At 74.4% G+C, this 110153-nt stretch carries 97 protein-coding genes and 4 tRNA genes (1 of these 101 cut by a window edge); 66 read left to right on the top strand and 35 right to left on the bottom strand.

Going from position 1 to position 110153, the window contains the following annotated elements:
* The 8 genes from serS to BGO37_RS07675 form a co-directional block, all read left to right on the top strand.
* Window positions 1-988: the 3' portion of a serine--tRNA ligase gene (gene serS, locus BGO37_RS07710; RefSeq protein WP_291753655.1), read on the top strand. It extends 290 nt beyond the left edge of the window; the window shows 988 of its 1278 coding nt (coding positions 291-1278); the start codon falls outside the window, past its left edge; the stop codon is at window positions 986-988.
* A gap of 85 nt (window positions 989-1073) precedes the next feature.
* Window positions 1074-1871 (top strand): HAD family hydrolase, encoded by a 798-nt coding sequence (locus BGO37_RS07705; protein WP_291753654.1) that lies wholly within the window; start codon window positions 1074-1076, stop codon window positions 1869-1871.
* A 57-nt stretch (window positions 1872-1928) separates the two neighbouring features.
* Window positions 1929-2957, top strand: a complete 1029-nt coding sequence (locus BGO37_RS07700; protein WP_291753653.1) for a LacI family DNA-binding transcriptional regulator — start codon at window positions 1929-1931, stop codon at window positions 2955-2957.
* A 185-nt stretch (window positions 2958-3142) separates the two neighbouring features.
* Window positions 3143-4528 (top strand): ABC transporter substrate-binding protein, encoded by a 1386-nt coding sequence (locus BGO37_RS07695; protein ID WP_291753652.1) that lies wholly within the window; start codon window positions 3143-3145, stop codon window positions 4526-4528.
* A 130-nt stretch (window positions 4529-4658) separates the two neighbouring features.
* Complete coding sequence (locus BGO37_RS07690) at window positions 4659-5681, top strand: carbohydrate ABC transporter permease (RefSeq protein WP_291753651.1); 1023 nt, start codon at window positions 4659-4661, stop codon at window positions 5679-5681.
* Window positions 5678-6619 (top strand): carbohydrate ABC transporter permease, encoded by a 942-nt coding sequence (locus tag BGO37_RS07685; protein ID WP_291753650.1) that lies wholly within the window; start codon window positions 5678-5680, stop codon window positions 6617-6619. Before BGO37_RS07690 ends, BGO37_RS07685 begins: the two co-directional genes overlap by 4 nt.
* 49 nt (window positions 6620-6668) lie before the next feature.
* The gene (locus BGO37_RS07680; protein ID WP_291753649.1) at window positions 6669-7508 is read left to right on the top strand and encodes an EamA family transporter; all 840 of its coding nucleotides are present in this window, start codon (window positions 6669-6671) and stop codon (window positions 7506-7508) included.
* A 114-nt stretch (window positions 7509-7622) separates the two neighbouring features.
* Window positions 7623-8465 (top strand): hypothetical protein, encoded by an 843-nt coding sequence (locus tag BGO37_RS07675; protein ID WP_291753648.1) that lies wholly within the window; start codon window positions 7623-7625, stop codon window positions 8463-8465.
* A gap of 1 nt (window position 8466) precedes the next feature.
* Here BGO37_RS07675 and BGO37_RS07670 read toward each other — a convergent pair whose 3' ends face one another.
* Both BGO37_RS07670 and BGO37_RS07665 read right to left on the bottom strand, forming a co-directional pair.
* Window positions 8467-9012: a bacterial proteasome activator family protein gene (locus BGO37_RS07670; protein WP_291753647.1), complete on the bottom strand. Its 546-nt coding sequence runs from the start codon at window positions 9010-9012 to the stop codon at window positions 8467-8469.
* Window positions 9013-9058: 46 nt separating this feature from the next.
* On the bottom strand, window positions 9059-10027 hold the full coding sequence (locus BGO37_RS07665) for an NAD(P)H-quinone oxidoreductase (RefSeq protein ID WP_291753646.1): 969 nt from the start codon (window positions 10025-10027) through the stop codon (window positions 9059-9061).
* A gap of 181 nt (window positions 10028-10208) precedes the next feature.
* Here BGO37_RS07665 and BGO37_RS07660 point away from each other — a divergent pair, with 181 nt between their 5' ends.
* From BGO37_RS07660 to BGO37_RS07610, 11 genes are all read left to right on the top strand, one after another.
* The gene (locus tag BGO37_RS07660) at window positions 10209-14240 is read left to right on the top strand and encodes an ATP-binding protein (RefSeq protein WP_291753645.1); all 4032 of its coding nucleotides are present in this window, start codon (window positions 10209-10211) and stop codon (window positions 14238-14240) included.
* Between the two features lie 82 nt (window positions 14241-14322).
* A complete protein-coding gene (locus BGO37_RS07655) occupies window positions 14323-14772 on the top strand; it encodes a roadblock/LC7 domain-containing protein (protein WP_291753644.1) in 450 nt (149 codons plus the stop codon).
* Between the two features lie 13 nt (window positions 14773-14785).
* The gene (locus tag BGO37_RS07650) at window positions 14786-15163 is read left to right on the top strand and encodes a DUF742 domain-containing protein (protein ID WP_291753643.1); all 378 of its coding nucleotides are present in this window, start codon (window positions 14786-14788) and stop codon (window positions 15161-15163) included.
* On the top strand, window positions 15144-15767 hold the full coding sequence (locus BGO37_RS07645) for an ATP/GTP-binding protein (RefSeq protein WP_291753642.1): 624 nt from the start codon (window positions 15144-15146) through the stop codon (window positions 15765-15767). The genes BGO37_RS07650 and BGO37_RS07645 overlap by 20 nt, the downstream gene beginning before the upstream one ends.
* 50 nt (window positions 15768-15817) lie before the next feature.
* Window positions 15818-16267 (top strand): hypothetical protein, encoded by a 450-nt coding sequence (locus BGO37_RS07640; protein WP_291753641.1) that lies wholly within the window; start codon window positions 15818-15820, stop codon window positions 16265-16267.
* A 41-nt stretch (window positions 16268-16308) separates the two neighbouring features.
* Window positions 16309-16393 (top strand) — tRNA-Ser (locus tag BGO37_RS07635).
* A gap of 100 nt (window positions 16394-16493) precedes the next feature.
* Window positions 16494-17246: a phosphatase PAP2 family protein gene (locus tag BGO37_RS07630; RefSeq protein ID WP_291753640.1), complete on the top strand. Its 753-nt coding sequence runs from the start codon at window positions 16494-16496 to the stop codon at window positions 17244-17246.
* Window positions 17247-17293: 47 nt separating this feature from the next.
* On the top strand, window positions 17294-18562 hold the full coding sequence (locus tag BGO37_RS07625; protein WP_291753639.1) for a threonine/serine exporter ThrE family protein: 1269 nt from the start codon (window positions 17294-17296) through the stop codon (window positions 18560-18562).
* A gap of 47 nt (window positions 18563-18609) precedes the next feature.
* Window positions 18610-18698, top strand: a tRNA-Ser gene (locus tag BGO37_RS07620).
* Between the two features lie 67 nt (window positions 18699-18765).
* Window positions 18766-19242 carry a nitroreductase family deazaflavin-dependent oxidoreductase gene (locus tag BGO37_RS07615; RefSeq protein ID WP_291753638.1) on the top strand — a complete coding sequence of 159 codons (477 nt, stop codon included), beginning with the start codon at window positions 18766-18768 and terminating at the stop codon, window positions 19240-19242.
* Between the two features lie 33 nt (window positions 19243-19275).
* Entirely contained in the window at window positions 19276-20223 is a 948-nt protein-coding gene (locus BGO37_RS07610) for a ribokinase (RefSeq protein WP_291753637.1), read from the top strand.
* A gap of 10 nt (window positions 20224-20233) precedes the next feature.
* Here BGO37_RS07610 and BGO37_RS07605 read toward each other — a convergent pair whose 3' ends face one another.
* Entirely contained in the window at window positions 20234-21508 is a 1275-nt protein-coding gene (locus BGO37_RS07605) for a glycosyltransferase 87 family protein (protein WP_291753636.1), read from the bottom strand.
* A 179-nt stretch (window positions 21509-21687) separates the two neighbouring features.
* On the opposite strand from BGO37_RS07605, the gene BGO37_RS07600 reads away from it, so the two are divergent.
* Window positions 21688-21760 (top strand) — tRNA-Arg (locus tag BGO37_RS07600).
* Between the two features lie 53 nt (window positions 21761-21813).
* On the opposite strand, the gene BGO37_RS07595 is transcribed toward BGO37_RS07600, so the two are convergent.
* Window positions 21814-22437 (bottom strand): methyltransferase domain-containing protein, encoded by a 624-nt coding sequence (locus BGO37_RS07595; RefSeq protein ID WP_291753635.1) that lies wholly within the window; start codon window positions 22435-22437, stop codon window positions 21814-21816.
* 196 nt (window positions 22438-22633) lie between these two features.
* Between BGO37_RS07595 and poxB the strand changes: the two genes are divergently transcribed.
* From poxB to BGO37_RS07565, 6 genes are all read left to right on the top strand, one after another.
* The gene (poxB, locus tag BGO37_RS07590) at window positions 22634-24355 is read left to right on the top strand and encodes a ubiquinone-dependent pyruvate dehydrogenase (protein ID WP_291753634.1); all 1722 of its coding nucleotides are present in this window, start codon (window positions 22634-22636) and stop codon (window positions 24353-24355) included.
* Window positions 24356-24494: 139 nt separating this feature from the next.
* A complete protein-coding gene (locus BGO37_RS07585; protein ID WP_291753633.1) occupies window positions 24495-24977 on the top strand; it encodes a ferritin-like domain-containing protein in 483 nt (160 codons plus the stop codon).
* Window positions 24977-25576, top strand: coding sequence for a DUF2231 domain-containing protein (locus tag BGO37_RS07580; RefSeq protein WP_291753632.1), 600 nt, complete (start codon window positions 24977-24979; stop codon window positions 25574-25576). Before BGO37_RS07585 ends, BGO37_RS07580 begins: the two co-directional genes overlap by 1 nt.
* Window positions 25577-25636: 60 nt before the next feature.
* The gene (locus tag BGO37_RS07575; RefSeq protein ID WP_291753631.1) at window positions 25637-28120 is read left to right on the top strand and encodes a glycogen/starch/alpha-glucan phosphorylase; all 2484 of its coding nucleotides are present in this window, start codon (window positions 25637-25639) and stop codon (window positions 28118-28120) included.
* 4 nt (window positions 28121-28124) lie between these two features.
* Window positions 28125-28583: a helix-turn-helix transcriptional regulator gene (locus tag BGO37_RS07570; protein WP_291753630.1), complete on the top strand. Its 459-nt coding sequence runs from the start codon at window positions 28125-28127 to the stop codon at window positions 28581-28583.
* Window positions 28580-28990: a VOC family protein gene (locus BGO37_RS07565; protein ID WP_291753629.1), complete on the top strand. Its 411-nt coding sequence runs from the start codon at window positions 28580-28582 to the stop codon at window positions 28988-28990. Before BGO37_RS07570 ends, BGO37_RS07565 begins: the two co-directional genes overlap by 4 nt.
* A gap of 3 nt (window positions 28991-28993) precedes the next feature.
* On the opposite strand, the gene trmB is transcribed toward BGO37_RS07565, so the two are convergent.
* The 4 genes from trmB to BGO37_RS07545 all read right to left on the bottom strand — a co-directional run bounded on the left by trmB (window position 28994) and on the right by BGO37_RS07545 (window position 32167).
* On the bottom strand, window positions 28994-29722 hold the full coding sequence (trmB, locus tag BGO37_RS07560; RefSeq protein WP_291753628.1) for a tRNA (guanosine(46)-N7)-methyltransferase TrmB: 729 nt from the start codon (window positions 29720-29722) through the stop codon (window positions 28994-28996).
* Between the two features lie 105 nt (window positions 29723-29827).
* On the bottom strand, window positions 29828-30478 hold the full coding sequence (locus BGO37_RS07555; protein WP_291753627.1) for a histidine phosphatase family protein: 651 nt from the start codon (window positions 30476-30478) through the stop codon (window positions 29828-29830).
* A gap of 94 nt (window positions 30479-30572) precedes the next feature.
* Window positions 30573-31160: a DUF1349 domain-containing protein gene (locus BGO37_RS07550; RefSeq protein ID WP_291753626.1), complete on the bottom strand. Its 588-nt coding sequence runs from the start codon at window positions 31158-31160 to the stop codon at window positions 30573-30575.
* Complete coding sequence (locus BGO37_RS07545; protein ID WP_291753624.1) at window positions 31157-32167, bottom strand: alpha/beta hydrolase; 1011 nt, start codon at window positions 32165-32167, stop codon at window positions 31157-31159. Before BGO37_RS07545 ends, BGO37_RS07550 begins: the two co-directional genes overlap by 4 nt.
* 170 nt (window positions 32168-32337) lie before the next feature.
* Between BGO37_RS07545 and clpB the strand changes: the two genes are divergently transcribed.
* On the top strand, window positions 32338-34941 hold the full coding sequence (clpB, locus tag BGO37_RS07540; RefSeq protein WP_291753623.1) for an ATP-dependent chaperone ClpB: 2604 nt from the start codon (window positions 32338-32340) through the stop codon (window positions 34939-34941).
* A gap of 276 nt (window positions 34942-35217) precedes the next feature.
* On the opposite strand, the gene BGO37_RS07535 is transcribed toward clpB, so the two are convergent.
* The 6 genes from BGO37_RS07535 to BGO37_RS07510 all read right to left on the bottom strand — a co-directional run bounded on the left by BGO37_RS07535 (window position 35218) and on the right by BGO37_RS07510 (window position 43247).
* A complete protein-coding gene (locus BGO37_RS07535) occupies window positions 35218-37443 on the bottom strand; it encodes a glycoside hydrolase family 3 C-terminal domain-containing protein (RefSeq protein WP_291753622.1) in 2226 nt (741 codons plus the stop codon).
* Between the two features lie 41 nt (window positions 37444-37484).
* Window positions 37485-38099, bottom strand: coding sequence for a hypothetical protein (locus BGO37_RS07530; protein ID WP_291753621.1), 615 nt, complete (start codon window positions 38097-38099; stop codon window positions 37485-37487).
* Window positions 38096-38887: an exodeoxyribonuclease III gene (locus BGO37_RS07525; RefSeq protein WP_291753620.1), complete on the bottom strand. Its 792-nt coding sequence runs from the start codon at window positions 38885-38887 to the stop codon at window positions 38096-38098. The genes BGO37_RS07530 and BGO37_RS07525 overlap by 4 nt, the downstream gene beginning before the upstream one ends.
* 120 nt (window positions 38888-39007) lie before the next feature.
* The gene (gene glpK / locus BGO37_RS07520; RefSeq protein WP_291753618.1) at window positions 39008-40531 is read right to left on the bottom strand and encodes a glycerol kinase GlpK; all 1524 of its coding nucleotides are present in this window, start codon (window positions 40529-40531) and stop codon (window positions 39008-39010) included.
* Window positions 40532-40672: 141 nt separating this feature from the next.
* Window positions 40673-41407 (bottom strand): MIP/aquaporin family protein, encoded by a 735-nt coding sequence (locus BGO37_RS07515; RefSeq protein WP_291753616.1) that lies wholly within the window; start codon window positions 41405-41407, stop codon window positions 40673-40675.
* Window positions 41408-41474: 67 nt separating this feature from the next.
* A complete protein-coding gene (locus BGO37_RS07510; RefSeq protein WP_291753615.1) occupies window positions 41475-43247 on the bottom strand; it encodes a glycerol-3-phosphate dehydrogenase/oxidase in 1773 nt (590 codons plus the stop codon).
* A 127-nt stretch (window positions 43248-43374) separates the two neighbouring features.
* Here BGO37_RS07510 and BGO37_RS07505 point away from each other — a divergent pair, with 127 nt between their 5' ends.
* Both BGO37_RS07505 and BGO37_RS07500 read left to right on the top strand, forming a co-directional pair.
* Window positions 43375-44376, top strand: a complete 1002-nt coding sequence (locus BGO37_RS07505; protein WP_291753614.1) for a sugar-binding transcriptional regulator — start codon at window positions 43375-43377, stop codon at window positions 44374-44376.
* Between the two features lie 27 nt (window positions 44377-44403).
* Entirely contained in the window at window positions 44404-44910 is a 507-nt protein-coding gene (locus BGO37_RS07500) for an amino-acid N-acetyltransferase (RefSeq protein WP_291753612.1), read from the top strand.
* Between the two features lie 100 nt (window positions 44911-45010).
* Here the strand turns inward: BGO37_RS07500 and BGO37_RS07495 are convergent, their stop codons facing one another.
* Window positions 45011-45940 carry an A/G-specific adenine glycosylase gene (locus tag BGO37_RS07495; protein WP_291753611.1) on the bottom strand — a complete coding sequence of 310 codons (930 nt, stop codon included), beginning with the start codon at window positions 45938-45940 and terminating at the stop codon, window positions 45011-45013.
* A gap of 41 nt (window positions 45941-45981) precedes the next feature.
* On the opposite strand from BGO37_RS07495, the gene BGO37_RS07490 reads away from it, so the two are divergent.
* Both BGO37_RS07490 and BGO37_RS07485 read left to right on the top strand, forming a co-directional pair.
* Window positions 45982-46671: a GNAT family N-acetyltransferase gene (locus tag BGO37_RS07490; protein WP_291753610.1), complete on the top strand. Its 690-nt coding sequence runs from the start codon at window positions 45982-45984 to the stop codon at window positions 46669-46671.
* Between the two features lie 59 nt (window positions 46672-46730).
* Window positions 46731-47348 (top strand): hypothetical protein, encoded by a 618-nt coding sequence (locus tag BGO37_RS07485; RefSeq protein WP_291753609.1) that lies wholly within the window; start codon window positions 46731-46733, stop codon window positions 47346-47348.
* A gap of 6 nt (window positions 47349-47354) precedes the next feature.
* Here BGO37_RS07485 and disA read toward each other — a convergent pair whose 3' ends face one another.
* Together disA and radA are read right to left on the bottom strand one after the other, a co-directional pair.
* Window positions 47355-48425, bottom strand: coding sequence for a DNA integrity scanning diadenylate cyclase DisA (disA, locus tag BGO37_RS07480; protein ID WP_291753607.1), 1071 nt, complete (start codon window positions 48423-48425; stop codon window positions 47355-47357).
* A gap of 81 nt (window positions 48426-48506) precedes the next feature.
* The gene (gene radA / locus BGO37_RS07475) at window positions 48507-50015 is read right to left on the bottom strand and encodes a DNA repair protein RadA (RefSeq protein WP_291753606.1); all 1509 of its coding nucleotides are present in this window, start codon (window positions 50013-50015) and stop codon (window positions 48507-48509) included.
* 41 nt (window positions 50016-50056) lie between these two features.
* Here radA and BGO37_RS07470 point away from each other — a divergent pair, with 41 nt between their 5' ends.
* Complete coding sequence (locus BGO37_RS07470) at window positions 50057-50713, top strand: hypothetical protein (RefSeq protein WP_291753604.1); 657 nt, start codon at window positions 50057-50059, stop codon at window positions 50711-50713.
* A 9-nt stretch (window positions 50714-50722) separates the two neighbouring features.
* On the opposite strand, the gene BGO37_RS07465 is transcribed toward BGO37_RS07470, so the two are convergent.
* The 5 genes from BGO37_RS07465 to BGO37_RS07445 all read right to left on the bottom strand — a co-directional run bounded on the left by BGO37_RS07465 (window position 50723) and on the right by BGO37_RS07445 (window position 57351).
* Window positions 50723-52876, bottom strand: a complete 2154-nt coding sequence (locus BGO37_RS07465; RefSeq protein ID WP_291753602.1) for a glycosyltransferase family 39 protein — start codon at window positions 52874-52876, stop codon at window positions 50723-50725.
* The gene (locus BGO37_RS07460) at window positions 52873-54264 is read right to left on the bottom strand and encodes a glycosyltransferase (RefSeq protein ID WP_291753600.1); all 1392 of its coding nucleotides are present in this window, start codon (window positions 54262-54264) and stop codon (window positions 52873-52875) included. The genes BGO37_RS07465 and BGO37_RS07460 overlap by 4 nt, the downstream gene beginning before the upstream one ends.
* 68 nt (window positions 54265-54332) lie before the next feature.
* Window positions 54333-55754: a cell wall metabolism sensor histidine kinase WalK gene (locus BGO37_RS07455; protein ID WP_291753598.1), complete on the bottom strand. Its 1422-nt coding sequence runs from the start codon at window positions 55752-55754 to the stop codon at window positions 54333-54335.
* A gap of 137 nt (window positions 55755-55891) precedes the next feature.
* A complete protein-coding gene (locus BGO37_RS07450) occupies window positions 55892-56626 on the bottom strand; it encodes a response regulator transcription factor (RefSeq protein WP_291753597.1) in 735 nt (244 codons plus the stop codon).
* A gap of 65 nt (window positions 56627-56691) precedes the next feature.
* Window positions 56692-57351, bottom strand: a complete 660-nt coding sequence (locus BGO37_RS07445) for a TetR/AcrR family transcriptional regulator (RefSeq protein WP_291753595.1) — start codon at window positions 57349-57351, stop codon at window positions 56692-56694.
* A gap of 102 nt (window positions 57352-57453) precedes the next feature.
* On the opposite strand from BGO37_RS07445, the gene BGO37_RS07440 reads away from it, so the two are divergent.
* The 11 genes from BGO37_RS07440 (at window position 57454) to BGO37_RS07390 (ending at window position 72599) form a co-directional block, all read left to right on the top strand.
* Window positions 57454-59904: a glycoside hydrolase family 3 protein gene (locus BGO37_RS07440; protein WP_291753592.1), complete on the top strand. Its 2451-nt coding sequence runs from the start codon at window positions 57454-57456 to the stop codon at window positions 59902-59904.
* Between the two features lie 67 nt (window positions 59905-59971).
* The gene (locus tag BGO37_RS07435) at window positions 59972-61663 is read left to right on the top strand and encodes an ABC transporter substrate-binding protein (protein WP_291753589.1); all 1692 of its coding nucleotides are present in this window, start codon (window positions 59972-59974) and stop codon (window positions 61661-61663) included.
* 87 nt (window positions 61664-61750) lie between these two features.
* The gene (locus BGO37_RS07430) at window positions 61751-62797 is read left to right on the top strand and encodes an ABC transporter ATP-binding protein (RefSeq protein ID WP_291753586.1); all 1047 of its coding nucleotides are present in this window, start codon (window positions 61751-61753) and stop codon (window positions 62795-62797) included.
* The gene (locus BGO37_RS07425; protein ID WP_291753583.1) at window positions 62794-63774 is read left to right on the top strand and encodes an ABC transporter permease; all 981 of its coding nucleotides are present in this window, start codon (window positions 62794-62796) and stop codon (window positions 63772-63774) included. The genes BGO37_RS07430 and BGO37_RS07425 overlap by 4 nt, the downstream gene beginning before the upstream one ends.
* Window position 63775: 1 nt before the next feature.
* The gene (locus BGO37_RS07420; RefSeq protein WP_291753581.1) at window positions 63776-64792 is read left to right on the top strand and encodes an ABC transporter permease; all 1017 of its coding nucleotides are present in this window, start codon (window positions 63776-63778) and stop codon (window positions 64790-64792) included.
* Entirely contained in the window at window positions 64789-65901 is a 1113-nt protein-coding gene (locus BGO37_RS07415) for an ABC transporter ATP-binding protein (RefSeq protein WP_291753579.1), read from the top strand. Before BGO37_RS07420 ends, BGO37_RS07415 begins: the two co-directional genes overlap by 4 nt.
* A gap of 21 nt (window positions 65902-65922) precedes the next feature.
* The gene (locus BGO37_RS07410) at window positions 65923-66966 is read left to right on the top strand and encodes an alkaline phosphatase family protein (RefSeq protein WP_291753577.1); all 1044 of its coding nucleotides are present in this window, start codon (window positions 65923-65925) and stop codon (window positions 66964-66966) included.
* Window positions 66967-67053: 87 nt separating this feature from the next.
* Window positions 67054-69738 (top strand): type I DNA topoisomerase, encoded by a 2685-nt coding sequence (gene topA, locus BGO37_RS07405; RefSeq protein ID WP_291753576.1) that lies wholly within the window; start codon window positions 67054-67056, stop codon window positions 69736-69738.
* Window positions 69739-69817: 79 nt separating this feature from the next.
* The gene (locus BGO37_RS07400; RefSeq protein ID WP_291753574.1) at window positions 69818-70825 is read left to right on the top strand and encodes a Gfo/Idh/MocA family oxidoreductase; all 1008 of its coding nucleotides are present in this window, start codon (window positions 69818-69820) and stop codon (window positions 70823-70825) included.
* A gap of 29 nt (window positions 70826-70854) precedes the next feature.
* Window positions 70855-71466 (top strand): dTMP kinase, encoded by a 612-nt coding sequence (gene tmk / locus BGO37_RS07395; protein ID WP_291753572.1) that lies wholly within the window; start codon window positions 70855-70857, stop codon window positions 71464-71466.
* Window positions 71463-72599: a DNA polymerase III subunit delta' gene (locus BGO37_RS07390; RefSeq protein WP_291753570.1), complete on the top strand. Its 1137-nt coding sequence runs from the start codon at window positions 71463-71465 to the stop codon at window positions 72597-72599. Before tmk ends, BGO37_RS07390 begins: the two co-directional genes overlap by 4 nt.
* Before the next feature lie 98 nt (window positions 72600-72697).
* On the opposite strand, the gene BGO37_RS07385 is transcribed toward BGO37_RS07390, so the two are convergent.
* A complete protein-coding gene (locus tag BGO37_RS07385) occupies window positions 72698-73210 on the bottom strand; it encodes a hypothetical protein (RefSeq protein WP_291753568.1) in 513 nt (170 codons plus the stop codon).
* 155 nt (window positions 73211-73365) lie between these two features.
* On the opposite strand from BGO37_RS07385, the gene BGO37_RS07380 reads away from it, so the two are divergent.
* The 5 genes from BGO37_RS07380 to BGO37_RS07360 all read left to right on the top strand — a co-directional run bounded on the left by BGO37_RS07380 (window position 73366) and on the right by BGO37_RS07360 (window position 77054).
* Window positions 73366-73674, top strand: a complete 309-nt coding sequence (locus BGO37_RS07380; protein ID WP_291753566.1) for a helix-turn-helix transcriptional regulator — start codon at window positions 73366-73368, stop codon at window positions 73672-73674.
* On the top strand, window positions 73671-74165 hold the full coding sequence (locus BGO37_RS07375; protein WP_291753565.1) for an SRPBCC family protein: 495 nt from the start codon (window positions 73671-73673) through the stop codon (window positions 74163-74165). Before BGO37_RS07380 ends, BGO37_RS07375 begins: the two co-directional genes overlap by 4 nt.
* 250 nt (window positions 74166-74415) lie before the next feature.
* The gene (locus tag BGO37_RS07370) at window positions 74416-74790 is read left to right on the top strand and encodes a PH domain-containing protein (protein WP_291753563.1); all 375 of its coding nucleotides are present in this window, start codon (window positions 74416-74418) and stop codon (window positions 74788-74790) included.
* Between the two features lie 261 nt (window positions 74791-75051).
* Entirely contained in the window at window positions 75052-75324 is a 273-nt protein-coding gene (locus BGO37_RS07365; protein WP_291753561.1) for a hypothetical protein, read from the top strand.
* A gap of 314 nt (window positions 75325-75638) precedes the next feature.
* Window positions 75639-77054, top strand: a complete 1416-nt coding sequence (locus BGO37_RS07360; RefSeq protein WP_291753559.1) for an HNH endonuclease signature motif containing protein — start codon at window positions 75639-75641, stop codon at window positions 77052-77054.
* 127 nt (window positions 77055-77181) lie between these two features.
* On the opposite strand, the gene BGO37_RS07355 is transcribed toward BGO37_RS07360, so the two are convergent.
* From BGO37_RS07355 to BGO37_RS07335, 5 genes are all read right to left on the bottom strand, one after another.
* Complete coding sequence (locus tag BGO37_RS07355) at window positions 77182-79092, bottom strand: FAD-dependent oxidoreductase (protein ID WP_291753557.1); 1911 nt, start codon at window positions 79090-79092, stop codon at window positions 77182-77184.
* Between the two features lie 123 nt (window positions 79093-79215).
* Window positions 79216-80340: a HAMP domain-containing sensor histidine kinase gene (locus BGO37_RS07350; protein WP_291753555.1), complete on the bottom strand. Its 1125-nt coding sequence runs from the start codon at window positions 80338-80340 to the stop codon at window positions 79216-79218.
* A gap of 43 nt (window positions 80341-80383) precedes the next feature.
* Window positions 80384-81109, bottom strand: coding sequence for a response regulator transcription factor (locus BGO37_RS07345; RefSeq protein WP_291753553.1), 726 nt, complete (start codon window positions 81107-81109; stop codon window positions 80384-80386).
* Window positions 81110-81119: 10 nt separating this feature from the next.
* Window positions 81120-81386 carry a hypothetical protein gene (locus BGO37_RS07340; protein WP_291753551.1) on the bottom strand — a complete coding sequence of 89 codons (267 nt, stop codon included), beginning with the start codon at window positions 81384-81386 and terminating at the stop codon, window positions 81120-81122.
* A gap of 194 nt (window positions 81387-81580) precedes the next feature.
* Complete coding sequence (locus BGO37_RS07335; protein ID WP_291753549.1) at window positions 81581-82030, bottom strand: hypothetical protein; 450 nt, start codon at window positions 82028-82030, stop codon at window positions 81581-81583.
* Between the two features lie 116 nt (window positions 82031-82146).
* On the opposite strand from BGO37_RS07335, the gene BGO37_RS07330 reads away from it, so the two are divergent.
* The 3 genes from BGO37_RS07330 to BGO37_RS07320 all read left to right on the top strand — a co-directional run bounded on the left by BGO37_RS07330 (window position 82147) and on the right by BGO37_RS07320 (window position 84832).
* On the top strand, window positions 82147-83691 hold the full coding sequence (locus BGO37_RS07330) for an alpha/beta hydrolase (RefSeq protein ID WP_291753547.1): 1545 nt from the start codon (window positions 82147-82149) through the stop codon (window positions 83689-83691).
* Between the two features lie 263 nt (window positions 83692-83954).
* Window positions 83955-84027 (top strand) — tRNA-Thr (locus tag BGO37_RS07325).
* A 139-nt stretch (window positions 84028-84166) separates the two neighbouring features.
* On the top strand, window positions 84167-84832 hold the full coding sequence (locus BGO37_RS07320) for a DUF5668 domain-containing protein (protein WP_291753546.1): 666 nt from the start codon (window positions 84167-84169) through the stop codon (window positions 84830-84832).
* A gap of 175 nt (window positions 84833-85007) precedes the next feature.
* Here the strand turns inward: BGO37_RS07320 and BGO37_RS07315 are convergent, their stop codons facing one another.
* Entirely contained in the window at window positions 85008-86444 is a 1437-nt protein-coding gene (locus BGO37_RS07315) for a hypothetical protein (RefSeq protein ID WP_291753544.1), read from the bottom strand.
* Window positions 86445-86574: 130 nt separating this feature from the next.
* On the opposite strand from BGO37_RS07315, the gene BGO37_RS07310 reads away from it, so the two are divergent.
* Window positions 86575-87552 carry a M15 family metallopeptidase gene (locus BGO37_RS07310; RefSeq protein WP_291753543.1) on the top strand — a complete coding sequence of 326 codons (978 nt, stop codon included), beginning with the start codon at window positions 86575-86577 and terminating at the stop codon, window positions 87550-87552.
* A gap of 14 nt (window positions 87553-87566) precedes the next feature.
* Entirely contained in the window at window positions 87567-88145 is a 579-nt protein-coding gene (locus tag BGO37_RS07305) for a YdeI family protein (RefSeq protein ID WP_291753541.1), read from the top strand.
* A gap of 169 nt (window positions 88146-88314) precedes the next feature.
* Here the strand turns inward: BGO37_RS07305 and ligD are convergent, their stop codons facing one another.
* The 3 genes from ligD to BGO37_RS07290 are packed head-to-tail and all read right to left on the bottom strand — an operon-like array spanning window position 88315 to window position 92512.
* Window positions 88315-89388, bottom strand: coding sequence for a non-homologous end-joining DNA ligase (gene ligD, locus BGO37_RS07300; RefSeq protein ID WP_291753540.1), 1074 nt, complete (start codon window positions 89386-89388; stop codon window positions 88315-88317).
* 23 nt (window positions 89389-89411) lie between these two features.
* On the bottom strand, window positions 89412-92309 hold the full coding sequence (locus tag BGO37_RS07295; RefSeq protein ID WP_291753539.1) for a helix-turn-helix transcriptional regulator: 2898 nt from the start codon (window positions 92307-92309) through the stop codon (window positions 89412-89414).
* A complete protein-coding gene (locus tag BGO37_RS07290; RefSeq protein WP_291753538.1) occupies window positions 92291-92512 on the bottom strand; it encodes a hypothetical protein in 222 nt (73 codons plus the stop codon). The genes BGO37_RS07295 and BGO37_RS07290 overlap by 19 nt, the downstream gene beginning before the upstream one ends.
* Window positions 92513-92797: 285 nt before the next feature.
* On the opposite strand from BGO37_RS07290, the gene BGO37_RS07285 reads away from it, so the two are divergent.
* From BGO37_RS07285 to BGO37_RS07260, 6 genes are all read left to right on the top strand, one after another.
* Window positions 92798-93037, top strand: a complete 240-nt coding sequence (locus tag BGO37_RS07285; RefSeq protein ID WP_291753536.1) for a PspC domain-containing protein — start codon at window positions 92798-92800, stop codon at window positions 93035-93037.
* A gap of 46 nt (window positions 93038-93083) precedes the next feature.
* Entirely contained in the window at window positions 93084-93494 is a 411-nt protein-coding gene (locus BGO37_RS07280) for an ATP-binding protein (RefSeq protein ID WP_291753534.1), read from the top strand.
* Between the two features lie 245 nt (window positions 93495-93739).
* Window positions 93740-95089 (top strand): chromosome partitioning protein, encoded by a 1350-nt coding sequence (locus tag BGO37_RS07275; protein WP_291753533.1) that lies wholly within the window; start codon window positions 93740-93742, stop codon window positions 95087-95089.
* Between the two features lie 390 nt (window positions 95090-95479).
* Complete coding sequence (locus BGO37_RS07270) at window positions 95480-96058, top strand: sigma-70 family RNA polymerase sigma factor (protein ID WP_291753532.1); 579 nt, start codon at window positions 95480-95482, stop codon at window positions 96056-96058.
* A 277-nt stretch (window positions 96059-96335) separates the two neighbouring features.
* Window positions 96336-97853 (top strand): hypothetical protein, encoded by a 1518-nt coding sequence (locus BGO37_RS07265; RefSeq protein WP_291753531.1) that lies wholly within the window; start codon window positions 96336-96338, stop codon window positions 97851-97853.
* 275 nt (window positions 97854-98128) lie between these two features.
* The gene (locus tag BGO37_RS07260) at window positions 98129-99040 is read left to right on the top strand and encodes a 5'-3' exonuclease (protein WP_291754551.1); all 912 of its coding nucleotides are present in this window, start codon (window positions 98129-98131) and stop codon (window positions 99038-99040) included.
* A 9-nt stretch (window positions 99041-99049) separates the two neighbouring features.
* Here BGO37_RS07260 and BGO37_RS07255 read toward each other — a convergent pair whose 3' ends face one another.
* From BGO37_RS07255 to BGO37_RS07245, 3 genes are read right to left on the bottom strand one after another with little or no spacing between them, the layout of a single operon-like run.
* A complete protein-coding gene (locus BGO37_RS07255) occupies window positions 99050-99574 on the bottom strand; it encodes a hypothetical protein (protein ID WP_291753530.1) in 525 nt (174 codons plus the stop codon).
* A 55-nt stretch (window positions 99575-99629) separates the two neighbouring features.
* Complete coding sequence (locus BGO37_RS07250; RefSeq protein ID WP_291753529.1) at window positions 99630-100208, bottom strand: protein-L-isoaspartate carboxylmethyltransferase; 579 nt, start codon at window positions 100206-100208, stop codon at window positions 99630-99632.
* Window positions 100209-100211: 3 nt separating this feature from the next.
* A complete protein-coding gene (locus tag BGO37_RS07245) occupies window positions 100212-100637 on the bottom strand; it encodes a hypothetical protein (protein WP_291753528.1) in 426 nt (141 codons plus the stop codon).
* A gap of 139 nt (window positions 100638-100776) precedes the next feature.
* Between BGO37_RS07245 and BGO37_RS07240 the strand changes: the two genes are divergently transcribed.
* The 7 genes from BGO37_RS07240 to BGO37_RS07210 all read left to right on the top strand — a co-directional run bounded on the left by BGO37_RS07240 (window position 100777) and on the right by BGO37_RS07210 (window position 109866).
* A complete protein-coding gene (locus BGO37_RS07240) occupies window positions 100777-102216 on the top strand; it encodes a D-alanyl-D-alanine carboxypeptidase family protein (protein ID WP_291753527.1) in 1440 nt (479 codons plus the stop codon).
* 37 nt (window positions 102217-102253) lie between these two features.
* Window positions 102254-103282, top strand: a complete 1029-nt coding sequence (locus BGO37_RS07235; protein ID WP_291753526.1) for an ATP-binding protein — start codon at window positions 102254-102256, stop codon at window positions 103280-103282.
* A 32-nt stretch (window positions 103283-103314) separates the two neighbouring features.
* A complete protein-coding gene (locus BGO37_RS07230) occupies window positions 103315-103752 on the top strand; it encodes an OsmC family peroxiredoxin (RefSeq protein ID WP_291753524.1) in 438 nt (145 codons plus the stop codon).
* 67 nt (window positions 103753-103819) lie between these two features.
* On the top strand, window positions 103820-104119 hold the full coding sequence (locus BGO37_RS07225) for a FeoA domain-containing protein (RefSeq protein WP_291753522.1): 300 nt from the start codon (window positions 103820-103822) through the stop codon (window positions 104117-104119).
* Window positions 104116-106233: a ferrous iron transport protein B gene (gene feoB / locus BGO37_RS07220; protein ID WP_291753521.1), complete on the top strand. Its 2118-nt coding sequence runs from the start codon at window positions 104116-104118 to the stop codon at window positions 106231-106233. The genes BGO37_RS07225 and feoB overlap by 4 nt, the downstream gene beginning before the upstream one ends.
* On the top strand, window positions 106230-106556 hold the full coding sequence (locus tag BGO37_RS07215; protein ID WP_291753519.1) for a hypothetical protein: 327 nt from the start codon (window positions 106230-106232) through the stop codon (window positions 106554-106556). The genes feoB and BGO37_RS07215 overlap by 4 nt, the downstream gene beginning before the upstream one ends.
* A gap of 286 nt (window positions 106557-106842) precedes the next feature.
* Window positions 106843-109866: an FAD-binding and (Fe-S)-binding domain-containing protein gene (locus tag BGO37_RS07210; RefSeq protein WP_291753517.1), complete on the top strand. Its 3024-nt coding sequence runs from the start codon at window positions 106843-106845 to the stop codon at window positions 109864-109866.
* Window positions 109867-110153: the final 287 nt, after the last annotated feature.

The raw sequence follows: 110153 nt of genomic DNA, 5'->3' as shown, positions 1-110153 counted from the left end.
GCTCGCCCGCCGCATCGGCAACGTCGTCGAGCCCGGTGTGCCGGCCGGTGGCGAGGACGACTACGTGGTGCTGGAGCACGTCGGCACGCCGCGCGACTTCGCCGCCGAGTACGGCCCGGACTTCCGGGTCCGCGACCACCTCGAGCTCGGCGAGCTGCTCCGCGCGATCGACACCGAGCGCGGCGCCAAGGTCTCCGGTGCGCGGTTCTACTACCTGACCGGCGTCGGCGCCCGCCTCGAGCTCGCGCTGCTCACGGCGGCCCTCGACCGCGCGCTCGCCCACGGCTTCACCCCGGTCATCACCCCGACGCTCGTCAAGCCCGAGATCATGGCGGGCACCGGCTTCCTCGGCGCGCACGCCGACGAGATCTACCGCCTGGAGGCCGACGACCTGTACCTGGTCGGCACGTCCGAGGTCGCGCTCGCGGGCTACCACTCGGGCGAGATCATCGACGTCTCCGCCGGCCCGGTCCGCTACGCCGGCTGGAGCGCCTGCTACCGCCGCGAGGCCGGCTCGTACGGCAAGGACACCCGCGGCATCATCCGCGTGCACCAGTTCCACAAGGTCGAGGCGTTCAGCTACACGACGGTCGAGGACGCCGCCGACGAGCACCGGCGCATCCTCGGCTTCGAGAAGGAGATGCTGGCGCTGACCGAGCTGCCCTACCGCGTGATCGACGTCGCGGCGGGCGACCTGGGCTCGTCGGCCGCGCGCAAGTACGACTGCGAGGCGTGGCTGCCGTCGCAGGGTCGCTGGCTCGAGCTGACGTCGACGTCCAACTGCACCACGTTCCAGGCCCGCCGCCTGGGCATCCGCGAGCGGACGTCGGAGGGCGAGGTCCGCACGCTCGCCACGCTCAACGGCACCCTGGCGACCACGCGGTGGATCGTCGCGATCCTGGAGAACCACCAGCAGGCCGACGGCTCGGTCGTCGTGCCCTCCGGCCTGCGCCCCTACCTGGGCGGCCTCGAGGTGCTCGAGCCGTGACCGTCCGCGTCGATACCCTCGCGCCGCGTCGACAGCCGGGACCGTCGACGTCACGCGCAGGTGTCGACGCCGCGGGGGACGCGCTATGACCCGCGCCCGGCTCCTCGCGCTCGACGTCGACGGGACCGCGATGTCGTACGGCGGGGTCGTGTCCGACAGGCTGCGCGCGGCCGTCGCCGACGTCGTGGCGGCCGGCCTGCACGTGGTCCTCGCGACCGGCCGCTCGCTGCGGGCGGCGAAGGACGCCGCCGACGCTATCGGCCTGAGCACCGGCTGGATGGTGTGCTCCAACGGCGCGGTCGTCGCCCGCCTCGACCCCGACGAGCCGACCGGCTACGACGTGACCAAGGTGGTGACGTTCGACCCGGCACCCGCACTCAAGGTCCTGGTCAGCGAGCTGCCGGGCGCTCTCTACGCGGTCGAGAACCTCGGCGTCGGCTACCTGGTGACGGCGCCCTTCCCCGACGGCGAGCTGTCCGGCGAGATCCAGGTGGTGCCCTTCGCGACGCTGTGCGCGGCGCCCGCGAGCCGCGTCGTGATCCGCAGCCCGCACGCGACGCCCGACGAGTTCCACCAGCTCGTCGACCGCGTCGGCCTGCGCGAGGTCTCGTACGCCGTCGGGTGGAGCGCGTGGCTCGACCTGACGCCGGAGGGGATCTCGAAGGGGTCCGCGCTCGAGGAGCTGCGCCAGAAGCTCGGCGTCGAGCCCTTCGCGACGGTCGCGATCGGGGACGGCCGCAACGACGTCGAGATGCTGACGTGGGCCGCGCGCGGGGTGGCGATGGGCCACGCCGACGAGCCGGTGCGCGCCGCGGCCGACGAGGTGACGGGCACCATCGACGACGACGGCGCCGTGGCCGTCATCCGTTCGCTGCTCGTCTGACCTGCGGATCCGGGCCGATGTGCGCCCGATGATGGTGCAAACGCGGCTACAGGGAGCATGCTGCGCAACGTGGTGGAGCACGGCATCGGCGACGTCGCCCGCGCTGCGGGCGTCTCCACCGCGACCGTCTCCAGGGCCCTGCGCGGCCTCCCGAACGTCACCCAGGCCACGCGGATGCGGGTGCTCGCCGCGGCGCACGAGCTCGGCTACGTGGGCTCGCCGGCGGCGGCGTCGCTCGCCAGCGGGCGGACGCGGACCATCGGATTGCTGACGCCCTGGGTGCGCCGCTGGTACTTCGCGAACGTCGTCGACGGCGCGGAGCGCGCGCTGCGCGAGACCAACTACGACGCGCTGCTCTACCGGTTCGAGGTCTCGCGCGGGGAGCGCCGCCGGGTGGACCCGTCCGTGCTCCGCCGCCGTGTGGACGGCATCCTCGTCGTCGGCCTGCCCATGGGCTCGAGCGAGGTCGACGACCTCGTGGCGCTCGGGCAGCCGCTGATCTTCGTCGGCTCGGGCCCGCCGGGGCACCTCACGGTGCGGCTCGACGACAAGCGCGCGGGGCGGGAGGCCACGGAGCACCTCCTGGCGCTGGGGCACCGGCGGATCGGGCACGTCACGGGCGACGTCGACGCGATGAGCGAGTGGGCCCCCGGCGCGGACCGCCGCACGGGCTGGCGCCAGGCCATGCGAGCGGCGGGACTGGCCCCGGACGAGCACGTCGTGGTCCAGGGAGACTTCCAGGTCGACGCCTCGCGCGCCGCGAGCACCGCCCTGCTGCGCGCGCACCCGGACCTCACGGCGATCTTCGCGGCGTCCGACGAGATGGCGATGGGTGTGGTGCTCGCCGCCCGGGACCTCGGGCTTCGGGTGCCCGAGGAGCTGTCGGTCATCGGGATCGACGGCCACGAGCTGGGCGAGCTCATCGGGCTAACGACCATCGCGCAGCCCGTGCAGGCCCAGGGCACGGCGGCGGCGCAGCTGCTGCTCGCCATGATCACCGGCAGGCCCGCGCCCGACCAGGTGATCTTCCCGACCGAGCTCGTCGTCCGGACGTCCACCGCGCCGCCGCGGCCGGCGGCTGACTGAGACCCGCCTTCGGCGACCGCGCCGAGCCCAGGTCGCGGCCGCCCCCGAGACCCCGGCGTGACGAAATCGTGACGTGCCGAACCTTGACGCCCCGGGGGCGCGCGATGTCACAGTTGGATCGCCATGTAAGCGTTTGCAAGCAAGGCCCCTGTCGCATCGATGAGGTTGTGGCCGGAAGGACGGACATGAAGCGAAACGCACGATTCGTAGCAGTGGCGGCGGGTGTGGCAGCTCTCGCCACGGTGGCCGCGGGGTGCAGCAGCGGTGGTGGCGGCGGCACCCCCACCAGCTCGGCTGGGGGCGGCAACACACCGGCCGCGCTGACCGGTGACTGCGCGCCCTACTCGGCGTACGCGGGGCACAGCGGCTCGACCGTCACGATGTTCGGGTCGATCCTCAGCCCCGAGTCGGACTCCCTGAACAAGTCCTGGGCCGACTTCACGCGCTGTACCGGCATCACCATCCAGTACACCGGGTCGAACACGTTCGAGTCGGACCTGCCGGTCAAGGTCAACGGTGGCAACGCGCCGAACCTGGCGATCATCCCCCAGCCCGGTCTGCTCGCCCAGATGGTCGCGACCGGCGCCGTGAAGAAGCCGCCGGCCGGCACGGTGGCCAACGAGGCGAACTGGAACGACGCCTGGAAGAGCTACGGCTCGGTCGACGGCACGTTCTACGCCGCCCCGATGAGCGCCAACATGAAGTCCCTCGTGTGGTACTCGCCGAAGTACTTCAAGGACAACGGCTTCACCGTGCCCACCACGTGGGCCGACATGATGAAGCTCTCCTCCGACATGGCGGCGAAGATGACCGGCGCGGCCAAGCCGTGGTGCGGCGGCATCTCGTCCGGCACCGCCAGTGGCTGGCCCGCCACCGACTGGCTCGAGGAGGTCGTCCTCGGCACCTACGGCGGCCAGGTCTACGACGACTGGATCAGCCACAAGGTCAAGTTCTCCGACCCGCAGATCCAGACCGCGATGAAGACCGTGGCCGACTGGCTGCAGAACCCGGCGTGGGTCAACGGCGGCGTCGGCGACGTCAAGTCCATCGCGACCACCACGTTCCAGGCCGCCGGCCTGCCGATCCTGCAGAACCAGTGCGGGATGCTCCAGCAGGCGTCGTTCTACGAGGCGCAGTGGCCCAAGGGTACGAAGGTCGCCGCGGACGGCGACGTCTTCGCCTTCAAGCTGCCGGCCGTCGACCCGTCGATCAAGACCCCCGTCGAGGGCGGCGGCGAGTTCGTGACCGCGTTCTCCGACGACCCGGCGGTCCAGGCCGTGCAGAACTACCTGTCGAGCCCCGAGTGGGCCGACAGCCGTATCAAGGTCGCACCCGGCTGGGTGTCGGCCAACGAGAAGGTCGACCAGACCCTCTACACCGACCCGATCGACCAGCTCTCCGCGAAGTACCTGGCCGACCCGACCGCCACGTTCCGGTTCGACGCCTCGGACACCATGCCGGCGGCCGTCGGCTCCGGCGCCGAGTGGACCGGCATGGTCGACTGGTTCGGCAGCGGCAAGTCGGCAGCGGACGTCGCCAAGGCGATCGACGCGGCCTGGCTGACCAGCTGAATCCCGCTGCACCCTGTGCAGTGACACCTGAGGTGCTCCGGCCCGTGGGATGCGTCCCGCGGGCCGGAGCATCTAGGTTGAGCACACCGGTGGAACTCTGGTCGTTGGTGGACGGACAAGGGAGTCTGCGGTGACCGCTTCACACGTCGTCATGGCGTCGAGCGTGGCGGGCCAGGCGGCCACCACCCTGCTCGGCGTGATCGAGGCCGTCGGTGGCTTCGTCGCCATCCTCTTCATCGTGTTCTACGTCGCGGGGCGGGCCACCGGTCGGCTGCAGAAGCCGATCGCGCTCATCATCTGCCTCGTCCCGGCGCTGTTCCTCGTCGCGCTGGGCCTAGTCATCCCGGCGATCACGACCATCAACAACAGCCTGACCAACCAGCAGTTCCTCGGTCAGCAGAAGATCAAGTACATCGGGCTGAAGAACTACGTCTACGCGTTCACCGACCCGGCGACCCAGCAGACGATCCTTCGCACGGTGCTGTGGCTGCTCATCGTCCCGGTCGTGTCCGTCGGCGTCGGGCTCCTCGTCGCCCTGCTCGTCGACCGCATGAAGCACCCGTCGGCGGCGAAGACGATGGTGTTCCTGCCCACGGCGATCTCCTTCGTCGGCGCGTCAGTGATCTGGCGGTACGTCTACGACTACAAGGACCCGTCGCTGCCGCAGACCGGCCTGCTGAGCCAGGTGGTCATCGCCCTCGGCTGGCGCAACCCGCCGAACTGGATGCTCACCGCCCCCCTCAACACCTTCCTCATGATGGTGATCCTCATCTGGATCCAGGCGGGCTTCTCGATGGTGGTGCTCGGGGCCGCCCTCAAGGCGATCCCGGAGGAGGTCATCGAATCGGCCCGGATGGACGGCGCCTCCGGGTGGCGCCTCTTCCGCACCATCCAGGTCCCGATGATCCGCGGCACCCTCGTCGTGGTGCTGACGACGGTGATGATCACCACGCTCAAGGTGTTCGACATCGTCTTCACCATGACCAACGGGAACTTCAGCACGGACATCCTCGCCCGCCGGATGTTCTCGGACATGTTCGTCACCAGCCAGGTCGGCCGGGGCAGCGCCCTCGCGGTGATCCTCTTCATCGCGGTCGTGCCGCTCGTCTTCTACAACGTCCGCGTGCTGCGCCGGGAACGGGAGATCCGATGACCACCGTCACCACGTCGACCGACGTCGCGAAGCCGCTGCACGGCGCCGAGGCGGTCAAGGCGGTCCGCCGCCGCTTCAGCACGCCGATGGCCTCGTTCTTCGCCGTGCTCATCGGCCTGCTGTGGACCATCCCGACGCTCGGGCTGTTCATCAACTCGTTCCGGTCGAAGCAGGACGCTGCCACCACGGGCTGGTGGATGTTCTTCGTCCACCCCACGTTCAGCCTCGACGGCTACAACCAGGTGCTCACCGGTAGCGGCGGCATGCTCATCCCGCTGGTGAACTCGCTGGCGATCACCATCCCGGCGACGATCATCCCGATCTTCATCGCCTCGATGGCCGGCTACGCGATCGCGTGGCTGCCGTTCCGGGGCAGCGACGTCATCTTCTTCGGGATCTTCGCGCTGCAGGTGGTGCCCCTGCAGATGGCCCTCGTACCGCTGCAGCAGTACTACGTGCACGGCCTGCAGATCGCCGGGGTGACTATCCTGCCGTCGCCGCACATCAACGGCACGCTCGCGCAGATCTGGCTCTCGCACACGATGTTCTCGCTGCCGCTGGCCGTGTTCCTGCTGCACAACTTCATCGCCCAGCTGCCGAACTCCGTCATGGAGGCGGCGCGCATCGACGGCGCGTCCCACCTGCGGATCTTCCGGTCGATCGTGCTCCCGCTGTCGATGCCGGCGATCGCCTCGTTCTCGATCTTCCAGTTCCTCTGGGTGTGGAACGACCTCCTGGTGGCCAAGGTGTTCGGTGGCTCGGACCCGACGATGCAGCCCGTCACAGCCCGCATGCAGAGCCTCGTCGGCAACTACGGCGCCCACGCGGAGCTGCTGGCGCCGGCCGGGTTCGTCACGATCGTCGTGCCCCTGATCGTGTTCCTCGCGCTGCAGCGCTACTTCGTCCGCGGCCTGCTGGCGGGGTCCGTCAAGGGGTAGCGCCCGACGAACGAACGGCGGGGCGGATGCCGGCCGCTAGCCTGGGCCGGTGCCCGCCCCGCTGCTGTTCGTCCTCTCGGGGCTGACCCAGTACGTGGGCGCCGCGGTGGCGGTCCGGCTGTTCGGGACGCTGCCGCCGACGACGATCGCCTGGCTGCGCATCGCCATCGCGGCCGTGATCCTGCTCGGCTGGGCGCGCCCGTGGCGGGCGCGGCTGCGGGGCCGTCGGCTGGCGACCGCGGCGCTGTTCGGCGTGGTGCTGGCCGGCATGAACGTCTCCTTCTACATCGCGATCGCGCACCTGCCGCTGGGCACCGCGGTGGCCGTGGAGTTCCTCGGGCCGGTCAGCGTCGCCGCGGTCACCGGCCGCGGCTGGCGCGACCGCGCGTCGATCGGCGTCGCACTGGTCGGTGTCGTGCTGCTCGCGGGAGTCAGCCTCGGGATGGGGCCCGGGGCCCGGGTCGGCCTGCTGGCGATCCTCGCCGCGGCCGTGCTGTGGGCGGGGTACATCGTCCTCGGCCGGCGGGTGGCGGGGCAGAGCGGCGGCCTGGCGGGGCTGGCCGTGGGCATGGCGACGGGTGGCGTCGTGTTCGCGCCGTTCCTCGCCGGGCGCGCGGCGCCCGTGCTCGGCGACTGGCGGCTGGCGCTGGCGGTCGTCGCCGTGGCGGTGTGCTCGTCGGTGATCCCGTACGGGATCGAGCAGGTGGTGCTCCGCCGCGTGCGGGCCGCGACGTTCGCGGTGCTGCTGGCGCTGCTGCCGGTGTGCTCGGCGGTGGTGGGCGTGCTGGTGCTGCGCCAGCTGCCGAACGCGGCGGAGGTCGTCGGGATGCTGCTGGTGTGCGGCGCCATCGCGCTGACCGGCCGCCCGGACGAGGCGCCGCCGGGCTGAGGAATCGCCCGGGAACGACCCCACGGGACCCCCGCCCCGTGCCACGATGCCTACGCCCGACCATGTCGTCGGGCTGCGCGCCGGCGTCCCGGCGCCCGAGTCGGGGGGCTCCACATGATGCGGTCGCGTCGTCTTCTGCTGGGTTCGTCCGTCGTCGCGCTCGCGGCCGGGCTGGCCGCGTGCGGCACCTCCGCACCGCCCGCCGCCGTCCCGACCAGCCAGGCGCCGGCGACGAGCGCGGCACCGTCACCCTCGCCCACGCCGACACCGACCGGGGTCATCGAGCTGACCGCCGACACGTTCGTCGGGGCGCTGACGAAGGCACAGGCGTCGCTGCCGGCCATGAGCGCCACGTTCGACATGGCGGTCACCTCCGCGGGCACCACCATGACGGCCACCGGCGCGCTGCGCGCCACGGCCGGCGCCACGCCGGAGCTGGCGATGACCATGACGGTGCCGGGCTCGACCACCGGCATCGACATGCGCCTGGTCGGCGGCGTGCTCTACATGAACATGGGAGAGGTGACGGGCGGCATGTTCGTCGCCGTCGACCCCGCCAGCGATCCGTCGACCGGGGTCCCCATGCCCACCGACGTCGACCCCGCCAGCAGCGCCAAGGACCTGCAGGGCGCGATCCTCTCGGTGACGAAGGTGGGCGAGCCGCAGCAGGTCGGCGGGGCGCTCACGCAGGCGTTCGACGTCGTCGTCGACCTGTCGAAGGTGACCGGCACGACCCGCCAGACCCTGGACGACGCCCTGAAGCAGGCGACGGCGGCCGGCGCGACGCTGCCGCCGATGCTCACCTACCACTACTGGATCGACGCGGACGGTCTGGTGCGACGCGTCGCCTACGACGCCCTCGGCACGTCGACGCAGATGACGTTCAGCGGGTGGGGCGAGCCGGTCGACATCCAGGCGCCGAAGGCCGACCAGATCGCCAACCTCGACAAGTCGTGAGCTAGAGGTACTGCCCGGGGCTCCGGCGCTCGTCGTCGTCCTCGGCGCCCTGAGGCGCGGGCACGACGAAGGTGCCGGGGGCCACCTGACGCGCGCCCGGCGGCAGCGCGCGGCGCATCTGCGACAGCTGGGCCTGGGCCGCCATCTGCTGGGCGACCAGCGCCGTCTGGATGCCGTGGAACAGGCCCTCGAGCCAGCCGACGAGCTGGGCCTGCGCGATGCGCAGCTCGGCGTCGGACGGCGAGTCGCTGGTGAACGGCAGGGTGATCCGCTCCAGCTCGTCGATGAGCTCGGGGGACAGCCCGTCCTCCAGCTCGTGCAGCGACCGCGCGTGGATCGCGGCCAACCGGGCGCGGGCGGCCTCGTCGAGCGGCGCGGAACGCACCTCGTCGAGCAGCTGCTTGATCATGGTGCCGATGCGCATGACCTTGGCCGGCTGCTCCACGAGCGAGCCGACCCCCTCCTGCTCGTCGACCTCTGCGTCGGCGACCTCGGGGGTCGCCTGCTCGTCCGGTCCCTGCGTCGCGTCGTCGCTCACCCTTGGCATTCTGCCGCCCGCGGGTCGCGGGCGCCGCCGGTTACGCCGCGGACCCCTACGGGATGAGGAGGATCTTGCCGAACGCCTCGCCGGCGGCCATCGCACGGTGCGCCTCGGCGGCGGCCGCCAGCGGCAGGCGGGCGTGGACCACCGGGCGGATGCGCCCGGCGGTGACCATCGGCCACACATGCTCGCGGACGTCCGCCATGATCGTGAGCTTCTGGGCCAGCGGTCTGGACCGCAGCGCCGTCACGACGAGGGCGGCGCGCTTGTCCATCATGAGACCCAGGTCGAGCTCGCCCCGACGGCCCTTCTGCAGCCCGACGATCGCCAGCCGCCCGTCGGCGGCGAGCATCGTGAGGTTCTCCGCCAGCGCCGCGGCACCGACGACGTCGAGCACGATGTCGACTCCGCGCCCGTCCGTCGCCGCCAGCACCGCCTCGACGAGGCCCGGCGCGCGATGGTCGACGACGACGTCGACGCCCAGCGCGGCGACGCGGGCGCAGCGCTCGGGACCGCCCGCCGTGGCCAGCACGCGGGCACCGGCGGCCCGCGCGAGCTGCACCGCGACGGTGCCGATGCCGCCGGACCCGCCCCGGACCAGGACGGTGTCACCGGCCTCGAACCCCGCTCGTGCGAGGGTCGACCACACCGTCGCCAGCGCCTCGGGCAGCGCGGCGGCGTCGACGAGGTCCGGTCGGTCACCCACGGGCAGCGCCAGCCCCGCCGGGACGGCGACCCGCTGCGCGTACCCGCCCCCGGGCAGCAGCGCGGCGAGGCGGTCACCGACCGCCCACCCCGCGACGTCCGCACCGACGGACACGACCGTGCCGGAGACCTCGAGGCCGGGCCACGGCGGCGCCCCCGGCGGGGGCGGGTACAGGCCGGCCGCCTGGAGCAGGTCCGCCCGGTTGACGCCCGCGGCGGCCACCTGGACGAGCAGGTCCGCGCGACCGGCCTCCGGTTCGGGGACCTCGGCGAGGGTCAGGGGTTCACCCGGAGCGGTGACGACGATCGCGCGCACCACAGCAATCTAGGGCGCGAAGCCGCAGGACGAGCCGGACGAACCGGACGCCGACCGTTCCGGTGCGGGTGACGTACGTGGCAAACTCCCCGCGGGGACTCATGGTGCATCGGCCACGAGCCGATTGGACCGAACGGGGGTCTCCCAGGCCGCAACCCGCGGCGCTGAGGAAGGAAACGACATGCTGAGACGTCTGGGCATCCGCGCCAAGGTTCTTGCGGTCCTCGCGGTGCCGATGCTCGTCGTCCTCCTTGCCGGTGCGTTCATCTCGTGGGAGTCGGTCCGCAACCTGCAGACCGCCCAGAACGTGCGCCACGTCGTCGCCACGACCTCCGCGTCCGTCGCGCTCAACAACGCGCTGAACAACGAGCGTGCGCTCTCCCTCGTCGGCGGCACGGCGGACGAGATCAAGGCCGCTCGGTCGACGACCGACGCGGCGGTCGCGGACTTCCTCCCGAAGATGAACGCGATCGACCTGTCCAGCTTCTCCGCAGCCGCCGCCGGCGACGTCGGCCAGGTGCGGCGCGACCTGACGGACCTGCTGCCGAAGGCGCGGCAGGAGCAGGACACCAACCAGACGGCCCTGGTGCGCTCCGACTACGGCAGCCTCGTCGACGACCACGTCGTGCTGCTCGACGACCTGGCGAACCAGATCGACAACCGGCTCGTGGCCTCGTACATCTCGGCGTACACCGACGTCGCCCGCACCGTCCGGGGCCTCGTGCAGGAGGAGATCGACGGGCATGCGCTGCTGGCCAACGCCTTCCCCACCGCGGCCCTCGGTCAGTCGTACACCGCCCTGTCCAACGAGACCGAGGTCTACCGCGAGGCGGCGCGTGCTTCAGTCGCCGGACTGGGCATCGGCCTGGCGCTGCCCGGCGGCGACCCGAACGCCGGGTTCCAGAAGGACCGGCTGCTCATCGGGACCGGCGACGCGCTCCAGATGTCCTCCGTCACGCCGAAGTCCTTCGAGGACGAGATCACGGCCCAGTGGACGAGCCTCACCGACGTCTCGGACAACGTCCTCAGCGCGGCCCAGGCCACGACCTCCGACGCCATCAGCGCCGCCCAGCAACGCGCCTTCCTCACCGGCGGCGTCACGATCCTCGCGGTCGTCCTGTCCTTCTTCCTCGCGCTCGTGATCGCTCGGACGATCGTCATCCCGCTGCGACGCCTGACGGCAGCGGCCACGGACCTCCGCGAGGAGCTGCCGCGCCTGGTCGAGCAGGTGCAGAGCCCCGGCGACGGGCCGCAGATGACGGCGCCGCAGATCCCGGTGACGTCCCGCGACGAGGTCGGCCGCCTGGCCGGCGCGTTCAACGCCGTCAACCTGACGACCTTCCAGGTGGCGCAGGAGCAGGCGGCCCTCCGCGGCTCGATCGCCGAGATGTTCGTCAACGTCGCGCGCCGCGACCAGGTGCTCCTCAACCGGCAGCTGTCCTTCATCGACTCCCTGGAGCGCACGGAGGAGGACCCGCAGGCGCTGGCCAACCTCTTCCGGCTGGACCACCTCGCCACCCGGATGCGCCGGAACGCCGAGTCGCTCCTCGTCCTCGCCGGCATCGACTCCGGCCGCCGGCTGCGCGACGCGCTGCCGTTGTCCGACGTCGTGCGCACCGCCTCCTCCGAGATCGAGCAGTACGACCGCGTCGAGCTCGACCTCCAGGCCGACCCGCACATGCTGGGGTTCAACGCGCTGCCCGCAGCCCACCTCCTCGCCGAGCTGCTCGAGAACGCCACGGTCTTCTCCGAGCCCGAGACGCCCGTGGTCGTCACGACGGCCGTCGCGGGGGCGCACGTCGAGGTGCGCATCGCCGACCAGGGCCTGGGCATGTCCGAGGACGAGCTCGCCGCGGCCAACGAGAAGATCGCCGCGACGTCCGCCGGCGACGCCCTCGGTGCGCAGCGCCTCGGGCTCTTCGTCGTCGGCCGCCTGGCGCAGCGCCTCGGCGCCGAGGTGCGGCTCCGCAAGAACACCCGCGGGGGGACCGGCACCGAGACGGTGGTCCGGTTCCCCGCCACGCTGTTCCAGTCGACCGAGGCGTCCCCGCTCGGCGTCTACGGCGACCTCGCCGCCTCGGAGGAGCCCGCGGCGCCGGTCGTCTCCGAGGTCGACCTCGCCGCCCTGACGGAGGGCGTCACCGAGCAGGGACTGCCGCGCCGGCGCGCCGCGCTGCCCGCGCGCCCCGTCCGTGCCGCGTTCGACGAGGACTCGATCGTCCTGCCCGACGTCACGGCGAGCGTCCTGCCGGCAGAGCTGAGCGCCGCGGGCGGCGACTGGGCCCCGCTCGTCGTCCCCGACCAGTACGGGGCCGGCACCGCGACCGGCGCGGAGCTGCCCAGCCGGCAGCCCGCCGCGTCGGCACCGGGCACCCCCGCCGCCGACGGCGTCGGCCGTGCCCCCGCGATCGCCGACCCCGCGGCACGTGCCGGCATGTTCGCCGGGTTCCGCGGCCGCAGCGACCTGGCACCCGTGCCCGCCCCGGCCGAGCCGGCGGAGCCCGAGGCCCCCGCGCTCGTCGTCCCGGGCCTCGCGCCCGACGAGGAATGGGCTCCCGGTCAGGTGGCGGCCAGCTTCTGGACCCTCGAGGAGCCGCTGGCGCAGCCGGCCGCGACCGACGAGGCCCCGACCTGGTCGTCGGCCGTGGCGACCGAGCACGCCCGCGACGAGTTCGTCCCGGCGTCGTTCACCCCGCAGCCCCCCACCGCCGAGGCGCCCCTGTTCGACCGTGCGGCGAGCGAGCCGTGGGCCGAGGCCCTGGCGGCCGAGCAGCCCGCGCCCGCCGAGCACGTCGAGCCGTCGGTCCCCGTGGCCGCGGCGGTCGCCGCGACGGAGGAGGCCACCGCCGAGCGGTGGACACCGCCCGAGGTGGACCTCGCGCAGTGGGCGCTGCCCGTCACGGACGCCCCGGCGTTCGAGCCCCAGCCCGACGCGTTCTCCGGCCTGTCCGGATGGAGCGCCGCACAGGGCGCCGACACCGTCGAGGACGCGCCCTACGCGCCCTTCGGCCGGTCGCTCGACGAGGCCCAGGCCTGGGCGACCGGCGCCCTGCCCGTGGTGCCCGAGCCCGCGGGATTCCCGGGGTCGGACCCCGTCGCTGCGTTCCCCGAGCCCGGCGACGACCTCGTCGAGTCGTCGACCTGGCCGGACTGGAACGCCGACGCCGAGCCCTGGAGCGTCCCGGCGCTCGAGGAGGACCACGTCGCGTCGAACGGCGCCGCGACGGAGCTCCCGCCCGTCGTCGAGGTGCCCGACCTCGCGGTCGACGCCTCCGCGCCCGCCGCTGAGACCTTCGCGCCCGCCGCGGCCGAGCTTGCCCCCGAGCCTGACGCGGCCGAAGCCGCCGTGCCGCCGGGACCGTTCGACGAGGCGGAGCCGACCGACCTGCCGGTGACCCCTTCGTGGGCGCCCACCGTCGCCACCGAGTCGTTCCACGAGCTGGTGCGCGGCGGCGACGAGGGTCACGCGCGCCGGCGTGGGTGGTTCGGACGCCGCAAGGAGCGTGCCGTCCCGGCGCCCGCGGCGGTGGCTCCGACGCCGCCGGCCGTCCTCACTCCGCCCGTGCCGGTCGTCGCGCCGGCGCCCGCGCTGCCTGTCCGCTCGTCCGCCTGGGCCCCCGCGGCCGGCACGACGGCGCCCGAGGCCTTCCCGCGGCACGAACCGGCGCCCGTGCCGGTGGCGGCCGCCCCCGCCCCCGCCCCCGTCGAGCCCGTGCCCGCACCGGCGGCCCCCGCCGCACCGGCCGTGGCGTCGAGCTGGGCGCCACAGGGCAGCTGGACCCCGCCGGTCGCCACGACGCTGCCGAACGGTTCCGCCGGCCCCGGCACGGCGTGGTCGGCACCCGAGTGGGCGACCGCGCGCACGTCGTCGTCGACGGGCCCGGCCGCGACACCGGCGGGCGCCCCGGAGCACACGCCCGGCCCGCGCATCGGCACGCTGGACGACGAGGTCGCCGCGATGCTCGCACTGCGCTCCGACATCCAGGAGCAGGCCCTGTCCGAGCTCAGCCAGCTCTCCGCGTACCGGCCGCAGGTCGTCGCGGGCTCTGACCGGCTCACCCGGCGCGTGCCGACGGCCGTGCCGCAGGCCCCGGACATCGTCGAGTCGACCGCCGAGCGCGACCCCAACGAGGTGCGCTCGCGGCTCGCCAGCTTCCAGTCCGGCACGGCCCGCGGTCGCCGCGACGCCGGGCGCGACGAGGAGACCTCATGACGTCGTCAGCAGCATCGAGCACCCGTCGGGTGCGCGCCAAGGACGCAGCCTGCCCCCGCTGCTGCGTCGTGAAGGAGGAAGTGTGACCGCGCTCAGCACCGAAGCCGCCAACTTCGGGTGGCTCCTGGACAACTTCGTTCGCACCGTGCCCGGCACGCGCCACACGCTCGTCGTCTCCGCTGACGGCTTGCTCATGGCCATGTCCGAACAGCTGGACCGCACCAGCGGCGACCAGCTCGCGGCCATCGTCTCGGGCATGTCGAGCCTGACCCGTGGCGCGTCCCGTCAGCTGCAGGCGGGGGAGGTGCGCCAGGCGATCGTCGAGATGGACAACCTCTTCCTCTTCCTCATGAGTGTGTCCAACGGATCGGTCCTCGCCGTGGTGGCAGACTCCAGCTGCGACGTGGGCCTCATCGGGTACGAGATGGCGATGCTCGTGGCCAGGACCGAAGCGACCCTGACGCCCCAGCTGATCAGCGAGATGCGTGGCCAGCTGCCGGTGGACGGCGCCACCAGGTTGACCCAAGGCTGAACGGGAGCCCTTGATGGCAGACCACGTCGAGTACGAGGCGAGGACGGTCCGGCCGTACGCCGTGACCGGGGGCCGTGTGAAGTCCTCGCGAGCGGACCTCCCCCTGGAGGCCCTCGTCGAGCTGATGCCGGGTGCCGTGGCGGGCACCGGGCTGCCGCCCGAGCGACGAGCGATCCTGCACCACGCCGCCGCCGGCTACATCTCGATCGCCGAGCTCTCGGCGCTGCTCCACCTTCCCCTCGGCGTCGTTCGCGTCCTCGTGAGCGACCTCGCGGACCAGCAGTACGTGCGGGTGCACTCGTCGCAGCCGCTCGACGTCCAGACCGGTCAGTCCCCCGCCCTGTCCCTGAGCGTGTTGGAGAGTGTTCTCAATGGCATCGCAGCCCTCTGACGCCCCGATGGCCGCTCAGCCCGGCGCCGGCACCGTGGCCCCCACCGTCGTCAAGATCGTCGTCGCCGGCGGCTTCGCCGTGGGCAAGACGACCTTCATCGGGTCGATCTCCGACATCGAGCCCCTCAACACCGAGGCGGCGATGACCGAGAAGTCGGTCGGCATCGACGACGCGGGCCTGGTGTCCGACCGCAAGACGACCACGACCGTCGCCATGGACTTCGGCCGCATCGCCCTGCCGGGCCACCTGTGGCTCTACCTCTTCGGCACGCCTGGTCAGGACCGGTTCCTCTTCATGTGGGACGACCTGGTCCGGGGCGCGATCGGCGCCGTCGTCCTCGTCGACACCGACCGCCTGGACCAGTGCTTCCCGGCCGTCGACTACATGGAGAGCCGCGGCATCCCCTTCGTCGTCGGCGTCAACTGCTTCGACGGCATCGCCAAGCACTCCCTCGAGGACGTGCGGGCGGCGCTGGCGATCCCGGACCACGTGCCGGTGCTCTACACCGACGCGCGCTCGCGGGCCGCCACGAAGCAGGCGCTCATCGCGCTGGTGCAGCTGGCGATGGCCCGGCTCCGGGCCGGCGCCGCCTCCGCCCGCTGACCCCCCGGACGGCCGTGTGAGCGGCGGTGCCGATCGGCGAGGATAGGGCGGTGCCCCTGACCCCGTCGCCCTTCGCGGGGCGCGGGGTGCCTGCGGTGTACGTCGACGGGTCGGCGCTGTCGCAGTACCTGCCGGACGCGCCGTTCCGCGCCACGTGGCTCGCGTGGGTGGACGGTCGCCGGCTGGTCACGAACCCTGTCGGCGTGACCGAGCTGCACGGCATCGCCTTCGCACGGGGTGCGCAGGCGCGGGCGGTCGCGCACGCGGTCGAGCAGTCCGTCGAGGTGCTCCGCTTCACGGACCAGGCACTGCAGACCGCGTCGCACGTGTCGACGGCCCTCTCGTCGTTCGTCGCGCTGCACATCGGCACGGCGGTGGCCGATCCCGACGTCGAGGTCGTCGCGACGTACCAGCTCGACCTGGCGCGCGTCGCCGCGCTGTACCGGCTGGCCGTCGTGTCGCCCGGATGGCCCGACCGCTGGTGGGAGAACGTGTCCTGACCCCGAAGGGCGTGCCCGTGGCTGGTACCGTCCGGTCACCGGGAGGGCTGGCTGAGCGGCCGAAGGCGACGGTCTTGAAAACCGTTGTTGCGCGAGCAACCAAGGGTTCGAATCCCTTGCCCTCCGCCCACCTTCACCATGCCCACACCGGGCGCAACGCGGGTACCCACGCCGCTCACAGGTTGCTGCGGTCGGATGCCCGCGTGACGACCGAAGGACGAGCCGCGTGACGGCCGGGACGAACGCCGCGACCACCTCGATGCTCGCGCGCGCCCGCGCCGCGGCGACCCCCGCCAGGACGGCCGTCACCGCGGCGGTCGCCGTCGCGCTCGCCAGCATCGTCGCGGTCGGGTCGCTGCTGGACGGGATCGGCGAGAACGGCGACGCCGCGACGCTGGACCGGCCGACGCTGACCTGGTTCGTCGCGCACCGGGACTCCGCGCTGACGGCCGTGGCCCGCGGGTTGAGCACGGTGGGAAGCCCCGGGGTGCTCCTCGGCGTCGCCGTGCTGGCGCTTGCGGTCCTGGCCTGGCGACGGCGGTTCGACGAGGCGCTGCTGTTCGCGTTCGCGTTCGGCGCCGCGGAGTCGATCGCGCTCGTCCTCAAGCACGTCGTCGGCCGCCTGCGGCCCCCGGCCGTCGACGTCGTCGGGCCGGCGGAGACGACCCTGTCGTTCCCGTCCGGCCACACGATCGGCACGGCCGCCCTGGCGCTGGTGATCGCCTACCTGTGGTGGCGGCGCAGCCCCGGTGTCCGCCGCGCGCTCGTCGGCCTGGGTGCGGCCGCGCCGGCGATCGGCGTCATGGCCGCGTCGCGCCTGTACCTCGGCGACCACTGGCTGACCGACGTGCTCGGCTCCGTGGTCCTCGCGGTCGGCGTGATGGGGCTCGTCGTGCTCGGCGACCTGTGGCTGCGGCGCCACGGGCCGGCGTGGTTGCGGCCCGCCGGGGCGCCGGGGACGGTGACCACGCGGCCCTAGGCCGTTGGCCTGGCCGAGTCGTCCGACGAACCGTCATCATGGTCGTCGTGCCGCTGCAACCGGATGACGAGGAGCTCGACCTCATCCGTCGCTCCGGCGTCGTGCTGCGGGTGGGCCGGCTGTCCCTCTCGTCGGGCACCGGCTCCTACCGGGTCAAGGCCTCCATGGCCCGGGTGGCCGCGGCGCTCGGCATCGACCGCCACGAGGCGCACGTCACCCTCACCGAGATCACGACGACGAGCCACCGCGGCCGCTCCTTCCGCACCGAGGTGCTCGAGGTGCGCAACATCGGCGTCAACACCGACCGGCTCGCGGAGCTGGAGTGGCTGGCGCAGCGCGTCGAGGCCCGGGACGGCTGGACCGTCGAGCAGGTGCACGACGAGGTCGACGCGATCGAGCGCAAGGCGCCGCTGTACCCGGTGGTCCTCAATGCGTTGTGGGCGGCGATCGCCTGCGCCGCCTTCGCGTTCCTCAACAGCGGCGGCCCGGTCGAGATCCTCGGCGCGTTCGTCGGCGCGTTCCTGGGGCAGGGGCTGCGGCGGATGGCGCTGCACCGCGGGTTCAACCAGTTCGGCGTCGCGATGGTGGCGGCCGCCGTGGCCAGCGGGGCGTTCCTCGGCTTCGTCGAGCTGGTGCACCTGGCGGGCCTGACCACCGGTGTCCACGAGGCGGGGTACGCCTCGGCGGCGCTCTTCCTCGTGCCCGGGTTCCCGCTGGTCACGGGCGCGCTCGACCTCGCGAAGCTCGACTTCTCCGCAGGCCTCGCGCGCCTGACGCACGCCGTGATGATCCTCATCTCCGCGGCGTTCGCCGTGTGGGCCGTGTCGATCATCGTCGGGCTGTCGCCCGACCCGCCGCAGCCGCTGGCCCTCGGCACGGTGGCACTCGTGCTGCTCCGGGCGGTCGCGTCGTTCGTCGGCGTGCTGGGATTCGCGCTGATGTTCAACAGCCCGTGGCGGATGGCGCTCGTGGCGGCGCTCGTCGCCACGGTGCCGAACGTGCTGCGCATCGCCGGTGTGGAGCGCCTGCACTGGCCGCCGCAGGCCGCCGCCGCGGCGGCAGCCTGCCTCGTCGGGCTGCTGGCCGCCTGGATCGCGCCGCGGCTGAACATCCCGCGGATCACGGTCTACGTCCCGGCGGTGACGATCATGGTGCCCGGCGTGCCGGCCTACCGGGCCGTGTTCTACCTGTCGAACGGGGACATCACCAACGCGATGTCGTACGGCGTCACCGCGGCGCTCATCGTGGCGGCGCTGGCGATCGGCCTGGGGATCGCGCGGATGCTCACCGACCGCGAGTGGGGGCTCGAGCACTGAGGGTTTTGTTCGGTGCCGCCTGGCGCCTGTAGCCTGTCCCCCGTCTTGGAGACGTCGCATAGTGGCCTAGTGCGCGGCCCTGCTAAGGCCGTGTAGGGGGTTACCCCTACCGTGGGTTCAAATCCCACCGTCTCCGCTCTTCTCTAGGCGTCCGACCCGCGAGGCCGCGCGTCGGCATCGCGCCCGTGCCTACCATCGGCGCCATGCCGACCCCGCCGCCCGCGTGGCTCAAGCGCGTCTACGCCGTCCCGCAGCTGCTGTACCGGGTGGGGCTCGGCCGGCTGGCGGGGCACCGGTTCCTGCTGCTGACGCACACCGGCCGGCGCACGGGCGCCCACCATCACGCCGTGGTCGAGGTGGTCCGGTACACGCCCGCCACCGGCGAGGCCGTGGTGCTGGCCGGGTACGGGCCAGGCTCCGACTGGTACCGCAACGTCCGCGCCGGCGGCCCGGCCTGGGTGGACTTCGGGCGTGGGCCTCGGCCGGCGCAGGCCCGCGCGGTGCCCGCCGACGAGGCGGTCCTCGCCCTGGCTGCCTACGAACGTCGCTACGGGGTGCTCCGGCCCCTGCTGCACCGCGTCCTGTCGGCGTTCGCGGGCTTCGAGTACCGCGGCACGGACGAGGACCGGCGCCGCGCCGTCGGGGCGCTGCCGATGCTCGCCCTCACGCCGCGCCGCTGACCGGCACCGATACGCTCGCGGCAGGAGGCCTGGATGGACGCGCATGTCGTGGTGCTGGGGAGCGCCAACCTCGACGTCACGCTCACCGTCGCGCACGTGCCGGCGGCGGGCGAGACGGTGCTGACTCCGACCGCGCCGCTGCGGGCGGCCGGCGGCAAGGGGCTCAACCAGGCGATCGCCGCCGCGCGGACGGGCGGCGCCCAGGTGACGCTCGTCGGCGCGGTCGGCGACGATGGCGACGGGCGCTTCCTCGCCGATCGGCTGAGCGCCGCGGGCGTGCACCCGATGCTCCGCCTCGACCGCACCCGCGCGACCGGCCTGGCGCTCGTCCTCCTCGAGCCGGGCGGCGAGAACCGGATCGTGGTGGCGTCCGGCGCCAACCTCGCCCTCGACGACATCACCCCCGCCGAGGCCCGCGAGGTGGGCGTGGCCGACGTGCTGCTCATGCCGGCCGAGACGCCGGTGGCGGGTCTCGTCGAGGCGGCGCGCGCGGCGCGCGCGAACGGCACGCTCGTCGTCCTCAACGCCGCGCCGGTGCCGGCACGCGTCGCCGACCTGGTCCCCTTCGTCGACGTGCTCGTGGTCAACGAGTCGGAGGCGCTGGCGGTCCTGACCCTGCTCGCGCCCGACGAGGCCGTCGGTGACCTCGGCGCCCCGCCGCACGAGGATGCCGTGGCCGAGCGGCTGACCGGGTGGTTCGGCACCGTCGTCGTGACGCTCGGTGGCCGCGGGGTGCTGTGGGCGCGGCCCGGCGAGGCCACGCACCGGGTCGCCGCGTTCGACGTCCCCGTGGTCGACACCACCGGCGCCGGCGACACGTTCTGTGGCGCGCTGGCGGCCGCCCTCGCCACGGGGGTGGACGCCGCGGCCGCGATCGGGCGCGGCGTCGCCGCCTCGGCCCTCGCGGTGCAGCGTCCGGGCGCCTCGTCGGCGGTCCCCACGCGCGCCGAGGTCGACGCCCTGCTCGCGACGCGCCGCTGACCGGTCTCGGTCAGCCCCGGGAGGGCATGGCCGGTGACCCGGTCGGCACCGACGCCGCGGGGACCAGCAGCTCCGCCCGCGCCTGCGACCACGTCGGCGCGGCGTGCGGGCCGGGCGCCCGCCGACGGCCGCGCAGCGCGAGGCCGAGGAGCGCCACCGGGTACAGCAGGTAGCCAGCGCGGCTCGTCGGGAGCACGAGCATCGCTGCGGTCAGCGCCAGCGCGAGGAAGGCGGCGGTCCCGGTGAGCGTGCGCGGCGGGCGCCGGACGAGCGCGACGAGCAGCGCCGCCGCGACGACGAGCATGAGCGCGTAGCCGACGAGCTTGGCCGTCGGGCCGGCATGGGACAGCAGCACACCGGGCGTCGGCGAGTCCGCCGGGGAGGCGAACGTGCTGCTCGCCATCGGGAAGCCGGCGGCCTGGGCGACCATCGCGGAGGCGGTCGGCCCGACGAGCACCGGCAGCGACACCCCGACGACGACGGCGGTGGCGTTCGCGACGAACCGCCCGGCGTGCCGCCAGCCCCACCGGGCGACGACGAAGGCGGCGATCACCGCCACCGCGGGCCAGGCCGAGGCCTTGAGGGCGCACGCCACCCCGAGGGCGAGGCCCGCCTGCGAGAGGCGGCCGCGTGCCGCCAGGGCGATCGACAGGCACAGCAGCCCGACGACCGGCAGGTCGTGGCCGCCGACCGACGCGTGCAGCGCGAGGAACGGGGTGGCGAGCAGCGCCCAGAGCACCGGCTCGGTGCCCCGGGCGCGGCGGGCGAGGCGGTCGGCGGCGACGAAGCACACGCCGAAGACGAGCAGGAACCACCAGCGCGGATCGCCGAGCCCGATGTTCGGGAGCACCAGGCGCGGCAGCCCGAACAACGACATCAGCGGCAGGTACGGGTTGACGTCGTACGTCGTCATCGGGTGGGCGAGGTAGGGCGAGCCCGTGTCGACCAGGAGCCGGGCGGAGCGCTCGACGACGCCGACCTCGGGCTGGGAGATGCCCGCCACTACGAGCACGACGGTGGGGAGCAGCACCGAGCCGGCGGCGGCGACCCGCACGCCGGTGATCGGCCGGCGCGTGCGGAGGGTGGCGATGCCCGCCACGAGGTAGCCGGCCGTGGCCAGCAGGCCCCACACGCGGTGCGCCGTCTGGTCGGTGACGACGGCCATGCCCACGGCGATGAGCGCGCACACCGCGCACGCGGCCGCGACGCCCAGGTACGCGGGGGTGCGCTCGAGCCACGTGACGACCGTGCGTCGAGCAGCCTCGAACCAGCGCCGGTACGGCACCGGGCGCCCCCTTCGTCATACCGGTAGGACCGAAGGCGACGCTACCGCCTGCCGTGGCGCGAAACCGGCGGTCGTCGCGGAATCTCCACACGGCGCCGACGTGGCGATGGTCACGCGATCCGGTTTGGGGCGCGCTGCCGCTGGCCTGTATCCTCTCCGATGGCCCGTCCGCGGGCCACGCGCCCGTAGCTCAATGGATAGAGCATCTGACTACGGATCAGAAGGTTGGGGGTTCGAGTCCCTTCGGGCGCGCGTCGGGAAGGGCCCGGTCGATGCGTCGACCGGGCCCTTCCTGGTTCTCCTGGTCAGATCTCCCGGACGCCGCGGACGGCCTGCGACGCCGGGCTGCCCAGCACCGAGGCCGTGACGTCCGTGAAGCCCGCCTTCTCCATGAGGAGACGGGCATCCGCGGCGCTCCAGCGCCACTGGCCCCACGCGTCGACGGAGCCCGACGCCTTCTCGTCGTGCAGCGCGTCGCAGGCGGCCACCACGGCACGCCCGCCGGGGCGGAGCACGCGGTGCATCTCCTCCAGGGCCTTCAGCGGGTCCGGGACGAACTTCAGGCAGAACATCGAGGTGACGACGCTGAACCGCCCGTCGGGCCACGGCAGCGCCGCGACGTCGCCCTTGACCAGCTCGGCCGTGCCGGCCGCCAGCCGGTCCGCCAGGCGCCGGCGGGCGACCTCGAGCTGCAGGTCGGAGGCGTCGAGGCCGGCCACGTAGCGGGCCTCGCCGGCGTGGGACGCGAGCAGGACGGCCGAGCCGCAGCCGACATCGAGGACCTCGTCGTCCGGCCGCAGGTCCAGCGCCGCCGCCATCGCGGCGTAGTTGCGCCGGTTGATGCGGACCATGAGGCGGCTGCCGATCCTGCCGGTGCGGCCCACCGGCTTCCCGAAGAACCTCCAGTAGAACTGCGCCCGCCGAGTCATGGTGGCCTCCTGCCCGGGATCGCGGTCCATCCCGCTGCGACCCCGGCGCGGGCCCGACGGCCGAGCGGCCGCGGCGGGGGCTCCCGCTGCCCGCCACGCTAGGGATCCGGCGTCGGGTTCGCGACGGACCTGGGACCTAGGGACGTGGCGCGAGCCCCGCGTGGCGCGCGGGCCGGGACCGCACGACGATCGCTCCATGGCCACCGTCGCGAGGAACATGGTCGACACGCTCGCCGCCAGCGGGGTCCGGCGGGTCTACGGGATCCCGGGGGACTCGCTCAACGGGTTCACCGACGCGCTGCGTGACTCCGGGATCGACTGGGTCGAGGTCCGCCACGAGGAGGCGGCCGCGTTCGCCGCCGGTGCCGAGGCGGCGCTCACCGGGGAGCTCGCCGTCTGCGTGGGCAGCTGCGGGCCGGGCAACCTGCACCTCATCAACGGCCTGTACGACGCGCAGCGCTCGCGCGTGCCGGTGCTGGCCATCGCCGCGCACATCCCCACCTCCGAGATCGGCAGCGGCTACTTCCAGGAGACGCACCCGACGGAGATCTTCCGGGAGTGCTCGGTGTACGTGGAGTACGCCGCCTCCCCGGTCCAGATGCCACGGATCCTCACCACGGCGATGCGGGCGGCGGTCCAAGGCCGCGGGGTGGCGGTCGTCGTCATCCCCGGCGACGTCTCGCTGTCGGACGCGGTGGGGACCGCCGTCACGGCCGTGCGGGCGGCGCACCCGCGGGTGGTGCCGTCGGACGACGAGCTCGCGCAGGCGGCGGCGCTGCTGCGGAAGGCGAAGCGCGTGACGATCCTCGCCGGCGCTGGCTGCGAGGGCTCCCACGACCAGCTGATGGCGCTCGCGGACATGCTGGCGGCGCCGATCGTCCACACGCTGCGCTCGAAGCAGTTCGTCGAGCCCGACAACCCGTACGACGTGGGCATGACCGGGCTGCTCGGGTTCGCATCCGGCTACCGCGCGATGGACGCGTGCGACACCCTGCTGATGCTCGGCACCGACTTCCCGTACCGGCCCTTCCTGCCGGAGCAGGCGACCGTGATCCAGGTGGACGTCCGCGGCGAGCACCTCGGCCGGCGCGTGCCGCTGGCGCTCGGGCTCGTCGGCGACGTCGCCTCCACCCTCGACGCCCTCCTGCCGCTGCTGCACCGGGTGCGGCACCGCGCGCACCTGCAGGACTCGCTCGCCCACTACGCGACCACGCGCGCCAAGCTCGACGACCTGGCGACGCCCCGCCGGGGTGAGCAGCCGCTGCACCCGCAGTTCGTCGGCCGCCTCGTCGACGAGCTGGCCGACGACGACGCCGTGTTCATCCCGGACGTCGGCTCCCCCGTCATCTGGGCCGCCCGGTACCTGTCCATGAACGGGCGCCGCCGGCTCATCGGCTCGTTCGTGCACGGCTCGATGGCCAACGCGCTGCCGCAGGCCGTCGGCGCCGCGTGCGCCTTCCCCGGGCGCCAGGTGGTGGCCCTCTCCGGCGACGGCGGCGTCGCGATGCTGCTCGGCGAGCTGCTGACGCTGCGGCAGCACCGGCTGCCGGTCAAGGTCGTCGTGTTCAACAACTCGTCGCTGAACTTCGTCGAGCTGGAGATGAAGTCCGCCGGGTTCGTCACGACCGCCACCGGGCTGGACAACCCCAGCCTGGCGGCGTTGGCGGAGGCCGCCGGGCTCAAGGGCTTCCGGGTGGAGCGATCCGACGAGCTGCACGACGCGCTCCAGGCCGCGTTCGCGCACGACGGCCCGGCGCTGGTGGACGTCGTCACGGAGCGGCAGGAGCTGACGATCCCGCCCTCGATCACGCTCGAGCAGGCCAAGGGCTTCGCGCTCTACGCGATGCGCACGCTGCTGTCGGGCCGTGGCGACGAGCTGCTCGACCTCACGCGCGCCAACCTGCGGCAGGTGTTCTAGTCGCACCCCGGGCGGGTGCGACGTAGCGTGGATGACGATTGGACAGCGGGCCGGACGAGGGCCGCACCGCCTCGCGGCGGCTGCGGCGAACGATCACCCCGCGGGCTCGCCGCCGCCAGCAGCGACGAAGGGAGCCGTCATGTTCGAGCACTTCGACACCCCCAATGAGCTGTTCACGTTCCGCCTCGGCACGCTCCTGTCGGCCGAGCACGACTCGCTGTCGATGCTCGAGGACCTGGAGCGCGTGGTCGACGGGGACGACCTCAAGCAGCTGTTCCACCACCACGCGGACGAGACGCGCCAGCAGATCGCGAACGTGGAGGAGTGCTTCCGGCTGCTCGGGATGCCGCCCGACGACTCGCCGTCGCCGACGACCCGTGGACTGGCGAAGGAGGCGGACACCCTCATCCGCAAGTCGCACCCGACGCTGGTCGACGAGGTCGCGGTGGCCGGGGCCCTCGCGACGGAGCACTACGAGATCGCGACCTACACCACGCTGATCGACATGGCGCAGGCGCAGGGGCACACCGAGGTCGTCCGGCTGCTGCAGGCCAACCTTTCGCAGGAGGAGGCCACCTGCGACAAGCTCGCCGCCGTCGAGCGCCAGCTCGTGGGGGCGTGATGACCTCCGCGGAGCAGCCCGCGGCCGTGCGGGCGGCACGGGCCGTCGAGGAGGCGGGCGGCCTCGACGGGACGGTCAACCTGCTCGGTGACGCCTTCGACGCCCTCGTGGGCCGCCGGCCGGCGCTGACCGCGACGTTGCAGGGCACGCAGCTGGGGCACTCGCTGCACCCGCTGCTGACGGACCTGCCGATCGGCCTGTGGACCGCCTCCGCGGCCCTCGACCTGGTCGGCGGCCCGAGCTCGCGGGCCGCCGCCGACCGGCTGCTCGGCCTGGGCCTGCTCGCCGTGGCGCCGACCGCCCTGAGCGGCTGGGCGGACTGGTCCGCGAGCGGCACGCGGGTGCGGCGGGTCGGTGTGGTCCACGCGGCGCTCAACTCGGGCGCGGCGGTCCTGTTCGGCGCGTCCTGGCTGCTGCGCAGGGCGGGGCACCGCGGTGCCGGCGTCGCGGTGGCGATGGTGGCGAACCTCGTCGTCACCGGCGGCGGGTACCTCGGCGGCCACATGGTCTACCGGCTCGGGGCGCCCACGGGCGGTCCCATGGCCACCCGCCACCCCGCCCAGGAGGTCGTGCCGCGGGCGCCGTTGCGGGCGGCGTGACGCCCGGCCCGGGCGCGAGGGGTCGGTGCGGGACATGGGGGCGGCGGCTACCGTAGCCCGGTGACCGAGACCCAGGCCCTCGCCTCGACGGGCGTCATCACCCCCGACCACACCGTCGCCGCCTTCACCCGCGAGTTCCTGCGGGAGCTCAACTTCGGCCAGGGCGTCACCCTCGAGCGCTCGACGGTGAACGACCGGTACCTGGCGCTGGCCCGCGCCGTGCGGCACTACCTCATGAGCCGCTGGATCGAGACGCTCACCCGCCAGCGCAGCACGCAGTCGAAGTCGGTGTGCTACCTGTCGGCCGAGTACCTGCTGGGCAAGCAGCTCGGCAACGCGCTGCTGGCGACGGACCTGACCGCGATCGCCTGGGAGTCGATGCGCAACCTCGGCGTCGACCTCGACGAGCTGCGGGCCCAGGAGGTCGAGCCGGGGCTCGGCAACGGCGGCCTCGGCCGGCTGGCCGCGTGCTTCGTCGACTCCCTGGCCACCATGAACGTCCCGACCATCGGCTACGGGATCCGCTACGAGTACGGCATCTTCCGCCAGACCTTCGTCGACGGCTGGCAGGTGGAGCAGCCGGACACCTGGCTCGCGCTGGGCGCGCCGTGGGAGTTCCCGCACCCCGAGAAGGCGGTCACGGTCGGCTTCGGCGGCCACACCGAGCAGTACGTGGACGACGAGGGCAGGCAGCGGACGCGGTGGCTTCCGGCCTGGAACGTCCAGGGCATCCCGTTCAACTACATGGTCCCGGGCTACCGGAACGGCCGCGTCAACACCCTGCGGCTGTGGAGCGCCGAGGCGACAAAGGCCTTCGATCTGCAGATCTTCAACGAGGGCGACTACGTCGAGGCCGCGCGTGCCCAGACGTTCGCGGAGAACATCTCCAAGGTGCTGTACCCGGAGGACTCCACGCCGCAGGGCAAGGAGCTGCGGCTGCAGCAGCAGTACTTCTTCGTCGCCTGCTCCATCACGGACTTCGTCGAGGAGGTGCTGCCGGCCGGGTTCGACCTGCACCACCTGCCGGAGCGGATCGTGTTCCAGCTCAACGACACCCACCCGGTGATCGGCGTGCCGGAGCTGATGCGTGTCCTGATCGACGAGAAGGGCTTCGCCTGGGACGAGGCCTGGGCGGTCACCAAGGGCTGCTTCGCCTACACGTGCCACACGCTGCTGCCCGAGGCGCTCGAGGTGTGGCCGGTGGAGCTGCTGGGCCGGCTGCTGCCGCGCCACCTGGAGATCATCTACCGCATCAACGACGACTTCCTCGACGAGGTGCGCGCCGCGTACCCCGGTGACGCCGAGCGGGTGCGCCGGATGTCGATCATCGGCGAGGGTGCTCAGCGCACCGTCCGCATGGCACACCTCGCCACCGTCGCGGCCGTCAAGGTCAACGGCGTCGCCGAGCTGCACAGCCAGCTGCTGCGCGAGAAGGTGCTGGGCGACTTCGCCCAGATGTGGCCGGACCGGTTCACCAACGTCACCAACGGCGTCACGCCGCGCCGGTTCATCCGGCTGGCCAACCCGCCGCTGTCCGCGCTCATCACCGAGGCGATCGGCGACGGGTGGATCACGGACCTCGACCGGCTCGCCGACCTCGAGCCGCTGGCCGACGACGCGTCGTTCCGCGAGAAGTTCCAGGCGGTGAAGGCCGACAACAAGCAGTGGCTTGGGCGCAACCTCGAGGAGCGGGACGGCCTGACCCTGCGCACCGACGCGATGATCGACGTCATGGTCAAGCGGCTGCACGAGTACAAGCGGCAGTCCCTCAAGCTGCTGCACATCGTCACGCTCTACAACGAGATCATCACCGGCCGGCTCGACCCGACGACCCTCCAGCCGCGCGTCTTCGTCTTCGGCGCGAAGGCCGCCCCCGGCTACCAGATGGCCAAGCAGGTGATCGGGCTCATCAACGCCGTGGCGCGGACCGTCGACGCCGACCCGCGCGTCAAGGGCGCGCTGTCGGTGATCTTCCCGCCCAACTACGACGTGACCCTGGGGCAGCGGCTGTTCCCGGCCGCCGACCTCTCGGAGCAGATCTCGCTCGCGGGCAAGGAGGCGTCCGGCACCGGCAACATGAAGCTGGCGCTGAACGGCGCGCTGACCATCGGCACGGACGACGGCGCCAACGTCGAGATCCGCAAGCTCGTCGGCGACGACAACTTCTTCCTCTTCGGGATGACCGAGCCCGAGGCGGAGGCGCTCGTCACCGCGGGGTACCAGCCGTCGTCGTACTACGAGTCCGACGAGCGGCTGCGCGGGGCGATCGACCTCATCGCCTCCGGCGCGTTCGCGGGGGGCGACCGCCGAGTCTTCGAGCCGGTGGTCGACAACCTCCTGTACGAGGACCGCTTCCTCGCCCTGGCGGACTACGCGAGCTACCTCGACGCACAGGCCAGGGTCGACGTCGCCTACCAGGACAAGGACGCGTGGGCGCGCTCCGCGATCCTCAACATCGCGCGGTGCGGCTTCTTCTCGTCCGACCGGTCGATCCGGGACTACATCGACCGCATCTGGCACACGCCGCAGGTCCCGGTGATGTAGGGGCATGGGGCCCGACCTCGACGAGCTGCGCCGGCTGCGCCACGCGCGCGACCGGATGGACCGGGAGTACGCCGAGCCGCTGGACGTGCCGGCCCTGGCGCGCACCGCGCTGATGTCGCCGGCGCACTTCGCGCGCCGGTTCCGTGACGTCTACGACGAGACGCCGTACTCGTACCTCATGACGCGGCGCATCGAGCGGGCGGCGGCGCTGCTGCGCCGTGGCGACGTCTCGGTGACGGACGCGTGCTTCGCCGTCGGCTGCTCGAGCCTCGGCTCGTTCTCGGCCCGCTTCACGCAGATCCTCGGGGAGACGCCGAGCGCCTACCGTGCCCGCGACCACGCCCAGATGGTGCCGATCCCGGACTGCCAGGCGATGGTCCTCACCCGGCCGCGCCGGGCGCCGGCGAAGAGAGCAGTTTCGAAGAAGCCGGCCGACGAGCCCGTCCTTAGCGTGGTGCCATGACCACACGACTCAGCCACGTGCAGATCCTCGTCGACGACCCCGACGCCGCCCTCGCCTTCTACCGGGACGCGCTCGGCCTCTCGGTGAGGTTCGAGGTCGCCAACGGCGGCTTCCGCTGGATCACCCTCGGCACCGACGCGCAGCCCGAGATCGCCATCGTCCTCATGGAGCCGCACGCCGGCCGCTCGCAGGCGGACGGCGACACGGTGGCGGCCCTCCTCGCCAAGGGCGAGCTGCGCCCGGTGCAGTTCTCCTCCGACAACCTCGAGTCCACGTGGGCCAAGGTGGTCGCCACCCCCGGCGTCTCCGTCGTGGAGGAGCCGGCCGACCAGCCCTGGGGCGTGCGCGACGGCGCCGTGCGGGACCCCGCGGGCAACCTCGTGCGCATCCAGCAGGCGCAGGGCTGACCCTCAGCGGACCCGGCGGTAGACCAGGTCGCGGGCCGTCCGGCCCTCGGCGCGGGCCTTGCGCTCGAACGCCGTCACCGGGCGGCCCGACCCCGCCCCGGGCGCCGGCTCCAGGCCGGGGTCGGACGAGAGCACCTGCGCCATCTGCTCGGCGTAGTCCGGCCAGTCGGTCGCCGTGTGGAGCACGCCGCCGACGACGAGCCGGCTGCGCAGCAGCGCGACGTGCGCCGGCTGGACCAGGCGGCGCTTGTGGTGGCGGACCTTGGGCCAGGGGTCGGGGAAGAACGCCCGGACCTCGGCGAGCGCGCCGGGGGCGATGGCCCGCCGCACCAGGTCGAGCGCGTCGCCGTGGCCCACGCGGACGTTGCCGATCCCGGCCTCGTCGAGCAGCTTGAGCAGGTTGGCGACCCCCGGCAGGTGGGCCTCGACGGCCAGCACGTCCCGCGTCGGGTCGGCCGCCGCCATGGCCACCGTGGCCTCGCCCATGCCCGGCCCGATCTCCAGCACCAGCGGCGCCGACCGCCCGAACATCGCGACCGGGTCGAGCATCCCGTCGGCCGTGCGCGGGAAGGGCGCGTCCTCGTCGTGCACGGAGAACCCGAGCTCCGGGAACAGGCGGCGCAGCGCGTCCTGACGCACCGGGCCGAGGCCGGCGCCCCGGGGATGGAACGTCCGCAGCGGCTCGTGCGGCGCGGCGGCCGGGTGCCGGAACGGGCCGGGCGTCGGATCCACGGCCGTCAGCCTAGGGAGGTGAACCCTCATCGGCCCGAGGAGGCGCGTCCGTGGTCATCGACCACCTCGTCGAGCACGGCTGCTCGTCGCGGAGGACGGGGCGCGTCAGGCGCTGACGGCCTCCGCCGACGGGACCGGGCGGGCCGCCAGGGAGCCGTGACCGGCCACGTCCGTGCCGACCTCGAGCAGCCGCGCCGTGCCGTCGGGCTCGACCGCGACGCGGGAGACCGATGCGTTCGGGAGGGCGACGAGGCCCGCCGGGTCGAGCGTCGCGAGCCAGGCGCCCAGCGCCAGGCCGTGCCCGACGACGAGCACGTCGCCCGCCGTGTGGCGCGCGGTGATCGTCGTGAACGCCCGCCGCACGCGCGCCATGAAGTCGGCGGCGTGCTCGCCCCGCGGCAGGCCGGGGTAGGTCCCGGCGAGGATCTCGGGGACGATCTGCGCCCACGGGGCGACCTCCTCGAGCTCGCGCTCGGGGCGGCGCTCGAAGGTCCCGAAGTCGTACTCGCGCAGGTCGGCGTCGGTGACCAGCCGCACGGCGGGGTGGTGGCGCAGCAGCTCGACCGCGGTCGCCACCGCACGGCCGGAGGGTGAGGCGTAGGCCGCCTGGAAGGGGACGTCGGCCAGGTGGCGCGCCGTGATGCGCACCCCGTCGCGGCCGGGCCGTGTCAGCGGCGAGTCGCAGCTGCCCTGCAGCAGCTGGCGCTGGTTGAAGTGTGTCTGCCCGTGTCGCACGAGCGTGAGCGTGAGGGTCATCGATGCCCGTCCTTCGTCGTTGTCGTCCCCGCCACCGTAACCCCTGTCCGGTGACGAGCCGACGACGTCTCGGTGAGCGTCCGGCGAACGTCCGTCAGTGCAGGGCGGCGTCCGCGGCGGTGGTCCGCCACCCGAGGAAGCGCACGACGAGGCCCGCGCGCGACGGCGCGCAGCAGAAGGGGCCGGCCTCCAGCGGCACGTCGGTGTCGAACGGGGCCATCCGCACCAGGCGCCACGGCTCGCCCTCGGCGTGGGCACGCACGACGAGCGCGTCGCCGAAGCGGCTCGCGCGGACCGTGACGACCCGCCCCGCCCACTCCGGGACCGGGGCCACCGACCAGTCCGAGACCCCGCGCGTCACCACGGCGCCCACCTGCGGCAGCCCGTCGGAGATCTCGACCCCCGCCTTGACCCAGGTGTCCTCCGCGGCGCGCACCATGAGGCCGGCCTGGTCGAACAGCTGGTCGTAGGCGAGGGCGACGTCGACCTCGACGGCCCGGCCGGCGGGCAGCGGTGCGAGGAGCGCGTGCTCGGAGTCGTGGACGAACCCGTAGGCGGTGTGGCGCCAGGCGTCCGAGCCCTCGACCGCCTCGACCAGCAGGGCGTCGCCGTCCTCGCGGGTGGACGCCGGCGGGTGGGTCCATCGCCCGGCGGACCAGGGCACGGACAGGTCGTCGGTCATGGGGTGGAGCCTCCTGAGGATGCGGGTGACGACGGGTGGCCGGTGCGGACGCGCTCGTCGAGCCAGCCCAGCACGGCGGCGATGTAGCGCGTACGGGCCGGCTCCGGGGACAGGGACAGGTCGTGCGCGCCACCGGGGATCCGGACGAGCGTGACGTCGGGTCCCAGCCGCGGGGCGCGCGCCACCATGTCGCGCACGTCGAGGATGACGTCGGTCGTGAGCAGCGCGTCGTGCGCGTGGTCGCCGGGCCCGCTCGCGCCGGAGGCGACGACCAGGACGGGCGCCTCGATGTGGAGGCCGCGCGCCACGCGGCGGTGGCCCGCGCGGATGGACCGCACCCAGCCGGCCCGCACGGGGAAGGCGCGGTACGGCTTCCACGCGAGGTCGTAGTCCCACTCGCCGCCGCTGGAGCGGTGCAGCGCGTACCCGTAGTAGGGGTCCATCTCGCGGACCTTGAGGCGCGGGGCCACCCGTCCGACGACGTCGAGGACCGCGGTGAGGGGACCGCGCTCGAACCGGCTGCCGTTGAGGTCGAGCCACGGGCTGTTGAGGACGAGCGCGTCGACGAGCCCGGGCCGCTCGTTGAGCCACAGGGGCACGACGAGCCCGCCGGCCGAGTGGGCGTGGACCACGACCGCGTCGTGGTCCGCCCGCAGCACGCCCACTGCGCGGTCGAGCTCCTGGGCGTAGACCGCGATGTCGGTGGTGAACTCCGGCTCCCGCCCCGGGCGTGTGGAGCGGCCGTAGTCCCGCAGGTCGAGCGCGTAGAAGTCCCAGCCGTCGGCGGCGAACGCGTCCCCGAGGTGCCGCTGGAAGAAGTAGTCGGCGAACCCGTGCACGTGGAGCACGGCGCGGTGGGTCGCCGGCCCGGTGGGGTCGCGGCGGACCAGCGTCGCCACGGCGGGGCCGTACCGGTCCGGGGGCAGCTCCAGGGTGAGCTGCGACCAGCCGTCCCCGAGCACGTCGGGAAGCCATGCCTGCGGGGACGTCGTCGTCGGGTGGCTCACGCCGCGAGCCTAGAGCGCCACGCCACGGGGGGCATCGGCTGGCCCGGGCCCCGGCTGTGCCGACGTCACCAGCCGCAGTCTGGCCTTGGCGGTTGCCATGAAACTTGAGCGGAATAGACTCAACTCCGGTCTCGTTGCCCTCGTCGAAGCCATCACCAGGAGGAACGCCGATGCCGAGCGCGGACGCGAAGTTCACCACCCGGGCCCAGGAGGCGCTGGGCGACGCCATCCAGCAGGCGTCGGCCACCGGGAACCCCCAGCTGGAGCCCGCCCACCTGCTCGACGCGCTGCTGCGTCAGGAGGGCGGGGTGGCCAACGGCCTGCTCGACGCCGTGGGCGCCGACCGTGCCGCCGTCGGCCGGCAGGTGCGCGCGATGCTCGTCAAGCTGCCGTCGTCGTCCGGCTCGACCGTGGCGCAGCCGTCCGCGTCACGCCAGCTCGTCACCGCGCTCGACGCGGCGGAGAAGGAGGCGCGGGCGCTCGGCGACGACTACGTCTCCACCGAGCACCTGCTCGTCGGGCTGGCCACCGGGCAGTCCGGCGTGGCCGAGGCGCTGACCGCCGCCGGCGCGTCCCGCGACGCGCTGCTCGCCGCGCTGCCCACCGTCCGCGGCAACACCCGCGTCACCTCGCCCAACCCCGAGGGCACGTACAAGGCCCTCGAGCAGTACGGCATGGACCTGACCCAGCGCGCCCGCGACGGCAAGCTCGACCCCGTCATCGGGCGCGACTCCGAGATCCGGCGCGTCATCCAGGTGCTGTCGCGCCGCACGAAGAACAACCCCGTGCTCATCGGCGAGCCCGGCGTCGGCAAGACCGCCGTCGTCGAGGGTCTCGCGCAGCGCATCGTCGCCGGCGACGTGCCGGAGTCGCTGCGCGGCAAGCGGCTCGTCGCCCTGGACCTGGCGTCGATGGTGGCCGGCGCCAAGTACCGCGGTGAGTTCGAGGAGCGGCTCAAGGCCGTCCTCAACGAGATCAAGCAGTCCGACGGCGAGATCGTCACCTTCATCGACGAGCTGCACACGGTCGTCGGCGCGGGCGCCGGCGGCGAGGGTGCGATGGACGCCGGCAACATGCTCAAGCCGATGCTGGCGCGCGGCGAGCTGCGGATGGTCGGCGCGACGACGCTCGACGAGTTCCGCGAGCACATCGAGAAGGACCCTGCCCTCGAGCGCCGGTTCCAGCAGGTGTTCGTCGGCGAGCCGTCGGTGGAGGACACCATCGCGATCCTGCGCGGCCTCAAGGAGCGGTACGAGGCGCACCACAAGGTGACCATCTCGGACGCCGCGCTGGTGGCCGCCGCCACGCTGTCCGACCGGTACATCTCCGGCCGCCAGCTGCCGGACAAGGCGATCGACCTGGTCGACGAGGCCGCGTCCCGGCTGCGCATGGAGCTGGACTCCTCGCCGGTCGAGATCGACTCCCTCAAGCGCGCCGTCACGCGCCTGGAGATGGAGGAGGTCGTCCTCGCCGACGCCGACGACCCCGCGTCGAAGGAGCGCCTCGGGAAGCTGCGCGCCGACCTCGCGGACCGTCGCGAGGAGCTGGCGTCCCTCACCGTGCGGTGGGAGAAGGAGAAGGCCGGCCACAACCGGGTCGGCGACCTGCGCGCGCGCCTGGACGCGCTGCGCGCGGACGCGGACCGCAAGCTGCGCGAGGGTGACCTCGAGGGTGCCGCGCGCATCCAGTACGGCGAGATCCCGGCCGTCGAGAAGGAGATCGGGGCCGCCGAGGCCGCGCCCGACGAGCCCGAGCAGCCCCCGATGATCGCGGAGCGCGTGGGGCCCGACGAGGTCGCCGAGGTGGTGTCCGCGTGGACCGGCATCCCCGCCGGCCGGCTGCTGGAGGGCGAGACGGCCAAGCTGCTCCGCATGGAGGACGTCCTCGGCGAGCGCCTGATCGGGCAGTCCCGCGCGGTGCAGGCGGTCAGCGACGCGGTTCGTCGTGCCCGGGCCGGGATCTCCGACAGCGACCGGCCCACCGGCTCGTTCCTCTTCCTCGGCCCGACCGGTGTCGGCAAGACCGAGCTGGCCAAGGCGCTCGCAGACTTCCTGTTCGACGACGAGCGCGCCATGGTCCGCATCGACATGAGCGAGTACGGCGAGAAGCACTCCGTCGCCCGACTGGTCGGCGCGCCCCCCGGGTACGTCGGGTACGAGGAGGGTGGCCAGCTCACCGAGGCGGTGCGGCGCCGGCCCTACGCGGTGGTGCTGCTCGACGAGGTCGAGAAGGCCCACCCCGAGGTGTTCGACGTGCTGCTGCAGGTGCTCGACGACGGCCGCCTCACCGACGGCCAGGGCCGCACGGTCGACTTCCGCAACGTGATCCTCGTGCTCACCTCGAACCTCGGCTCGCAGTTCCTCGTCGAGCCGCTGCTGTCCGACGAGCAGAAGCGCGAGGCGGTCATGGGCGCGGTCCACGCCGCGTTCAAGCCCGAGTTCCTCAACCGGCTCGACGACATCGTCCTGTTCGACGCCCTGTCGCTGGACGAGATCGGGCAGATCGTCGACCTGCAGGTCGCGGCGCTGGCACGCCGCCTGGCGGAGCGCCGCCTGACGCTCGACGTCACCCCCGCCGCGCGGGAGTGGCTGTCGATCGAGGGCTACGACCCTGCCTACGGCGCCCGGCCCCTGCGGCGGCTCGTGCAGAAGGAGATCGGCGACCGGCTGGCCCGCGGCCTGCTGTCGGGCGAGATCCGCGACGGCGACACGGTGGTGGTGGACCGCGACGACGCCGGCACCCTGTCGCTGGTGGCGTCCCCGCCCCTCCCCTGACGGCCCCACCGGCCCTCCCCGACGGCCCCGCAGGCCCTCCGTGACGGGCCCCGCTCGGCCCTCCGTGACGGCCCCACCCGGCCGCGCCGGCGCCGCATCAGCGCCCGCACCGACCGTGCGGGACCCCACAACCGCGAGCGCCCCGTTCGTGACCGAGACCGTGCGTTCCGACGTCCGGAACGCCCGGTCTCGCCGACGAAGTGGGCGCTCGACGGATGGCCGGTCGCACGGCCGAAGCATCAACCGGGAGGGACCCTCGGACGAGGAGCGGCGGCGTCAGGCGTTGGCGGCCGCCACCAGCTTCGCCAGGTCCTCGGGCGGCACGGCGCCGCCGGCGAACGACAGCGCCACCTCGAGCGGGATCTGGCGCAGCATCTCGTCGTCCGTCTCGGGCACGCCCGCGGCGGCCATCGCCCCCCGGAGCAGCGGGCCGCCCACCGGGTGCGCCAGCCACTCGGCGACGGTCGACATGGAGTCCAGCGGCAGCGCGGCGCTCTCGCCGGCCACCTCGACGGTCGCCGTGCCGCGGATGTCGCGCGACGACGCGCCCACCTCGATCACGAACGTCCCGCCCTCGACGACCCACCGCCGCAGCGTGGGGTGCCAGAAGGACAGGTCGCGGGCGCCGAGGGTCACCCGGACCGTCTCGGAGGCGCCCGGCTCGAGGCGCACCTTGCGGAACGCCTTCAGCTCGCGCGGCGGGCGCAGCACCGAGGCCTGCGGGTCGCGCACGTAGACCTGCACCACCTCGGCAGCCGCCATCGAGCCGGTGTTGGTGAGGCGGACCGACACCTCGACCTCGTCGCCGGCGACGGTCGCGGAGACCTCGTCGTACCCGAACGTCGTGTACGTCAGGCCGTGGCCGAAGGGGTAGGCGACCGCGACGTCGCGCGCGTCGTACCAGCGGTAGCCGACGAGCACGCCCTCGCCGTAGCGCACGTGCCCGAACTCGCCGGGGAAGTTCCCGAAGGCGGGGGTGTCGGCCAGCCGCAGCGGGATCGTCTCGGTCAGGCGCCCCTCCGGCGAGCGGCGCCCCGCGAGGATCTCGGCCACCGCGTGGCCACCGCCCTGGCCGCCCAGCCACGTCTCGAGGATCGCCGGCGCCGAGCGCCGCCAGCCCGTCATGGACACCACCGAGCCGTTGGCGAGCACGACGACCACGCGGCGGTTCGCCTCGGCCAGCGCGGTGAGCAGCCGCACCTGGTTGGTCGGCAGGTCGAGGCGCTCGCGGTCGTAGCCCTCGGACTCGTCCGCCGGCAGGAGGCCGAGGAACAGCACCACCGTGCCGGCGTCGCGCGCCAGCTCCACCGCCTCCGTGCGCAGCCGCAGGTCGAGGTACGTGTTGGCGTCCAGCGTGTACCCGGCGACGAACGGCACGTCCCGGCCGAGCACCCCGCGCAGCGCGGTGAGGGCGTCGTCGACCCGCGTGGGGTGGACCTGCGAGGAGCCCGCGCCCTGGTAGCGCGGCGTGCGGGCGAGCTCGCCGACGACGAGCACGTCCTCGTCCGCGGGCAGCGGGAGGAGCGGGCGCCCGCCGACGGGGTCGTTCTTCAGCAGCACGGCCCCCGCGGCGGCGGCCTCCCGGGCCAGCTCGTGGTGGGCGTCGAGGTCCGGCGCCTCGCCCGCCTCCGTCCGGGAGCGGGCGACGAGGTGCAGCACGCGCCGCGCCGACGCGTCGAGCGCCTCCTCGGGCAGGCGCCCGTCGACGATGGCGCCGACGACGGCCATGTCCGGCCGCGACCCGATGCCGGGCATCTGCAGGTCCAGCCCGGCGACGAGCGAGGCCACCCGGTCGTGCACCGCGCCCCAGTCGCTGACGACGAGGCCTTCGAAGCCCCACTCGTCGCGCAGCACGCCCGACAGCAGCCAGCCGTGCTCGGAGGCGTACACGCCGCCGACCTTGTTGTAGGCGCACATCACCGTCCACGGCTGCGCCGTGGTCACCACGTGCTCGAACGCCGGCAGGTAGATCTCCCGCAGCGTGCGCTCGTCCACGTCGGCGGAGACGCGCATCCGGTCCGTCTCCTGGTTGTTGGCGGCGAAGTGCTTGAGGCTCGTGCCGACGCCCTGGGACTGCACGCCCTCGACGTAGGCGGCGGCCAGCCGGCCGGCCAGGTGCGGGTCCTCGGAGAAGTACTCGAAGTTGCGGCCGCACAGGGGCGTCCGCTTGATGTTGACGCCCGGGCCGAGCAGCACGGCCACGCCCTGCGCGGCCGCCTCGCGGCCCAGCGCCTCGCCGACCCGCCGCATGAGCTCGGGGTCCCACGTGGAGCCCAGCGTCACCGCCGGGGGGAAGCACGTCGCCGGCACCGAGTCGCCGACCTCGGCCGCCCCGCCCTCGACCACCTGCTTGCGCACGCCGTGCGGGCCGTCGGTCATCATGATGGCGGGCACGCCCGCGCGGTCCACGCCCGTGGTGTGCCAGAAGTCGGCGCCCGACGTCAGCGACGCCTTCTCCTGCAGCGTGAGGGTGCCCAGCACCCGGTCCTCGTCGAACGGCATCTCCACCGCACCTCCCGGTGGCACCGTAGCCGTGGCCCCGCTCAGGTGCTGGACGGCGCCCCGGCGGGGGTGGTGACCAGGCACGTCACGGTCGCGTGGCCCGGTGTCGGCGCCCAGACGACGAGCCGCCCGCCGTCGGTCGGCGCGGCCGCGCAGAGCTGCGCGGCGGACTCGTCGAGGCGCGTCTGGCCGCTGGGCGGGTTGGTCAGGTCCTGGCGCACGACGACCCGCGCCTCGTGGCTGTCGGCGCACGGCACCACGCGCACCGCCCACACCTCGCCGTCCGTCGGCAGCGTCTGCAGGCAGTTGCCGACCACCAGCTGCTGCGGGGTGGCGAACCGCGGCGCCGAGACATCGGCGGGCAGGGGACGCAGCAGCAGCACGGCGAGCCCGACGAGCGCCACCCAGGAGAGCGTCGACACGACCCCGAGCGCGAGGCCGACCCAGGCCATCCACCGGCCGCGGCGGCGCCGGCCGGCCGTCCGCGTGGCACCCATGGCGCCGAGCACGATCGGCACCGGCCCCAGCCCGACGACCCCGGTGGCCAGCGCCGCGATGCTCACGCCGTCCCACGGCGCCTGCGGCGCCGCCGGCTGCTGCCACCCGCCCGCGTAGTACGGCGCTGGGTACTCGTACCGGTCCGGGGGCTGGGTCATGCGGTGACCTCGAGCACCACCGGGACGTGGTCGGAAGGCCCCTTGCCCTTGCGCTCGTTGCGCTCGATCGTCACGCCCGTGACGGCGGCCGCCAGCGCGGGGGAGGCGTACGTCAGGTCGATGCGCATGCCCTCGTTCCGCGGGAAGCGCAGCTGCTGGTAGTCCCAGTACGTGTACGTGTGCTCGGCCGGCAGGTGCACCCGGCTGACCTCGGTGTAGCCGCCGTCGGCGATGGCCGCGAACGCCTCCCGCTCGGCGGGAGTCACATGGGTGCGTCCTGCGAAGAACTCGATGCTCCACACGTCGGTGTCCAGGGGCGCGATGTTCCAGTCCCCGACGAGGGCGATCTTCGCCGTCGGCTCGTCCTGCAGCCACTGCGCCGCCGCGGTGCGCAGGGCGGCCAGCCAGGCGAGCTTGTATTCGTAGTGGGGGTCGGCGATCTCGCGGCCGTTGGGGATGTACAGGCTCCACACCCGCACACCGCCGCACGTGGCGCCCAGGGCGCGCGCCTCGAGCGCGGGCGGGTCGCCCCACAGGGGCTGCCCGGCGAAGCCGCGCACGACCTCCTCGAGGCCGACCCGCGACGCGATCGCCACGCCGTTCCACTGGCTGAAGCCGAACGTGGCGACCTCGTAGCCGAGCGCCTCGAACCCCTCGCGCGGGAACTGCTCGTCCTTGCACTTGGTCTCCTGCATGGCCAGCACGTCGACGCCGGAGCTCTCGAGGAAGCCCAGCACCCGGTCGATCCGGGTTCGCACCGAGTTGACGTTCCACGTGGCCACGCGCATGACGCGACCGTACCGGCCAGCACCGACCACGGCACGACCCACGACACGGCGAGGGCCGGGTCGCCGTCCCCCGGCGGCATCCCGGCCCTCGTCGTCCGCCCTCTCAGGCGGGACCGTGAGTCACTTCACGTCGTCGTCGACCCACTCGAACGTGCGGGTGACGGCCTTCTTCCACAGCCGGTACGTCCGGTCGCGCTCGGCCGGGTCGATCGACGGGTTCCAGCGCTTGTCCTCGGCCCAGTTGTCGATGACGTCCTGCTCGCCGTTCCAGAACCCGACCGCGATGCCCGCCGCGTAGGACGCGCCGAGGGCGGTGGTCTCGGCGACGACCGGGCGGATGACCGGGACGCCGAGGATGTCGGCCTGGAACTGCATGAGCGCCTCGTTGGCGACCATGCCGCCGTCGACCTTGAGCTCGGTCAGCGCCACGCCGGAGTCGGCGTTCATGGCGTCGAGGACCTCGCGGGTCTGGAAGGCGGTGGCCTCCAGCGCGGCGCGGGCGATGTGGCCCTTGTTGACGAACCGCGTCAGGCCGACGAGCGCGCCACGCGCGTCCGACTTCCAGTACGGCGCGAACAGGCCGGAGAACGCCGGCACGAAGTACGCGCCGCCGTTGTCCTCGACCGTGTCGGCCAGCTGCTCGATCTCCGGGGCGGACGAGATGATGCCCAGGTTGTCGCGCAGCCACTGCACCAGCGAACCGGTGACGGCGATCGAGCCCTCGAGGGCGTACACGGCCGGCTGGTCGCCGATCTTGTAGCAGAGGGTGGTCAGCAGGCCGTTCTTCGACGGGACCGGCGACGTGCCCGTGTTGAGGAGCATGAAGTTGCCGGTGCCGTAGGTGTTCTTGGCGTTGCCGACCTCGAAGCACGCCTGGCCGAACGTCGCGGCCTGCTGGTCGCCGAGGTCGCCGGCGATCGGCACGCCCGGGACCATGCCGCCCTGGCGGCCGTAGCCGTAGACCTCGGACGACGACTTGATCGCCGGCAGCATCGACATGGGGATGCCCATGTCGCGCGCGATGTCCTCGTCCCACGAGAGGGTGCTCAGGTCCATGAGCATGGTGCGCGAGGCGTTGGTGACGTCCGTGACGTGCACGCCACCGTCGACGCCGCCGGTCATGTTCCAGATCGTCCAGGTGTCGGTGTTGCCGAACAGGAGCTGGCCGGCCTCGGCCTTCTCGCGCGCGCCCTCGACGTTGTCGAGGATCCACTTGACCTTCGGGCCGGAGAAGTACGTCGCCAGCGGGAGGCCGACGCGTGCCTTGTAGCGGTCCTGGCCGCCGCCGAGCGCACCGAGGTCCTCGACGATCTTCGCCGTGCGGGTGTCCTGCCAGACGATCGCGTTGTAGACGGGCTGCCCGGTGGTCTTGTCCCAGACGACCGTCGTCTCGCGCTGGTTGGTGATGCCAACGGCTGCGATGTCGACGTAGGTGAGGTTGGCGTTGGCCAGGGCGATCGCGACGACCTCGCGGATGTTGTCCCAGATCTCGATGGGGTTGTGCTCCACCCAGCCGGCGCGCGGGAAGATCTGCTCGTGCTCCTTCTGGCCGACGGAGACGATGCGGCCGGAGTGGTCGAAGATGATCGCGCGAGAGCTCGTGGTGCCCTGGTCGATGGCGAGGACGTACTTGGTATCGGGCATGACAAAGTCTCCTTGACGAATTGGTGAGGAGCGACGTCCCGGCGGCGCGCCTGGCGCGATCGGCGCGGTGCGCGCCGCCGGGAGTCTGGGGGGATGCCGGTGATGCCCGTCGTCGGGCGGCCGGCTGGCCTACGGGGTCGTTCAGACGATGTAGGCGTGGGCCACGAGGCCGGCGATCGCGCCGCCGACGAGCGGGCCGAAGACCGGGACCCAGGAGTACGCCCAGTCGCTCTTGCCCTTGCCCGGGATCGGGAGGAAGGCGTGCGCGATGCGGGGGCCGAGGTCACGGGCGGGGTTGATGGCGTACCCGGTCGGACCACCGAGGCTCATGCCGATGCCCACGACGAGGAACGACACGGGGAGCGGGCCGAGCGATGCCGGGTTCTTGCCGAACGCCAGGATGACGAAGACCAGCACGAAGGTGCCGATGACCTCAGTGAAGAAGTTCCAGCCGTAGGAACGGATCGCCGGGCCGGTGGAGAACACGCCCAGCTTCGTCGCCGGGTCGGCGTCCTCGTCGAAGTGCTTCTTGTACGCGAGCCAGCACAGGACCGCACCGATGATCGCGCCGATCATCTGGGCGAGCCAGTACAGCAGCATGTTGCTGAAGCTCGACGTGATGCCCTTCGCGAACTGGTCCGCCTTGTCCGGGGCGTTCAGGTACAGGCCGAGCGTGACGGCCGGGTTGATGTGCGCACCCGACTTGAAGGAGACGTAGACACCGGACATGACGGCCAAGCCCCACCCGAAGGTGATGACGACCCAGCCGGAGCTGAACCCCTTGTTCTTCGGCAGGATGACGTTCGCCACGACGCCTGTACCGAGAAGGACCAGCATCGCCGTTCCGACGATCTCGGAGACAAAAGCTTGACTCACGGTCTACCCACTTTCGTTGTGACGGGACTTCGTTGTCACGTGCACCTCGCGGCCAGGCCGCGAGGGTCTAGCGGCCGGTTTCCGGGGAACCGGCTCCCTTCCCGACGGCATACATCGGGGTGAGGTCTGTTGCCTTCAGGCGAACGGCCTCGGCAGAGGCGTCATCGCCTTCCTGCGCCGCGGCGTCCTCCGCCTCGACGCGTTCACGATAGGCCTGGATCTCCTTCTCCCGGGTCTTTTCGTCCCATCCGAGAACGGGTCCGACGAGATCGGCGATCTCCTCGAGCGCGGCCACGCCCTTGTCGACCTGCTCGTAGTTGAGCCGGGTGCGGTTCATCAGCACGTCGTCGAGGTGCAGGACGCCCTCGTGCGTGGCGGCGTAGAGCGCCTCGACGCGGGTGTAGGCCGGGGCTCCGGTGAGGGGCTTGGCGAGGTCCGGCCGGGCCTCGACGAGCTCGATGAGCTCGGGGAGCAGGGAGCCGTACCGGCTGAGGAGGTGATCGACGCGCCCCTCGTCCCAGCCGTAGGCGGCGGCCCATGTCTTGGCCTGCGCCTCGATGACGGCCAGCCCGTCGGCCCCCGCGAGCGGCAGGTTCGCCGTCGGGGAGGGCAGCGACTTGGCGCGGGCGCCGAGCGCGAAGTCGACGGCGTCCTTGGCCATCACCCGGTAGGTGGTGAGCTTGCCGCCGGCGATGACGGTGAAGCCGGGCGCAGGCGAGGCGACGGTGTGCTCGCGGGAGACCTTGGTCGACTGCGTGCCCTCCTTGACCTCCGGCTGGAGCAGCGGCCGCAGGCCGGCGTAGACGCCGATGACGTCGTCGCGGGTCAACGGGTCCTTGAGCACCGTGTTCGCGTGCTCGATGACGTAGTCGATGTCGGCGCCCGTGGCCACCGGGTGGCGCAGCTCCTGCACCCACGGGGTGTCGGTGGTGCCGATCACCCAGTAGCGCGGCCACGGGATGAGGAACAGCACCGACTTCTCGGTCTGGAGGATCAGGCCGACGTCACCGCGGATGCGGCTGCGCGGCACGATGAGGTGGATGCCCTTGGAGGCGAGGACCTTGAGGCCGCCGGTCGAGCCGGTGAGCGCCTCGGTCTGCTCGGTCCAGACGCCGGTGGCGTTGATGACGTTCTTCGCCGCGACGTCGAAGCGGTCGCCGGTCTCCAGGTCGACGAGCTGGGCACCGGTCACGCGGCCGGAGGCGTCCTTGAGGATGCCGGTCACCTGGGTGCGGCTGGCGGCGTGCGCGCCGTAGGACACGGCGGTGCGGACGAGCGTCTCCACGAGACGGGCGTCGTCGAGCATGGTGTCCCAGTACTGGATCGCGCCGACGGCGACGTCGGGGCGGAAGTCCGGGAACATCTGGGTCATCCGCGTGTGCGAGATGTGCTTGTGGAACGGGATCGCGTGGCGGGTGCCGGTCGACTGGGCGAGCGCGTCGTAGAGCGCGATGCCGGCGCCGACGTACGCCCGCTCCCACACGTGGTGCTGCAGCGGGTACAGGAACGGGGTCGGCCGCACCAGGTGCGGCGCGATGCGCTGCTTGAGCAGGTTGCGCTCGGTCAACGCCTCGTGGACGAGGTGGAAGTCGAGCATCTGCAGGTAGCGCAGGCCACCGTGCGCCATCTTCGTCGAGCGGCTCGAGGTGCCGCTGGCCCAGTCCTGGGCCTCGACGACGGCGGTGGAAAGGCCACGGGAGACCGCATCGAGTGCGATGCCGGCGCCGGTGACGCCGCCTCCGATGACCAGGATGTCGATCTCGTGGCCCGCTTCCGTGCTGGAACGGAGGACCTCGAGAGCGGCGGAACGGGCCTGGGGCGTCAGCGGCGCGGTCCTCATGTGAACTTCTCCTGCAGTTAGGCACGCTCGCCCGTCGGGGGCGGCTGAGTTATCGTCATCGCCAGGTGAACGCATGCGCAACACGAGTGCACATACGTGCACGGAGTAGGGACCTTGGGGGTGGGGCATGTACGTCAACAAGGAGCAGCAGGACGTGCTGCGCGCGGCCTCGATGTACTACCTGCAGGACCTCAAGATGGAGGTCATCGCGCGGCACCTGGGCACGTCGCGCTCCACGGTGTCTCGCCTGATCAAGCGCGCGCGCCAGTCCGGACTGGTCGAGATCACGCTGCGCCCGGCGAGCACCCGTGCGCCAGGTCTCGGCCGGTCGATCACGTCGATCTTCGGCGTCGAGGCCTACGTCGTGCCGGTCCCGGACTCGGCGAGCGACCTTGAGCGGCTGGAGCAGGCGTCCATGACGGGCGCCAAGCTCATCTCCTCGTGGTTCGACTCGGACATGGTGCTCGGCCTGGCGTGGGGCACCACGCTGGCCTCGGTCTCCCGCTACCTCGTCCCCAAGCCGACCCGCAGCGCCGCCGTGGTCCAGCTGAACGGCGCCGCCAACATGCGCACGAGCGGCATCGAGTACGCCTCCGACCTCATCTCGAGCTTCGGCACCGCGTTCGGTGCGGCGGTGCACCACTTCTCCGTGCCGGCGTTCTTCGACTACCCCGACACCAAGGCCGCGATGTGGCGGGAGCGGTCGGTCAAACGGGTGCTGGACATGCAGCGCCGCGCGGACATCGCCGTGTTCTCGGTCGGCGCCCTGGCCGGGGCCGTGCCCTCGCACGTCTACTCGGCCGGCTACCTCGACGAGGACGACGTGCGCGTGCTGCACGACGAGGGGGTCGTCGGCGACGTCTGCACCGTGTTCCTGCGTGCCGACGGCTCGTGGGAGGACATCTCGCTGAACGAACGTGCGACCGGCCCCACGCCGGTGCAGCTGCAGCGGATCCCGCGCCGCGTGTGCATCGTCGCCGGCGACGCGAAGGTCACGCCGCTGCTGGCCGCGCTGCGCGCCGGCGTCGTCACGGACCTCGTCGTCGACGAGATCACCGCGACCGGCCTGCTCGAGGCCGTCGAGCCGGCGCCCCTGCAGCGCCGCGCGCGCGCCCACGTCGGCGGCTGAGCCGCGCCGCCTGGCTACCGTGGGGGCGTGATCTCCGAGCTGCGGGTGCGCCCCGCGACGCCCGCCGACGTGCACGCGATCCACGACCTCGTCGAGCCGTACGCCACCGAGCGCATCCTGCTGGCCAAGGAGTGGGTCGGCTACTACGAGGCGGTGCAGGAGTTCGTCGTCGCCGTCGACGGTGACGACGTCATCGGCTGCGGCGCCCTGCACGTCATGTGGTCCGACCTCGCCGAGATCCGCACCCTGGCGGTCGACCCGTCGCGGCGTCGCCACGGTGTCGGCCACGCGCTGCTGCGGACCCTGCTCGACCGGGCCCGTGCCTTCGGGCTGCGGCGCGTGTTCTGCCTGACGTTCGAGGTGGACTTCTTCGCGTCGCACGGGTTCGAGGTCATCGCCGGCACTCCGGTCGCCCCCGACGTCTACGCCGAGCTGCTGCGGTCGCACGACGACGGCGTCGCCGAGTTCCTCGACCTGGCGCGCGTGAAGCCCAACACCCTGGGCAACACGCGGATGCTGCTCGATCTGGGCTGACCCCCACCGGCCGGTGGAGCCTGCCGCCCCTCCGGTGGCGACGAGTGGAGCCGCCTGGCCGCGGCACGCCGTCCGGGCAGGTCAGATGCCTCCACCGGGGTCATGGGAGGCGGTAGGACGCGGGCTCGTCGTCCGGTCCCGCCGTCGCACCGGTCACCGTCAGGGGGACGACGAGGCCGTCGGCGACCAACGCCTCCACGCAGCGGGTGAGCTGGCGGGCGTCGGGCCACACCGCCGCGACGGCGTCGGCCGGCACGGGCCCGATCGCCCCGCGCAGCAGCGCCATGACGCGGCCGCGCACCTGGCGGTCGGTGCCCTCCCACGGCTGGCCGCGGCGGCGGTGGGCGTGCTCGTCGGGCGGCCTGCCGGCGGTCAGCCAGGCGCACGACGAGGCCAGCGGGCACGCCTCGCAGCGCGGCGCGCGGGCGGTGCACACCAGCGCCCCCAGCTCCATCGTCGCCAGCGCCCACCGGGCGGCGCCGGCGTCGTCGGACGGCGTCAGGCGGTCGGCGAGGGCGACCTCGGCCGACGTCTGGGTGGGCGCCGGGAGCGCCGCCCCGGCCGCGTGGCGGGCCAGGACGCGGCGCACGTTCGTGTCGAGCACCACTGCCCGGCGACCGAACGCGAACGCCCGCACCGCGGCCGCGGTGTAGGCGCCGACGCCCGGCAGCGCGAGGAGGGCGGCCTCGTCGTCCGGCACCTCGCCGCCGTGGCGGGCGACGATCGCCGCCGCGCACGCGTGCAGCCGCAGCGCCCGGCGGGGGTAACCGAGGCGGTCCCAGGCGCGTAGCACGTCGGCCGGCGAGGCCGCCGCCAGCGCGGCGGGCGTGGGCCACCTCGCGAGCCACGCCCGCCACGCGGGCTCGACCCGCGACACGGGGGTCTGCTGGAGCATCACCTCGCTGACGAGCACGCCCCATGGCGTCCGGTCGGGCGCGCGCCAGGGCAGCACGCGGGCGTGCTCGTCGAACCAGGCGAGCAACGGGTCGGCGGGCACGGGACATCCTCTCCCGGAAAGACCGGGTGACATTGCGGGTGAAATGGGCGCGCTCCCAGACCTACCCTCGAGACATGGTCGAGCCGGGCTCGACCCGACACCTGCCGTCGGGCGCCGTGCCGGCCCATGCCGTCCCGCTGGGCGCGCTGGGCGGCATCCCCACGCCGTTCGAACCGCCGGTCCGCGCCGCGTCGAGCGCCTGGCTGCGCACGGCCCCGTGCCACGGCGTCGAGGAGCTCGACGTGGTGTTCGGCACGCGGGGCGAGGCGGCGCACTGCTGGTGCCAGTACGACCGCGTGCCGATCCCCCTCTTCGAGACGCTCGACGACGAGCACCGGCGCGAGATGCTCGGGATCGAGCTGCGCCAGCACCCGACACCCGGCGTCGTCGCCACGCTGGGCGACGAGCGCGTGGGGTGGTGCTCGGTGGGGCCGCGCTCCCTCTTCGGGCGGCTGCGGACCGCGGCGTCGACGTCGTCGCCCGCCACCTCGGCCGACGACCCCGCGGTCTGGTCGGTGACCTGCTTCGTCATCCGCCCCGGGTACCGACGGCACGGCGTGGCCACGGCGCTGCTCGCCGGCGCGATCGAGCACGCGCGGTCGGGCGGCGCGGGGTGGCTCGAGGCGTACCCGACCGACTCGACCGGGCCCGCGGCGGTGCTCGACCGGCTCTACCGCGGGTCGCTCGCGCTGTTCCTCCAGGCCGGTTTCGAGGTCGTGGCCCGGCCCCGTCCCGGGCGCGCGATCGTCCGGCTCGAGCTGTAGCGCGGCGCGTCGTCCCGCAGCCGCGCGCCCGCTCGCTACCGTCGAGCGGGGAGGTCTGCGTGGCGGGAGAGCGGTTGCCGGCGAGCGTCTACTGGAGACGCCGGTTCGTCGTGCTCGGGATCCCGCTCCTGCTCGTCGTCGTGCTCGTCGCGTACCTGCTCAACCGGGGCGACGAGCCCAGCGCGGCGCACACGCCCGGTGGGACCGCGGGCCCGACGGCTCCCACGACGCCGGCGCCGACCCCGACGGCGACCGGCTCGCCGGTCGCGGCCGCCAACGGCGGCGTCGCCAGCTGCGTGGCGCCGGCCCTCACCCTCGGCATCACCCCCGACGCGGCCTCGGTGCCCGCGGGATCCACCCCTACGTTCACCGTGACGATCAACAACGTCGGCAACACGCCGTGCGTCGTCGACGCGGGCGAGCTGCAGCGCGAGGTCGTCGTCGTGTCGGGCAACGACCGCGTGTGGTCGTCGAAGGACTGCGCCTCGGCGAAGTCGCCGGCCCGCACGCTGCTGCTGACGCCGGGCATGACCGACACGTCGCACGTCGCCTGGAACCGCGTCCGCTCGGCGCCGGGATGCCCGGGCAACCTGCCGGCGCCCCGGCCCGGCACCTACCAGGCCACCGTCGCCCTGGCGGGGACGTCGAGCGGGTCCGTGGTGTTCCAGCTCGGCTAGGCCGAGCTAGACGTAGCGCTCGAGGATGCTCGACTCGGCGAGCCGGCTCAGGCCCTCGCGCACCGTGCGGGCGCGCAGCTCGCCGACACCGTCGACGGCCATGAGTTCCTCGACGCCGGCGGCCAGCAGCTTTTGGAGCGAGCCGAAGTGCAGCACGAGCCGCTCGACGACCGCCGACGGCAGGCGCGGCACGCGCGACAGCAGCCGGTAGCCCCGGGGTGCGACGGCGGCGTCGAGCGTGTCGCCGCCCGGCAGGCCGAGCACGCGGGCGATGTGGCCGAGGTCGAGCAGCTCGGTGCTCGTCAGCTCGGCGAGCGCCGTCTGCACCTGGTCGACGTCGCGGCGGCCGGTGTCGACGTAGTCGCGGATGACCAGCTGCCGGTCGGCGTCCGACCCGGCGATCAGCTCGTCGAGCTGGAGGGCGAGCAGCCGCCCGTCGGTGCCGAGCTCGACGACGTAGCCACCGATCTCCTCCGAGATGCGGCGGACCATCTCGAGCCGCTGCACGACCGTCGAGACGTCGCGCACCGTCACGAGGTCCTCGATCTCCAGCGCGGACAGCGTCCCGGTCACCTCGTCCAGGCGGGCCTTGTAGCGCTCCAGCGTCGCCAGCGCCTGGTTGGCGCGCGAGAGGATCGTCGTGGAGTCCTCGAGCTGGTGGCGGCCGTCGCCCACCCAGACGGCGATGATCCGCATCGACGCGGACACGGAGATCACCGGGTGGCCGGTCTGCTTCGCGACCCGCTCGGCCGTGCGGTGGCGGGTGCCGGACTCGCTGGTCTGGATCGACGGGTCCGGCAGCAGCTGCACGCCGGCCCGCACGATGCGGTTGGTGGTGGTGTCGATGACGACCGCGCCGTCCATCTTGCAGAGCTCGCGCAGCCGGGTCCCGGAGAACTCGACGTCCATGACGAAGCCGCCCGAGCACAGCGCGTCGACCGACTCGTCCATGCCGAGCACGATGAGGGCGCCGGTGCGGCCGCGCAGGATGCGCTCGAGCCCGTCACGCAGCTCGCCGCCGGGGGCGACGGCGGCGAGGGTCGAGCGCAGGAGCTCGTCCTGGGACGGGTGGGCCACGTGCCGATCGTAGTGGGCGCCGTCGGCACCACCCCTGGTCAGCACGTCCTGCCCGCGACGATCGGGTAACGATCCCATCGGTCAGCGGGAGGGGAGCCGGGCGACGCCGTCCGGCAGCTCGTCGTGCCCGGCCGGGAACCGGCTGGGGTGCGCCTCCCGGGCGCCGTCCTCGCCCAGGCCGGCGGCCAGCACCGCGGCGGGCAGGTCCGCCACGCGCGTCACGTGCATGCCCTCCGGCACCACGAGCTCGTCGGTGGCGGCCGGCACCACGGCGCGCCGGAACCCGAGGCGTGCGGCCTCCGCCAGGCGGCGGCTCGCGCCCGCGACCGGACGGATCTCCCCGGCCAGCCCCACCTCTCCGATCGCGACGAGCCCGCGCACCGGCGGGCGGTCGACGTGCGACGAGACGACGGCGAGCGTCACCGCCAGGTCGGACGCCGGCTCGACCACGCGGGACCCGCCGACCGTGGACACGTACACGTCCTGGCCGGCCAGCGGCAGGCGGAACCGGCGCTGCAGCACGGCCAGCACCATCGCCAGTCGGGAGCCGTCGACGCCCGACGTGGTGCGGCGCGGGTTCGGCGCGCCCGTCGGGGCGACGAGCGCCTGCACCTCGCACGCCATGGGCCGCCGGCCCTCGAGCGTCACGGTGAGGCACGTGCCCGAGGTCGGGTGCAGCGCCGCGAGGACGAAGAGCCCGCTCGGGTCGCTGAGGCCGACGATGCCCTTCTCGGACAGGTCGAAGCACCCGACCTCGTCCGTGGGGCCGAACCGGTTCTTGGTGGCCCGCAGCAGCCGCAGCCGCGAGTGCCGATCGCCCTCGAACTGGCAGACGACGTCGACGAGGTGCTCCAGGGTGCGCGGCCCGGCGACCGAGCCGTCCTTGGTGACGTGCCCGACGATCACCACGGGCATGCCGCGCGACTTCGCCGCGGCGATGAGGGCCGCCGCGACCTCCCGCACCTGGGTGACGCCGCCGGCGGCGCCCTCGACCTGGTCGGAGGCCACGGTCTGCACCGAGTCGACGACGAGCAGGTCGGGCCCGACCTGCTCCACGTGGCCGAGCACGGTGGCCAGGTCCGTCTCGTCGGCCAGCAGCAGGCCGGGCTCGAGCGCACCGATGCGTCCCGCCCGGAGCCGGACCTGGCCGGCCGACTCCTCGCCCGTCACGTAGAGGACGCGCCGGCCACCGCGGGCCGCCTGGGCGGCGACGTCCAGCAGGAGGGTCGACTTGCCGACGCCCGGCTCGCCCGCGAGGAGCACCACGGCACCCGGGACGAGCCCGCCGCCGAGCACGCGGTCCAGCTCGTCGACCCCGGTGGGGCGCGCGCGGGCCGTCTCGACGTCGATGTCGCCGATCGGACGGGCCGGCGCGCCCGCCGGCCGGGAGGACACCGTCCGCGGGGCGCCCCCGCCGGGACCGGCCTCCTCGGCGACCGTGCCCCAGGCCTGGCACTCCCCGCACCGCCCGACCCACTTGGCCGTGGTCCACCCGCACTCGGCGCAGCGGTACCCGTTCGACGGCGTGCGGGAGCGGGAACGAGCAGTGGCGGTCGTCACGCGCGGCACCGTATCGGCCCGGACCGACATCGGTACGCTGCCTGGCGACGCGACGGTGGACGGAGGCGACGATGGCGGACGGCGTGGGCCCGCAGCACGGGCGTGACGAGGGCGGCCGGCGTCGCTGGCTCCTGCCCACGGCGCTCGGTGCGGCCGTGGTCGTGCTCGCCGGCGTCGTCGTCGGCATCGTCCTGTCGCAGCGCGGGTCGACGACCGTCGCCGCCACCGAGCCGACCGCCGTCGTCACCACGGTGCACCTCCCCGTGCCGACCCCGACGGTGCAGCCGAGCGCCCGCGCGACGAGCACGGCCTTCACCGCGCTGCTGCCCGCCAGCGTGCTCCAGTACGCGTTCGCCTCGTCGCAGCCCGCGAACGACTGGCTGGCGGCCGGTGCGCTCGAGGCATGGGCCGACACCTACACGGACGGCGGCAGCGGGAAGCTCACGGTGCAGGCCGGGCAGTTCCCGACGGCCGACGAGGCGACGGCCTTCGCCGCCACGCTGACCGCCGCGCTGCCGACTGCCGCCCCGAGCCCGGCCGCGACCGGAGGGCCCTCGCTCCCGAAGACCGGCCAGGTGGCGGCCGCCGGCACGGTCTCCGGGAGCTACACGATCGTCGACGGCGGCGACGGGACCGGGATCGCGGTGTGGACCAACGGCACGGGCGTGTTCCGCCTGGTCGCGCCGTTGGCCGACATCCTCAACGCGTACGGGTCCTACCCGCTCTGACGGGCCCGGTCAGGAGCCCGACGACGCGGGTGTCGCCGTCAGGTCGTAGAGCGTCACGCCGTCGACGGTCGTCGCGGTGTAGGTCGACTCGACCCACTGCTGGATCTGCGTCGCGACGTCCGAGCCGCCGTTCGACCGGCCGAGCCCGCCGCCTGCGATGTACCAGTGGACGTCCCCGGCGGCGACCCACGCCTGGAACTGCGCGAGCGTCGGGGAGGGGTCGCTGCCGTTGAACCCGCCGATCGGCATGACGGACGTCTGCGTGGCCAGCTGGTAGCTGGCGGCGTTCTGCGAGCCGGTGGTCGCGGCGGCCCAGCGGTAGCCCGAGGCGCCCTGCTCCAGGAGAGTCGCGACCTGCGAGCTGACGCTCGTGCCGTCGAGCAGGCCGCCCATGCCGCCACCGCCGCCACCGCCCGGGCCGTTGCCGGCCCCGAACCCGTTCGTCGTGCCCTGGCCGTTGGTGGTCCCGCCGCCGGCCTGGCCGTTCGTCGTGCCACCGTTCGTCGCGCCGCCCGGGAAGCCCTGGCCGCCGGGGAAGCCCGGCCCGTTCGTCGTCGTGCCCGGAGCGCCGCCTCGGGAGCCGAACCGGCCGGGCCCGCCGCCGAAGCCGGTCGCGCCTGTGACGGTCGGCCCCGCCGAGACGATCGAGCCGGTGTGCGCGGTCGAGACGGTCTGCAGCGTGTACGCGGTCGGGCCCGCAAGGCCGGCCAGCACGGCGCCGGCGGCGCCCAGCGCCACGAGCCGGCGCTCGACCGCCGGCTGCAGGAGGAGCGCCGGCCCGACCGCGACGAGCAGGCCGGCCACGGTCGCCACCGCGAGCACCGCCCAGCGCAGCCAGCCGTTCCAGCCGGCCGAGCGGCCGAGCAGCGCCCAGGACCACCACCCGGTGCCCAGCGTCACGACCGCCAGCAGCACCCGCCAGCCCCACGCCGCGCGGCGCCGCCAGGCGAGCTCCGCGCCGATCCCGACGAGCGCCGCGATCGCGGGGGCGAGGGCCACCGTGTAGTAGGCGTGGAAGATGCCGGCCATGAAGGAGAAGGTCAGCCCGGTGACGAGCAGCCACGCCAGCCAGACGACGACCTGCGCACGTGCGCCGCTCGTCCGGCCGGCCCGCCGCAGGGCCCACAGCGCCCCGACCGCGAGCACCAGCGCGGCGGGGAGGAGCCAGGCGATCTGGCCGCCGGCCTCGGCCGAGAACATGCGGGTGATGCCGGTGGCGCCCCAGCCGCCGCCCTGCCCGCCGCCGGGGGCCGTGCCGCCGCCGACCGACCCGACCTCCTGGCCGGTGAGCCGGCCGAAGCCGTTGTAGCCGAACGTCAGCTGGAGGAAGGAGTTGCCCTGGGAGCCGCCGACGTAGGGACGCGACGCCGCGGGCCACAGCTCGACGAGCGCCACCCACCAGCCGGCGGACACCACCATCGCGGCGACCGCGACGAGCCCGTCGCGGAGGCGCTTGAGCCACGGCAGCGGGGCGGCCCACAGGAAGGCGACGGCCAGGCCGGGCAGGACGAGGAACGCCTGCAGCTGCTTGGTGAGGAACGCCAGCCCGACGAAGACGCCGGCCAGGGCCATCCAGCGGGTGGTCCGCGGCCCGTCGACCGCGCGCATCGTCGCCCACACCGACGCGACCAGGAGCAGGACGAGCAGGGCGTCCGGGTTGTCGAACCGGAACATCAGCGCGGCGACCGGGGTGAGCGCGAGGGCGGCGCCGGCCAGCAGCGCGGCGCCGGCCGAGAAGTGTCGGCGGACGACGAGGTAGGTCAGCGCCACCGCGGCCACGCCCATGAGCGCCTGCGGCGCGAGCACCGACCACGACGAGAGGCCGAACAGCCGCACCGACAGTCCCATGACCCACAGCGACGCGGGCGGCTTGTCGACGGTGATCGACCCGCCGGCGTCGGAGGCGCCCCACAGCAGCGCCCACCACGACCTCGACCCGGCCTGGGCCGCCGCGGCGTAGAAGGAGTTGCCGTAGCCGGACGCGGACAGCCCGACGAGGTAGAGCACCGCGCTCGCCACGAGCAGCCCGACGAACCCGGGCACCTCCCAGCGCGGCCGGCGCCCCGGGGGAGCGGGCGGGGTCGGGCGCTCGTCGGCCGGCCCGGCCTCGATCGGTCCCGTGCCGGGCGCCGCGGGGGCGATCTGGCTGGTGGTCGTGGTCATCGCAGGGCCTCCTCGGGCCGGGTGCCCACGGTCGCCGTCGAGCAGGCGTCCAGGGCGGGGTCGGTGGTCGGTACCGGGCCGGACGTGGCGGCCGGCACGGGGTGGGCTACGGGGACCGGTCCGGCGGGAGGGGGCGGCGCCGGGCTCGCCGTGCGCTCGCGCGCCGGGGCCTCGCGGAACACCCAGCCGCGTAGCAGGACGAAGCGCAGGGCGGTCGCCACGAGGTTCGCGACGGACAGCACGATCAGCTCGGCCAGCCGCGGGGCGGCGGGCGCCAGGACGTGCAGCAGCGCCAGGGCGCCCGCGGTGAGCGCCCACGCGAGCGCGAAGACCGCTAGCCCCTGGCCCTGGTGGCGCACCGCCCGTTCGCGGCCTCGCACGCCGAACGTGTAGGCCCGGTTCGCCGCGGTGTTCGCGACGGCGGTGATGAGGAGGGCGGCGACGTTGGCGGCCTGCGCGCCCAGCGGCCCGGCCAGCAGGAGGTAGAGGAGGGCGTAGGCCAGCGTCGAGGCGACGCCGACGACGGCGAACCGGACGAGCTGGGTGACGAGGCCGGGGCGCGGGCCGGCAGGGAACGCCCGGTCGGACGTCAGCGGCAGCCGGGGGCGGATCGCGTCCAGCGGCAGGCGCCCCGCGGCCAGCGCGCGGCCCACGCGCGCGATGCCGCGCAGGTCCTGGCGGGCGGTGGCGGGCACGTCGACCCGCGAGTCGGGGTCGTCGACCCAGTCGACCGGGACCTCGTCGATCCGCAGCCCGGCCTTCTCGGCGAGCACGAGCAGCTCGGTGTCGAAGAACCACTGCGTGTCCGCGACCAGGGGCAGCAGCTGGCGCGCCGCGTCGGCGCGGATCGCCTTGAAGCCGCACTGCGCGTCGGAGAACCGGGCGCCGAGCGTGCCGCGCAGCAGCACGTTGTAGCACCGTGAGATCAGCTCGCGGCGCGGCCCGCGGACTACGCGGGAGGTGCGCGCGAGGCGCGTGCCGATCGCCAGGTGCGCGTGCCCGGACACGAGCGGCGCGACGAGCGGGGGCAGCGCCGACAGGTCCGTCGACAGGTCCACGTCCATGTACGCGAGGACCGCCGCGTCCGAGCCGCCCCACGCCGCCTGGAGCGCGCGGCCCCGGCCCTTGGCGTCGAGGTGCAGGGCGCGCACCCCGTCGAGCTCGTCGGCCAGGCGGCACGCGATCGCCCACGTGCCGTCGGTCGAGGCGTTGTCCGCGATCGTCAGCCGCGCGGGGTACGGCAGCTGCGCGTCGAGGAACGCGCGGGCGGTGCGCACGGCACGCTCGAGGCCGCGCTCCTCGTCGTGCACGGGGATGACCAGCTCGAGCACCGGGGCGGTGCTGGCCCGGTCCCGGCTGAGGGCGGTGGCGTCGGTCGTCGCTTCCATGCCTCCGACCGTGGCGGACCAGCCTCGGCGCACCGGATGGGGGCGCTGTGCCGCGACTGTGGGATGTCTCAGGCGGTGGGGGTGGCCGCGGGCAGCGTCACCGTGAACACCGTGCGGCCGGGCCGGGAGGCGCACGCCAGCGTCCCGCCGTGCGCGTGGACCACCGCGTTGGCGATGGCCAGCCCGAGCCCGGTCGACCCGGCGGCGTGGTTGCGGGAGGCATCGCCCCGCGTGAAGCGCTCGAAGAGCCGCTCGCGCAGCTCGGCCGGGATGCCCGGGCCGTCGTCGTCCACGCGCACCACGACGGCGCCCCCCTCGCGCCGGACGCCGACCTCGATGTGCGTGCCCGCAGGGGTGTGCACGCGGGCGTTGGTCAGGAGGTTGGCGAGCACCTGGCGCAGCCGGTGGTCGTCGCCCGTCACGATCGTCGTGGGGTCGTCGGCGCCGTCGTCGTCCGCCACGACGTCGAGCTGCCAGACGTGGTCCGGGCCGGCCGCGTGGGCGTCGGCGACCGCGTCGACCGCCAGCTCGGCGAGGTCGACGGTCTCGCGCTCCAGGTCGCGCCCGGCGTCGAGCCGGGCCAGCAGCAGCATGTCCTCGACGAGCGCGGTCATCCTGATCGCCTCGGCCTCGACGCGTGCCAGGGCCTGCCCCACGCCGTCGGGCAGCGGCTCGTCGGACCGGCGCACCAGCTCGGTGTAGCCGCGGATCGAGGCCAGCGGGGTGCGCAGCTCGTGGGACGCGTCGGCGACGAAGCGGCGCACCTGCTGCTCCGACTCCTGCCGGGCGGTCAGGGCGCGCTCGACGTGGCCGAGCATCCGGTTGAACGCCGCGCCGACCTGCCCGACCTCCGTCGTGGGGTCGGCGTCGGGCACGCGCTCGTCGATCGACACCTCGCCCTTGGCGAGGGGCAGCTCGGAGACGCGCGTCGCGGTGGCGGCCACGCTCGTCAGGGGCCGCAGGCCGCGGCGCACCAGGACGTTGGCCGCCGCGGCGGTCAGCGCCAGCCCGACGACGGCGACGATGAGCTCGACCATGACGTACCCGCGCACCGTGGCGTCGGCGCTCGCGGTGGGGATCGCCGTGATGACGGCCCCGTCGTCGGTCCGGCCGGCGACGGCGCGGTACGAGCCGAGGTCGCCGAGCGTGATCGGGACGATGCGGCCGTCCGTCGGCACCGTCAGCAGCGTGGCGAGCTGGTCGCTCGTCAGCGGCCGGTAGGAGCCGTCCGTCCCGATGTACCCGCTGCGCACCTGGCCGGAGGTGACGACGTTGACGGTGCCGACCTCCTGCCCGGGTCCGTTGAACCACGGCGGGCGGTTGTCGGCGTCGTTGTCGGTGATCACCGGGGCGGTCGCGGTGCTGGGAGGCGGCGTGCGGGTGGCCGTGCCGGCGCGGGCGGCGGCGGCGACCAGCCGGTTGTCGACCTGCTGCAGCAGGGACGCGCGCAGCGCGAGCGTCGAGGTGACGCCCATGATGGCGGCGACCACCGCCAGCAGGCCGACGGCGGTGAGCGTCAGGCGCCGGCGCAGCGTCGGCCGTCGGCGCGGTCCCGGTCTCCGTCCGTGCCCTGAGCCACGCCTCGTGATGCGCGTCGCGAGGCGCCGGACGCGGCCAGCCATGCCGGTCACGCCGGGCGCAGCACGTACCCGACGCCTCGCAGCGTGTGCAGCATCGGGGTGCGGCCCTTGTCGATCTTGCGCCGCAGGTAGGAGACGTACAGCTCGACGATGTTCGCCTGGCCGCCGAAGTCGTACTGCCACACGCGGTCGAGGATCTGGGCCTTGCTCAGCACGCGGCGCGGGTTGCGCATGAAGTAGCGCAGCAGCTCGAACTCGGTCGCCGTGAGGTGGATGTCGTCGGTGCCGCGCCACACCTCGTGGCTGTCCTCGTCCATGCGCAGGTCGCCGACGACGAGCTGGGCCTCCTGGTGCCCGGTCGTCGCGCCCGTGCGGCGCAGCAGCGCCCGGAGCCGGGCGACGACCTCCTCGAGGGAGAAGGGCTTGGTGACGTAGTCGTCGCCGCCCGCGGTGAGCCCGGCGATGCGGTCCTCGACGGCGTCCTTCGCGGTGAGGAAGAGCACGGGGACGTTCGGGTGCGTGGTGCGCATCCGACCGAGCACCTCGAGCCCGGTGAGGTCGGGGAGCATGACGTCGAGGACGACGACGTCGGGCTCCAGCTCCTTGGCGCGGCGGATCGCCGCGTGGCCGGTCAGCGCGTGCTCGACCTGCCAGCCCTCGTACCGCAGCGCGGTGGCGAGCAGCTCGGCGAGGTTGGGCTCGTCGTCCACGACGAGGGCCCTGATGGGGGAGCCGTCGGCACGCGTGAGGACGTCGGGCCGGCGGGCGGTGGTCGTCGTCATGGTCACGAGGATCCAGGGGCGACCTGTGGTGCCACTGAAGCGTTCCTGTGAACTGCCTGAGCGGATCAGGCCGAGGGTGGCGGGACGGGCTGCCCGCGCTCCGGGCCCGCGATGGTCGCGGCGACGATCGCCTCGATGGCGAACGCGGTGGTCTCCGCGAGGTCGACGGCGTCGGGGTCCAGCAGCCACTGGATCTGGATGCCGTCCATGACGCCCAGGATCGCGGCGGCGCCCTGGTAGGCGAGGTCGCGGTCGACCTCGGGGTGCCAGGCGACGAGCGCGTCGGCCACCTCGTCGCGCAGCGTGGCGAAGCGCGCCGTGGCCCACGGCCGGGCGGGGTGGCCGTCCGTGACCGCCTCGCCGGTGATGACGGCGTAGGTCTGCACCATGCCGGGGCGCTCGGCGTTCATCCGGGCGGTGAGCAGCAGGTGGCGGAACAGCTCGAGGCCGCCGGGGATGTGCTTGCCCTCGAGCTCGGCGACCTGCTCGGCGTCGCGGAAGTCCAGCACCGCGGTGAGCAGCTGCTCCTTGGACTTGAAGTGGTGGAGCACGCCCGCGTGGGTCATGCCCACCTGCTCCGCGACGTCGGCCAGCGAGCCGGTCTTGTAGCCCTTCTGACCGAACGTCGACGCGGCGGCGCGCAGGATCTCCTCGCGCCGGGCTGCCGTCCCTTGGCGCGGCCCGCGCCTAGCGCGGTCCGCGGGGCGGGCTGGTTCCGCTCCCATGGACCGAAACCATACTGTGATCTAGTACTTACTGACAGGTAAGTAACCAGCGTGGTTGCATGTCCCCGAACGACGACGTCCGCGCAGGAAGGCCCCGACGCAGTGGCACTCGACACGGTCCCCCCGACCGCACCCGCCGCCGGACCTCAGACCGTGCTGGCCGCCCTGACGCGCGACGAGAAGGTCGCGCTCCTGGTCGGCATCGACATGTGGCGCACCGCCGCCGTGCCGCGCCTCGGGCTGCGGTCGATCGTCATGTCCGACGGCCCGGCGGGCGTCCGTGGCGACGCCGGCGACTCCGCGGCATCGTTCCCCGCGCCGTCCGCGCTCGGCGCCACGTGGGACGTCGCCCTCGCGGCCCGGGTCGGCGAGGCGTTCGCCGCCGAGGCGCGCCGGCACGGGGTGGATGTTGTGCTGGCGCCCCAGGTGAACATCCAGCGCACCCCGGTGGGCGGACGGCACTTCGAGTGCTACAGCGAGGACCCGGTGCTCACCGCGTCCCTCGCGGTGCCGCTGGTCGCCGCCGCGCAGGCCCGCGGCGTCGGCATGTGCGTCAAGCACTTCGTCGCCAACGACTCCGAGACGGACCGCACCCGCTACGTCTCCCGCGTCGGGCAGCGCCCGCTGCGCGAGGTGTACCTCGCGCCGTTCGAGGCGCTGGTCGGCGCCGGCGCCTGGGCCGTGATGGGGGCCTACAACGGGGTCGACGACGGCGTGGAGTCCGCGCCCGTGCTCGAGCACCGCCACCTGCTCACCGACGTCCTCAAGGGCGAGCTCGGGTTCGACGGGGTGCTGGTCTCCGACTGGGTGGCCACCAAGTCGGTGACCGGGCCGGTGCGTGCCGGCATGGACCTGCAGATGCCGGGCCCCGACGGGCCGTGGGGCGATGGGCTGGCGGCCGCGGTGGCGTCCGGCGAGGTCGCCGAGGACGAGCTCGACGACAAGGTGCTGCGGATCCTGCGCCTCGCCCAGCGCGTCGGGGCCCTCGGGACGTCGGCGTCGCCCGTGACCGGCGTCGACGTCCCCGGGGTGCTGCGCGAGCTCGTCGCGCGCTCGCTCGTCGTGCTCAAGGACGACGACGGGCTGCTGCCGCTGGAGCGCCCCGCCCGGATCGCCCTCGTCGGGCCGAACGCCGTGACGCCGTTCCTCGCCGGCGGCGGCTCCTCGGCCGTGCAGGCGGACCGCCACGTCGGGCTGGATGCCGCGCTTGCGCTCGCGTTCCCCGGTGCCACGGTCGAGCTCGCCGCCGGTGGCGTGTCCCGCTTCACGGCGCCGTCGCTCGACCTGTCGCAGGCGACGACGCCGGACGGCAAGCCGGGCGCGCACGTGCAGCTGCTCGACGCGGCGGGCGCCGTGCTCCGCGAGTGGGTCGCCACCGAGTGGGACGAGGACGTCGCCGACCTGCCCGACGAGGCGGTCGCGCTGCGGCTGCGCACGTCCGTGCCCCTGACGACCCCCGGCACCCACACCGTCGGCGTCGCGACGATCGGGCGCCACCGCGTGCTCGTCGACGGCGGGCAGGTCTCGGCGAGCGACCGTGTGGTCGACGAGGACGTGGTCCTCGACTCGACGTACAACCACCCGGCCGCCGTCATGGTGCCGGTGACCGGGCCGGAGGTCGTGCAGCTGGACGCCACCGTGCAGGTGGCGCACCCGGTGGGCTACGACGCGTTCCTTCGCCTGCGCCTGCTGCACGACGAGCCAGGGCCGACCCCCGCGCAGCTGCGCGAGCAGGCGGTGGCGGCGGCAGCGGCCGCCGACGTCGCGGTCGTCGTCGTCGGCACCACCGAGGAGGTGGAGTCGGAGGGCTGGGACCGCACCGACCTCGACCTGCCCGGCGACCAGGACGAGCTGGTGCGCGCCGTGCTGGCGGTCCAGCCGCGCACGGTCGTCGTCGTCGACGCCGGCGCGCCGGTGCTGCTGCCCTGGCTCGAGCAGGCGCCCTGCGTGGTGTGGGGCTGGCTGGGCGGCCAGGAGTGGGCCGACGGGCTGGCCGACGCGCTGTCGGGCGCCGTCGAGCCGTCCGGCCGGCTGCCGTGGACGCTGCCGGCCCGTGCGCAGGACGTGCCCGTGCCGGACGCCGTGCCGGTGGACGGCATCGTCGACTACGCCGAGGGCGTCGACGTGGGCCACCGCGGCTGGGACCGGCTCGGCCGGGTCCCCGCGGCGCCGTTCGGCCACGGGCTCGGCTGGACCACGTGGGAGTACGTGGCGGCCGAGGTGTCGCCCGGCGACGACGGCGTGACCGTCGCCGTCACGCTGACCAACACCGGCCGCCGGCGCGGCCGTGAGGTCGTCCAGGTCTACGTCGAGCCGCCGGCCGGCACCCCCGTCGGGGAGCGCCCGGTGCGGTGGCTCGGCGGGTTCGCCGTCGTGGACGCCGATCCCGGCACCACCACGACCGTCCAGGTCCGGCTGCACCCGTACGCGCTGCGGACCTGGGACACGGGTGCCGGGTGGGCGACGCCACCCGGCACCTACCCGATCCGCGTGGGCCGCTCGTCGCGCGACCTGCGCCTGACCACCGAAGTCGTCATCCCGTCCCAGCAGTAGTCCACGCAAGGTCAACGCAACACAGCGGCGGGCGGTCGTCCGCCGCAACCAGTGCAAGGAGGCACTCGTGACAACGCGCAAGCTGGCCGCGACGGTCGCCACCCTGGCGGCCGTCGCGATGCTCGCCACCGCCTGCAGCAGCGGTGGGGGCACCACGCCCACCACCGGGGCCACCGGTGGCGGCAACAGCGCGGCCGCAGGCGGCCAGACGCTGACCATCTGCATGCCGAACGGCCCGCAGACGAACAACTCGAACCCGTTCCTCAACACCGCGTCGGGCAACTCGCTCGGCTACCGCTGGGCGATCTACGAGCCGCTGGCGCAGGTCAACGACACGCGGCCCTCCAACAAGCCGGAGCCGTGGCTCGCCAAGTCGTGGGAGTGGAACGCCGACTTCACGCAGCTGAAGATCACGGCACGTGACGGCGTCAAGTGGTCGGACGGCCAGGCGTTCACGGCCGACGACATCGCGTTCTCGCTGCAGCTGCGCAAGGACCACAAGGAGCTCAACACCGAGGGCCTGCCCTACGGCGACATCGCGGTCTCCGGCGACACGGTGACGGTCGGCTTCACGTCCGGCCAGTTCATCAACCAGATCAAGATCCTGCAGCTGTTCGTCGTCCCGAAGCACATCTGGTCGTCGATGACCGACCCGGTGAAGGACCCCAACCAGAAGCCGATCGGCACCGGCCCGTACACGCTGACCTCGTGGACCGACCAGGCCGTCATCCTCGACCAGAACCCGACCTACTGGGGCGGCAAGCTCGCGGTCCCGCAGCTGCGCTACACCTCGTACTCGGGCAACGACACCGAGACGACCGCGCTGGCGACCGGTGAGTGCCAGTGGGGCTGGACGTTCATCGCCGACTACCAGAACGTCTACGTGGCGAAGGACGCCGCCCACAACAAGGTGTTCATGCCCGCCGGGCTGGGCATCGACCAGCTGATGCTCAACGTCACCAAGCCGCCGTTCAACGACGTCGCGGTGCGCAAGGCCCTCAACATGGTCGTCGACCGCAAGCAGGCCTCCGTGGTCGCCGAGTCCGGCCTCTTCCCCGAGCTCACCAACATCACGGGCATCCCGACGCCGGCGGGTGACTCGTTCATCGCCGACGCCTACAAGAACCAGACGTACAAGGTGGACGTCGCCGGCGCCAAGAAGGTGCTCACCGACGCCGGCTACACGTACGACGGCGACAAGCTGATCGGCAAGGACGGCAAGCAGGTCTCCTTCAAGCTCTGGGTGCCGGCCGGCTGGAACGACTACGTCACCAGCCAGCAGCTCATCGCCCAGTCCGCGCAGTCGATCGGCATGAACGCCACGACCGACACCCCGACGGCCGACGCCTGGTTCGCCGCCAACAACACGGGCGACTTCGACGCCGCGCTGCACTGGACGAACACCGGCATGACGCCGTTCGAGATGTACTCGGACATGTTCGACCCCGCGTACTACCTCCCGGTTGGCCAGCAGGCCAACTGGAACCTGGGCCGCTTCCAGGACGACGCCGCTGCCGCCGCGTTCAAGGCGTACACCGACGCCACGGACGACGCGGGCCGCAAGGCCGCGCTCGACACGATCGAGAAGATCTTCGTCGAGCAGGTCCCGGCCATCGCCGTCGACGCCCGCCCCGCCGCCGCGGAGTACTCGACGAAGTACTACGTCGGCTGGCCGGACGACGGCAACGCGTACGCCAACCCGCAGCCGACGGTCGCCAACGCGACGTGGATCCTCACGAAGCTGAAGCCCGCCTCCTGATGAACCGTCGCGGTCCCCGCCGGCAGCCTCTGTCCTGCGCCGGCGGGGACCGCCATGCCCCATCCGCTCCCCAGCCCCAGGTGACCGATGAGTGACACTCCCGCCCCGCCCGACGACGTCGTCCTGCAGGCAGTCGGCCTGACCAAGCACTTCCCGGTGCGGGGCCTCACCTCGCGCGGCGTGGTGCACGCCGTCGACGGCGTGGACCTCCAGCTGCGCGCGGGCCAGGTGCTCGCCCTCGTCGGCGAGTCCGGCTCCGGCAAGTCGACCGTCGCGCGGCTGCTCGCGCGCCTCTACCCCCAGACCGCCGGCCAGGTGCTGCTGCACGGCCGGCCCGTGACCGCCCTGTCGGGCCGGGCCTTCCGTGAGTACTGCCGGAAGGCGCAGATGATCTTCCAGGACCCGTTCGCGTCGCTGAACCCGGTGCACACCGTGCGCTACGTGCTGACGCGCTCGCTGCGGATCCACCACCGCGGGCTGCGCGGCGCCGCGCTCGAGGACGCGCTGCGCGCGCTGCTCGACCGGGTCCAGCTCAACCCCGACACCTACGTCGACAAGTTCCCGCACGAGCTCTCCGGCGGGCAGCGCCAGCGGGTCGCGATCGCGCGCGCCCTGGCGGCCGACCCCGAGGTGCTGCTGGCCGACGAGCCGATCTCGATGCTCGACGTCTCGATCCGGCTCGGCGTGCTCAACCTGCTGCGCGACCTGCGGGACAGGCTCGGCATCGCGATCCTCTACATCACGCACGACATCGCCTCGGCGCGCTACTTCGCCGACCGCACGCACGTGATGTACGCGGGGCAGACGGTCGAGACCGGCGACAGCGAGTCGGTGACGCAGACGCCCGCGCACCCGTACACCCAGCTGCTGGTCCGCTCGGCCCCCGACCCGGAGCACCTCGGCGACCCGCTGCGCACCGGCGCCACCGGGGAGCCGCCGAACATGGTCGAGCCGCCGGCCGGCTGCCGGTTCCACCCCCGCTGCCCGTTCGCCGCCGAGCTGTGCCGCACGCGCGTGCCGGAGCTGCTGCCGATCGGCGCGGGCCGCGAGGTCGCGTGCTGGGGGTACGCGCCCGACGAGCCCGGGGCGCCCGACCTCGGCACCGCCAAGGTCAGCCAGGAGGTGGCCCGATGAGGTTCCTCGTCCGCCGCGTGGTCTTCTACGTCGTCACGGCCTGGGCCGCGGTGACCATCAACTTCTTCATCCCGCGGATGATCCCGGGCGACCCGGTGCAGGCGCTCATCAACCGGTACCAGGGCCAGCTCGACAGCCACGCGATCCAGGCGCTGTACGTCCTGTTCGGGCTCGACAAGAAGGTGAGCCTCTGGGACCAGTACTGGCAGTACTGGGGGCAGCTGTTCCGTGGTGACCTGGGGATCTCGTTCTCCTACTTCCCGACCCCGGTGTCGCAGGTGCTGCGGTCCTCGCTGCCCTGGACGGTCGGCCTGGTCGGCGTCGCGACGATCATCTCGGTGGTCGGCGGCTCGCTCGTCGGGGTGTACCTGGGCTGGCGCCGCGGCACGAAGGCGGACGCGATCGTCCCGATCACCACGTTCTTCTCGTCGGTCCCGTACTTCTGGCTCGGCATCATCGCGATCGCCGCGTTCGCCGTGACGTGGAAGGTGCTGCCCACCGGCGGCGGCTACGACGGCAACCTGCTGCCGTCGTGGAGCGGGGCGTACGTCGGCTCGGTGCTGCAGCACGCGCTGCTGCCGGGGCTGACCATCGTGCTGTCGTCGATCGCCGGCTGGATCCTCGGCATGCGCAACATGATGGTGACCGTCACGAGCGAGGACTACGTCACGGTGGCGCAGGCCAAGGGCCTGTCCGAGCGCCGCGTGATGTTCGGCTACGCCGCCCGCAACGCGATCCTGCCGCAGGTCTCCGGCTTCGCCCTGTCGCTCGGGTTCGTCGTCTCCGGGACGCTCGTCATGGAGATGGTGTTCAGCTACCCGGGCATCGGGTTCCGCCTGTTCCAGGCCATCGGCGGCAAGGACTACCCCCTGATGCAGGGGATCTTCCTGGTCATCACGCTGTCCGTGCTCGTCGCGAACATCCTGGCCGACGTCGTCTACGTGCTGCTCGACCCCCGGACCCGGCAGGAGGCCTGAGATGTCCAACGTCCCTGTCGACACCGCGCTGGAGGTCACGCCCGCGGCCGCGCCCATCGTGGTGCGCGCCGGCGCGAAGCCGCGCCGGCGGTTCGTCTTCGTCCGCAACGGCAAGTCCGTCACCGGGCTGGCCATCCTCGGCGTCTTCGTCGTGCTCGCCGTGGTCGGGCCCTGGATCGCGCCGTACGACCCGTCCAAGGTCGGGGTGGGCACGCTGCTGGCGCACCCCAGCGCCCAGCACCTGCTCGGCACCGACCACATCGGCCGCGACGTGTTCAGCCAGCTGCTGGTCGGCACGCGCGGCGTCATGGTCGTCGGCGTCCTCGCCGCCGTCATCGCGACCCTGCTCGCCATCGCGGTCGGCGTCACCGCCGGCTTCCTCGGCGGCGCGGGCGACGAGGTGCTCTCGGCGGTGTCGAACATCTTCCTGGTGATCCCGGCGCTGCCGCTGATCATCCTGGTGGCGGCGGCCGTCCGGAGCACGAGCAACCTGACGATCGCGCTGGTCCTGGCGGGCACCGGGTGGGCCTGGGGGGCCCGCCTGCTGCGCGCGCAGACGCTCTCGCTGCGACGCCGTGACTTCGTGGAGGCCGCCCGCGCGTCGGGCGAGCGCACGTGGCGCATCGTGTGGTTCGAGACGCTGCCGAACCTCACCGCGATCATCGCCTCGTCGTTCATCTCGACGATGACGTTCGCCGTGCTGTCCCAGACGACGCTGGCGTTCATCGGCGTCGCCAACGTCAACGACTGGAGCTGGGGCACGGTCCTCTACTGGGCCCAGGGCAACCAGGCGCTGGCGCGCGGCGCGTGGTGGTGGTTCGTCCCCGCCGGGGTGCTCATCGCCGTCCTCGGCATGGCCCTGTCCCTGGTGAACTTCGGCATCGACGAGTTCGTCAACCCCCGGCTGCGACTCGCCGGCCTCAAGCCCCGCGAGATGCGCAAGCGCGGGATCCGCCCCCGGATCGGGTTCACCGCCACGGTCCGCGACCTGCCGCGCCGCCCGGAGGCCACCCGATGAGCATCGCCGACGACCTCGACCGCTACGCGCCGGACGCGGTGCGGGCCCGCGCCGCCCGGCGGCCCGTCCTCGAGATCAAGGGCCTGGCGGTCGACTACGGCTACGGGGACACCCGGGTGCACGCCCTGCGCGGCGTGGACCTGACGCTGCACGAGGGCGAGGTGCTCGGGCTGGCCGGCGAGTCCGGCTGCGGCAAGTCGACGCTCGTGTACGCGGCCACGCGCCTGCTGGCGCCGCCCGGGCTCATCGCGTCGGGCGAGGTGCTGTACCACCCGGTGGCGGGCGACCCGGTGGACATCCTGCGGCAGTCGGACGACGAGCTGCGGGCGTCCCGGTGGGAGGACACGGCCCTGGTGTTCCAGGGCGCCATGAACTCCCTCAACCCCGTGTACCGGGTGGGCCGCCAGCTGACGGACACCATCGCGGCGCACCGGCCGTCGTCGACGAAGGCCGAGCGGGAGGAGCGGGCGCGCGAGCTGCTGACGATGGTCGGCATCTCGCCGGAGCGGATCCGCTCGTTCCCGCACCAGCTGTCCGGCGGCATGCGGCAGCGCGTGATGATCGCGATGGCCCTGGCCCTCGAGCCGCGGGTGCTCATCATGGACGAGCCGACCACAGCGCTGGACGTCGTCATGCAGCGGCAGATCCTCGAGCAGATCATGGAGCTGCGGGACCGGCTCGGCTTCGCCGTCGTCTTCATCACGCACGACGTGTCGCTGCTCATCGAGATCGCCGACCGCATCGCGATCATGTACGCGGGCGAGATCGTCGAGGACGCCGCCGCGGACGACGTCTACCGCCGCCCGCGGCACCCCTACTCGGAGGGGCTGCTGCACTCGTTCCCGCCGCTGCACGGGCCGCGCCGCGAGCTCGGCGGCATCCCGGGGTCGCCGCCGGACATGGGGCACCTGCCGGCCGGGTGCCCGTTCGCGGACCGCTGCGGGTTCGTGTTCGACGCCTGCCGTTCGATCCACCCGACGCTGGTGCGCCCGGCGGTGCCCGGCGACGACGCGTCGCGCCTGGTCGCCTGCCTGCGCCACGACCGCGCCGCGCTGGCGGAGGCGGGGATGCCCGCGGTGGAGGTGCCGGGGGCGCTCGCCGTTCGCTGATGACCCGCGCAGAGTGGGTCCGTGCGACGCGTGATCTCGTCCGCGGCGACGGTCGTCGCCGTCGTGGCGCTGCTGGCCGCCTGCGGAGCGCCGGCGCCCGCACCGGGCGTCCCGACGAGCGTGCCGACGAGCGTGCCGACGAGCGCGGGCCCGGCGAGCGGAGGCCCGGCGAGCGGAGGCCCGGCGAGCGGAGGCCCGGCGAGCGCGGGCGCGCCGACCGCTCCGGCGGCCGGGGCAGCCACGGCGAGCGCCGCCGCGGTCCCCGTGTCGGCGGCGCACCCGTGCGTCGGCGCTCCCGCGCCGGCCGCATGGCGGCACGTCATCTGGATCTGGTTCGAGAACAAGGCGTCGGTGGTCGGCTCGTCGTCGGCCCCGTACCTCACCGGCCTGGCGAGGGCCTGCGCCGGCGCGACGGACGACCACGGCGTCGCGCACCCCTCGCTGCCGAACTACCTCGCCGCGACGTCGGGCTCGACGCACGGCGTCACCGACGACGCGGGGCCCTCGACGCACCCGGTCCCGGGACCGTCGCTGTTCTCCCAGGTGTCGGCGGCGGGCCTCTCGTGGCGGGCGTACGTCGAGGGGATGCCGGCGCCCTGCTCGTCGGCCTCCGCGGGCGAGTACGCGGTGAAGCACAACCCGGCGGCCTACTACACGGACCTCCGCGCGGACTGCCGGCGCTGGGACGTCGGGCTCGAGGCGCTGAGCGCCGACCTGGCGACCGGGGACCTGCCTGCCTTCGCCTTCGTCACCCCGAACCTGTGCCACGACATGCACGACTGCCCGGTCGCGACCGGCGACGCCTGGCTGCGCGGCATGCTGCCGGCGCTGCTGGGGAGCGCGGCGTACGCGCAGGGCGACACCGCGGTCTTCGTCACGTGGGACGAGGACGACGGCTCGCACGCCAACACGGTCCCGCTCCTGGTCATCGCGCCGTCGGTGGTGCCCGGCACGACGATCGGCCGGCGCCTGGACCACTACGCGCTGCTGCGCACCACGGAGCAGATGCTCGGCCTCCCGCCGCTGGGGGACGCCGCGTCCGCCGCCGTCATCCCCGGGCTGTGAGGCACGGTCCCTGGACGTCGGGCTTGACGAAGCGTCGTAGAGTCCCCAGGGCAACGGACGGTCACCTCGGAATCAGCAGTGGGAGCCATGGCACGCAAGCTCGTCATCGTGGAGTCGCCCGCCAAGGCGCGCACGATCTCCGGCTACCTCGGCGCCGACTACGACGTCGAGGCGTCGGTCGGTCACATCCGCGACCTCCCCCAGCCGTCCGAGTTGCCCGCGGACATGAAGAAGGGGCCGTTCGGCAAGTTCGCGGTCAACGTCGACGAGGGCTTCCAGCCGTACTACGTGGTCGACGCCGACAAGAAGAAGAAGGTCGCCGAGCTCAAGCGGCTGCTCAAGGAGTCCGACGAGCTCTACCTCGCCACCGACGAGGACCGTGAGGGGGAGGCGATCGCCTGGCACCTGCTCGAGGAGCTCAAGCCCAAGGTGCCGGTCAAGCGCATGGTGTTCCACGAGATCACCCGCGAGGCCATCCAGCGGGCGCTGACGAGCACCCGTGAGCTCGACGACCGCCTCGTCGACGCCCAGGAGACCCGTCGCATCCTCGACCGGCTGTACGGCTACGAGGTGTCGCCGGTGCTCTGGCGCAAGGTGCGCCCGGGCCTGTCGGCCGGCCGCGTCCAGTCGGTGGCCACCCGGCTCGTCGTCGAGCGCGAGCGCGAGCGGATGGCGTTCCGCTCCGCCGAGTACTGGGACGTCACCGGCACCTTCCGGGTGGCGGACCTGGCTGAGCCGGCGTTCCAGGCGCGGCTGACGGCGCTCGACGGACGGCGCGTCGCCACCGGCCGCGACTTCGACGACCGGGGCCAGCTGAAGGGCGATGCGGCGCACCTGGACGGCGACGCGGCGACGGCCCTGGCCGCGGCGCTGGCAGGCGCCGCCTTCGTCGTGCAGAGCCTGGAGACGAAGCCCTACACGCGCCGCCCGGCGCCGCCGTTCACCACGTCGACGCTCCAGCAGGAGGCCGGCCGCAAGCTGCGGATGAGCGCGCGCGCGACGATGCGCACGGCCCAGACGCTGTACGAGAACGGCTACATCACCTACATGCGCACCGACTCGCCGGTGCTCTCGACCCAGGCGATCGACGCGGCGCGCCGGCAGGCCGCCGAGCTGTACGGGGCCGAGTACGTGCCGGAGCACGCGCGCGTCTACACGGCCAAGGCCAAGGGCGCGCAGGAGGCGCACGAGGCGATCCGGCCCGCCGGCGACCACTTCCGCACGCCGGCGCAGGTGGCGCGCGAGATCTCGGGCGACCAGTTCCGGCTCTACGAGCTCATCTGGAAGCGCACGGTCGCCTCGCAGATGGCGGACGCCGCCGGCCAGACCGCCTCGGTCCGGCTCGCCGCGACCGCCGGAGGCCGGGAGGCCGTGTTCGCCGCGTCCGGCACCGTCATCACGTTCCGCGGGTTCCTGGCGGCCTACGAGGAGGGCCAGGACACCGCGCGGTACGACGACGAGGCGGGCTCCTCGTCCGACGAGCGCCGGCTGCCCGTCATGGCCGCCGGTGACCCGCTGACGGGCGCCGACCTGGCCGCCGACGGCCACGCGACCACGCCGCCGCCGCGCTACACCGAGGCGGCCCTGGTCAAGGCGCTCGAGGAGCGCGGGATCGGCCGCCCGTCGACGTACGCGGCGACCATCTCCACCATCCAGGACCGCGGCTACGTGACGAGCCGCGGGCAGGCGCTGGTCCCGACGTGGCTGGCGTTCGCCGTCACGCGGCTGCTCGAGGAGAACTTCGACCGGCTCGTCGACTACTCGTTCACCGCGGAGATGGAGGAGGACCTCGACGAGATCGCGGCGGGCCAGCGGGACCGCGTCGACTGGCTCACCGAGTTCTACTTCGGCGACCGGTCCGACTCGCGCGCCACCGGCGGGCTGCGGGGCCTGGTGGACAACCTGGGCGACATCGACGCGCGGGACGTCAACTCGATCGAGGTGGCGGACGGCATCACGCTGCGCGTCGGCCGGTACGGGCCCTACCTCGAGGGCGCCGAGGGCGAGCGGGCGTCGGTGCCCGAGGACCTGGCGCCCGACGAGCTGACGGCCGAGCGGGCGCGCGAGCTGCTCGCCGCGGAGCCCGAGGGCGACCGCGTGCTCGGCACCGACCCGGCGACGGGCACCCCGATCGTCGTGAGGAACGGGCGCTACGGGCCGTACGTCACCGAGCAGCTGCCCGAGCCCGAGCTCGACCCGGGCCTGTCGGCGGCCGCCCGCAAGAAGGCCCTCGCCGCGGCGCCGAAGCCGCGCACGGCCTCGCTGTTCAAGTCGATGACGGTCGACTCGGTCAGCCTCGACGACGCGCTCAGGCTGTTCTCGCTGCCTCGGGTGGTGGGGGTGGACCCGGCGTCGGGCGAGGAGATCACGGCGCAGAACGGCCGCTACGGGCCGTACCTGAAGAAGGGCACCGACTCCCGCACCCTGCCGAGCGAGGAGGCCCTGTTCGACGTGACGCTCGAGCAGGCGCTCGAGATCTACGCCCAGCCGAAGTACGGGCGCGGCCGGGCCGCCGCGGCGCCGCCGCTCGCGGAGCTGGGCGACGACCCCGAGACCGGGCGGCCCATCGTCGTCAAGGACGGCCGCTTCGGCCTCTACGTCACCGACGGGATCACCAACCGCACCCTGCCGAAGGACGTGACGGCCGAGACGGTGACGCGCGAGCAGGCGGTCGAGCTGCTCGCCGCGAAGCGGGCCGCCGGTCCGGCGCCGAAGCGATCGGGTGGTCGTTCGTCGGGCGCGCGGACGACGAAGGCGCGCGCCAGGTCCTGACGCGCCCGGCGGCGAGCCCGACCGACGCGGCCTCGGCCTCGTCCGGCCCCGGCTGCTCCGGGCCACTAGGTTGAGTCCCATGTCACGCACCCCGGACCCCCGCACCGCACCGCCGATCCGCTGGGGGATCCTCGGCGCGGGCAACATCGCCGCCCACTTCGCGCAGACCGTCTCGGCGGGCACCCGCGCCCAGGTCGTCGCCGTCGGCTCGCGCAACCGTGACCGGGCCGAGCGGTTCGCCACGGCCCACGGCATCCCGACCACCCACGTCGGCTACCGCGACCTCGTCGAGGACCCGCAGGTCGACGCCATCTACGTCGCCACCCCGCACTCCGAGCACGCCGAGCACGCGCTCCTGGCGATCGGCGCCGGCAAGCACGTGCTCGTCGAGAAGGCGTTCACGCGCAACGTCGTCGAGGCGGAGCAGGTGTTCGCGGCGGCCCGGCAGGCCGGCGTCTTCGTCATGGAGGCGATGTGGACCCGCTTCCTGCCGCACGTCGCCGCGCTGCACCAGGTGATCGACGCCGGCGAGATCGGCGACGTCGTCAACATCCGGGCCGACCACGGCCAGGCCTTCGCGTTCGACCCGAAGAGCCGGCTGTTCGCGCCGGGCCTCGCCGGCGGCGCGCTGCTGGACCTCGGCGTCTACACCGTGTCCTGGGCGCTGGACTTCCTCGGGGTGCCCGACGAGGTCCGCGCCCTGGGCCAGCTGACGGAGACCGGCGTGGACGGGCAGGTCTCGATGGCGCTGCGCTACGGCGACCGCGCGCAGGCGGACCTGTCGACGACCCTGTGGGCCAAGACGCCGACGACGTCGGCCATCTCCGGCACCGAGGGCCTCATCACCGTGGACGGCGACTTCTACGAGCCGACGAGCTTCACCGTGCGGCGCCGCGACGGGCGCTCCTGGCGGTTCGAGCAGCCGATGGCGCGCACCTTCGCGCACCAGGCGGCCGAGGTCGCGCGCCGGGTGGCCGAGGGGGCCACGCAGAGCCCGCTCATGCCGTGGGAGGGCACGCTGGCCGTGCTGCGGGTGATGGACGAGGTGCGCCGCCAGGTCGGGGTCGTCTACCCCGGCGAGGAGTGAGTGTCGGGACCCACGGCTACCCTGACGCCGTGACCGGGCTGTTCGTCTCCTTCGAGGGCGGTGACGGCGCGGGCAAGTCCACGCAGATCCGGCTCCTCGCGCAGTGGCTGGAGGCCGCCGGGCACCGGGTGGTCCTGACGTACGAGCCCGGCGACACACCGCTCGGCAAGCTCCTGCGCGACGCGGTGCTGCACGGCGACCACATGGGGCCCCGTGCGGAGGCGCTGGTCTACGCGGCCGACCGGGCGCACCACGTCGACACGCTGGTGCGCCCGGCGCTGGAGCGGGGGGAGGTCGTCCTCACCGACCGGTACCTGGACTCGTCGGTCGCCTACCAGGGCGTCGGGCGGGGGCTGGGGGCCCAGGACGTCGAGCGGCTGTCGCTGTGGGCCACCGAGGGGCTGCTGCCGGCGCTGACGGTGCTGCTCGACATCGACCCGGTGGCCGGGCTCGCCCGGATGACGGGCGAGCCGGATCGGCTGGAGCGCGCGGGCGACGAGTTCCACCGGCGCACGCGCCAGGCGTTCCTCGACCGCGCGGCGGAGGACCCCGGGCGCTGGCTGGTGCTGGATGCGACCGCTCCGCCCGACGATCTGGCCGCCGCGATCCGCGCGCGCGTGGCGGGGCTGCTGGGCCGATGAGCGTCTGGGACGAGGTCGTCGGGCAGGAGCCGGCCGTCGCCGTGCTCGCGCACGCCGCCACGCACCGGGACGCCATGACGCACGCGTGGCTGCTCACCGGCCCGCCGGGCTCGGGCCGCTCGGTGGCGGCGCGGGCGTTCGCGGCGGCGCTGCAGTGCCCGGAGGGCGGCTGCGGCCACTGCCACCAGTGCACGACGACGCTGGGTGGCACCCATCCGGACGTCACCGTGGTGGCCACGGAGGGGGTGTTCATCCGCGTGGAGCTCGCCCGCTCGCTCGTCGGGCTCGCCGCGCGGGCGCCGTCGCAGGGCCGGTGGCGCGTGATCCTCGTCGAGGACGCCGACCGGTTCACCGACGAGGCGGCGGACTCCCTGCTCAAGGCCGTGGAGGAGCCCGCCGAGCGCACGGTGTGGGTGCTGTGCGCCCCGAGCGCCGCGGACGTCATCGTCACCATCCGCTCCCGCTGCCGCGCGGTGGCGCTGCGGGTGCCGCCGGTCGAGGCCGTGGCCGAGCTGCTGGTGCGGCGGGACGGCGTCGACCCGCACGCCGCGCTGGTGGCGGCGCGGGCCGCCAGCAGCCACGTCGGGGTGGCCCGCCGGCTCGCACGCGACCCGGAGGCCCGGGCCCGCCGGGCGGAGGTGCTCGCCATCGCCGGGCGCGTGCGGGGGGTGGGCGACGCGGTGCTCGCCGCCGGCAGCCTCGTCGAGACGGCGCAGGCCGACGCCAAGGCGGCGACCGCGGAGCGCGACGCCACCGAGCGTGCGGCACTGCTCCGGTCGCTCGGCGCCGAGGGCCTCGCGACGCTGCCGCCGGCGGTCCGCTCCCAGGTCAAGCAGCTGGAGGACGACCAGAAGCGCCGTGCCACCCGCGCGCAGCGGGACGTGCTCGACCGGGCGATGCTCGACCTGCTGTCGCTGTACCGCGACGTGCTCGTCGTCCAGCTGGGGGCGGCCGTCGACCTGGTGAACGCGGAGCAGGACTCGATGGTGCGCGAGCTGGCGGCCGGCTCGACGCCCGAGCAGACGCTGCGCCGGATGGATGCCGTCGGCGTGGCCCGGACGCGGCTGGCGGGGAACGTCGCACCGCTGCTCGCGGTAGAGGCCATGGCGATCGCGCTGCGGCCGCAGGCGTAGCCGGCCGGCGCCGCCGTGCCGGCGCGGGGCGTCAGCGGCTGGCTCTCTGCCCGGCTTGGGGCGGGGACGACGGCGGCGGCCAGGACCGCTGCCGCGCCTCAGCGTGGGGCGAGGGCGGCCGGCTCGGGGCGGGCGCCCGCGTGCTCGGCGGCCCGGCGGGCCAGGAGGAAGAGGGCGACGACGTAGCTCGTCAGCGCGATCGCCCACAGGGCGGCCATGAGCAGCGAGCTGAGGTCGGCGCCGTAGTTGACGAAGCTGGCACCGTTGAACCCCGCACCGACGATCGCGAACGCCCCGACGGCCGTCAGGACGGTGTGCGCGCGGATCCCCGTGCGGCGCGTGGTGATGAGGGCGGCGACAGCGCCGACGACGAGCAGCAGCCCGAGCATGACGTGCGCGGCCACCCAGCCGGGACCGTGAGGGAGCGCCCAGCCGATGGCCGCGACGACCCCGGAGAAGTACTCGCGCGCGTGGGCGCCGGGGTGCTCGTCGGGGATCTTCACGAACAGGTTGGTCACCATGCCGAGCAGGAACTGCACGACGAGCGTCAGGCAGAGGGCGAGGTCGATCCTCAGCGACCGTCGCAGGGTCGCCGCGCTCACGTCGTCCATGGGGTCCTCCGTGTCGTCCGACGGGCGTGCCCGAGGAGCAGCGCGTCCAGGCTCGCACGGCTCGGCCGTCGCCGCCGAGCGCGAGACGGACCACGGTCCCCGGGCGGGCACCCACCGCTTGCCTCCCGACGAACATCGGTGTCTACTTATCATTCGTGACGACGAATACTGAGGCGGCCTGGACGGCGGTGGCCGATCCCAGCCGTCGGCGCATCCTCGAGCGGCTGGCGCAGCGCCCGCGGACGGTCGCCGAGCTCACCCGGGAGCTGGACCTGAGCCAGCCCGCGATCTCCCAGCACCTCAAGGTGCTGCGGGCGGCGGACATCGTCGCCTACACCGCCGACGGCGCCCGCCACGTCTACGAGGTGCGCCCGGACGGCCTCGCCGCCCTGCGGGACGACCTCGACCGGTTCTGGCGCACGGCGCTCGGCAACTTCCGGCGCATCACGGAGGAGGAGAGATGACCGACACGACGGCCGCGACGGCGGTCCACCACGAGATCACCGTGGACGTGCCGCAGGCGCGGGCGTTCGCCCTGTTCACCGAGCGGTTCGACGACGTCAAGCCGCGCAGCCACACGCTGCTCGAGGGGCTCGAGCGCAGCGTCCTCGAGCCCTTCGTCGGCGGCCGGCTGTACGACCTGGGCGTGGACGGCTCGACGCTCGTCTGGGGCACGGTCGTGGCCTGCGAGCCGCCCGCCCGGCTCGTCTTCTCGTGGCAGCTCACGCCGCAGTTCCAGGTCGAGGCCGATCCGTCCAGGTTCAGCGAGGTCGAGGTGCGCTTCGTCGCCGACGGACCGGGCCGCACGCGCGTGGAGCTCGATCACCGCTACCTCGACCGCCACGGCGACGGCTGGGAGTCCGAGCGCGACGCCGTCGACCACGACGCGGGATGGCCGCTGTACCTGGCGAGGTTCGCGACGGTCGCCGCGGGTCGAGCGGTCGACGCCGGGTAGCGCCACGAGGCGGGCCGGCGTGCCTGCTCGGGCGCCTGACGGCGACATGTGCCGTCCCCCGCCGGGGCGGCTGACGGCGACGCGGCTCGCGGCCGGCGGCCTGCGGGACTTCCTTGGACCTCTCGCCGGTGGTGTCACGGGCCGGTAGCTTCGTCTGCCGGGGCGGTAGGTCCCTCAACCACGACGCGATCGCTGCCGAAGGGGTGGTGCCCGCCGATGGTCGTCGGGCATCCGAGCAAGGGGGCTCCGCATGATCGACTTCCAGAACGCCTCGTACGTCAAGCTCTCGCCGTGGGACCCGGCCGACGCGATCAGGGCGCTCGACGGCATCCTCATCGCCGGCGAGCAGGTGCACCTGGCGTTCAAGGGCATCCGTGACTCGGTGACGTTCACGAGCAAGCGGATCGTCGCGCTGAACGTGCAGGGCATGACCGGCAAGAAGAAGGACTTCACCTCGCTGCCCTACGCGCGCATCCAGGCGTTCTCGGTGGAGACGGCGGGCGTGCTCGACCTCGACTCCGAGCTCGAGCTCTGGTTCTCGGGCCTGGGCAAGGTCAAGCTGGAGTTCGCCGGGCACGTCGACATCCGGTCCTTGGGGTACCTGATCGCGGACAAGGTGCTGTGAACCGCGCCGCCCCCCGGTAGCCATGAGGGTTCTACGTCCACGGCCGGTGCCCTCTGTCCCGCCCGGAAAGAGACGGCGGCGAACCTCAGCGCCAGGCCGCCGGTCCGCGGTATTATGGCGCTCGTGGCGCGAACTCGTTCGCTCACGGCCGCAGCGGTCGTCCTTGTGACAGCTACCCTCGCCGGCTGCGGTAGCACAGCACCTGGGCAGGTCGCCGCCCAGGACGCGTGCAGGACCTACGCCAACACGACCCGTGGCCCGGTGCCGGAAACGCCGGCGCTGCCGAGCGGCTGGTGGACGACGGCCGCTGGGGTGGAGGCGGTGCGCGCGAAGGCCCAGTCGGACGCCCTGCGGGCCACCAGCGCCGACGCGAGATGGCAGACGCTCCAGAACGACATCCAGGACGCGTACAGCCTGGTTCGCATGGGCGCGGCAACGAGCAACGAGCGGTTGACGGCGTACTTCGCGGCGGACCGGCGGGTCCAGGCCGACTGCCAAGCCGCCGGGCAGGACATCGGCGACCTCACGCCGTGACCCGAAGCAGCTTCAACGCACTCCGACGAACGCATCGACTCGCCGCGCCAGGCGCTCATTCGTCAGACAATCGACAAGCCCCGATGGCTGCAGGGGGGCGCGGTCACCGCAGCGCTGGCGCCATCTTCGCCTTCGGCGAAAATACGAACATACGTACGACGACGCCTAGCCGTTGTCAGACCCGGCTAGTAGCATTGTTCCAGGTCAGACGCCGAATCGGTGTCTTGGGGGCGATGGGGGGCGCGGCCGTGGAGCACAGCTCGCAACCAATCGCTACCGCCCTGCGCAACGCCGTCGACGCTGTGGTCGAGGCAGTGGAGACGCTCCCGGTCGCGCCCTTGGCGGCCGCCGAGTCCCAGGAGCTGTTGCTGGCGATCCTCGCGCAGGCGAGCAGGCTGACGGTCGTCGGTGCCCGGTTGTCGACCGAGGTGGACGGCGAGGGTCTGTGGGCCACCGAGGGGGCGCGGTCGTTCGCGGCGTGGGTGGCGTCCCGGACGGGGATGTCGTTCGCCAAGGCGCGATCCCTGGTGGCTACCGGCCGGGCCCTGCGCGACCACCTGCCCGCCACCGAAGCCGCCGGCCTGGCCGGGGCGATGAGTGCCGAGCAGGTGCAGACGATGGCCACGGTGGTCGCCACGAGCGAGGCGCGCGTGGCGGCCTTGGCGGCCCCGGCCGAGGAGTGCGGGGAGGAGTTCCTCGTGCAGCACGCCGCGACGGAGGGGGCCGAGGGGTTCCGCCGGGTGGCGCGTCGATGGGCCGCGGCGGCCGACCCCGCAGCCGACGAGCGTGGCTACCGCGACGCCTGCGACCGGGAGTTCCTGGCGCTGTCGCCCACGACGGGCGGCTTCCACCTGGCGGCGTTCCTGACCACGGAGCACGGCGCCGGCCTGGGCGCGGCCCTGGACGCCGTGATGGTCCCGCCGGCCGCCGGGGATGCGCGGACCACGCAGCAGCGCCGCGCCCAGGCGCTCGCCGATCTGGCGCGCCTGAGCCTGGACCACGGCCTGGTCGGCACGGGTGCGGCGGTCCGCCCCCACCTAGCGGTGGTCGTCGACTTCGACACCCTGCGCCGTACGGTCGAAGGCCCGGCGGCCGACGAACCCGCGGCAAGCCGCGCGCCGAGGACCGGCGAGCCGGGCTACGCCCGCGAGGTGGCCGGTCGCGGTGACCACGCGCGGCTCGCGGACCGCGGCCACGACCCGCGGGGGGCCGATCGCGGGCACGGCGACGACGAACCGACGGAGATTCCGTTCGACTCCGCATTCCGGGCGCCCGCCGGGTCAGGCTGCCTCTTCCGGCTGACGCCGGTGGCCGACGTCGAACGGTTCGCCGTGGCCGAGGTGCTGGGCGCCGGGCCGATCCCCGCCAGCGTGCTGGCCCGGCTGGCCTGCGACTCCGAGATCAGCCGGATCGTGTTCGGACCCGACAGCCAGGTCATCAACGTCGGCCGCTCCGAGCGGACGTTCGCCGGGCCACGACGCAAGGCGGTCATCGCCCGCGACGGGCACTGCCGCTATCCCGGCTGCACCGCGCCACCCGCGTTGGGGGAGATCCACCACATCGACGAGTGGGTCAAGGATCACGGCGACACCGACATCAACATGGGCATCCTGCTGTGCTGGTACCACCACGACCTGATCCACCGCCTGCACATCCAGATCCGCCCGTCACCTGGCGGCGGCTGGCTCTTCCTGACCCGCCACGGCCAACCCGTCACCCACGCCGCCTGACGGCGAGGCGCCGCGCGCCCCACGGCAGCACAGCCGCGGTGCAGCACCACCGCACTACCGCACGGCAGCACAACCGCACAGGCGCGCGCCCCGGTGGGACCGTGCACCGCGGCGGCGACCGCGATCGCTAGAGCGAGAGCCCGCAGACGAAGCCCTCGCGGCTGGCACGCAGCGCGTCGGACGGCTCGGCGGCGTCGCCGATGACCCGCACGTCGGCGATCGCCCGGACCTTGTCGAGCCACTCGTCCTCGGGCGACATCCCGAGTGCGAGGACCACGGTGTCGCACGGCAGCGAGAGCGCGGCACCGTGCTGCTCGATCTCGACCGTGCCCTCGGCGAGGGCGGTGATCGTCGCCTCGACCACCTGCTGCACGCCGTGCCGGTCGAGCTCTTGCAGGAGGAAGTAGCGCCGCGCGAGGTTCTCCTCGAGGGCCACCCCCGGCAGCTGGTCGACGATCGTCACCTGCCGGCCCAGCGTCGCCAGGTAGAGGGCCGTCTCGCTCCCGATCATGCCGCCCCCGGCGACGACCACCCGGGTGCCGGTGGTGGCGTCCCCGGTGAGCACGTCGCAGGCCTCGACGACGTTCGCGCCGTCGATCCCCGGGATGGCGGGCCGCAGGTGCTTCGACCCGGCGGCGTAGACGACGACATCGGGCTCCAACGCGACGAGGTCGGCCGCCACCTCGGAGCCGAGGGTGATGCTGACGCCCAGCCGGCGCAGCTCCTCGCCCAGCCAGGTGACATAGCTCGCGAGCTCGCCCTTGCCCGGCGGGATCGCGCCCACGAGGAACTTGCCACCGAGGTGGTCCAGGCGCTCGTGCAGGTGCACCTCGTGGCCGGCCAGTCGGGCGCCGCGGGCGGCCTCGAGCCCGGCCGGACCGCCGCCGACGACGAGCACCTTCTTCGTGACGGCCGCGGGCCTGACCTCGTCGGCGGCCTCGAACCCGAGGGACGGGTTGACCAGGCACCGGATCGGCTGGTTGCCGAAGAGGATGGTGATGCAGCCCTGGTTGCAGCCGATGCACGGTCGGATCTCGTCGGCCCGGTCCTCGGCGACCTTGCGCGCGAAGTCGGGGTCGGCGAGCGACGCCCGGGCGAGCGAGATCAGGTCGGCCTGCCCGGCCTGGAGCACCGCCTCGGCGATCTCCGGGTCCTTGATCCGCCCGACGACCTGGACGGGGATCGAGACGACCTTCTTCACCGCCGCGGCGAAGTCGGCGATCCACGCCTGCTTGACGTACAGCGGGGGCACGATCGCCCAGGCGCTCTCGTAGGTGCCCGCGCTGATGTGCAGCATGTCGACGCCCGCGGCCTCCAGTCGGCGGCAGATCGCCAGCGTCTCGGCGAGCTCGCGGCCGCCGATGACGAGCTCGTCGGCGGAGATGCGGAACGAGACGGGGAAGTCGTCGCCGCACGTGGCCCGGATGCTCGCGACGATCTCGAGCGGGAACCGGAGCCGGTGGGCGAGCGGTCCGCCGTACTCGTCGGTCCGCTTGTTGGAGTAGGGCGACATGAACTGAGCGATGAGGTAGCCGTGCGCCCCGTGCACCTCGACGCCGTCGAAGCCGGCCTCCTTGGCTCGGCGTGCCGTGTCGCCGAACTGGCCGACGATCGTCGCGATCTCGTCGACCGTCAGCGGGCGCGGCACCTCACCCATCACGGGGCAGGGCAGCGCCGACGCCGACACCGGCTGCGCGCCGATCAGCGCCGAGGAGGTCTGCCGGCCGCAGTGGTAGATCTGGGCGAAGATCTTCGCCCCCGCGGCGTGGACGCGTTCGGTCAGCTCGCGGTGCGGGGCGATCTGCTCGTCCTTCCACAGACCCGCGCACCAGAAGCCGCGGCCCTGCGGATCGACGGCGTAGTCCTCGGTGACGATGAGGCCGAAGCCACCGGCGGCCCGGGCCTCGTGGTAGGCGATGTACTGCTCGGTCGGCATGCCGTCCTGGTCGCAGTAGTCGGTGACCATGGCGGCGACGGCCATGCGGTTCTTGATCTCGATGCTCCCCACGGTCAGCGGGGAGAGAAGGATCGACGACACGGCATCTCCTTTGCGCCGGGGCGGGGCGTCGTCGCCCCGCCTGCGCACCCCGCGTGGGCTGGCCACGAGACGCTGAGGTCGACGCTAGTCAGCCCGCATCGCCGACGACAGGGCCCGTCGCCGTCAGGGGCGCGAGGGCGCTGCCGCCGGCAGGGTCACCGTGAACTGCGCGCCACCCTCCGGGGCGACGCCGACGGCGATGCCACCGCCGAGCCGCTGCACCAGCCCGTGCACCAGGGACAGCCCGATGCCGACCCCGACCGGTCGCTCGTCGCGGTAGCGCTCGCCGAGGGCGCCCGGCTCGAAGGCCACCGCACGGTCCTCAGCGGTGAGGCCCGGTCCGCCGTCGCGCACCTCGAGGACCGCCCCGGTGGGTGTCGCCCGGGCGGCGAGCACCACGGGCCGGCCCGCCGGGGTGAGCCGCAGCGCGTTGGCGACCAGGCCGTCCAGCACCTGGCGCACTCGGCCGGCGTCGGTCTGCACGACGAGCGGCCGGCCGGGGTGCTCGACGACGAACCTGGCGCCCGTCGCCTCGGCGCGGGGAGACCACGTGCCCGCCGCCTGCTCGAGCAGCACGGCCAGGTCGGTGGGGGCCGGCTCGAGCCGGAAGTCGTCCGCGCCGAGGCGGGCGAGGTCGAGGAGGTCCTCGACCAGCCTCGTCAGGCGCGCGGCCTCGTCGACCACGACCCGCCCGGCCTCCCGCGCCTCGTCGCCCGTCACCACGCCGTCGGCGATCGACTCCCCGAACCCGCGCACGGCCGTCAGCGGCGTGCGCAGCTCGTGCGACACCGAGAGGAGGAACTTGCGCTGCCGTGCCTCCGACGTCTCGAGGGCCGTGGCCAGCGAGTTGAGCGACTCGGCGACCTCCGCGATCTCCGGCGGACCCTCGAGCGGCACCCGGACGTCCCTGCGACCCGCCCCGAGCTCGCGCGCGGCGGCCGCGGTTCGGCGCAGCGGTCGCGTCAGGACCTGCGCCGTCGCCGTCCCGGCGAGCAGGCCGACGACGAGCCCCGCCGCGCTGCCGGTGACGACGGCGCGCCCGACCCGCCGGGTGGGGGCCACCACCGCCGCGCGCTCCTGCGCCCGGGTCCGGGCCGTGTCGGCGGTGCCGGAGTTGCGGATCGCCGCGAGGCCCGCCCGTTCCTCGGCGACCACCACTCTGGCCGCAGCGAAGCCGGCCAGCGCCGCTGCCGCCAGGGCGACCCCGACGCAGGTGAGCGTGATGCGTGTCGTCAGGCTCGTGCTCATCGGGCGCCCGACCCTCGCCGGCGTGGCGGCGGAACGCGGCCGGTCACGCGCCGCCGCCGCGCTCGTCGGGCGCGCTCGGGCCCCGCTCGTCGGCCACGTCGCCGCCGCGCTCGTCGGCCGCGTAGCCGACGCCCCGGACCGTCCGCAGCGGGGCCCCGGCGCCGAGCTTGGCGCGCAGCTGGGCGACGTGGACGTCGACCGTCCGCCCGCTGCCGCCGCCGTACCCCCACACCGCTGACAGGAGCTCGTCGCGCGTCCAGACGCGCCCCGGGGCGCGCAGCAGGTGCGCCAGCAGGTCGAACTCGGTCGGCGTGAGGTGGACCTCGTCCTCGCGGGCGTACGCCCGCCGACGCGTCACGTCGACGCTCACCGTTCCGAGCCGCAGCAGGTCGTCGTCCACGGGACGGGCCCGGCGCAGCACCGTGTGCACGCGCGCCACCAGCTCGCGCGGGCTGAAGGGCTTGGTGACGTAGTCGTCCGCGCCGAGCTCGAGGCCGAGGATCCGATCGACCTCGTCGTCCCTCGCCGTGACGAAGAGCACCGGCGTCCGGTCGCCGCGCTCCCGCAGCCGCCGGCACACCTCGATGCCGTCCAGGCCGGGCAGCCCGATGTCGAGGACGGCCGCGACCGGGCGCCGCGTGAGGATCGCCTGGAGCGCGGTGGCACCGTCCGCGTGCGACTCGACCCCGAAGCCGTCCCGGGTCAGGTAGAGCTTGACCAGGGAGGACACCGCGGGGTCGTCCTCGGCGAGCACGACGAGGCCCGGCACGGGCACCTCCTCACGAGTTGTCGGACGCGATGTCCCGGTCCACCTCGTCGGCCAGCGCGCCGGCCGCGTCGAGCGCCTGCTGGAGCGTGGCGACGCCCGTGGCGGCAGGGCCGGTTGCCGCGGGCGTCGCCACATCCTCGCGCGGGGCGGCGGGCGCGGGCGAGGTGGTGGCGGCCGACGCGCCGAGCGTCCCGGAGGCGGGAGCGGCGCGGTCCGGGCCCCCCGCCCGGCCGCACCCGCCCAGGGCCAGGGCGACGAGCAGGACGGCCGCCGCCACGGCTGCGCCACGCCGCCGCGTCACCGCGACGGCTGGACCGCCGCGCCGGGCCGCCGCGGTGGAAGGCGCGGGCCGCCCTCCGACGACGCCCGTCGCCGACCCCTCGCGGACGGTGCTCCCCTGCCCGCGCGGGCGGTCCTGCCCCCGGGCACCGGCCGGGCGGCCGTGGTCGGCCTGCGCCTCCCCGACGGCGGTCACTGGCCGGCCGCGGGCAGCGCGGCGCACACCTCGGAGTCGATCGTCTTCAGCCGGTCGAGGGAGTGCTGCAGGGCGGTCACCCGGTCGGCCCGCCGCGTGGCGCGCGCGTTCAGGACGTTCGCCGTGTCGTTGTGCCCGGCGCTCGCCGCGCGCTGGGCACGGGCCCGCAGGTAGGCGGCCGAGCCGGGCGTGGACGAGTCGCCCTGGATCCGCGTGATGAGCGCCTCGAGGCGGTGCTCGGTGGTCCCGACCTTGGCGCAGAGCGCCCGCGCGGTCGCCAGGTTGGTGGTGATGGTCACCTGGTCGCCGTTCACCGAGGTGCTGAAGGAGGGGGACGGCGTCGGCGCGGGCGTCTCGGCGGCCCAGGCCGTCCCGGTGCCGAGGGCAGTGGCGAGCAGTGCGGTGGCGACGACGGCGGTGGTGCGCCGCGTGGTCCAGCGGACCATGGGTGGCTCCCTTCGGGTGGCGTGATCGGACGAGAGGCACGCTGCCGGGTCGAGGTGCGGGGCCGGTCAGCGGAACGTTCGGGTTTCGTCAGGATCGGGCGGCTACCGTGGTGGCCGTGCCGCTGACCCGTCGCCGAGCCGCCGTCGTCGTCGTCCTCACGTCGGCGGCCCTGCTGCTCGCCGGGTGCGTCGCGCCGGTGCACCAGGTCACCGCGCCGACCGCCAACCCGAGCGTGCAGACGCCGCCGCCCTCGGCGCCCGCCGGCGCGGCGAGGTTCTACACGCAGCACGTCGCCTGGTCGTCGTGCCCCAAGGGCACCCAGGCCGACCAGTGCGCGACGATCGAGGTGCCGCTCGACTGGGCCCACCCGGAGGGCGACACCATCAAGCTCGCGGTGGCACGCGACGCGGCCACGGGCAAGGACCCGGTCGGCTCGATCCTCGTCAACCCGGGTGGCCCGGGCGCCTCGGCCATCGACTTCCTCTCCACGGTCGACACGATCATGAGCGTCGAGGTGCGCGACGAGTACGACCTGGTCGCCTTCGACCCCCGGGGCGTCCAGCGCAGCGCACCCGTCACCTGCTACGACGGCGCCCAGATGGACGAGCTGACCGCCGCCGACTTCGACCTGAGCACCGACGCCGGCGTGCAGCAGCAGACCGACGCCTGGGCGGCCTTCGGCAAGGCGTGCGCGGCCAGGACGGGCGCCGTGCTCGGTCACGTCGACACGGTGAGCTCGGCCCGCGACATGGACGTGGTCCGGGCGCTCGTCGGCGACCCGAAGCTCAACTACCTCGGCTACTCCTACGGCACCAAGCTCGGAGCGACCTACGCCGCCCTGTTCCCGACGACGGTCGGCCGGATGGTGCTCGACTCCGCGCTGGACCCGATGCTCGACGGCGACCAGATGGCCGCAGGGCAGGCGGCCGGCTTCGAGAGCGCCCTGCGCGCATACGCCACGAGCTGCCTGGCGGGCTCCCGCTGCCCCCTGACGGGCCTGATCGACCACGCGATGACGCAGATCAAGACCCTGCTCGACAAGACCCACACCAACCCGCTGCCCACCTCGTCGGGCCGCCGCCTGACCGCCCCCCTGGCGTTCAGCGGGATCGCGTACCCGCTCTACTCGCAGCAGGCCTGGCCGCAGCTCACGACCGCGCTGCGATCGGCGCTGGCCGGCGACGGCTCGGTGCTCCTGGCGCTCTCGGACGCGTACTACGACCGCGCCTCGGACGGGACGTACACGACGAACACCACCGAGGCCTTCAGCGCGATCAACTGCCTGGACCTCAAGGCGACGACCGACCTGGCGCAGATGCGGAGCGACGCGGCCCAGATCGAGCAGGCCGCCCCGACGGTCGGGGAGTTCTTCGCCTACTCCGGCACGCTGTGCGAGCAGTGGCCGGTGCCGTACGTCGGCGGCCTGTCCGACTACTCGGCCAAGGGCGCGCCGCCCATCCTGGTCATCGGCACGACGAACGACCCGGCGACCCCGTACGCCTGGGCGCAGGCGCTCGCGCAGGAGCTCTCCTCCGGCGTGCTGCTGACGCACGTCGGCGAGGGTCACGGCGTGTACGGGCTGGGCAACACGTGCGCGACGAGCGCGGTCGACAACCTCTTCCTCGACGGCACGCCGCCGAAGGCCGGCACGCGCTGCTGACGCGCCGGCGGCGCCGCGGGGTGCGTGGCCGGCGCGTGGCCATTGCGTGGCCGGTGCCTGGTCGGTGCCTGCTCGGTGCTGGGCGGGTGTGACCGGGTGCCGCCACCGAGCACAGCAGCTCACGCCGAGCACGGCAGGCGGGAGTGCCGTGCTCGGCACCAGCTGCCGTGCTCCCGATGCGGGGTTCACCCCGCCGGATCCGCTTTGGAGCCTGCACCGGGCTCCGGGTACAGTTGCCACGCTCGCCGGGCGTACCCGGCGACGCCGCCTTAGCTCAGTCGGCAGAGCGTCTCACTCGTAATGAGAAGGTCAAGAGTTCGATTCTCTTAGGCGGCTCCCTGACCAGCGGCTTCGTCCTTCGGACGGAGCCGCTTCGTCGTTCCTGGCGTGGCTGGGTCGAGCAGCGGGCGACCTCGTCGATCGCCCGACCGGCCGATCCCCGGTGGCCGTGGGCGGGCGCCGCTACGGTGGCCGCATGAGTCAGCGGTCCCTCGGTCAGCTGGTCCTCGGCACCGTCGTCATCCTCGCCGGGGTGGTGCTGCTGCTCGACCGGCTGGGTGTCGTCGCCGCCGGCAGCGTGTGGGCGGTGTTCTGGCCCCTGCTGCTCGCCACGTTCGGGCTCGCCGCCCTGCTCGTCGTCCCACGCGCCTGGCTCGGGCCCGTGCTCCTCGTGGCCTTCGGCGTCTACTGGCTGCTGGAGACGCTCGACCTGGTGCACATCAGCGCGTGGACCTACGTGCTGCCCGTGGCGATCATCGTGCTCGGGCTGTCGATCCTCGTCGCCTCCACCACCCACCAGGACGACGCGGACCGCATCACCGGGCTCGTCTTCTTCTGGGGTGCGAACCGGCGCAGCGTGTCGCAGCGCTTCCGGTCGGCGAGCCTGACCTCGATCTTCGGCGGCGTCAACCTGGACCTGCGCGCGGCGAGCTTCACCGGGACGGCGCGGGTGGACGCGTTCGCCCTGCTCGGCGGCGTGGACATCAAGGTGCCGCCGACCTGGCGCGTGCGGGTGATCGGCCTTCCGGCCCTGGGCGGCTGGACCGACAAGACGAACCCGCCGGCCTACCCCGACGCGCCCGTGCTCGAGGTGCACGTCGTGTCGATCCTCGGCGGGGTCACGCTCAAGCACGGCGGCTAACCGGCGCCGGCGCCCGCCGCCTGAGCACGGCGCCCGTCGCCGGCGCGGCGCCGGCCGCCCGAGTACGTGGACCCGTCGCCGGCGCGGCGCCGGCCGCCTGGGCACGTGGCCCCGTCGCGTCGGGTGGCGGGCGCGCGACGACGGCGGCCCGTCGACGCGGCGTCCCGATCCGCGGCTACAGCAGGCGGGCGATGTGGCCGACGACGAGCGGCGGGCCGAGGGGGCCGGTGCCGAGCACGTCGTCGACGAACCGACGGCCGACGCGCACCCCGCCCGTCCCGGCGTCCCACGCGTCGACGACGACCGCCGGGAACGCCTGGCGCGGCCCCGGCAGGTCGGCCGGGTCGCGCTCGATGAACGTGATCGCGGCGCGCGCGGCGCCCGACGAGCGGACGAGCTCACGCGCCCGGAAGCGGGCCTCGCCGGGATCGCCCGGGCACGACTCGGTCCGTCGGCCGCCCTGGGCGTCGAGGAGGAGCACGAAGACCTCGCGGTCGAAGGCGCCCGTGTCGCGCAGCAGGACCATGGCGTGGTCGAGCGCGTCGAGCGCGAAGTCCTCGGCCGGGGTGCCTGGCGCGGGGGCGGCTTCGGCCGGCGCATCCGCCGCGGTGGCCAGCTCGCTGTCGCCCGATGCGTCGATCGGAGCCGCGGCCCAAGGGGCGCCGACAGGGAGCACGGCGGCACGGGCGACGGGCGCCGGCACGTCGACGGGCGCCGTCGCGACGGGCACCCGGGTGGGAAGGGGCGCAGCGGCGAGCGGCTCCTCGGGCCCCGGCAGGAACACCGGGCCGGAGAAGCCGGCGCCGAACAACCCGGGGGCCTCCGCGGGGGGCGCAGCGTCCGGCGCCGCGGTCGTCGACTGAGGCGGGGCCGCCTCGGGCGCGGTCGCGCGGGTCAGCAGGGTGACCGGCAGGGGCGCGGCCGCCGGCGCGACGAACTGCTCGTCGGCCGGCTCGAAGGCCGACGGCGTCATGAGGTCGGCGGGCAGCGTCGGCTCGGCGAGGGCGATCGGGGGCACGTCCGCGACCGGTGCCGCGATCCGCGTCGGCAGCGTGGGCGTCGACCGGGTCGGGACCGCGGTCATCGGCTCGTAGGGCGGTGCGGCTTCGTCGTCCGCGGCGTCGACCGGGGGCGCGGCGGTGGCGAAGGCGGCCTCGTCGTCGGGCCCGCGGCGCGGCTGGGGCACGGTGGCGCCGGAGAGGTGGGCGGCGGCGCGCGAGAGGTACTCCGCCATCCAGTCGCGGGCGCGGGCGTCCCAGCGGTCCTGCGCGTCGAGGAACGGCACGACCGGCGCCTGCGGACGCAGGTGCGAGACCACGCCGAGGGTCGGTCCGGCCGGCCCGGGCCACACCCGCCAGCGGACGCCGGCGACGTGCACGGCGAGCAGGTCACCGAGCGCGGTGGCGACCGCCTCGACGAAGCCGGCGGGCGCGGGGCCGCCGTGGCCGGCCACCATGGAGTCCCAGAGCCACGAGATCGCGCGGGGATCGGTCCGGTCGCACGCGGACGCGAGCACGGCGCGCAACCGATCGAGGTCCGCGGTCTCGGCGTAGGTCAGCTCGCGGTCGGCGGCAGGGACAGGGCGGCTCCACGCAGGGGAGACCTCGATCATGAGGTGGGCATCGTCGTACGGCCGTCCCGGCTTGAGTCCGGGGTAGGTAGGTTTCCCCCTTCCGGGTGACTTCACCCTAGCCGTCCGCCTAGCCTGGGCAGCGCCAGCGTCCGCCGTTCCCGGAGCCCGCATGCGCCGTCCGCTCGTCGTGGTCCTCGTGGTCGCGGTGGCGTTCGTCGCCGGCGGCGCAGCCGCGTGGGGCTGGGAGGCGCGCGCGGTGTCGCAGGCGGGGACCGCCAGCCGGGACCGGGTGGCCCGGGCGGTCGTCGCGGACCGGCAGGACGACGGGCTGGCGATGGGCCTCGCCGCCCGGTCCGCCGGCGTCGCCGGGAGCGACCTGGCCGGTGGTGCCCTCGACGCGTTGTCCGCGGCGATCCCGGGTGCGCAGGCGACGCTGGACGCCAGCGCCGGGCGGGTGGCCGACGCCGCCGTCCGGCAGGAGCTCTCGGCCGCGATCGCGGTGGCGCACGCGGTGCCGGCCTCCGCCGCGCCCGCCGTGGCCGGCGAGGTCCTGGCGCGCCTGACGGCCGCCGCGGCCGCCGTCACGGCCGCGCAGCAGGAGTGGCAGGCCGCGCGGTCGACCCCGACCCCGACGGCCCACGCCTCGGCGCGTGCCGCGCCGCGCCCCGCGACGCCGACACCCGTCGACACGTGCCGGACGACCTACAACGGGCCGGCCTTCTACACGTCGGTCCCCGCGGCCGAGGGTGACCCCACCGCGAACGGCCGGCTCCCGGCCTCGGTGATGGCGCCGGTCTCCTGGGCGACGGACTCCCGTGGCGACGGCTACTGGTTCGTCAAGGCTGCGACCGCGTCGCTCGAGGAGCTCGACGCGGCGTTTCTGGCGGCCTTCGGGCACCACCTGGACATCGACCTGGCGTACCGCGACTACGCCACGCAGGTGGCGATGTACCAGGCGCTCGGCTCCTCGGTGGCGGCCTACCCCGGCACGTCCCACCACGGCTGGGGCACCGCCTTCGACGTCCCGGAGTGGCCGTGCCAGTACGGCCTGCACACGCCCGAGCGCGACTGGCTCGTCGCGAACGGGCCGACGTGGCACTGGTTCCCGGACCCCTACGAGTACTGGCACTACGACTACAAGCCATGATGGGCGAAGACGCCATGAGGGACCACGCGCCGCGCTTCCACCCGCGGGACGCCGAGGACTGGTGGTCCTGGCTCGCCGCGCACCATGACGACCCCGAGCCGGGCGTCTGGTTGATCGAGTGGCGCCGGGCGAGCGGGCGGGTGCCCGTCGACTACGAGGACCTCGTCGCCGCCGCGCTGGCGCACGGCTGGATCGACGGCACGCGCCGGACGATCGACGACGAGCGGGCGGAGATGTGGTTCACGCGCCGCCGCCCCGGCAGCCAGTGGACGCGGCTGTCGAAGGAGCGGGCCGCCCGCGTGGAGGCGTCGGGCCGGATGACCGACGCCGGCCGCGCGGTGATCGCACGCGCCCAGGCCGACGGCACGTGGTCGCAGCTGGACGCCGCGGAGGACGGCGTGGTGCCCGACGACCTGGCGGCCGCCCTCGCCGCGAGGCCCGGTGCGCGCCAGCACTTCGACGGCTTCCGGCCGGGGGTCCGCCGGTCGATCCTCGCCTGGATCGCGCAGGCCAAGCGCCCGGAGACCCGGGCCGGGCGGATCGTGGAGACGGCCGACAAGGCGGCCGCCGGCATCGCCGCGCACCAGCAGTAGGGCGCCCATCCGCTCGTCGCGCAGCAGCGGGGCGCCCGTCGCCATGGCCGACCACGAGCCGCAGGGCGGCCACCGGCATCGCCGCACGCCAACGGGGCGGCCGCTGGGGTCGGGGCGAACCGGCAGGGCGCCTGACGCGCGTCCGGTCCCGGCGGGGGCCGGCCGGAGGTCAGGCCCCGGCGTCCTTGCGGGCGCGGCTCGGCTGGACCCGCTTCGGCTCGCCCGGCATCTTCGGGTACTCCGGGGGATAGGGCAGGTCGCCGGCGCCCTCGTCGCGCTCCTGGCGGGCGGCGAGCTCGAGGGCCGACTCGAGCGAGTACCGCGGGGCCCCGCCCGCGACGAGCGGGGCGAACAGGTCGCCGACGGCGGCGAAGCGCGCCGGCATGGTCAGCACGTCGAAGTCGTCGGGCTGCACGTCCGGCACCTCGTCCCAGGTCAGGGGCGCGGATACCGTGGCGCGGGCGTTGGCGCGGACCGAGTAGGCCGAGGCGATGGTGCGGTCGCGCGCCATCTGGTTGTAGTCGACGAAGATCGCCGCGCCGCGCTCCTCCTTCCACCACTTCGTCGTGACCCGCTCCGGCAGCCGGCGCTCCAGCTCGCGGCCCAGCGCGATCGTCGCCCGGCGTGCCTCGGTGAAGGTCCAGCGCGGCTCGATCGGCACGAACACGTGCAGGCCACGGCCGCCGGACGTCTTGGGCCAGCCCGTCAGGCCGTGCTCCGCCAGCAGCTCCCGCAGGTGCGGCGCGACGAACGCCGCGTCGGCGTACGACGTCCCCGGCTGCGGGTCGAGGTCGATCCGCAGCTGGTCCGGGTGCTCCACGTCGTCGCGGGTCACCGGCCACGGGTGGAACGTCAGCGTGCCGAGGTTGGCCGCCCACGCGACCACGGCGAGCTCGGTCGGAGCGACCTCGTCGGCCACCCGCCCGCTCGGGAACGCGATCCGCGCCGTCTCGACGTACTCGGGGGCCCCGGCCGGCACGCGCTTCTGGTAGAACGCGTCGCCCTTGGGGTCCATCCGCGTGGCGCGCTTGGCCTCCGGGAAGAACCCGCGCGGCCAGCGCTCGAGCGTCGTCGGCCGGTGCAGCAGCGCGGCCAGGATGCCGTCGCCCACGGCGAGGAAGTACCGGACGACGTCGAGCTTCGTCAGCCCGCGGTCCGCGAAGTAGACCCGGTCCGGGCTCGACACCCGGACCGTGCGTCCGCCGACCTCGAGCTCGACGGCGGGCTCGTCGTGCGCTGCCACGCGCTCACGCTACGGGCGCGGGGTCAGGACGGCGAGAGCAAGCCGCGCTGGTGGGCCACCGAGACCGCCTCGGCACGGCCGGAGACGCCGAGCTTGGCCAGCACGTTCGACACGTGCACCGACACCGTCTTGTCGGAGACGAAGAGGCGCTCGCCGATCTGCCGGTTGGTCAGGCCCTGCGCGACGAGCCCCAGCACCTCCGTCTCGCGGGCCGTCAGCACGTCGGCGCCGGCGAACCGGACGCCGGGCAGCTCGAGCCGCGCCCGGCGTCCCAGCCCGCGCACGGCGTCCGCCAGCGGGCGGGCGCCCATCGCGTCGGCCTCCGCCAGCGCGAGGGCCGCCTGCTCACGCGCGCCGGCACGGTCGCCCGCCGCGACGAGGGCGGCCGCCCAGCGCCACCGGGAGCGTGCCGTCTCGTAGCGGAAGCCGGGTGCGAACTCCTCGACGGTCCCCTCCCACAGCGCGGGGTCGTCGCGCCCCAGCAGCCGTGCGTGCTCGGCGTGCGCCCGGGCGAGCCACGCCCGACCCTCCGGCCCGAGCGTGCCGCCCCGCGGCCGGCCCAGCTCGGCGGTGCTCCGCGCCCGCTTGACCAGGCTGTCGCCGGCGGCCACCCGCGCGGCAGGGTCACGACCGTGCAGGCGCTCGTCCTCGGCCGCGTAGGCCAGCGCCGCCAGCGCCAGCGCGCAGTGCCAGATGCCACCGAGGAACGTCTCGGACCACGTCCGCGAGAGGTCGTCGAGCACCCGGCCGGCGCGCGCCACCGCCTCGTCGTGCCGCCCGGCCCACGTCAGGGCGTCCACGGTGGTGCCGCCCGCGACGTGCAGGATCATCGGGTCCCGGTGCCACTCGCCCATGAGCTCGGTGCCGCGCGCGACCGCGTCGGCGTCGCCGCGCGCCACCGCCGCGTACAGGCGCACTGCCTCGACGAGCGTCATGGTCGACTCGAGGCCGGCCGGCGCCGCCCGCAGCGTGCCCGCCGACAGGTCCCCGGTGGTGTACCGCACGAGCTCCCCGAGCCACTGCAGCGAGATCCCGTAGCTGGACCAGGTGAGCCCCAGCCCGTCGGCCCTGGCCAGGCTCTCGCCGACCAGGCTCCCGGCGCCCGCGACGTCGCCGGCGTAGAAGCGGCTCGACGCCAGGTTGAACCGGGCCCGCAGCTCGGTCACCCCGTCGCCGGACTCCCGCGCGCGCTCGAGGGCGTCCCGCAGCAGCCGCTCGGTCTGCTGCGGCGACTGCTGGTCCAGCACCGCCAGCGTCGTCATCGCGTCGGACTCGGCGTCGGCGGCGCCCACACGCCGCGCGAGGTCCACCGCCTCGGCCGCGACGGCCGCCGCCTCCTCGTCCAGATCGCTGTCGAGGGCCACCCGGGCGCCGGCGGCCAGGGCGCGGGCGCGGTCCGCGTCCCGCTCCGGCAGGTCCGCGAGGGCGGCGACGATCTCGAGCCGCGCGTCCCGCGGCCGCTCGAGCCCGAGGAGGGCGCGCGTGAGGGCGATGCGCAGCACCGCGGCGCGCCGCGGGCCGGTGGCCCGGTCCTCGAGCGCCGAGCGCAGCAGCGCGACCCCGTGCTCGATCGCGCCGGCCTCGACCGCGGCGCGGGCGGCCGCCTCGACCACGCCGACCCGGTCGAGGCCGATCGTCGCCGCGGTGGCCGGCACGGCGTCCCACAGCCGCAGCGCCACCTCGAGGTGCCGCAGCCGCTCCTGCGGGGCGAGCATCTCCGCCGCCGCCTCGGCCGCCGCCCACGAGGCCCGCAGCGCGACGTCGAGGTCCGGGGCGAGCAGCGCGTGCGACGCGAGCTCGGCGGCCGAGCCCAGCGCCGGATCGGCCTGGAGCGCCGCCAGGTATGCGCGGTGGAGGGTGGACTTCTCGCCCGGGAGCAGGTCGCCGTAGACCACCTCGGCGAGCAGCGCGTGGCGGAAGGCGATCTGGCCCTGCTCCTCGCGGAGCACGTTGTGGGCGACGGCGTCGCGCAGCGCGGCGTCGACGTCGAGCCCGCGGTTGCCGTCGGCCGCCACCGCGGCGCGCAGCAGCGGCTCCGCCACCCGGCGCCCGGCGACGGCGGCGACCTGCACCAGGTGGTGCACCGTGGGTTCCAGGGGGTCGAGCCTGGTGCGCAGCACGTCGGCGAGGGACCACGGCAGCTGGTCGTCGTCCGGCCCCGCCTCGAGGATCTCCACCGCGAAGTAGGCGTTGCCCTCCGACCGCGCGCGCACCTTGTCGAGGGTGGCGGGCGGCAGCGGGCGCCCGACGACGCTCGTCGCGAACTGCCCGAGCTCGTCGCGCGTGAAGGGGGACAGGTCGACGCGCTCGACGCGCGGATGGCGCGCCAGCTCGGCGGCGACCGCGCGCCACGGGTGGCGTCGATGCAGGTCGTCGGACCGGTAGCTGGCGGCGACGACGAGGTGCTGGTCGGTCATCCGGGCGACGAGGAACCGCAGCAGGTCGCGCGAGCTGGCGTCCGCCCAGTGGAGGTCCTCGAGCACGAGCAGGAGCGGGTGCTCGGGCGTCGCGGCGGCGGCCAGCACCGCGGCGATGCCCTCCAGCAGGCGGCGCCGGTCGGCGCCCTCGTCGTCGGTCCCGCCCGCGCCCGGCAGGAGGCGGCGCAGGGCCGGGTGCTCGGCGGCCACCGCCTCGACGGTGGCCGGGTCGAGCCGCTGCAGCGCGTCGAGGGCCTCGGTGAACGCGAGGTACGGGAGGCCGATCTCGCCCAGGTCCACGCAGTGGCCGGCGACGACGTGCGCGCCCGACGAGCGGGCGAGCTCCGCGACGTGCTCGAGGAACCTCGTCTTGCCGACGCCGGCGTCCCCGGCGACGAGCAGCAGGGACGGCTCGCCGGCCTGTGCTCGGTCCAGCGCCGCCGTCGCCCGGGCGACCTCGGCCTCGCGGGCGACGAACGGGATGCTCACCGCGCTACGTGCCACGCCCCCGATCCTCGCAGCCGCCACCCACGCAGCACAGACGTCATGCCATGGGTGCGGACCGCGGTGGGGGCCGGGTTCTGGGCGGCGCGGGCACGGGCCGCGCGGCGCTCGTAGGCCGCACGACGAGCGGCGAAGGAGCAGCCGGCGCGCTCGCGGCGGTAGGCAGCCTCGGCTTCGAGGGCCGGGCCCTGGGTCTCGATCATCGTCGATCGTGCCTTCCCTTGTGGGGTTCGTGGCGTGGGGGTCCTCGTGGGATCCACTACGGATGTTCTATCGGAACGGTCAGCGTTTGTCATGAGCAAAACGTCCCTACGGTGCTGTCAGTTCGGGTGATGTCATCACGGTCGCCGTGAGGTGGCGGGGCGCGCATCGGGCGTTCTCCCGAACCGTCGTCGGCGCGGCCCCCTGAGGCGGCCTGAGGTGCCTCAGGGGGACAACGGGGGAGGTCCCCGATGTCGCCCGGACGGCCCGCAGGCACGCTGTGAGCCATGGACGCCTTCGCCCGTCAGGGACTCGTCAGGCCGCGTCACGGCCGCGTCGTCGCGGGGGTGTGCGCCGGGCTGGCGCGCCGCCTCGGCCTGGGCCCGTGGGTGACGAGGATCCTCTTCCTGCTCGTCAACCTGCTGATCCCGGGCAGCTTCCTCATCGTCTACGTGGTGCTCTGGGTCCTCATGCCCGCCGAGGAGGAGGACTGGCGCCGGCCTGAGGGATATCACCCAGGCGCGTGACCCTCCGCGCCCAGCGGAACCGGGACTCCTCGGGCACCCTGTTGCGGTGGGCGAGGTCCGGGACCTGTCGAGTGCACGCAGCGCGCGGGGGCGCGGGGCGGAGCACGAGCTGTCCTTGCCGGCCGAGCCGGGTGCCGCGCGGATCGTCCGGCACTGGGTGATGCGGGTGGTCGCGGCCGCCGGCATCGGCGGCGCGCTCAACCAGCTCGTCGAGGTCCTGACCGCCGAGCTCGTCTCCGAGGCGGTCAAGACCGGCACGCCCGACGACGAGGTCGACGTGCGCCTCCACATCGACGACGACGGCGTGCGCGTGGCCGTCACCGGCCCCGGCACACCCGCCCTCCCCTCGAACGCCACCAGCCTCGCGCTCGTCGAGGTGCTCTCCAACGCCTGGGGGAGCAGCCGCGGCCGCGACGGCCAGCGGACCGTCTGGTTCGACGTCGCGACCGCCGGCTGAGCCGCGCCCGCGCGCGACCTTCGCTCGCTGGTCCACCGTTCGCTCGTCTGCCCTTCACCGTCCGCCGGTCCGCCGCACCTGGCCGGTGCCCTGCCGCCTCTGCGCGCACGCGCCGTCGGCGACAGCGCGGGGCGCCGTCGCCTGCGGCCCGCTCGGCGCGACGAGACCCGCCCGGGGTAGTTTCATTCGGTTACGGAGATCCACTGCTCCCACTCGTGGCGGGGCACGACGAAGGGCGGTTTGCGATGACGGACGGCAGCGGCGAGGCGGGGTCCGGCGGACCGGCCCGCGTCCCGACGATCACGGCCGAGGTGCGCGACGACGGGACGGGCGAGCTGCGCGTCGACGGCTCGCTCGAGACGATCGCGCGCTCCGACCTCGCGGAGGCCGGCGCCGAGGTGACGTCGCGCGTCGCCGCGCTGGCCGCCCGGCTGGGCTCGCCCGTACCGATGGAGGTCCGCGACCCGGACGGGCTGTGGTCCCTCGTCGTCCACCCCGACGGCCGCGTGGACCAGGCCGCGCCCGACGGTGCCCCCGCGACCGCCGCGGCGACGGTGGCGGCGGCCTCGGCCACGACAGCGGCGTCGCCCGCGCCGCCGGCCAGGGCCGCGGCCACCCAGACGCCGCCGGCCGCGACCCGCACCCCCGGCGGTGGCGCCCCGCTCCCGACGCTCGAGGACCTGGTCACCACGCGACGGTCGGAGCGCCGCGAGCCGGCCCGCCGGGGCTGGCGCCATGGCGTCGCCCTGGTGACGTTCGGCGGGATCACGCCCGGTCCCGGCCGCGCCGAGCGGCGCGAGCGCGCCGCCGTGCACGCGCTGCGCCGCCCGCTGGACGGGCCGCGCACGGTCGTCGTCGTCAACCCGAAGGGCGGGGCCCACAAGACGACCGCGACGATGCTGCTCGCCGCGACGTTCGGGCTGCAGCGCGGCGGCTACACGCTCGCGTGGGACAACAACGAGACTCACGGCACCCTCGGCTGGCGCGCCACCCCGGCCCAGCACGAGCGCACGGCCGTCGACCTGCTCCGCACGATGCCCGTGCTCGCCGCCCGCGGCACGGTCCGGATCGGGGACCTGGACGGGTACGTGCGCACCCAGCCGACCGAGCAGTTCGACGTGCTGGCCTCCGACGAGGACGCGGCCTCGGCCGCATCGGTCGACGCGGAGTCGTTCCGCAACCTGCACCGGCTGCTGTCGCAGTTCTACCGGGTGCTGGTGATCGACACCGGCAACAACATGCGCGCCTCGAACTGGCGCGCGGCCATCGAGGCGGCCGACCAGCTGGTGGTGGTGAGCACGGTCCGCGAGGACACCGCGCAGTCCGCCGCCTGGGCGCTCGACGCGCTGCGGGCCTCCGGCCACGAGGACGCCGTGCGGCGTGCGGTGACGATCCTGTCCGACCCGGCGCCACGGGCCGACCGTGACCTGCGCAAGCGGCTGCGCTCGCACTTCGGCGCGCTGACCAGGGCGGTCGTCGAGGTGCCGTACGAGCCGGAGCTCGTCGGCGGCGGCCGGATCGCCTACCGGAAGCTGCGACCCGCCACCCGCGAGGCGTGGCTCTACGCGACCGCCACCGTCGCCGAAGGGCTGTAGCCGGCCGGTGGCCCCCATGGTCCTCACCGGAGGGCCGCAGATCATGCGCCACCGCGACGCCGGGGGAGCCTGGTGCCGGGGTTCGGCGGCGCGTCGACGCTCGTGTGAGGCGGAGGTTCCCGGTCATCGCCGCACGTGCAGCGAGAGCGGGAGCCTCGGCGTCCCTTGAGCCTCGGTGGCGCGCTGAGGTTCCCGGTCCTGGACCGCGCACCGGGAACGCGGCAACGGGGGCGCTCCTCGCAGCCTCGTGCGGCGCTGAGGCCGTGTCGAGCGGCGTGCGGTCGAGCCGCTCGGGCCGGGAGCGCGGAGATCCGACGCGCGGCTGATGCAAGAACGGCCCGGGCCGCGACACAGTGGTGGTGACCGAGCCGCGCGAGATGGGGAGCTGACGTGGCGCCGAGGCTCACCGTGGTGCCCGACGACGGGGCCGACCCCGACGTGCCCGGCGCCCCGGTGCCCGCGACCGACGAGCTGACGGACGCCGCGCAGGGCGACCACGACGCCGCCTGGTTCGACGACCTCGTCCGCACGCACACGCGGGCGCTGCACCGCTACCTGGTGCGCCGGGTCGGCGTCGGCGACGCCGACGACCTCGCCGCCGACGTGCTCGTCGTCGCCTGGCGTCGCCGGGACGACGTGCCCGACGAGGCGCCGCTCGCCTGGCTGTACCGCACGGCGGGCTTCGTCGTCGCCAACTTCCGGCGCAAGGGCCGGCCGATCCCGATCGGCGAGCTGCCCGACGAGGTCGCGGACGACGACCCCGCGGTCCAGGCGGTGCGCGACGACCAGGTGCGGGCCGTGCTGCGCCGGCTCTCGCCTCGGGACCGGCAGATCGTGCTGCTCAACGCGTGGGAGGGCCTGGCCGGCGACGACCTCGCCGCGGTGCTGGGGATCGGCCGGGGCGGCGCCGACGCCGCGCTGAGCCGGGCCCGTGCACGCCTGGCGAGCGCCTGGTCCGAGTTGGGCTGACCGCGTCGGTCCCCTCGCCGACCGTCGTACCGCGGGGCTCACCGGACGCCCGCCGACGCCCGTCACCGTCACCGGTGCGCCGCCGGGGCCCCACCGGACGCCCGCCGACGCGCCGTCGCCGGTGCCGGGGCCAGATCGCCTGCGGCGCTGCGGCCCGGCCACCGTCCGTGGTCGCGTGGTGCGGGTTCGGCCAGACCGCTCGGCGGCCGGCTGCAAGCGAGGCGGGCCCGACGACACAGACAGGGCAGCCCTCCACGAGCGATGGACGGAGACAGCGATGACCCCCGACGACGAGGCGTTCGACCGGTTGCGTGCCGCCGACCCGGCGGCCGGCACCGCGCCCGACATGGCCCGCATCACGGCCGCCGTGGCGGCCGCGACCGGCCTGCCGATGACCGCGGCCGGCCCGGTTCGGACCGAGGCCGAGGTCGCGGCGCAGCCGCACGACGAGCTCGCGGCGCGGCGCCGGCGGCGCACCGAGTGGACGCGCATGGCCGCCGCCGTCGCGGCGGTGGCGGTCGTCGGCACCGCCGGGTACGTGGGCGCCGGCGGCCTGCGCGGCGGCAGCGGCACGACGAGCGGGGTCCAGGCCCTGCCGGCCATCTCCCTCGACGGCGGCGCCACCAGGGACCAGGCGTCGACGGGGATGGCGGCACAGGGGGCTCCGGCCAACGCCGCCGGTGGCGCGGCGGCGTCCGGATCGGCCGCGATGCCGATGCCGGGCGGCCTCGTCGGCTACGGCTGGCGCACCGTGTTCACCGGCCAGGGTCTGCCGACCACGGCGGGCAGCGCGCAGGCGTGGGCGTTCGACGCCTCGTCGGTCGCCACCGCCGCCACCGCGGCGCACGTCGCGGCCACGCTCGGCGTCAAGGGCAGCCCACGCACGGAGTGGGGCTCGTGGGCGGTCGGGCCGGGCGACGGCTCGGGCGCGAACCTGCGGCTCGACGGGTCCGGGAACCTCTCGTACTACGACCCGTCCCGCGACCCGTGGCAGTGCCAGGGTGCCGGTGTCTCGGGGAGCGGCGCGACCACGGGCGGTGCCGCCGTGCCGCCGAGCGCGCCGAACGCGACGGGCGCCGCCGAGCCGGCCCCGCTGCCCGAGGCGACGAAGGCCCCGCGGCCCGCGAACCCGTCGGTGTGCACCACCGGCACGACGCCGACCGGCGACGCCGCCATCGCCCGGGCGCGTGACGCGCTGCGCTCGGTCGGCGTCGACACCACGGGCACCCAGGTCGTGGTGAACGACAGCAACGAGAAGGCCGCCGGCTCGACGGGCGCGGCCTACGTCAACGTCTCGTTCCAGCAGGTGGTCGACGGCCGGCTGACCGGCGTGAGCTGGGGCGTCACGCTCGTCGGCGACGGCGTGCAGAGCATGAACGGCACGCTCGCCACGCTCGTCCCCCTCGGCACCTATCCGGTGATCAGCGCCGCGGCGGCCGCCGAGCGGCTCAACGACCCGCGGTTCGGTGCCGGCGGCGGCGTGGTGCCCTACGCGATGGGGGCGGCCTCGTCGGGCGTCGCCTCGTCGGCCTCGGGCGTCGCCACGCCGGGCGCGGTGGCGACGGCCAACCCGAGCCAGGAGCCCACGGTGGCGCCGGCGCCGCAGCCGGGCGCGGCCATCCGCTGGCCCGTGCGGCACGTGACGCTCGTGTCCGCACAGCTCGGGGTCGCGCTGACGTACCAGAGCGACGGCGCGCAGGCGCTCGTGCCGGCGTACGTGCTCACGGATGCGACGGGCGCCACGTGGTCGGTGGTCGCGGTGGCCGACGACCACCTGGACTTCGCCTCGCAGTGACCTGCCCCGTCCGTCCCTGACACCCGGACAGACGTCCGCGGGTCGGGGACGTCGGGACAGGCGGACGCCGGTCGACGAATGGAGGGTCGTCGACCGGCCTCCGTCGTGCCCGCGGTGCCGCGGGCCCCGGTTCGGCCGGGCCGGACGAGACCGGCCGGGCGGACGACTGCGGCCGGGCCGACGAGACCCGCCGGGCCGACGAGACCGGCCGGGGGCCGCGTGCGAGGCTGGGCCCGGACCAGCGGCCCGGACCGAGGGAGCCCACCGTGACGCTCATGGTGCTCGACACCTCCTACCTGTACTTCCGCGCGTTCTTCGGCGTGCCGGACACCGTCCGTGGGCCGGACGGCACACCGGTCAACGCCGTCCACGGGCTGCTCGAGACGATCACCCGGCTGGTCACCGAGCATCGGCCGGACCGGCTCGTCGCCGCGTGGGACGACGACTGGCGCCCGGCGTTCCGGGTGGCCGCGATCCCCTCCTACAAGGCCCACCGCGTGGCGGGCGAGGCGCCGGGCGGGGGGTGGGTCGAGGAGGTCCCCGCCGCGCTGACGGTGCAGGTGCCGCTGGTCGCCGACGTGCTGGCGGCGGTCGGCATCCCGCGGCTCGGTGCGCTCGGTTTCGAGGCAGACGACGTCATGGGCACGCTCGTCGCGCGCGCGACCGTGGCCGCCGAGCCCGTCGACGTCGTCTCCGGGGACCGGGACCTGTTCCAGCTGGTCGACGACGAGGCGCGGGTCCGCGTCCTGTTCCCCGGCAAGGAGGGCTTCGGGGTCGTCGACCAGGCGGAGCTGACCCGCCGGTACGGCATCGCGACCGGTGCGCAGTACGCCGACATGGCCGTGCTGCGCGGGGACCCGAGCGACGGGTTGCCCGGCGTCCCGGGCATCGGGGAGAAGACCGCCGCGGCGCTCGTCGTGCGCTACGGGAGCCTGGCCGGCGTGCTCGCGGCCCGCGACCGGGCCGACCCCGGGCTGACGGCGACCCAGGTGAGGAGGCTGACGGAGGCCGCCGACTACCTCGCCGTCGCCCCGGCCGTGGTGCGGGTGGCGCGGGAGGCGCCCGTGCCGGTGGTCGACGACCGGCTCCCGACCGAGCCGGCCGACCCGGACGCGCTCGCGTCCTTCGTCGGGCGCTGGGGCGCCGCGGGCGCGGTGACGCGGCTCGTCGCCGCGCTCAGCGCCTGATCGGTCGCGTCAGCCGCGGGTCCAGACGTTCGGACCGGCGGGTCGCCAGCCCTCCGCCGCCGAAGGCTGCGGTGCGCCGGCCGCGACGAGCCGCACCTGGCCGCCACCGGCACCCTGGGTGCCGATCGTGACGTCGGCACCCACGTGGTCGGGGACGCAGGTCTCGCTCGGGACGTCACCCTCGGGGACCCGCAGCAGGCAGAGCTCACCGGACGCGGAGAGGGCGGCGTAGTGGTCGCCCGCAGCGGTCCGCACCAGCAGCCGGGTCGTCGCGGGCTGCACGACGAGGCGGGCCACGTCGTCGTCGTCGAGCACGTCGGACGTCTGCTGCGGGGTGGAGAAGGCGGTCAGGGTCGCCGCCGGCAGGGCGGGGCCCGGGATCAGGGCGTGGCCGACGAGCACGGCCGCGCCCACGACGACGAGGCCGGCGGAGGCGAACAGCCACCAGGTCCGGGGATGGCGTCGCGGCGGTGCTGACGCGCTGAGCGTCTCGAAGAAGGTCTCCGGCGCCACGTCGAGGTGATCGGTCGCCATGTCTGCTCCATCGGCGAGCCGCCCCACCATGCTGAGGGGCGGAATGGGCGAAACGTCAGGGTGTGACGAGGGGCACGAACACATACTCCCCGTGTGTTGAGACCTCCGTCGCCCCGCCGCGCCGCACGACGAGGGTCATGCGGTGCCCGACCGGGAGGACCATGCGGGCGTCGTCGGCCAGCTGTCCGACGAGCGCTGCCGGCAGCCGACGTGCGGACGCCGACACGAGGATGCGCGGCCAGCCGCCCGGGACGGGCCGGCCGAGCAGGTGGGGGTCGGCGACCTCGATGCGCGCCCACGGCAGGTCGCAGGCGGCGAGGTTCGCGGCGCCGAACGTGGCCAGGTCGGGGTCGAGCTCCAGGCCGAGCACCCGCCCGGCGGGCCCGACGAGCCACGCGAGCAGGGCGGTGGTCCAGCCGGAGCCGGAGCCGACGTCGAGCACGGTGCCCCCGACGGGCACCTCGAGCAGCCGGAGCATCTCGGCGACGGTGCTCGGCTGGGAGCCGGTCTGCCCGTGGAACAGGGGGAGCGCGCGGTCCTCGCGCGCGTGCGGGGCCTGCTCGGGGGTGAGGAACCGGGCGCGGTCGAGGCCGGCCATCGCGGCCGCCACGTCGTCGACGCGCCCGGCGTCCACGGCCTAGTCGCCGCCCTCCGGCGGAGCCGCGGGGGTGGGGACGACCGGGAGCGTGTCGGTGACCGTGGGGACCGCGTCGGTGAGGGGGCGGACGGCCGGGATGCCCCCCGTCAGGGGGAGGGCGGGGATGCCACCCGTCAGCGGGAACGCGGGGATCCCACCGGTCGCGGGGGCGACGGGGACCACCGAGCGCGGCTTCGGTCCGGGCCGGCCCGGCTGCCGCCGATCCTCCAGGCCGGCGAGCGTCTCGGCCCGCCACACGGCCCCGCCGTTGAGCCGTCCGTCCGGCGGCGGCAGCCAGGGGACCTTGCGGGAGAGCCAGACCCGGATGGTCGCGTGCTCGACCCCGAGGCGGTCCGCCAGGCGTGCGATGTCGTACAGGTCGTCGAGCCCGTGGCGGGTCGGTTCGGGGGGCTGGGCGTCGGGCACGGCGAGAGGGTACAGCCGCGCGGTGTCCGGATCGCGTCACGCGGCCGTGACGAGACGCTCACCGGATCTCCCCACTCGTGCGCCCGATTCGCCCGGTTCCCGTCCTGGACGCCTGTATCAGTCGCCTAACGTGTTTCGGGTGAGTGACAGATTGCCGTCCCGGCGTCGGTCCGGTGGCGGCAAGCACGTCGCCACCCGGCCGGCAGGCCGGAGGTGGAGCGGGCTCGCCCAGATGGGTGTCGCCTCGGCCATGGTCGCGGGCCTCGTGCTCGTCGTCGTCAACCCCTCGCTCGGCGACGCCGCTGCCGCGAACCCGACGTCGAGCACCGCGTGGCAGGCCGCGTTCGCCCGGCAGGTCGGGCCGAGCCAGGCGGTGCGGGCCGACCGTGCCGCGACGCGCGCCGGCATCGCCGACGTCGCGACGGAGGCCGTGGCGCAGGTCGCGGACGTGCGCGCACGTGCCGTCCAGGCGGCCCTCCCGGCCGAGCAGCTGACGACGCTCGACAGCCTCGCGCTGCAGGTGAACCAGCTCGTCGCCCAGGTGGAGAACCCGCCGCGGGTGTCCCGGTCCGGCGAGCGGGCCGCGGACGCCCCACCCTCCGGGTCGCCGTCCGGCACCACAGGCAGCACGCCGTCCGCCGACGCGCCCGCGGGGGCAGGGCGGTCGGGCGTCGCGGCCGGCGAGTCCGGCGCCGTCCCCACGGGCGGCCCGTCGGCGTCCACCGGCCCGGCAGCCGCACCCGCCACCTCGTCGTCCGCCGGCACGGCGTCGCCGGGTGGCGCGACGGCGCCCGCCCCAGCCGGCACCCCTCCGACCGCCGGCGACACCCTCGCTCCGACCGCCACCCCCGCTCCGAGCGCCGGCACCGCACCCGCCCCGACCGGCGACGCGACCCCCGCCGCCGGCGCCGGCAGCGGGACGGACGGTTCCGGCCCGACGACCCCGCAGATCGTCGTGACCGACGCGGCGTCGGTCGAGACCGCGCTCCCCGCCGTGACGAGCGCCGACGACCCCACCGCCGCCGCGCTGCGCGCCGCCGTCCTCGCGCTCGCCCAGGAGGTGGCTCAGGTCAGCTCCGCGGCCGACGACGCGGTGGCGCAGGCGGCCGCCGCCAAGGCCGCTGCGGATCAGGCTGCCGCCGCGCAGGCCGCCGCGCAGAAGGCCGCGTGGAAGGTGTCCCTCCAGGGGTACGCGAACGGCCGCATCCCCGCGTCGGCGCTGTGCGCGCCGGACTTCGCCCCCACCGCGCTGCTGCGCTGCGACGCCACGCAGGCGATCGACCAGCTCGACGCGGCCTTCGCCCGGGCGTTCGGCCACGACCTGACGCTCGACGACTCGTACCGGTCGTACGCCGCACAGGTGCAGTGCACCCGGACGCGGGGCTGGCTGTGCGCGACGCCGGGGACGTCGAACCACGGCCTGGGCATCGCGGTGGACATCGGGGACGCGGGCGCGTACGGCACGGCCGCCTACCGCTGGCTCACCGTGAACGGTCCCACCTACGGCTGGCACAACCCGGCGTGGGCGCTGGCGAGCGGCTACAAGCACGAACCGTGGCACTGGGAGTACGTCGGTTGATCGGCTTTCGGCGGCCTGACCTCTACGATCGCCAATTGTGGACGAACCGGTCGAAGCGGGACAGCCGTTCTCCCTCCTAGGGCGCAGTGCCGAGCTCGACGACCTCGACGGGCTGCTCGCCGCCGCCGCCGCGCGGGAGGGTGCCGTCGTCCTCCTCGAGGGCGAGGCGGGCATCGGCCGGACGCGGCTCGTCGAAGCGCTCGGCCACGGCGCCGCGATGCTCGGCGTCGACCTCGTGCTGCTCCGCTTCCCCGGTCCGGCAGCGGCGACGATCGACGGCCTGCTCGACGCGGCGACCGACCGACCGCGTGCGGTCGTCCTCGACGACGTCCACCTGGCCGATGACGCGTCGCTCGAGGTCCTGCACCGGTACGCGCACTCCGGACCGATCCCCGCCACCCTGCTGGTGCTCACCGAGCGGCCGGTGCCCTACCGCGAGGCCGTGCAGCGGATGGTCGTCGCCTGGGTGCGCGCCGGGGCGCGCAACCTCGAGCTGCGCCCGCTGGCGCCGTCGGCGGCGGTCGAGCTCGCCGAGCAGCTCGTCGGGCACCGCGTCGGACCGCTGCTGCGGGGCGTGGTCTCGACCGCCGGCGGCAACCCCCGGCTGGTCACGGCCGTGATCCGCGCCGCGCTGGACGCCGCCGCGCTCAGCGAGCACGACGACGGCGTGGTGGACATCGAGGGCGTCGGCTGGCAGACGGCGCTGGACGCCGCGGCGCGCACCCACATCGGGTACCTCGACCCGGGCGTGCTGGCGCTGCTGTCGCAGGCCGCGGTCCTCGGCCCCTCGTTCGTCGTGCCCGACCTGGCCGCCCTGACGAACCAGCCGCTGACCGACTGCTGGCGCACCCTGCGCCACGCGCTGGCGGCCGGTGTGGTGGCCGCGCGGGGCGACCGGCTCGTCTTCCGCCACGACCTCGTGCGCACCGCGCTGTACGCGGGGCTCGACGAGCGGACCCGGCGCTCGCTGCACATCCGTGCCGCCAGCACGCTCGGCGAGGCCGGGGCGCCGCCGCACGTCGTGGCGGCCCACCTCGAACGCGCGCAGGGGGCCGGCGCCCTCTAGCGTGGTGGCATTCCTTCCCGCAGGAGGCGGACATGGCCACGCGCAGTGCACGCACCGACTGGACCGGATCGCTCAACGAGGGTGGCGGGCAGGTGGACCTGCTCAGCTCGCGCGCCGGGCGCTTCGCGGTCTCCTTCCCGCGCCGGACCGCCGACGACGCCGCCGGTGTGACGAGCCCCGAGGAGCTCATCGCCGCCGCGCACTCGTCGTGCTACGCGATGCAGCTGTCGGCACTCATCGCCCAGGCCGGAGGGACCCCGCGCGCGCTCGAGGTGACGGCGGACGTCACGTTGCGCCCCGACCCGGCCGGCGGGCTCGCCATCTCGGGCATCGCGCTCACCGTGCGCGGCGAGGTCGACGGGCTCGACGAGGCGGCGTTCCTGGCCGCCGCGCAGAGCGCCAAGGAGACGTGCCCGGTCTCGAAGGCGCTCACCGGCACGACGATCACGCTGGACGCCGCCCTCACCTGACCCCACGCAGGTAAGGGGGACCTAAGTCCGCTGAGGGTAGGCAAGCCTCACCTTTAGCGTCGGGGGCATGGACCTCAGCTGCTGCGGCGAGGGCGTCTGCGCCCGGATCCTCGGCCTCGACGTCGAGCCGGGCATGTGCCTGCGGCTGCGCGAGCTGGGGATCCGGCCCGGCGCCGTGGTCGAGGTGACGCACGACGCCGGCCGGCAGGGGCGCGTGCTCGCGCTCGGTGCCGACCGGTTCGCGCTCGACTGGCACACCTGTGCGCTCATCGCGGTCGAGCCGGTCGAGCCGGCCGGCCCCGGCGACGCCCTGCCGGCCGCCGCCGATCCCGGTGCCGCAGCCGACGCCGAGCTGGCCGCGGTATGAGCTGTCACGAGCCGGCGGCGGGACCGGTCGACGTCGCGACCAGGCATGCCATCGTGGCGCTCGTCGGCGCGCCCAACGTCGGCAAGTCGACCCTGTTCAACGCCGCCACGGGCGCGCGCCAGCACGTGGTCAACGCCCCCGGCACGACGGTCGAGCTCGCGACGGGTGCGTGGCGCGCCGCCGAGGTCGAGCTCGTCGACCTGCCCGGGGCCTACTCGTTGCTCGCCCGGACGCCCGACGAGCAGGTCACCGCCGATGCGGTCGCCGGCCGGGGCGCGGCCGGGGACGTCGACCTGGTCGTGGCGATGGTCGACGCCACGGCGGTGGCGCGTTCGCTCTACCTCGTGGGGCAGGTGGCCCGGGCGGGCAAGCCCGTGGTCGTCGCCCTGACGATGCGGGACGTGGCCGCCGGCCGCGGGATCACCGTCGACGCGGTCGCCCTGTCCGCGGCGCTCGGTGTTCCGGTGGTCGGCGTCGACCCGCGCAGCGGCCGTGGGATCGCCGACCTCGCGGACGCGGTGCGCGCCGCCGTCGCCGCCGGCGAGGACGCGGCGCGCGTGCGGGGGCCGCGGCGGGCCACGGGCGCGCCCGGCGACACCGCCCCGGGCGACGGCGCCCGGGGGGCCGACGACGGGCGGTCCACCGCCGGCCGCCGGTTGGCCGACGAACCGGCATCTGCCGACGAAGGGCGGCCCGGTGCCATCAGTCGGGTGGCGGGCGACGAGCGGACGACGGCCGGCCGCGACCTGCCGCTCCCGGGGGTCGTCGACCCGCGGCTCGCGGAGGCCGAGGCGCTGTTCGCGTGGGTGCAGGGCGTGCTGGCGGCCGTCGACCCCGGTGCGGGAGCCCGGCGGGCCACGACACGGGTGCGCCGCACGTGGTCCGACCGCGTCGACTCGGTGCTGCTGCGGCCCTGGGTAGGCATCCCGGTGCTGCTCGCCGTCATGTGGGCGCTGTTCCAGCTGGTGACCGTGGCGGCGGCACCCCTGATGAACGCGGTCTCCGCCGCGGTCGACGGCTGGTTCGGCGGGCTGCTGCGCGGCTGGCTGTCCGGGGCGCCGGCATGGGTCGGCGGCTTCGTCGTCGACGGCATGCTGGCCGGGGTCGCGACGGTCCTGTCGTTCGCACCCCTGATCGCCATCATGTTCGTCGCCGTCGCGCTGCTCGAGGACTCGGGCTACCTCGCCCGGGCCGCGTTCGTCGCCGACCGGGCGATGCGCCGGCTCGGCCTGGACGGGCGGGCGGTGCTGCCGCTCGTCGTCGGCTTCGGGTGCAACGTGCCGGCGCTGGCGGCCACCCGCACGCTGCCGCACTCGCGCCAGCGCCTGCTGACCGGCCTGCTCATCCCGCTCACGAGCTGCACCGCGCGGCTGACCGTCTACCTCATGCTCGCCGCGGTGTTCTTCCCCGACGACGCCGGCACCGCCGTGTTCGCCATGTACGTGCTGAGCGCGCTGCTCGTCGTCGGCGTCGGCCTGCTGCTGCGGCGCACGGCGTTCCGCGACCTGCGGCGCGAGCCGTTCGTCGTCGCGTTGCCCGCCTACCAGCGGCCGCGGCTGCGGGCGATCGGCACGTCGGCGTGGGTGCGCGTGTGGTCGTTCGTCCACAAGGCGGGGTCGATCATCGTCGCGACGCTGGCGGTGGTGTGGGTGCTGATGGCGATCCCGGTGACGAGCGGCCACGCGGTCGCCGAGGTGCCCGTGCAGGACTCCGTGTACGGCCGGGTCGCCGGCGGCATCGCGCCGGTGTTCGCCCCCGCCGGCTACGCCGACTGGCACGCGACGTCCGCCCTCATGACGGGGTTCGTCGCCAAGGAGGTCGTCGTCGGCTCGATGGCGCAGTCGTTCGCGGTCACCGAGCCCGCCGACCCCTCGCGGCCCGGTGACCTCGGCGCCCAGCTGCGCGCCACGTTCGACCGGACGTCCGGCGGCGCCGCGGGCGCGGCGGCGTTCGCGTTCATGGTCTTCGTGCTCGCCTACACGCCCTGCCTCGCGACGATGGCGGAGCAGGCCCGCCTCTTCGGCCGTCGCTGGACCGTCGGCGCCGTCGGCGCCCAGCTCGTGCTGGCCTGGGTCCTGTCGGTGGTCGCGTTCCAGGTCGGGAGGCTCCTGTGACCGCCCGGCTCCTCGAGGCCCGCGGCTCGCGCGCGGTGGGGCGAGCCGGACGGTCGGGGTCGTCGGGCACCGTCCCGCACCGGCCCGAGCCGGGCGTGGCCGCGGTCGTCGCCGACGTGCTGCGCGAGACCGAGCGTGGGCTGACCGCCGACCGGATCGCCGTCAGGCTCGGCCTGCCCGACGAGGTCGTCCTGCTCGCGCTGGAGCACGCGGAGCGGATCGGTCTCGTCGTGCGCTCCGCGGGGGGCTCGCCGTGCGCCACCGGGTGCCCCACCGGACCCGACAAGCCGCTCGGCTGCTACGGCTGCCCGTTCGCCCGCTGACGCGCCCGTGCGCCCGCATCGCGGCGCGCCCCTGCCCCCGCATCGCGGCGCGCCCCTGCCCCCGCACCCCGCACCCGGCCGCGCGGCGCCCTCGCCGACGACCACCCGATTCGTCACTTTCCTGAGCGATCCGTCGCGACTCACGACCCGGACGTCAGGAAAGTGAAGTCCGGGGCGTGGGCGGTCGGAGGGTGGAGCGGGGTCGAGCGGGAGCGGGCACGGCGGGCGACGAGGCAGGCGTGGACGTCCCGACGGCGCGCGACGGCCGGGTGAGAGACTGCCGCGCATGGCGTCTCCGGCCACGGGCCTGGTCACCGACCTCGTCGGCGAGCTGCGGGCGGCCGTCCGTGGTGAGGTGGACGCGTCGACCCGGCGGCGTGCGGAGTACTCGACGGATGCGTCGAACTATCGCGTGGTGCCCCAGGTGGTCGTCTTCCCGCGGGACGTCGACGACGTGCTGGCCGCCCTCGAGGTGGCCCGTTCGGCCGGCGCGCCGCTGACGTCGCGCGGCGCCGGGACGTCGGTGGCGGGCAACGCGATCGGCCCGGGGGTGGTGCTCGACTTCTCGCGGCACGTCAACCGCGTCGTCAGCCTGGACCCGGAGGCCGGCACGGCCCTCGTGGAGCCGGGCGTGATCATGGCCGCGCTGCAGGATGCCGCGAAGCCGCACGGGCTGCGGTTCGGCCCGGACCCGTCGACGTGGACCCGCGCCACCCTCGGCGGCATGATCGGCAACGACGCGTGCGGCCCCCACGCGGTTGCCTACGGGCGGACCTCGGCGAACGTGCTGAGCCTCGACGTGGTGGACGGCGTCGGGCGCCGGTTCACCGCCGGCGCCGGCTCGCTGGACGCGGTGCCCGGCCTCGATGCCCTGGTGAGGGCCAACCTGTCGACCATCCGCACGGAGCTGGGCCGGTTCGGCCGCCAGGTGTCGGGCTACCAGCTGGAGCACCTGCTGCCGGAGCGCGGGACCGACCTGGCGAAGGCGCTGGTCGGCACCGAGGGGACCGTCGTGACGGTGCTCGGCGCGACGCTGCGGCTGGTGCCGCTGGCCGCGGCCCCGGTGCTCGTCGTGCTCGGGTACCCGGACATGGCCACCGCCGCGGACGCCGTTCCCGCCCTGCTGACCCACCACCCCCTGGCGGTCGAGGGCATGGACGCTCGGCTGGTCGACGTGGTGCGTCGGGCGCGTGGCGCCTCGGCGGTCCCGCCCCTCCCCGAGGGCGGCGGCTGGCTGTTCGTCGAGGTGGGGGGTGCGACCGTCGACGAGGCGATGGTGACCGCCCGGGCGCTCGCGGCGGATGCCGGCACCGGTGAGGTGCGTGTCTACCCGCCGGGGCCGGAGGCGACCCGGCTGTGGGCGGTGCGCGCCGACGGCGCGGGCCTGGCGGGCCGCACCGCCTCCAACGAGCAGGCGTGGCCCGGGTTCGAGGACTCCGCGGTGCCGCCCGAGCGGCTCGGGGAGTATCTGCGGGCCCTGGAGGGCCTCATGGCCGCCCACCACGTGGACGGCATGGCGTACGGGCACTTCGGCGACGGCTGCGTCCACCTGCGCCTGGACCTGCCCCTGGCCGAGGGCGGGGCGGCGCTGCGCTCGTTCATGACCGACGCCGCGCACCTGGTCGCGGCGCACGGCGGCTCTCTGTCCGGCGAGCACGGCGACGGCCGTGCCCGCTCCGAGCTGCTGCCGGTGATGTACCCGCAACCGGTGCTCGACCTGTTCGCCGCGTTCAAGGACCTGCTTGACCCGAACGACCTGCTCAACCCTGGTGTGCTGGTGCGCCCGCGGCCGCTCGACGCGGACCTGCGCCGGCCCGCGGCCCACCGGCTCGGCGCGGTGGGTTTCGCGTTCGAGGAGGACCACGGCGACCTCACCACGGCGGTGCACCGCTGCGTGGGGGTGGGCAAGTGCCGGGCCGACGACTCCGCGGCCGGCGGGTTCATGTGCCCCTCCTACCTGGCGACGCACGACGAGAAGGACTCGACCCGCGGCCGCGCGCGCGTGCTGCAGGACATGGCCAACGGGACGCTCGTCTCGCACGGCTGGGGCTCGGCCGAGGTGCGCGAGTCCCTCGACCTGTGCCTGGCGTGCAAGGCGTGCTCGTCGGACTGCCCGGCGGGCGTCGACATGGCTCGGTACAAGTCCGAGGTGCTGCACCGTACATACCGCGGTCGGCTTCGGCCGGCCAGCCACTACGCCCTGGGCTGGCTGCCCCGCTGGACGCGACTGGTGACGGCTGTGCCCGGGCTCGCCGCCGTGGCGAACACGGTCCTGTCCGTGCGGCCGCTGGCCCGGCTGGTGCTGCGTGCCGGGGGCATGGACCCGCGCCGCCGCATGGTGACGTTCGCACCCCGTCCGTTCCGCGCCTGGGCGCGCTCGCACGACGAGGTCACGGTCGCGGCGCGACCCTCACCGGCGACCGGCGTCGTCGAGTCGCCCATGGGCGGAGAGGCAGGCGTCGGGCACCGGGAAGTCCACCCGGACGCTGCGGCTGGGCCGGGGCCGTCGTCGGACCTCGTCGGCACACCTGCCTCACCGAGCGCGATGGCGGGCGTCGGCGCCGGCCGGGCGGCGCAGCAGCCGCCGAGGCCGCCGGTGCTGCTGTGGACCGACTCGTTCAACGACACCCTCTCGCCGGACGTGCCGGTCGCGGCGGTGCGCGTGCTGCGCGCCGCGGGCTACGAGGTGCTGGTGCCCGACCACGGTGCCTGCTGCGGCCTGACGTGGATCACCACCGGCCAGCTCGACGGCGCCAAGGACCGGCTGCGTCACCTGCTGGAGGTGCTCGGCCCGTTCGCCGTCAACGGCATCCCGATCGTCGGGCTCGAGCCGAGCTGCACCGCCGTGCTGCGCTCCGACCTGCTCGACCTGCTGCCCGACGACCCGCGCGCCACGGCCGTCGCGTCGGCCACCCGCACGCTCGCCGAGCTGCTCACCGCCCCGGCGCCGGTCGGCCCCGGGGACCGCTGGACCCTGCCGGACCTGTCCGACGTCACCGCCGTGGTGCAGCCGCACTGCCACCAGCACGCCGTCATGGGCTTCGGCCCGGACCAGCGGCTGCTCGCATCGGCCGGTGCGCGCTTCTCCACGCTCGCCGGCTGCTGCGGGCTGGCCGGATCGTTCGGCATGGAGGCCGGGCACTACGAGGTGTCGGTCGCCGTGGCCGAGCACGCGCTCCTGCCCGCGCTGCGCGCGGCCACCCCCGGCGACGTCTACCTCGCCGACGGCTACTCCTGCCGCACCCAGGCCGAGCAGCTCGCCGGCGTGCGCGGCGTCCACCTCGCGCAGCTGCTCGCCGCCCACCTGTAGCGGCCTGGCACCACCCCGCGCCCTGGGCCGCACGTGCCGCCCTACCGGGTGCGTCGCCGCCACCGCGTGGCGGTCGCCGCTCGGCCGCCACACCGGCGAGCGCATCATTCGTCGGCCAGATCGACCTTTGCGGCGCCCGGAACCGTCGAGTTCGGTGACCAACCATGCGCTCGCCGCGTCGCCGCGTCGCCGCTCGCCGCTCGGCCGCCACACCGGCGAGCGCATCATTCGTCGGCCAGATCGACCTTTGCGGCGCCCGGAACCGTCGAGCTCGGTGACCAACCATG

Origin of the sequence: Cellulomonas sp. 73-92 (assembly GCF_001898175.1) — a bacterium.
Taxonomy (GTDB): domain Bacteria; phylum Actinomycetota; class Actinomycetes; order Actinomycetales; family Cellulomonadaceae; genus Cellulomonas.
Note: the sequence above shows the minus strand (reverse complement) of the source record. Positions and strands in the feature narration are given on the sequence as shown.

Coding starts and splice junctions, on each gene's coding strand:
- BGO37_RS07375 (WP_291753565.1), top strand. CDS start 73,671: ATGACCGACACGACGGCCGCGACGGCGGTCCACCACGAGATCACCGTG.
- radA (WP_291753606.1), bottom strand. CDS start 50,015: ATGTCGGTCCGGGCCGATACGGTGCCGCGCGTGACGACCGCCACTGCT.
- BGO37_RS07495 (WP_291753611.1), bottom strand. CDS start 45,940: ATGTCACCCGGTCTTTCCGGGAGAGGATGTCCCGTGCCCGCCGACCCG.
- BGO37_RS07275 (WP_291753533.1), top strand. CDS start 93,740: ATGACGGACGGCAGCGGCGAGGCGGGGTCCGGCGGACCGGCCCGCGTC.
- BGO37_RS07445 (WP_291753595.1), bottom strand. CDS start 57,351: ATGGGAGCGGAACCAGCCCGCCCCGCGGACCGCGCTAGGCGCGGGCCG.
- BGO37_RS07700 (WP_291753653.1), top strand. CDS start 1,929: ATGCTGCGCAACGTGGTGGAGCACGGCATCGGCGACGTCGCCCGCGCT.
- BGO37_RS07510 (WP_291753615.1), bottom strand. CDS start 43,247: ATGAGGACCGCGCCGCTGACGCCCCAGGCCCGTTCCGCCGCTCTCGAG.
- BGO37_RS07660 (WP_291753645.1), top strand. CDS start 10,209: ATGCTGAGACGTCTGGGCATCCGCGCCAAGGTTCTTGCGGTCCTCGCG.
- BGO37_RS07550 (WP_291753626.1), bottom strand. CDS start 31,160: ATGACCGACGACCTGTCCGTGCCCTGGTCCGCCGGGCGATGGACCCAC.
- BGO37_RS07415 (WP_291753579.1), top strand. CDS start 64,789: ATGAGCATCGCCGACGACCTCGACCGCTACGCGCCGGACGCGGTGCGG.
- BGO37_RS07670 (WP_291753647.1), bottom strand. CDS start 9,012: ATGCCAAGGGTGAGCGACGACGCGACGCAGGGACCGGACGAGCAGGCG.
- BGO37_RS07425 (WP_291753583.1), top strand. CDS start 62,794: ATGAGGTTCCTCGTCCGCCGCGTGGTCTTCTACGTCGTCACGGCCTGG.
- BGO37_RS07370 (WP_291753563.1), top strand. CDS start 74,416: ATGATCGACTTCCAGAACGCCTCGTACGTCAAGCTCTCGCCGTGGGAC.
- BGO37_RS07320 (WP_291753546.1), top strand. CDS start 84,167: ATGAGTCAGCGGTCCCTCGGTCAGCTGGTCCTCGGCACCGTCGTCATC.
- BGO37_RS07450 (WP_291753597.1), bottom strand. CDS start 56,626: ATGACGACGACCACCGCCCGCCGGCCCGACGTCCTCACGCGTGCCGAC.
- BGO37_RS07305 (WP_291753541.1), top strand. CDS start 87,567: ATGAGGGACCACGCGCCGCGCTTCCACCCGCGGGACGCCGAGGACTGG.
- BGO37_RS07585 (WP_291753633.1), top strand. CDS start 24,495: ATGTTCGAGCACTTCGACACCCCCAATGAGCTGTTCACGTTCCGCCTC.
- glpK (WP_291753618.1), bottom strand. CDS start 40,531: ATGCCCGATACCAAGTACGTCCTCGCCATCGACCAGGGCACCACGAGC.
- BGO37_RS07555 (WP_291753627.1), bottom strand. CDS start 30,478: ATGACCCTCACGCTCACGCTCGTGCGACACGGGCAGACACACTTCAAC.
- BGO37_RS07615 (WP_291753638.1), top strand. CDS start 18,766: ATGCCGACCCCGCCGCCCGCGTGGCTCAAGCGCGTCTACGCCGTCCCG.
- BGO37_RS07230 (WP_291753524.1), top strand. CDS start 103,315: ATGGCCACGCGCAGTGCACGCACCGACTGGACCGGATCGCTCAACGAG.
- BGO37_RS07420 (WP_291753581.1), top strand. CDS start 63,776: ATGTCCAACGTCCCTGTCGACACCGCGCTGGAGGTCACGCCCGCGGCC.
- BGO37_RS07470 (WP_291753604.1), top strand. CDS start 50,057: ATGGCGGACGGCGTGGGCCCGCAGCACGGGCGTGACGAGGGCGGCCGG.
- BGO37_RS07535 (WP_291753622.1), bottom strand. CDS start 37,443: ATGCCGTTCGACGAGGACCGGGTGCTGGGCACCCTCACGCTGCAGGAG.
- feoB (WP_291753521.1), top strand. CDS start 104,116: ATGAGCTGTCACGAGCCGGCGGCGGGACCGGTCGACGTCGCGACCAGG.
- BGO37_RS07650 (WP_291753643.1), top strand. CDS start 14,786: ATGGCAGACCACGTCGAGTACGAGGCGAGGACGGTCCGGCCGTACGCC.
- BGO37_RS07335 (WP_291753549.1), bottom strand. CDS start 82,030: ATGGTCCGCTGGACCACGCGGCGCACCACCGCCGTCGTCGCCACCGCA.
- BGO37_RS07490 (WP_291753610.1), top strand. CDS start 45,982: ATGGTCGAGCCGGGCTCGACCCGACACCTGCCGTCGGGCGCCGTGCCG.
- BGO37_RS07570 (WP_291753630.1), top strand. CDS start 28,125: ATGGGGCCCGACCTCGACGAGCTGCGCCGGCTGCGCCACGCGCGCGAC.
- clpB (WP_291753623.1), top strand. CDS start 32,338: ATGCCGAGCGCGGACGCGAAGTTCACCACCCGGGCCCAGGAGGCGCTG.
- BGO37_RS07695 (WP_291753652.1), top strand. CDS start 3,143: ATGAAGCGAAACGCACGATTCGTAGCAGTGGCGGCGGGTGTGGCAGCT.
- BGO37_RS07465 (WP_291753602.1), bottom strand. CDS start 52,876: ATGACCACGACCACCAGCCAGATCGCCCCCGCGGCGCCCGGCACGGGA.
- BGO37_RS07265 (WP_291753531.1), top strand. CDS start 96,336: ATGACCCCCGACGACGAGGCGTTCGACCGGTTGCGTGCCGCCGACCCG.
- BGO37_RS07390 (WP_291753570.1), top strand. CDS start 71,463: ATGAGCGTCTGGGACGAGGTCGTCGGGCAGGAGCCGGCCGTCGCCGTG.
- BGO37_RS07430 (WP_291753586.1), top strand. CDS start 61,751: ATGAGTGACACTCCCGCCCCGCCCGACGACGTCGTCCTGCAGGCAGTC.
- BGO37_RS07580 (WP_291753632.1), top strand. CDS start 24,977: ATGACCTCCGCGGAGCAGCCCGCGGCCGTGCGGGCGGCACGGGCCGTC.
- poxB (WP_291753634.1), top strand. CDS start 22,634: ATGGCCACCGTCGCGAGGAACATGGTCGACACGCTCGCCGCCAGCGGG.
- BGO37_RS07290 (WP_291753538.1), bottom strand. CDS start 92,512: ATGATCGAGACCCAGGGCCCGGCCCTCGAAGCCGAGGCTGCCTACCGC.
- BGO37_RS07400 (WP_291753574.1), top strand. CDS start 69,818: ATGTCACGCACCCCGGACCCCCGCACCGCACCGCCGATCCGCTGGGGG.
- BGO37_RS07310 (WP_291753543.1), top strand. CDS start 86,575: ATGCGCCGTCCGCTCGTCGTGGTCCTCGTGGTCGCGGTGGCGTTCGTC.
- BGO37_RS07350 (WP_291753555.1), bottom strand. CDS start 80,340: ATGAGCACGAGCCTGACGACACGCATCACGCTCACCTGCGTCGGGGTC.
- BGO37_RS07260 (WP_291754551.1), top strand. CDS start 98,129: ATGGTGCTCGACACCTCCTACCTGTACTTCCGCGCGTTCTTCGGCGTG.
- BGO37_RS07505 (WP_291753614.1), top strand. CDS start 43,375: ATGTACGTCAACAAGGAGCAGCAGGACGTGCTGCGCGCGGCCTCGATG.
- BGO37_RS07705 (WP_291753654.1), top strand. CDS start 1,074: ATGACCCGCGCCCGGCTCCTCGCGCTCGACGTCGACGGGACCGCGATG.
- BGO37_RS07530 (WP_291753621.1), bottom strand. CDS start 38,099: ATGACCCAGCCCCCGGACCGGTACGAGTACCCAGCGCCGTACTACGCG.
- BGO37_RS07565 (WP_291753629.1), top strand. CDS start 28,580: ATGACCACACGACTCAGCCACGTGCAGATCCTCGTCGACGACCCCGAC.
- BGO37_RS07675 (WP_291753648.1), top strand. CDS start 7,623: ATGATGCGGTCGCGTCGTCTTCTGCTGGGTTCGTCCGTCGTCGCGCTC.
- BGO37_RS07610 (WP_291753637.1), top strand. CDS start 19,276: ATGGACGCGCATGTCGTGGTGCTGGGGAGCGCCAACCTCGACGTCACG.
- BGO37_RS07525 (WP_291753620.1), bottom strand. CDS start 38,887: ATGCGCGTGGCCACGTGGAACGTCAACTCGGTGCGAACCCGGATCGAC.
- BGO37_RS07385 (WP_291753568.1), bottom strand. CDS start 73,210: ATGGACGACGTGAGCGCGGCGACCCTGCGACGGTCGCTGAGGATCGAC.
- BGO37_RS07285 (WP_291753536.1), top strand. CDS start 92,798: ATGGACGCCTTCGCCCGTCAGGGACTCGTCAGGCCGCGTCACGGCCGC.
- BGO37_RS07315 (WP_291753544.1), bottom strand. CDS start 86,444: ATGATCGAGGTCTCCCCTGCGTGGAGCCGCCCTGTCCCTGCCGCCGAC.
- BGO37_RS07460 (WP_291753600.1), bottom strand. CDS start 54,264: ATGGAAGCGACGACCGACGCCACCGCCCTCAGCCGGGACCGGGCCAGC.
- BGO37_RS07255 (WP_291753530.1), bottom strand. CDS start 99,574: ATGGCGACCGATCACCTCGACGTGGCGCCGGAGACCTTCTTCGAGACG.
- BGO37_RS07685 (WP_291753650.1), top strand. CDS start 5,678: ATGACCACCGTCACCACGTCGACCGACGTCGCGAAGCCGCTGCACGGC.
- BGO37_RS07225 (WP_291753522.1), top strand. CDS start 103,820: ATGGACCTCAGCTGCTGCGGCGAGGGCGTCTGCGCCCGGATCCTCGGC.
- BGO37_RS07645 (WP_291753642.1), top strand. CDS start 15,144: ATGGCATCGCAGCCCTCTGACGCCCCGATGGCCGCTCAGCCCGGCGCC.
- BGO37_RS07210 (WP_291753517.1), top strand. CDS start 106,843: ATGGCGTCTCCGGCCACGGGCCTGGTCACCGACCTCGTCGGCGAGCTG.
- topA (WP_291753576.1), top strand. CDS start 67,054: ATGGCACGCAAGCTCGTCATCGTGGAGTCGCCCGCCAAGGCGCGCACG.
- BGO37_RS07595 (WP_291753635.1), bottom strand. CDS start 22,437: ATGACTCGGCGGGCGCAGTTCTACTGGAGGTTCTTCGGGAAGCCGGTG.